The sequence below is a fragment of the Streptomyces sp. NPDC043878 genome (genome assembly GCF_056435735.1).
The window spans coordinates 55,354-169,692 of record NZ_JBWKDW010000003.1 but is presented as its reverse complement, the minus strand read 5'-3'; the positions used below and the strand labels follow the sequence as shown (position 1 = coordinate 169,692).

Annotated in this window: 101 protein-coding genes and 3 pseudogenes (2 of these 104 cut by a window edge); 25 read left to right on the top strand and 79 right to left on the bottom strand. The window is 70.7% G+C overall.

Translation table 11 applies throughout. From position 1 onward, the window contains the following. The 5 genes from AC07AZ_RS06520 to AC07AZ_RS06500 all read right to left on the bottom strand — a co-directional run. Positions 1–463 carry the 5' portion of an HAD family hydrolase gene (locus tag AC07AZ_RS06520; protein ID WP_478844461.1) on the bottom strand. Its footprint begins 371 nt before the window's first position, so 463 of the gene's 834 nt are visible here — the first part of the coding sequence; the start codon lies at positions 461–463; the stop codon falls past the left edge of the window. 196 nt (positions 464–659) lie between these two features. Then, entirely contained in the window at positions 660–1,688 is a 1,029-nt protein-coding gene (locus AC07AZ_RS06515; RefSeq protein ID WP_478844459.1) for a LacI family DNA-binding transcriptional regulator, read from the bottom strand. 39 nt (positions 1,689–1,727) lie between these two features. Then, positions 1,728–2,606: a carbohydrate ABC transporter permease gene (locus AC07AZ_RS06510; protein WP_478844457.1), complete on the bottom strand. Its 879-nt coding sequence runs from the start codon at positions 2,604–2,606 to the stop codon at positions 1,728–1,730. Continuing rightward, entirely contained in the window at positions 2,603–3,598 is a 996-nt protein-coding gene (locus AC07AZ_RS06505; RefSeq protein WP_478844455.1) for a carbohydrate ABC transporter permease, read from the bottom strand. Before AC07AZ_RS06505 ends, AC07AZ_RS06510 begins: the two co-directional genes overlap by 4 nt. Further along, the gene (locus AC07AZ_RS06500; RefSeq protein WP_478844453.1) at positions 3,595–4,929 is read right to left on the bottom strand and encodes an ABC transporter substrate-binding protein; all 1,335 of its coding nucleotides are present in this window, start codon (positions 4,927–4,929) and stop codon (positions 3,595–3,597) included. Before AC07AZ_RS06500 ends, AC07AZ_RS06505 begins: the two co-directional genes overlap by 4 nt. 279 nt (positions 4,930–5,208) lie before the next feature. Here AC07AZ_RS06500 and AC07AZ_RS06495 point away from each other — a divergent pair, with 279 nt between their 5' ends. Then, positions 5,209–7,209 (top strand): beta-galactosidase, encoded by a 2,001-nt coding sequence (locus AC07AZ_RS06495; protein WP_478844451.1) that lies wholly within the window; start codon positions 5,209–5,211, stop codon positions 7,207–7,209. 296 nt (positions 7,210–7,505) lie between these two features. Further along, complete coding sequence (locus tag AC07AZ_RS06490; RefSeq protein WP_478844449.1) at positions 7,506–8,672, top strand: glycoside hydrolase family 53 protein; 1,167 nt, start codon at positions 7,506–7,508, stop codon at positions 8,670–8,672. Here AC07AZ_RS06490 and AC07AZ_RS06485 read toward each other — a convergent pair whose 3' ends face one another. Continuing rightward, positions 8,673–9,431 carry a hypothetical protein gene (locus tag AC07AZ_RS06485; protein ID WP_478844447.1) on the bottom strand — a complete coding sequence of 253 codons (759 nt, stop codon included), beginning with the start codon at positions 9,429–9,431 and terminating at the stop codon, positions 8,673–8,675. It abuts the gene before it with no gap. Positions 9,432–9,890: 459 nt separating this feature from the next. Between AC07AZ_RS06485 and AC07AZ_RS06480 the strand changes: the two genes are divergently transcribed. From AC07AZ_RS06480 to AC07AZ_RS06470, 3 genes are read left to right on the top strand one after another with little or no spacing between them, the layout of a single operon-like run. Next, positions 9,891–10,991, top strand: a complete 1,101-nt coding sequence (locus AC07AZ_RS06480; RefSeq protein ID WP_478844445.1) for a GNAT family N-acetyltransferase — start codon at positions 9,891–9,893, stop codon at positions 10,989–10,991. A gap of 29 nt (positions 10,992–11,020) precedes the next feature. Next, positions 11,021–12,310: a glycosyltransferase family 2 protein gene (locus AC07AZ_RS06475; RefSeq protein ID WP_478844443.1), complete on the top strand. Its 1,290-nt coding sequence runs from the start codon at positions 11,021–11,023 to the stop codon at positions 12,308–12,310. Beyond that, entirely contained in the window at positions 12,307–13,137 is an 831-nt protein-coding gene (locus AC07AZ_RS06470; RefSeq protein ID WP_478844441.1) for a polysaccharide deacetylase family protein, read from the top strand. Before AC07AZ_RS06475 ends, AC07AZ_RS06470 begins: the two co-directional genes overlap by 4 nt. Positions 13,138–13,147: 10 nt before the next feature. On the opposite strand, the gene AC07AZ_RS06465 is transcribed toward AC07AZ_RS06470, so the two are convergent. The 5 genes and pseudogenes from AC07AZ_RS06465 to AC07AZ_RS06445 all read right to left on the bottom strand — a co-directional run bounded on the left by AC07AZ_RS06465 (position 13,148) and on the right by AC07AZ_RS06445 (position 19,932). After that, positions 13,148–14,311, bottom strand: a complete 1,164-nt coding sequence (locus tag AC07AZ_RS06465) for a glycosyl hydrolase (protein ID WP_478844439.1) — start codon at positions 14,309–14,311, stop codon at positions 13,148–13,150. Further along, positions 14,251–14,679: a hypothetical protein gene (locus AC07AZ_RS06460; RefSeq protein WP_478844437.1), complete on the bottom strand. Its 429-nt coding sequence runs from the start codon at positions 14,677–14,679 to the stop codon at positions 14,251–14,253. Before AC07AZ_RS06460 ends, AC07AZ_RS06465 begins: the two co-directional genes overlap by 61 nt. Beyond that, positions 14,676–16,607 (bottom strand): glycosyltransferase, encoded by a 1,932-nt coding sequence (locus AC07AZ_RS06455; RefSeq protein WP_478844435.1) that lies wholly within the window; start codon positions 16,605–16,607, stop codon positions 14,676–14,678. The genes AC07AZ_RS06460 and AC07AZ_RS06455 overlap by 4 nt, the downstream gene beginning before the upstream one ends. A gap of 300 nt (positions 16,608–16,907) precedes the next feature. Further along, positions 16,908–18,380, bottom strand: a pseudogene (locus tag AC07AZ_RS06450) (lipopolysaccharide biosynthesis protein); the annotation flags it as partial. A gap of 334 nt (positions 18,381–18,714) precedes the next feature. Further along, entirely contained in the window at positions 18,715–19,932 is a 1,218-nt protein-coding gene (locus AC07AZ_RS06445; protein ID WP_478844846.1) for a DegT/DnrJ/EryC1/StrS family aminotransferase, read from the bottom strand. Between the two features lie 337 nt (positions 19,933–20,269). Between AC07AZ_RS06445 and fahA the strand changes: the two genes are divergently transcribed. Together fahA and AC07AZ_RS06435 are read left to right on the top strand one after the other, a co-directional pair. Further along, positions 20,270–21,493, top strand: a complete 1,224-nt coding sequence (gene fahA / locus AC07AZ_RS06440; protein WP_478844433.1) for a fumarylacetoacetase — start codon at positions 20,270–20,272, stop codon at positions 21,491–21,493. Positions 21,494–21,966: 473 nt separating this feature from the next. Then, the gene (locus AC07AZ_RS06435) at positions 21,967–22,905 is read left to right on the top strand and encodes a M56 family metallopeptidase (protein WP_478844431.1); all 939 of its coding nucleotides are present in this window, start codon (positions 21,967–21,969) and stop codon (positions 22,903–22,905) included. Positions 22,906–23,016: 111 nt separating this feature from the next. Here AC07AZ_RS06435 and recQ read toward each other — a convergent pair whose 3' ends face one another. The 15 genes from recQ to AC07AZ_RS06360 all read right to left on the bottom strand — a co-directional run bounded on the left by recQ (position 23,017) and on the right by AC07AZ_RS06360 (position 41,581). Then, entirely contained in the window at positions 23,017–25,179 is a 2,163-nt protein-coding gene (recQ, locus tag AC07AZ_RS06430; protein WP_478844844.1) for a DNA helicase RecQ, read from the bottom strand. 319 nt (positions 25,180–25,498) lie between these two features. Next, positions 25,499–27,148, bottom strand: a complete 1,650-nt coding sequence (gene nuoN, locus AC07AZ_RS06425) for an NADH-quinone oxidoreductase subunit NuoN (RefSeq protein WP_478844429.1) — start codon at positions 27,146–27,148, stop codon at positions 25,499–25,501. Next, positions 27,145–28,716 carry an NADH-quinone oxidoreductase subunit M gene (locus AC07AZ_RS06420; protein WP_478844427.1) on the bottom strand — a complete coding sequence of 524 codons (1,572 nt, stop codon included), beginning with the start codon at positions 28,714–28,716 and terminating at the stop codon, positions 27,145–27,147. The genes nuoN and AC07AZ_RS06420 overlap by 4 nt, the downstream gene beginning before the upstream one ends. Before the next feature lie 5 nt (positions 28,717–28,721). After that, on the bottom strand, positions 28,722–30,686 hold the full coding sequence (nuoL, locus tag AC07AZ_RS06415) for an NADH-quinone oxidoreductase subunit L (protein WP_478844425.1): 1,965 nt from the start codon (positions 30,684–30,686) through the stop codon (positions 28,722–28,724). A 14-nt stretch (positions 30,687–30,700) separates the two neighbouring features. After that, positions 30,701–31,000, bottom strand: coding sequence for an NADH-quinone oxidoreductase subunit NuoK (nuoK, locus tag AC07AZ_RS06410; protein ID WP_356033474.1), 300 nt, complete (start codon positions 30,998–31,000; stop codon positions 30,701–30,703). Then, positions 30,997–31,863, bottom strand: coding sequence for an NADH-quinone oxidoreductase subunit J (locus AC07AZ_RS06405; RefSeq protein WP_478844423.1), 867 nt, complete (start codon positions 31,861–31,863; stop codon positions 30,997–30,999). Before AC07AZ_RS06405 ends, nuoK begins: the two co-directional genes overlap by 4 nt. Next, positions 31,860–32,501: an NADH-quinone oxidoreductase subunit NuoI gene (gene nuoI / locus AC07AZ_RS06400; RefSeq protein ID WP_478844421.1), complete on the bottom strand. Its 642-nt coding sequence runs from the start codon at positions 32,499–32,501 to the stop codon at positions 31,860–31,862. Before nuoI ends, AC07AZ_RS06405 begins: the two co-directional genes overlap by 4 nt. Then, positions 32,494–33,870 (bottom strand): NADH-quinone oxidoreductase subunit NuoH, encoded by a 1,377-nt coding sequence (nuoH, locus tag AC07AZ_RS06395; protein ID WP_478844419.1) that lies wholly within the window; start codon positions 33,868–33,870, stop codon positions 32,494–32,496. The genes nuoI and nuoH overlap by 8 nt, the downstream gene beginning before the upstream one ends. Beyond that, positions 33,867–36,371: an NADH-quinone oxidoreductase subunit G gene (locus AC07AZ_RS06390; protein ID WP_478844417.1), complete on the bottom strand. Its 2,505-nt coding sequence runs from the start codon at positions 36,369–36,371 to the stop codon at positions 33,867–33,869. Before AC07AZ_RS06390 ends, nuoH begins: the two co-directional genes overlap by 4 nt. Beyond that, positions 36,368–37,717 carry an NADH-quinone oxidoreductase subunit NuoF gene (nuoF, locus tag AC07AZ_RS06385; protein WP_478844415.1) on the bottom strand — a complete coding sequence of 450 codons (1,350 nt, stop codon included), beginning with the start codon at positions 37,715–37,717 and terminating at the stop codon, positions 36,368–36,370. Before nuoF ends, AC07AZ_RS06390 begins: the two co-directional genes overlap by 4 nt. Continuing rightward, the gene (gene nuoE / locus AC07AZ_RS06380; RefSeq protein ID WP_478844413.1) at positions 37,714–38,586 is read right to left on the bottom strand and encodes an NADH-quinone oxidoreductase subunit NuoE; all 873 of its coding nucleotides are present in this window, start codon (positions 38,584–38,586) and stop codon (positions 37,714–37,716) included. Before nuoE ends, nuoF begins: the two co-directional genes overlap by 4 nt. Further along, positions 38,583–39,905: an NADH-quinone oxidoreductase subunit D gene (locus tag AC07AZ_RS06375; protein WP_478844411.1), complete on the bottom strand. Its 1,323-nt coding sequence runs from the start codon at positions 39,903–39,905 to the stop codon at positions 38,583–38,585. Before AC07AZ_RS06375 ends, nuoE begins: the two co-directional genes overlap by 4 nt. After that, positions 39,902–40,657, bottom strand: coding sequence for an NADH-quinone oxidoreductase subunit C (locus tag AC07AZ_RS06370; RefSeq protein WP_478844409.1), 756 nt, complete (start codon positions 40,655–40,657; stop codon positions 39,902–39,904). The genes AC07AZ_RS06375 and AC07AZ_RS06370 overlap by 4 nt, the downstream gene beginning before the upstream one ends. After that, entirely contained in the window at positions 40,654–41,208 is a 555-nt protein-coding gene (locus AC07AZ_RS06365) for a NuoB/complex I 20 kDa subunit family protein (protein WP_007383964.1), read from the bottom strand. The genes AC07AZ_RS06370 and AC07AZ_RS06365 overlap by 4 nt, the downstream gene beginning before the upstream one ends. A gap of 13 nt (positions 41,209–41,221) precedes the next feature. Continuing rightward, positions 41,222–41,581 carry an NADH-quinone oxidoreductase subunit A gene (locus tag AC07AZ_RS06360; RefSeq protein WP_007383963.1) on the bottom strand — a complete coding sequence of 120 codons (360 nt, stop codon included), beginning with the start codon at positions 41,579–41,581 and terminating at the stop codon, positions 41,222–41,224. Positions 41,582–42,333: 752 nt separating this feature from the next. Between AC07AZ_RS06360 and AC07AZ_RS06355 the strand changes: the two genes are divergently transcribed. After that, a complete protein-coding gene (locus tag AC07AZ_RS06355) occupies positions 42,334–43,158 on the top strand; it encodes a C40 family peptidase (protein ID WP_478844407.1) in 825 nt (274 codons plus the stop codon). Positions 43,159–43,303: 145 nt separating this feature from the next. Further along, positions 43,304–43,921, top strand: a pseudogene (def, locus tag AC07AZ_RS06350) (peptide deformylase). Between the two features lie 322 nt (positions 43,922–44,243). On the opposite strand, the gene AC07AZ_RS06345 reads toward def, so the two are convergent. Then, positions 44,244–45,527, bottom strand: coding sequence for a geranylgeranyl reductase family protein (locus AC07AZ_RS06345; protein WP_478844405.1), 1,284 nt, complete (start codon positions 45,525–45,527; stop codon positions 44,244–44,246). Positions 45,528–45,625: 98 nt separating this feature from the next. On the opposite strand from AC07AZ_RS06345, the gene AC07AZ_RS06340 reads away from it, so the two are divergent. Both AC07AZ_RS06340 and AC07AZ_RS06335 read left to right on the top strand, forming a co-directional pair. Then, the gene (locus AC07AZ_RS06340) at positions 45,626–46,141 is read left to right on the top strand and encodes a GNAT family N-acetyltransferase (protein ID WP_478844401.1); all 516 of its coding nucleotides are present in this window, start codon (positions 45,626–45,628) and stop codon (positions 46,139–46,141) included. A 120-nt stretch (positions 46,142–46,261) separates the two neighbouring features. Next, positions 46,262–46,588 (top strand): PASTA domain-containing protein, encoded by a 327-nt coding sequence (locus AC07AZ_RS06335; protein WP_478844399.1) that lies wholly within the window; start codon positions 46,262–46,264, stop codon positions 46,586–46,588. Positions 46,589–46,792: 204 nt separating this feature from the next. Here the strand turns inward: AC07AZ_RS06335 and AC07AZ_RS06330 are convergent, their stop codons facing one another. From AC07AZ_RS06330 to AC07AZ_RS06315, 4 genes are read right to left on the bottom strand one after another with little or no spacing between them, the layout of a single operon-like run. Beyond that, a complete protein-coding gene (locus tag AC07AZ_RS06330) occupies positions 46,793–47,488 on the bottom strand; it encodes a demethylmenaquinone methyltransferase (RefSeq protein WP_478844397.1) in 696 nt (231 codons plus the stop codon). Between the two features lie 35 nt (positions 47,489–47,523). Next, positions 47,524–48,930 carry an acyltransferase family protein gene (locus tag AC07AZ_RS06325; RefSeq protein WP_478844395.1) on the bottom strand — a complete coding sequence of 469 codons (1,407 nt, stop codon included), beginning with the start codon at positions 48,928–48,930 and terminating at the stop codon, positions 47,524–47,526. Beyond that, positions 48,927–51,263, bottom strand: a complete 2,337-nt coding sequence (locus AC07AZ_RS06320; RefSeq protein ID WP_478844393.1) for a bifunctional polysaccharide deacetylase/glycosyltransferase family 2 protein — start codon at positions 51,261–51,263, stop codon at positions 48,927–48,929. The genes AC07AZ_RS06325 and AC07AZ_RS06320 overlap by 4 nt, the downstream gene beginning before the upstream one ends. A gap of 20 nt (positions 51,264–51,283) precedes the next feature. After that, the gene (locus AC07AZ_RS06315; protein ID WP_478844391.1) at positions 51,284–51,772 is read right to left on the bottom strand and encodes a hypothetical protein; all 489 of its coding nucleotides are present in this window, start codon (positions 51,770–51,772) and stop codon (positions 51,284–51,286) included. A 307-nt stretch (positions 51,773–52,079) separates the two neighbouring features. Here AC07AZ_RS06315 and AC07AZ_RS06310 point away from each other — a divergent pair, with 307 nt between their 5' ends. Further along, positions 52,080–53,108, top strand: a complete 1,029-nt coding sequence (locus AC07AZ_RS06310; protein ID WP_478844389.1) for a chitinase — start codon at positions 52,080–52,082, stop codon at positions 53,106–53,108. A 39-nt stretch (positions 53,109–53,147) separates the two neighbouring features. Here AC07AZ_RS06310 and AC07AZ_RS06305 read toward each other — a convergent pair whose 3' ends face one another. From AC07AZ_RS06305 to AC07AZ_RS06275, 7 genes are all read right to left on the bottom strand, one after another. Beyond that, the gene (locus AC07AZ_RS06305) at positions 53,148–53,855 is read right to left on the bottom strand and encodes an imidazolonepropionase-like domain-containing protein (protein WP_478844387.1); all 708 of its coding nucleotides are present in this window, start codon (positions 53,853–53,855) and stop codon (positions 53,148–53,150) included. 7 nt (positions 53,856–53,862) lie between these two features. After that, positions 53,863–55,062 carry a cyclic dehypoxanthinyl futalosine synthase gene (mqnC, locus tag AC07AZ_RS06300; protein ID WP_478844385.1) on the bottom strand — a complete coding sequence of 400 codons (1,200 nt, stop codon included), beginning with the start codon at positions 55,060–55,062 and terminating at the stop codon, positions 53,863–53,865. 104 nt (positions 55,063–55,166) lie between these two features. Beyond that, entirely contained in the window at positions 55,167–55,943 is a 777-nt protein-coding gene (locus AC07AZ_RS06295; RefSeq protein ID WP_478844383.1) for a prepilin peptidase, read from the bottom strand. Beyond that, positions 55,940–58,909 carry a BTAD domain-containing putative transcriptional regulator gene (locus AC07AZ_RS06290; protein WP_478844381.1) on the bottom strand — a complete coding sequence of 990 codons (2,970 nt, stop codon included), beginning with the start codon at positions 58,907–58,909 and terminating at the stop codon, positions 55,940–55,942. Before AC07AZ_RS06290 ends, AC07AZ_RS06295 begins: the two co-directional genes overlap by 4 nt. 514 nt (positions 58,910–59,423) lie before the next feature. Next, complete coding sequence (locus tag AC07AZ_RS06285) at positions 59,424–60,257, bottom strand: hypothetical protein (protein ID WP_478844379.1); 834 nt, start codon at positions 60,255–60,257, stop codon at positions 59,424–59,426. A gap of 201 nt (positions 60,258–60,458) precedes the next feature. Continuing rightward, positions 60,459–65,153 carry a DUF6531 domain-containing protein gene (locus AC07AZ_RS06280; RefSeq protein ID WP_478844377.1) on the bottom strand — a complete coding sequence of 1,565 codons (4,695 nt, stop codon included), beginning with the start codon at positions 65,151–65,153 and terminating at the stop codon, positions 60,459–60,461. 81 nt (positions 65,154–65,234) lie between these two features. Then, positions 65,235–65,882 carry a hypothetical protein gene (locus AC07AZ_RS06275; RefSeq protein WP_478844375.1) on the bottom strand — a complete coding sequence of 216 codons (648 nt, stop codon included), beginning with the start codon at positions 65,880–65,882 and terminating at the stop codon, positions 65,235–65,237. Between the two features lie 96 nt (positions 65,883–65,978). Here AC07AZ_RS06275 and AC07AZ_RS06270 point away from each other — a divergent pair, with 96 nt between their 5' ends. After that, positions 65,979–66,323, top strand: a complete 345-nt coding sequence (locus AC07AZ_RS06270) for a hypothetical protein (RefSeq protein WP_478844373.1) — start codon at positions 65,979–65,981, stop codon at positions 66,321–66,323. 9 nt (positions 66,324–66,332) lie between these two features. On the opposite strand, the gene AC07AZ_RS06265 is transcribed toward AC07AZ_RS06270, so the two are convergent. The 9 genes from AC07AZ_RS06265 to AC07AZ_RS06225 all read right to left on the bottom strand — a co-directional run bounded on the left by AC07AZ_RS06265 (position 66,333) and on the right by AC07AZ_RS06225 (position 72,922). Then, positions 66,333–66,803 carry a TadE/TadG family type IV pilus assembly protein gene (locus tag AC07AZ_RS06265; protein WP_478844371.1) on the bottom strand — a complete coding sequence of 157 codons (471 nt, stop codon included), beginning with the start codon at positions 66,801–66,803 and terminating at the stop codon, positions 66,333–66,335. Then, entirely contained in the window at positions 66,800–67,225 is a 426-nt protein-coding gene (locus AC07AZ_RS06260) for a TadE/TadG family type IV pilus assembly protein (protein ID WP_478844842.1), read from the bottom strand. Before AC07AZ_RS06260 ends, AC07AZ_RS06265 begins: the two co-directional genes overlap by 4 nt. A gap of 26 nt (positions 67,226–67,251) precedes the next feature. Further along, positions 67,252–67,689, bottom strand: coding sequence for a TadE family protein (locus AC07AZ_RS06255; protein WP_478844840.1), 438 nt, complete (start codon positions 67,687–67,689; stop codon positions 67,252–67,254). Between the two features lie 63 nt (positions 67,690–67,752). Then, positions 67,753–68,013 (bottom strand): hypothetical protein, encoded by a 261-nt coding sequence (locus AC07AZ_RS06250; RefSeq protein ID WP_478844369.1) that lies wholly within the window; start codon positions 68,011–68,013, stop codon positions 67,753–67,755. Positions 68,014–68,091: 78 nt separating this feature from the next. Further along, positions 68,092–69,012 (bottom strand): type II secretion system F family protein, encoded by a 921-nt coding sequence (locus AC07AZ_RS06245; protein WP_478844367.1) that lies wholly within the window; start codon positions 69,010–69,012, stop codon positions 68,092–68,094. Then, a complete protein-coding gene (locus AC07AZ_RS06240) occupies positions 69,009–69,995 on the bottom strand; it encodes a type II secretion system F family protein (RefSeq protein WP_478844838.1) in 987 nt (328 codons plus the stop codon). Before AC07AZ_RS06240 ends, AC07AZ_RS06245 begins: the two co-directional genes overlap by 4 nt. A 35-nt stretch (positions 69,996–70,030) precedes the next feature. After that, a complete protein-coding gene (locus tag AC07AZ_RS06235; protein WP_478844365.1) occupies positions 70,031–71,338 on the bottom strand; it encodes a CpaF family protein in 1,308 nt (435 codons plus the stop codon). Beyond that, complete coding sequence (locus AC07AZ_RS06230; RefSeq protein WP_478844363.1) at positions 71,335–72,183, bottom strand: hypothetical protein; 849 nt, start codon at positions 72,181–72,183, stop codon at positions 71,335–71,337. The genes AC07AZ_RS06235 and AC07AZ_RS06230 overlap by 4 nt, the downstream gene beginning before the upstream one ends. Positions 72,184–72,199: 16 nt before the next feature. Next, positions 72,200–72,922, bottom strand: a complete 723-nt coding sequence (locus AC07AZ_RS06225) for a hypothetical protein (protein ID WP_478844361.1) — start codon at positions 72,920–72,922, stop codon at positions 72,200–72,202. Positions 72,923–73,315: 393 nt separating this feature from the next. On the opposite strand from AC07AZ_RS06225, the gene AC07AZ_RS06220 reads away from it, so the two are divergent. After that, positions 73,316–73,573, top strand: coding sequence for a hypothetical protein (locus AC07AZ_RS06220; RefSeq protein WP_478844359.1), 258 nt, complete (start codon positions 73,316–73,318; stop codon positions 73,571–73,573). On the opposite strand, the gene AC07AZ_RS06215 is transcribed toward AC07AZ_RS06220, so the two are convergent. The 7 genes from AC07AZ_RS06215 to AC07AZ_RS06185 form a co-directional block, all read right to left on the bottom strand. Further along, positions 73,563–74,594, bottom strand: a complete 1,032-nt coding sequence (locus AC07AZ_RS06215) for a hypothetical protein (protein ID WP_478844357.1) — start codon at positions 74,592–74,594, stop codon at positions 73,563–73,565. The genes AC07AZ_RS06220 and AC07AZ_RS06215 overlap by 11 nt on opposite strands. Continuing rightward, the gene (locus tag AC07AZ_RS06210; RefSeq protein WP_478844355.1) at positions 74,579–75,244 is read right to left on the bottom strand and encodes a hypothetical protein; all 666 of its coding nucleotides are present in this window, start codon (positions 75,242–75,244) and stop codon (positions 74,579–74,581) included. The genes AC07AZ_RS06215 and AC07AZ_RS06210 overlap by 16 nt, the downstream gene beginning before the upstream one ends. A gap of 175 nt (positions 75,245–75,419) precedes the next feature. Next, positions 75,420–76,022 carry a hypothetical protein gene (locus tag AC07AZ_RS06205; RefSeq protein ID WP_478844353.1) on the bottom strand — a complete coding sequence of 201 codons (603 nt, stop codon included), beginning with the start codon at positions 76,020–76,022 and terminating at the stop codon, positions 75,420–75,422. Next, complete coding sequence (locus tag AC07AZ_RS06200) at positions 76,022–76,669, bottom strand: hypothetical protein (protein ID WP_478844351.1); 648 nt, start codon at positions 76,667–76,669, stop codon at positions 76,022–76,024. Before AC07AZ_RS06200 ends, AC07AZ_RS06205 begins: the two co-directional genes overlap by 1 nt. Beyond that, entirely contained in the window at positions 76,666–77,481 is an 816-nt protein-coding gene (locus tag AC07AZ_RS06195; protein ID WP_478844349.1) for a hypothetical protein, read from the bottom strand. Before AC07AZ_RS06195 ends, AC07AZ_RS06200 begins: the two co-directional genes overlap by 4 nt. Positions 77,482–77,534: 53 nt before the next feature. Beyond that, positions 77,535–78,959: a hypothetical protein gene (locus AC07AZ_RS06190; RefSeq protein ID WP_478844347.1), complete on the bottom strand. Its 1,425-nt coding sequence runs from the start codon at positions 78,957–78,959 to the stop codon at positions 77,535–77,537. Further along, the gene (locus AC07AZ_RS06185; protein WP_478844345.1) at positions 78,956–79,267 is read right to left on the bottom strand and encodes a hypothetical protein; all 312 of its coding nucleotides are present in this window, start codon (positions 79,265–79,267) and stop codon (positions 78,956–78,958) included. The genes AC07AZ_RS06190 and AC07AZ_RS06185 overlap by 4 nt, the downstream gene beginning before the upstream one ends. 372 nt (positions 79,268–79,639) lie before the next feature. On the opposite strand from AC07AZ_RS06185, the gene AC07AZ_RS06180 reads away from it, so the two are divergent. The 3 genes from AC07AZ_RS06180 (at position 79,640) to AC07AZ_RS06170 (ending at position 81,419) form a co-directional block, all read left to right on the top strand. Next, positions 79,640–79,954, top strand: a complete 315-nt coding sequence (locus tag AC07AZ_RS06180) for a hypothetical protein (protein WP_478844343.1) — start codon at positions 79,640–79,642, stop codon at positions 79,952–79,954. Between the two features lie 4 nt (positions 79,955–79,958). Next, positions 79,959–80,876 (top strand): hypothetical protein, encoded by a 918-nt coding sequence (locus AC07AZ_RS06175; protein ID WP_478844341.1) that lies wholly within the window; start codon positions 79,959–79,961, stop codon positions 80,874–80,876. A 249-nt stretch (positions 80,877–81,125) separates the two neighbouring features. After that, positions 81,126–81,419: a hypothetical protein gene (locus tag AC07AZ_RS06170; protein WP_478844339.1), complete on the top strand. Its 294-nt coding sequence runs from the start codon at positions 81,126–81,128 to the stop codon at positions 81,417–81,419. Between the two features lie 205 nt (positions 81,420–81,624). Here AC07AZ_RS06170 and AC07AZ_RS06165 read toward each other — a convergent pair whose 3' ends face one another. Genes AC07AZ_RS06165 through AC07AZ_RS06145 form a run of 5 tightly spaced genes read right to left on the bottom strand, consistent with a single transcriptional unit; the run spans position 81,625 to position 84,783 of the window. Beyond that, entirely contained in the window at positions 81,625–82,968 is a 1,344-nt protein-coding gene (locus AC07AZ_RS06165; protein ID WP_478844337.1) for a hypothetical protein, read from the bottom strand. Between the two features lie 24 nt (positions 82,969–82,992). After that, entirely contained in the window at positions 82,993–83,556 is a 564-nt protein-coding gene (locus tag AC07AZ_RS06160) for a hypothetical protein (protein WP_478844335.1), read from the bottom strand. Beyond that, the gene (locus AC07AZ_RS06155) at positions 83,553–84,221 is read right to left on the bottom strand and encodes a hypothetical protein (protein ID WP_478844333.1); all 669 of its coding nucleotides are present in this window, start codon (positions 84,219–84,221) and stop codon (positions 83,553–83,555) included. Before AC07AZ_RS06155 ends, AC07AZ_RS06160 begins: the two co-directional genes overlap by 4 nt. Then, positions 84,218–84,481 carry a hypothetical protein gene (locus AC07AZ_RS06150; protein WP_478844331.1) on the bottom strand — a complete coding sequence of 88 codons (264 nt, stop codon included), beginning with the start codon at positions 84,479–84,481 and terminating at the stop codon, positions 84,218–84,220. Before AC07AZ_RS06150 ends, AC07AZ_RS06155 begins: the two co-directional genes overlap by 4 nt. Continuing rightward, positions 84,478–84,783 (bottom strand): WXG100 family type VII secretion target, encoded by a 306-nt coding sequence (locus AC07AZ_RS06145; RefSeq protein WP_478844329.1) that lies wholly within the window; start codon positions 84,781–84,783, stop codon positions 84,478–84,480. The genes AC07AZ_RS06150 and AC07AZ_RS06145 overlap by 4 nt, the downstream gene beginning before the upstream one ends. Before the next feature lie 207 nt (positions 84,784–84,990). Here AC07AZ_RS06145 and AC07AZ_RS06140 point away from each other — a divergent pair, with 207 nt between their 5' ends. Then, on the top strand, positions 84,991–85,554 hold the full coding sequence (locus AC07AZ_RS06140) for a hypothetical protein (RefSeq protein WP_478844327.1): 564 nt from the start codon (positions 84,991–84,993) through the stop codon (positions 85,552–85,554). A gap of 70 nt (positions 85,555–85,624) precedes the next feature. Here AC07AZ_RS06140 and AC07AZ_RS06135 read toward each other — a convergent pair whose 3' ends face one another. The 6 genes from AC07AZ_RS06135 to AC07AZ_RS06110 all read right to left on the bottom strand — a co-directional run bounded on the left by AC07AZ_RS06135 (position 85,625) and on the right by AC07AZ_RS06110 (position 89,311). After that, complete coding sequence (locus AC07AZ_RS06135; RefSeq protein ID WP_478844325.1) at positions 85,625–85,804, bottom strand: WXG100 family type VII secretion target; 180 nt, start codon at positions 85,802–85,804, stop codon at positions 85,625–85,627. 201 nt (positions 85,805–86,005) lie between these two features. After that, positions 86,006–86,707: a hypothetical protein gene (locus tag AC07AZ_RS06130; RefSeq protein ID WP_478844323.1), complete on the bottom strand. Its 702-nt coding sequence runs from the start codon at positions 86,705–86,707 to the stop codon at positions 86,006–86,008. Then, on the bottom strand, positions 86,704–87,276 hold the full coding sequence (locus tag AC07AZ_RS06125; RefSeq protein ID WP_478844322.1) for a hypothetical protein: 573 nt from the start codon (positions 87,274–87,276) through the stop codon (positions 86,704–86,706). Before AC07AZ_RS06125 ends, AC07AZ_RS06130 begins: the two co-directional genes overlap by 4 nt. A 13-nt stretch (positions 87,277–87,289) precedes the next feature. Next, complete coding sequence (locus AC07AZ_RS06120) at positions 87,290–88,567, bottom strand: putative T7SS-secreted protein (protein ID WP_478844321.1); 1,278 nt, start codon at positions 88,565–88,567, stop codon at positions 87,290–87,292. Next, positions 88,564–88,881, bottom strand: a complete 318-nt coding sequence (locus AC07AZ_RS06115; protein ID WP_478844319.1) for a hypothetical protein — start codon at positions 88,879–88,881, stop codon at positions 88,564–88,566. The genes AC07AZ_RS06120 and AC07AZ_RS06115 overlap by 4 nt, the downstream gene beginning before the upstream one ends. Before the next feature lie 130 nt (positions 88,882–89,011). Further along, a complete protein-coding gene (locus AC07AZ_RS06110) occupies positions 89,012–89,311 on the bottom strand; it encodes a WXG100 family type VII secretion target (RefSeq protein ID WP_356033593.1) in 300 nt (99 codons plus the stop codon). Between the two features lie 345 nt (positions 89,312–89,656). Between AC07AZ_RS06110 and AC07AZ_RS06105 the strand changes: the two genes are divergently transcribed. Then, positions 89,657–94,237 (top strand): FtsK/SpoIIIE domain-containing protein, encoded by a 4,581-nt coding sequence (locus AC07AZ_RS06105; RefSeq protein WP_478844316.1) that lies wholly within the window; start codon positions 89,657–89,659, stop codon positions 94,235–94,237. A gap of 257 nt (positions 94,238–94,494) precedes the next feature. On the opposite strand, the gene AC07AZ_RS06100 is transcribed toward AC07AZ_RS06105, so the two are convergent. Together AC07AZ_RS06100 and AC07AZ_RS06095 are read right to left on the bottom strand one after the other, a co-directional pair. Next, the gene (locus tag AC07AZ_RS06100) at positions 94,495–96,318 is read right to left on the bottom strand and encodes a serine/threonine-protein kinase (protein WP_478844314.1); all 1,824 of its coding nucleotides are present in this window, start codon (positions 96,316–96,318) and stop codon (positions 94,495–94,497) included. Positions 96,319–96,548: 230 nt separating this feature from the next. Further along, complete coding sequence (locus AC07AZ_RS06095) at positions 96,549–97,397, bottom strand: menaquinone biosynthetic enzyme MqnA/MqnD family protein (RefSeq protein ID WP_478844312.1); 849 nt, start codon at positions 97,395–97,397, stop codon at positions 96,549–96,551. Between the two features lie 465 nt (positions 97,398–97,862). On the opposite strand from AC07AZ_RS06095, the gene AC07AZ_RS06090 reads away from it, so the two are divergent. Beyond that, a complete protein-coding gene (locus AC07AZ_RS06090) occupies positions 97,863–98,066 on the top strand; it encodes a cold-shock protein (protein WP_003992177.1) in 204 nt (67 codons plus the stop codon). A 157-nt stretch (positions 98,067–98,223) separates the two neighbouring features. Then, positions 98,224–98,874: a class I SAM-dependent DNA methyltransferase gene (locus AC07AZ_RS06085; protein ID WP_478844309.1), complete on the top strand. Its 651-nt coding sequence runs from the start codon at positions 98,224–98,226 to the stop codon at positions 98,872–98,874. A 67-nt stretch (positions 98,875–98,941) separates the two neighbouring features. On the opposite strand, the gene kstD is transcribed toward AC07AZ_RS06085, so the two are convergent. Together kstD and AC07AZ_RS06075 are read right to left on the bottom strand one after the other, a co-directional pair. Beyond that, positions 98,942–100,699, bottom strand: a complete 1,758-nt coding sequence (gene kstD / locus AC07AZ_RS06080; protein WP_478844307.1) for a 3-oxosteroid 1-dehydrogenase — start codon at positions 100,697–100,699, stop codon at positions 98,942–98,944. Between the two features lie 227 nt (positions 100,700–100,926). After that, a complete protein-coding gene (locus AC07AZ_RS06075) occupies positions 100,927–102,855 on the bottom strand; it encodes an AMP-dependent synthetase/ligase (RefSeq protein WP_478844305.1) in 1,929 nt (642 codons plus the stop codon). A 357-nt stretch (positions 102,856–103,212) separates the two neighbouring features. On the opposite strand from AC07AZ_RS06075, the gene AC07AZ_RS06070 reads away from it, so the two are divergent. Both AC07AZ_RS06070 and AC07AZ_RS06065 read left to right on the top strand, forming a co-directional pair. Beyond that, the gene (locus tag AC07AZ_RS06070) at positions 103,213–104,508 is read left to right on the top strand and encodes a 3-oxoacyl-ACP reductase (protein WP_478844303.1); all 1,296 of its coding nucleotides are present in this window, start codon (positions 103,213–103,215) and stop codon (positions 104,506–104,508) included. A gap of 5 nt (positions 104,509–104,513) precedes the next feature. Next, positions 104,514–105,431: a MaoC family dehydratase gene (locus AC07AZ_RS06065; RefSeq protein WP_478844301.1), complete on the top strand. Its 918-nt coding sequence runs from the start codon at positions 104,514–104,516 to the stop codon at positions 105,429–105,431. Here the strand turns inward: AC07AZ_RS06065 and AC07AZ_RS06060 are convergent. The 8 genes from AC07AZ_RS06060 to AC07AZ_RS06025 all read right to left on the bottom strand — a co-directional run bounded on the left by AC07AZ_RS06060 (position 105,413) and on the right by AC07AZ_RS06025 (position 111,985). After that, positions 105,413–106,075 (bottom strand): TetR/AcrR family transcriptional regulator, encoded by a 663-nt coding sequence (locus AC07AZ_RS06060; RefSeq protein ID WP_478844299.1) that lies wholly within the window; start codon positions 106,073–106,075, stop codon positions 105,413–105,415. The genes AC07AZ_RS06065 and AC07AZ_RS06060 overlap by 19 nt on opposite strands. 78 nt (positions 106,076–106,153) lie before the next feature. After that, positions 106,154–106,453, bottom strand: coding sequence for a DUF4229 domain-containing protein (locus AC07AZ_RS06055; RefSeq protein WP_478844297.1), 300 nt, complete (start codon positions 106,451–106,453; stop codon positions 106,154–106,156). 110 nt (positions 106,454–106,563) lie between these two features. After that, entirely contained in the window at positions 106,564–107,088 is a 525-nt protein-coding gene (locus AC07AZ_RS06050; protein ID WP_478844295.1) for an N-acetyltransferase family protein, read from the bottom strand. 60 nt (positions 107,089–107,148) lie between these two features. Next, positions 107,149–108,312, bottom strand: coding sequence for an aminofutalosine synthase MqnE (mqnE, locus tag AC07AZ_RS06045; RefSeq protein ID WP_478844293.1), 1,164 nt, complete (start codon positions 108,310–108,312; stop codon positions 107,149–107,151). A gap of 58 nt (positions 108,313–108,370) precedes the next feature. Beyond that, positions 108,371–108,826, bottom strand: a complete 456-nt coding sequence (locus tag AC07AZ_RS06040) for an Lrp/AsnC family transcriptional regulator (RefSeq protein ID WP_356033627.1) — start codon at positions 108,824–108,826, stop codon at positions 108,371–108,373. A 73-nt stretch (positions 108,827–108,899) separates the two neighbouring features. After that, positions 108,900–109,571 carry a UbiX family flavin prenyltransferase gene (locus AC07AZ_RS06035; protein WP_478844291.1) on the bottom strand — a complete coding sequence of 224 codons (672 nt, stop codon included), beginning with the start codon at positions 109,569–109,571 and terminating at the stop codon, positions 108,900–108,902. Between the two features lie 57 nt (positions 109,572–109,628). Next, positions 109,629–110,531: a menaquinone biosynthesis prenyltransferase MqnP gene (gene mqnP / locus AC07AZ_RS06030; protein WP_478844289.1), complete on the bottom strand. Its 903-nt coding sequence runs from the start codon at positions 110,529–110,531 to the stop codon at positions 109,629–109,631. Next, positions 110,528–111,985, bottom strand: coding sequence for a menaquinone biosynthesis decarboxylase (locus tag AC07AZ_RS06025; RefSeq protein ID WP_478844287.1), 1,458 nt, complete (start codon positions 111,983–111,985; stop codon positions 110,528–110,530). Before AC07AZ_RS06025 ends, mqnP begins: the two co-directional genes overlap by 4 nt. Positions 111,986–112,072: 87 nt before the next feature. On the opposite strand from AC07AZ_RS06025, the gene AC07AZ_RS06020 reads away from it, so the two are divergent. Beyond that, on the top strand, positions 112,073–112,471 hold the full coding sequence (locus AC07AZ_RS06020) for a PLD nuclease N-terminal domain-containing protein (RefSeq protein ID WP_478844285.1): 399 nt from the start codon (positions 112,073–112,075) through the stop codon (positions 112,469–112,471). Positions 112,472–112,587: 116 nt separating this feature from the next. Here AC07AZ_RS06020 and AC07AZ_RS06015 read toward each other — a convergent pair. Then, positions 112,588–112,695, bottom strand: a pseudogene (locus AC07AZ_RS06015) (DUF397 domain-containing protein); the annotation flags it as partial. Beyond that, on the bottom strand, positions 112,649–113,617 hold the full coding sequence (locus AC07AZ_RS06010) for a helix-turn-helix domain-containing protein (RefSeq protein WP_478844283.1): 969 nt from the start codon (positions 113,615–113,617) through the stop codon (positions 112,649–112,651). The pseudogene AC07AZ_RS06015 and the gene AC07AZ_RS06010, both read right to left, overlap by 47 nt. Positions 113,618–113,731: 114 nt before the next feature. On the opposite strand from AC07AZ_RS06010, the gene AC07AZ_RS06005 reads away from it, so the two are divergent. Continuing rightward, positions 113,732–114,339: the 5' portion of a DUF7848 domain-containing protein gene (locus AC07AZ_RS06005; protein WP_478844281.1), read on the top strand. The gene runs 37 nt beyond the window's last position; the window shows 608 of its 645 coding nt (coding positions 1–608); its start codon is at positions 113,732–113,734; the stop codon falls past the right edge of the window.

The window sequence follows — 114,339 nt, the reverse complement described above, 5'->3', positions numbered from 1 at the left end:
GCAGCACCTTGCTGATGGGCTCGCACCACAGGTCGTCGCGCCGCTCGACCCGGAGCGCCGGGAGGGTCGGGTGCGGCATCAGGTAGCCGGGCTCGATGAGCGTGAGGCCGTCGACGCCGTCCTGGTCGACCGCCGCGTACACCTGCCCGACCTCGGCCTCGATCTTGCCGAGGGCGGTCTCGGCCAGCTCCCGGTCCAGGGTGACGGACCACAGCAGACGGTCCGCTCCGGCGTCGTACACCTGCGCGCCCTGTCCGCACACCGCGAGCCCCGTACTGCCGAGGTCGTCGAGCAGGGGCCGCACCCTGGGCGCCGGGCGGCCGGTCACCACCAGATGCCGGGCACCGGCCGACGCCAGGCGGGCGAGCGCGGCGAGCGACCGTTCGGAGAGGGTGTCGTCGCCGCGGAGCAGGGTTCCGTCCAGGTCGGTGGCGATCAGTGAATACGCGGTGGGAGCGGCCATGATCAGAGAATACGGATGGAACGCCCCGGCGACTCGACTCGAACCGGACGGCTCCTGGTTTCACATGCGTTGACCCGAGTTCCGGTTGCCGGGTGTCCGTTACTGCTCGCCGGATGCCGGGAGTTGAGCGGTTCGGCGGTTACGGCCCCGGGCGGTCCCCGGCGTCGGACGCCCACCGGGAACGGTCGGAACCGGCCTACGCGGACTCCCGGACCACCAGTTCCGTCGGCAGGATCACGCCCGCCGTGTCCTCGCCGGCGATCTGGGCGAGGAGCATCCGGACCATCTCCGCGCTGATCCGGTCGAAGGGCTGGCGCATGGTGGTGAGGGCGGGGGCGATGGCGGTGGCCGCCGGGGAGTCGTCGAAGCCTCCGACAGCGATGTCATCGGGGACCGAACGGCCCTCCTGCTGAAGCGTGTTGACGACTCCCTGGGCCATGAGGTCGGAGGCGACGAACACCGCGTCCAGGTCGGGGGCCCGCTTCAGCAGCAGCCGGGCCGCCTGCTCGCCGCCGGTGCGCCGGTAGTCGCCCTCGACGACCAGCGTCTCGTCGTAGGGCAGGCCCGCCTCGGCGAGCACCTCGCGGTAGCCGGCCAGCCGGTCGGTGCCGCCCGGGGTGTCGAGCGGGCCGGTGATCATGGCGATCCGGCGGCGGCCGGTGGCGAGGAGGTGGCGGACCATCTCGCGGGCGCCGTCGCGGTCGTCGGCGGCCACGTAGCTGACCTTGGAGCCGAGGCCGAGCGGTTTGCCACAGGCCACCAACGGGATGCCGGCGGCGCGCAGTTCGGCGGCGACCGGGTCACCGCTGTGGCTGGACACCAGCAGGACGCCGTCGACGTGGCCGGAGGTGATGTAGCGGGTCAGCCGGCGGCGGTCGTCGCGGGAGGAGGCCAGCATCAGCAGCAGCGGGACGTCGTGCCGGGCGAGGTGTTCGGTGCAGCCGCGCAGCAGCACGTTGAAGTTGGGGTCCTCGAAGAACTTCTCCTGCGGCTCGGTGAGGAGGAAGGCCACCGAGTCGGAGCGTCCGGTGCTCAGGCTGCGGGCGTGCCGGTTGACGACGTACCCCGTCTTCCTGATGGCGGCCTCCACGGCCCGGCCCGCGGCGGGCGAGACGTAGTGGCCGCCGTTCAGGAAGCGGGAGACGGTGCCCCGCGACACGCCCGCCTCCCGCGCCACGTCGTGGATGGTGGGCGGCCTGCGGCGTCCGTTCGCGCTGGTGGTCATGTTCCTCGTTCGTGACGGTACGCAAGGGTCATACGGCCCTCAGGACTTGATCGAGCCGCTCAGCAGGTCCAGCGACCAGAACCGCTGGATCACCAGGAACAGCGCGATCAGCGGGAGGATCGCGAGCAGACAGCCGGTGATGACCAGGGTGTAGAGGGCGGGCTGCGAGGCGCCCTGGGCCAGCAGGGTGTAGAGGCCGAGGGTGAGCGGGAACTTGGTGTCGTCGGCGAGCATCACGTACGGCAGCAGGAAGTTGTTCCAGATGCCGACGAACTGGAACAGGAACACCGTGATGAGGCCCGGCATCATCATCGGCACCGCGATCCGCGAGAAGATCCGCCACTCGGAGGCGCCGTCCATGCGGGCGGCCTCCATGAGTTCGGCGGGCACCGAGGCGGCCGCGTAGATGCGGACCAGGTAGACGCCGTACGGGGAGAGGATCGACGGCAGCAGCATCGACCAGTACGAGTCGGCCATGCCCGTCTTCGACAGCAGCAGGTACTGCGGGACCGCCAGCACGACGCTCGGCACCAGGACCCCGGCCAGGATCAACTTGAAGACGAACTCCCGCCCGCGGAAGGAGTACCGGCCGAGCGCGTAGCCGCCGGCGGCGGAGACCGCGGTGGACAGCAGGGCGCCGAAGCCCGCGTAGAAGGCGGAGTTGGCCATCCACTGCCAGTAGATGCCGTCCCGGTAGTCGGTCAGGTCCTTCAGGTTGTCGAGGAGGCCGCTGCCGGGGGAGAAGGTGAAGGTGGAGAACAGCTCCGACCGGTCCTTGGTCGCCGCGAGGACCACCCAGACCACGGGGACCAGGCAGTACAGGGCGCCGAGGATCAGCACGAGGGTGGGGATCCAGGCGGTGCGCCGGGCACCGCGGGTCCTGCCGGTGGCGTCGGCGGTGAGAGTGAGGGGGGTCATGCCCGGTCCTCCCGGGTGTAGCGGTCGGAGACGCGCAGCAGGGTGAAGGAGACGACGAACGTGGCCAGGGCCAGGACGACCGCGGTGGCGGAGGCGCCGTAGATGTCGGACTGCAGGAAGGCGCTGTCGTAGATGGCCATCAGCGGGCTCCACGTGTGGGACAGGCCGTTGGTCAGCGGTCTCAGGGCCATGGGCTCGGTGAAGACCTGGAGGGTGGCGATCACGGAGAAGAAGAGGGTGAGCACCAGCGAGGGCATCACGATCGGGATCTTGATCTTCAGGGCGATGTGCAGGTCCGACGCGCCGTCGATCCGCGCCGCCTCGTAGATCTCCTGCGGGATCGCCTTGAGCGCGGTGTAGATGACGATCATGTTGAAGCCGGTGCCGCCCCAGACCGCGATGTTCGCGAAGGAGAGGTAGAGGTTTCCGCCGTCGAACAGGTCCGGCTGCGGCAGGCCGAACTTGTTCAGCAGGTAGTAGAAGGGGCTGACGGCCGGCAGGTACAGGAAGCCCCACATCAGGGCCGCGATGATGCCCGGCACCCCGTACGGCAGGAAGATCGCCAGCCGTGCGAACTTGGCGCTGCGCGCCTTCGGGGTGTCCAGCATCAGCGCGAAGACCAGGGCCAGGCCGAGCATGGTCGGTACGACGATGAGGCCGTAGCCGAACGCGCGGAGCACGCTGTGGCCGAACTCGGTGTCCTTGAGGACGTCGGCGTAGTTGCCGAAGCCGTTCCAGACCTGTTCGCGGGCGCCCTTGCCGAGTCCGATGCCCTTGACCTTGACCCTGTGCAGGCTCAGCCAGATCGCGTACCCGATGGGGACGACGGTGAAGGCGGCGAACAGGACCAGGGTCGGCACCAGGAACCAGTACGGTGCGCTGCGGCCACGGCGGCGGGGGCGGCTGGGGCGGACGGACTGGGCGGTGCCGGTGCCGTCCGCCAAGGGCCCGACCGTGATGCGGTCGGAGCCCTTGAGCGGGGCGCTGGTCATGCCTCGGTCACCTCGAAGCCCTGCTTCTTCATGTCGGCGAAGGTCTTCGACTGCACGCCGCTGAGGGCGGAGGTGAACTGGGCCTCCTTCTTGGCCTTGGTGGCCTTGCCGAAGCCGTCGATGAAGGTGTTGTAGGCGACCTGGACGTTCGGGCCCCAGGCGGAGGGCGCCGTGGTGGCGGCGATCGCGGCGGCGGTGGTGTAGAAGTCCGCCTGGTTCGAGAAGAACTCGGGCGTCTTGAGGACGTCGCCGGACTGGCCCTTGGTGGCGGCCGGGTAGACCGAGGGGTACTTGACCAGGGCGGCCAGCGCCTCCGGGTCGGTGTTGATCCAGCGGGCGAACTTCGCCGCGGCCTCGGCGTGCTTGGAGTCGGTGGAGACGCCGGTGGAGGAGCCGCCCCAGCTGCCGGTGACGTTCTCGCCCGACTTCCACTGCGGCAGCGGGGCCATGCGCCACTTGCCCTTGGTGTCGGGGGCGGAGCCCACCAGCACACCGGGCGCCCACACGGCGGAGACCCAGGCGAGGTGGGTGCCCTTGTTCAGGGCGTTGTTCCAGGCGGGGGTGTACATGGGCTGGTTGTCGATGACGCCCTCCTGCACCAGGCCGCCCCAGAACTCGGCGACCTTCTTCGTGCCGGCGTCGTCGATGGCGACCGTCCACTTGCCGCTGCCGTCGACCGTCCACCACTTGCCGCCGGCCTGCTGGGAGAGGCCCGCGAACAGGCCCGGGTCGTTGGCGGAGAAGGTGGTCAGGTAGGCGTCCGGGACGGCCTTCCTGGCGGCGCGCGCCACCTCGGCGAACTCGGTCCAGGTCTTCGGCACGGACAGACCGTGCTTCTTGAACAGGTCCTCGCGGTAGTAGAACATCAGCGGCGCCGAGTCCTGCGGCAGTGCGTAGAGGGCGTCGGTGCCGAGGGTGACCATCTTCCACAGGCCGTCCGAGAAGTCGGACTTGGCGTCGCCGACGTACTTGGATATGTCGGCGAGGACGTCGTTGGAGACCAGGGTCGGCAGGGACTGGTACTCGACCTGGATCAGGTCGGGCGCGTGGCCGGCCTTCTTCGCGGTGATCAGCTTGGAGACGATCTCACCGCCGCTGGCCTGCTTGGACACCGTGACGGTGATGTCCGGGTTCTTCTTGTTCCAGATCGCGGCGACCTTGTCCATGTTCGGCGCCCACGACCAGTAGGTCAGCTTCACCGGCCCGCTGCTCTCGCCGGAGTCGTCGTCGGAACCGCCGCAGGCGGCGAGGGTGCCGGTCAGGCCGAGGGCGGTGGCCCCGGCGAGCATGGTGCGCCTGCTGATCCGGCGGCTGTGGATCGACATCTTCATCTCCCCTGACTGAGAAGAGCCGGCCTCGGTGTGTCCCGCGTACGCGGCAGCCGCCGTGGGGGATGAGGCTGCGGGCACGTGACCGAGAGGCTGTGCGCGAGGGCCGCGCGGCTCTGTGATCGTGCACAGTAGAGAATTGTTTCCACCCCTTGTCAATGGTGAAAGCGTCGGGTTACCTACTTGTTGCTCACGGATGCCAGCCGTGCCAAGCTCTGTGCACGATCACAGAAATACGGGAACTTCAGGCATCATCCTGCCGATCCACCTGGGAGCCACCACATGCCCTCCGACGCCCCGCACGACCGTCTGCCACTCGCCTTCGGGGGCGACTACAACCCCGAGCAGTGGCCGCAGGAGGTGTGGGAGGAGGACGTACGGCTGATGCGGGAGGCCGGCGTCACGCTGGTCTCGCTCGGCATCTTCGCCTGGTCCCGGATCGAGCCCCGGCCGGGCACGTACGACTGGGAGTGGCTCGACCACGTCATCGGCCTGCTGCACGAGGCCGGCATCTCCGTGGACCTGGCCACACCCACCGTGGTGCCGCCCGCCTGGTTCTACCGGGCCCACCCCGAGGCACTGCCCCTCACCCGGGAGGGCGTCCGCCTCGCCTTCGGCTCACGCGGCGCCATCTGCCACTCCAACCCCGACTACCGGGCCGCCGCCGCGACGATCACCACCCGGATCGCCGAGCGCTACGGCAGCCACCCGGCCGTCGTGCTGTGGCACGTCCACAACGAGTACGGCGCTCCCGTGCTGGCCTGCTACTGCGACAACTGCGCCGCCGCCTTCCGGACCTGGCTGCGTGAGCGTTACGGCAGCACGGAGAACCTCAACGAGGCGTGGGGCACCGCCTTCTGGGGCCAGCTCTACGGCGACTGGGAGGAGATCACCCCGCCCCGCGCCACACCCACCGTCGTCAACCCCGCCCAGGAACTGGACTACCGGCGCTTCGCCGACGCGGCCGCCCGCGCCAACTTCACCGCCGAGCGGGACATCCTGCACCGCCTGTCCCCCGGTGTTCCGGTGACCACGAACTTCATGGTCGCGCCCAGCCAGTGCCAGGGCATCGACTACTGGGCCTGGGGCCGCGAGGTCGACCTCGTCACCAACGACCACTATCTGATCACCGACGGCCGCCGCACCCACGTCAACCTGGCCCTCGCCGCCGACCTCACCCGCTCGGTCGCGGGCGGCGCGCCCTGGCTGCTGCTGGAACACTCCACCTCCGGCGTCAACTGGCAGCCGCACAACCCCGCCAAGACACCGGGCCAGATGGCCCGCAACTCCCTCGGCCACCTGGCCCGCGGCTCCGAGGGCGCCCTGTTCTTCCAGTGGCGCCAGTCCCGTCGCGGCGCCGAGAAGTTCCACTCGGCGATGCTGCCGCACAGCGGAACCGGCACCCGGGTCTGGCGGGAGGTGACGGACCTCGGCCGCCGGGTGGCCGGCCTCGCCGACCTGCGCGGCACCCGCACCCGCGCCGACGTGGCCATGGTCTGGTCCTGGGAGTCCTGGTGGGCGCAGGACCTGGAGTGGCGCCCCAGCCAGGACCTGGACGCCCGCGAACGCCTCGACGCGTTCTACGAGGCGCTCTACGACCGCCACCTCACCGTCGACTTCGTGGCACCGGCCGCCCTGTCCCGCGTCGACCCCGAGCGCCACCCCCTGCTCGTCGTCCCGCAGTTGTACTCGGCGCCGGCGGGGGTCGCCGCCGACCTGGAACGGTACGTCGCCCGCGGCGGCACGCTCCTCGTCTCCTTCTTCTCCGGCATCGTCGACGAGCACGACGCCGTGCACACCGGCCCCTATCCCGGGCCCCTGCGGGACGTACTCGGCCTGACCGTCGAGGAGTTCGACCCGCTGCTGCCCGGCGAGACGGTCACCGTCCGCACCACCGCCGGCGAGACGTACGCGGCCGACCTGTGGTCCGAGTACGTCGTGCCCGGCGACGACTGCCAGGTCGTGGCCGCCTTCGCCGACGGCCGTACGGCCGGACACCCCGCGCTGACCCGGCACCCGCTCGGCGACGGCGCCGCCTGGTACCTGGCGACCCGGCTGACCGGCGCCGACCTGGCGGCCGTCGTCGACCTGGCCCTCGCGGACGCCGGCATCACCCCCGCCGACCTGCCCCGGGACGTCGAACTCGTCGTACGGGAGGGCCAGTCGGGCGTCTTCCGGTTCGCCCTCAACCACACCGGCACCGAGGTGAAGGTGGTGCTCCCGGACGGCACCCGGGCCGCCGTCCCGGCGGGCGGGGTCGAGGTGTTCCGCGAGCCGCGCTGAGGGCGGGTGCCCGTGCGGAACGGGCGAGCAGGCTGACCTGTGCGCTGCTTGTGTCTGCCGCTTCCGCTCGGCGCCGCGCCTGGCGTTGCCGCTTGCCGTTACCGCTTACCGCTTGCCGCTCGGCGTTTCGGCTTGGCCTTGCCGCTTACCGCTCGCCACTCGCCGCTTGGCGCTTGGCGCTTGGCGCTTGGCGTTTCGCTGACCGTCCGCCTGCCGTCTCGCTCGCCGTTTCCGCTTGCCCACGGCCCCCCGAATGACCGATCGCCCTGTGATGTCCACCGTGAAGGGATTCTGAGATGCGTAGACGCACTGTTGTCACCGCCGCCGGTATCGCCGGCGCAGCCGCGCTGGCGGGGCCCGTCCTGGGTGCGGCACCCGCCGCCGCGAGCACCACGGCCGGCGGCGCCGCGGCCCGCCCCCGTCCCCGCCGCCTGGAGATCCGCGGGATGGACATCTCCTCGCTGCCCAGGAACGAGGACCTCGGCGCCGTCTACCGCCGCCCCGACGGCTGCCGGGCCGACGCGATCCGTCTCCTCGCCGACGCCGGCGTCACCCACGCCCGTCTCAAGGTGTGGGTCGACCCGGCCGACGGCTACAACGACAAGGAGCACGTCCTCCGGCTGGCCCGGCGCCTGAAGCGGGCCGGCATCGGCATCTGGGTCGACTTCCACTACTCCGACACCTGGACCGACCCGGGCCACCAGACCAAGCCCGCCGCCTGGAACGACCTGGACGTGGCCGGGCTGACCCGGGCGGTCTACGACCACACCGCCGACGTCCTCGGCGCGCTCGGACGCCAGGGCACCCCGGCCGACCTGGTGCAGATCGGCAACGAGCTCAACGGCGGCATGCTCTGGCCCACCGGCGACTGGGACCACTGGGACAACCTCGCCGCGTTCCTCAAGGCCGGACTCCGGGCCGCCCGCGACACCACCCCGCGCGTCCGCACGATCCTCCACCTGGCCAACGGCGGTGACAACGGGCTGTACCGCTGGTGGTTCGACAACGCGGTCTCCCACGGCGTCGACTTCGACGTCATCGGCCTGTCCTACTACCCCTTCTGGCACGGCCCGGTGGAGCAGGCCGCCGCGAACATGGCCGACATCACGGCCCGTTACGGCAAACCGTGCGTGATCGCCGAGACCGCGTACCCGTTCACGCTGGAGAGCGAGGACGCGACCAACGACATCATGAACAGCCCCTCGCAGCTCACCGAGGGCTTCCCCGCCACCCCCGAGGGCCAGGCCGCCTGGCTGCGCGAGGTCGCCGACCTCGCCGCCGCCGTCCCGGACGAACGGGGTCTGGGCTACTGCTACTGGGAGGGCGTGTGGACCTACCGCGCCGGCGCCGGCTGGGACCCCACCGACCGGGCGTCCGGCAACGCGTGGGAGAACCTCGCGCTGTTCGACTTCCGGGACAGGGCGCTGCCGGGGCTGAGGACCCTCGGGTCGTACCGGGGCTGATCAGGCGGAGAAGGTCGCGTCGCCGCTCCACTCGACGTTCGTCGGGCCGAGCCGGAGCTGGATGGCGTGGTGCACCGTGTTCTTGAAGTCCTGCACCAGGCTCACCACATAGGGGTGCGAGTAGCCCTCCTTCCGGGCGAGCCCCTCGATGAGCGCGCTCTGGCCGCCGTTGGCCGCGACCTCGGCGGCCAGGGCCTTGAGGTTGTCGGGGCGGCCCCACTGCGCGGTGGAGGTGTTGAGGTGGACACTGGCGCCGGCCGTCGCCGCGGAGGGGCCGTGCGCGTCGATGGTCCGCTGGGTGGCGGTCGAGCGGGCGGTGAGGTGGAACTGGGCGACGTGCAGGCGCATCGTCCCGCCCTGCAACTGGGAGGCCCGCACCATGCAGTTGAGGTGCACCGCCAGCCGGCCCCCGTCGTCCAGGGGCACGGTGACCCACTCGGAGATCATGTTCAGGCCGAGGTTGCCCTGGTCGCCCTTGCGGAAGCGGAACTCGTCCACCCGCAGCCCGTCGAAGACGACCTCCAGGAACCGCGCGGGGTGCTGGGCGGCCAGCCCCTCCGCGGACTCCACGAGAGGCTGGTCGGTGGTCAGCGGGGCACGCTGCACGGCGGCCCCCTGCTCCAGGGCGCGGGCGACGGCCGCGTTGCCCGCACTGCGCTGAAGGGTGAGCAGGGGGGCGGAGGGGCCGCGCACCGAACCGGCGGGCCGGAGCGGCACGGTGGAGACGTGCCGCGGCTCGTCCGACTTCTGGGCGCGCAAGGGCAACACCTTTCACGGGGGCGCCCGGCGTGGCCGGGCCTGCCATCGGCTCCCTTATAGCCCGGCTCGGCGCCGATCCGAAGGCCCTTCCGGGCAGACCCTGCCCGCCGGAAGGCAGCGGGGGGCTGCCCTGGGGGCCCGGGCTGGTGGCGGGGCTGGTTCTTCGCGGGCCTTCAGCAGCCCATCCGCGACCCACCAGCGGCCCCTCCGCAACCCGCCCGTGCCCGCCCGCGGCCCAGCCGCAAGACCCGCCCGCGGCCCCTCCACAGCCCCCGTGGCCCATCCGCGCCCCACCTGCTGCCCCACGCGTGGCCCATCCGCGACCCACCTGCGGCCCCACCCGTGGCCCATCTGCGACCCTCTGCACCGGTTGGACACAGGATGGTCCGGTACCTACCGGTGGGCCCGCCCCGGCGGTACCGTCCAAGGGTGTCCGAGGGGGGACCTGATCGGGGGGTCATGGTGAGTGGTGGGCGCATTCGTGAGCGCATTCGTGTGCTGAGGCCCGAGGAGCTCGGGGCGGGGGAAAGGGAGCGGTGGCGCGAGGTGCGCGCCAGGTCGGGGCAGCCGCGCAACCCGTTCATGGAACCGGAGTTCGCCGACGCCGTGGGCCGGGTGCGGCCGCGGACGCGGATCGCGGTGGTGTACGACGGGAACGCGGCGGCCGGATTCCTGGCGCACGAGCGGGGGCGCCTGGGGCAGGGGCGGGCGCTCGCGCTCGGCGTGTCCGACTGCCAGGGCGCGGTGCTGCCGCCGGGCCTCGCGCTCGACGCCGGTGAACTGCTGCGGGCCTGCTCCCTGTCGAGTCTCGCCTTCGACAACCTGGAGGCGGAGCAGGACCTGTTCGTGCCGCACGCCGCCGCGCGGTACGCCACCTTCGTCATCGACGTGGAGAAGGGGTATCCGGCCTACGAGGCGCTGCTGCGCGTCCGGTCGCCGAAGTTCCTGAAGACCACGCTCGCCAAGGAACGCAGGCTCGGCCGCCAGGTCGGTGAGGTGCGGTTCGTGTTCGACGAACGCGAACCGGCCGCGCTGCGCACCCTGATGGAGTGGAAGTCCGCGCAGTACCGCAGGACGGGCCGCCGCGACCGGTTCACGCAGGAGTGGATCACCCGGCTCGTGCACAGGCTGCACGAGACGCGGGAGCGGGAGTGCGCGGGCACCCTGTCGGTGCTGTACGCCGGTGACCGGCCGGTCGCCGCCCACTTCGGGCTGCGTTCCGCGACCGTGCTGGCCTGCTGGTTCCCGTCGTACGACCAGGAGTTCGCGAGGTTCTCGCCGGGGCTGGTGCTGCATCTGCGGATGGCGGAGGCGGCGGCCGCCGCCGGTGTGGGGACGCTCGACCTCGGCCGGGGGGCCGCCGAGTACAAGGACTCCCTCAGGACGGGCGAACTGCCCGTGTACGAGGGGGCGGTGACGCGTCCCGGGGTGGGGGCCGCGCTGACCTGGCTCGGTGTGGAGCCCTCCCGGCGGGCGCACCACTTCGTGCGCAGCCGGCCACGGCTCGCCGCCGTCGCCGCACGGACGCTGAAGGGCGTGGGCAGGCTGCGCCGGCCGTAGGGAACGCAGGGACACCAGGGGGAGGGCGTATGTCCCGCACATCGCGCGCGCAGGAGGAGACACGGCGGTTCCTGAGCATCGAGGCCGTGCAGGTCGCCGAGGTGGACGTCGGCGGGGAGGAGGTGTCGCTCAGACCCGGACCGGGAAGCCCGCCCGTGACGGCCGGTGAGGTGTTCGTGCTGGTCAGGAGCGGGGGGCGGCCCGTCGGCACGCTGCTCGGGCGGGTGCCCGAGGGTGCCGAACCGCTGGCCGTGCTCGGGGAGCGGGTCCGGGCCGTGTTCGGCGGGACCGTGGAAGAAGGCCGGCCGGAGGCGTCCGCGCCGCCGTACACGACCGTCGTCGTCGCCACCCGGGAGCGGGCCGGGCAGCTCGCCCGCGCGCTCGACTCGCTGCTCGCCCAGGACCACCCCGGGTTCGAGATCCTCGTCGTCGACAACGCGCCGGTGACGGCCGAGACCCGCGACCTGGTCGAGCGGAAGTACGGCGAGCGGGTGCGCTACCTGCGCGAACCCGTCCCCGGACTGGCCGTCGCCCACAACCGGGGCCTCGCCTCCGCGCTCGGCGAGGTGATCGCCTTCACCGACGACGACGTGGTCGCGGACCCGCGCTGGCTCACCGAGCTGACCGCGCCGTTCGCCGCCGACCCCGGCCTCGGCTGCGCCACCGGCCTGATCCTGCCGGCCCGGCTGAACACCCCCGCCCAGGTGCTGCTGGAGAGCCACGGCGGCTTCGCGAAGGGCTTCGAGCCGCGCGTCTACGACCCCGCGGACCCGCCCGCCGGGGAGCCGCTGTTCCCGTTCACCGCCGGGCGCTTCGGCTCCGGCGCGAACATGGCCTTCCGTACGCGGGTGCTGCGGGACGTCGGCGGCTTCGACCCGGCGACCGGCGCCGGCACGCCCGCCCGGGGCGGTGACGACCTCTACGGGTTCGTCCGCGTCCTCGCCGAGGGCCACCGGTTGCGCTACACCCCGGGGGCGCTGGTGTGGCACCACCACCGGGACACCTGGCGGGACCTGGAGACCCAGGCGTACGGCTACGGCGCCGGCCTCACCGCGTACCTGACGGCGGTCCTCGTCCGCCGCCCCGCCCTGCTGCCCGCGTTCCTCGCACGGCTACCGCGCGGTCTCGCGTACGCCCGCGCCCTGACCGCGGCACGGGAGGCGGCGGGCGGCGCAGACGCACCGGGCGGACACGGCGCCCGCTCCCACCCCTGGCCGGGCCGCCTCTCCCGGCTCCAGCGCAGGGGCATGCTGTACGGCCCGGTCGGCTACCTCCGCGCCCGCCGCGCCCTGCGCCCGACCGGCCGGGGGACGGCATGACGACGCCGGAGGACGGCTCCCGTTCCGGTGGTGGGCAACCCGGTGTCCCGGTCCTCCTCTATCACGCCGTGATGGACGAACCACCGGACTGGATCGCCGAGTTCACCGTCACGCCGAGGCAGTTCGCGGCCCATCTCGACGCCGTCGTCGGCAGCGGCCGTACGCCCGTCACGATCGGGGCGCTCGCCGACCACCTCGCGGGACGGGCACCGTTGCCGCACCGGCCCGTGCTGCTCACCTTCGACGACGGGTTCGCCGACCTGGCCGGGTCCACCGCGGAGGCGCTGGCCGCTCGCGCGCTGCCCGCCACCGCGTATCTCACCACCGGTGCCCTCGCCCCGGGTGGGCACAGCCTGCTGCCGCCGGCGCCGATGATGACCCTGGACCGGGTGGCGGAGCTGGAGCGCCACGGCATGGAGGTCGGCAGCCACACGGTGACCCACGCGCAGCTGGACACCCTGTCCGCGAAGGACCTTGCGTACGAACTGCGCACGTCGAAGGCCGTGTTGGAGGACGCGCTCGGTCATCCCGTCCGGCATCTCGCCTATCCGCACGGCTACAACAGCGCGCGGGTGCGGGCCATGTCCGCCGACGCCGGGTACGAGACGGCGACCGCCGTGCGGCACGCGCTCAGCTCGGGCCGGGACGAGCGCCACCGCATCGCCCGGCTCATCGTCCGGCGCGGCCACACGCTCGCCGACGTCGAGGGCTGGCTGGCGGGAACCGGCGTCCGTACCGCCCCGTTCCGGGACGCGCCGAGGACGGTCGCGTGGCGCTGGTACCGGCGGGCCCGGGCGACCCTGCTCGGGCCCGGGTTCGCGGGCTGAGCCGGCCCGGTCAGGGGAGCGGCTGGTTGAGGTACGGGTCCGAGACCGCCCCGCGCAGTCCGGCCCAGGCGTCGGCGTTCACGACCGCCAGATCGCAGTACGGCCCCGGGTCACGGTAGTTCCACTGCAGCGCGGCCTTCACGCCGTCCAGGTTCTTGAGCACCCGGGGCACCTGCGCGTACCAGCCGGCCTGCCGGTGCGGATCCGACGGGTCGGCGGCCGTGCCGAACTCGGACAGCATGAGCGGCTTGTCGTCGGAGAGGTGCGCGCGGATCCAGGCGTGCGTGGCGGTCTGCGTCTGCTCGAAGGACAGCCAGTCGGCCTGGTGGCAGCGGTAGTAGTTGTACTGGTTGTAGCCGATCCAGTCGACGTACGCGTCGCCGGGGTAGAGCCGCTCGAACAGGCCGGCGTGCTCCAGGTAGCCGGTGATGATCCAGGTCCACACGACGTCGCGGACACCCAGCTCGGCGAACCGGTCGTGGATGTGGCGGTACGCCGCGACGTAGTCCTCCGGGCTGCCGCTGGCCGGCGTCCGCGTGTCCATCTCCAGGTCGAAGGAGAGGAACACCTTCTTCCCCGTGCGCCGCCCGTAGTCCCTGACGCGCTCGGCCTGGACGTCGATGACGGTGCTGTCCAGGTCACCGGCCGCGATCTGCTTCCAGGTCGGCTGCTGCCGTTCGGTGCCGCCCCACCACTTGCTCTCCCAGGACAGCAGCAGCATGCGGTCCCGGCCGACGGCCTGTTCGTCCGCGGTGAGCAGCCGGCCCTCCCGGCGGGCGCCCTCCCCGCGGGACATGTCGTGGTAGGTGTACACGATGTCGAGCCTGCGGCCCACGTGCTTCTCGTAGGCGCGGACCTTCTGGGGGAGGTCGTGCTCGCCGTGCGGCACGAACGCGCCGAACCACGCGCCGCAGGGCGGTTCGAGCAGGGCCGTGGGCCGGCAGTCGCCGCCGGGCGCGGAGGCCCTGGATCTTGGGCCCGCGACCGTCCCGGAGCCCGGCCCCCGCGGCCCGGACGCGTCGCGCAGGACGAGGACGGCCACCAGCACCGCGCACACCACGGCGGAGGCACTCAGCAGCAGGCGCCGGCGGCCGGACGTGGGGCGGGCGGCCCTCACCGAGCGGAACCCTTTCGTGTCCTGGCCGCCGGGGAGGCGCGCAGCGGTGGGCAGCACGCGGCGAGCGTGGTCAGCACGGTGAGCGTCAGCAGCACGCGCCGCCCGCTGAACGCGTGGCCGGCGATCAGCGCCGTCGCGACGAGCAGCACGACACCGACGCTCACGAGGACGACCAGCATCAGCCGCTCCAGCAGGACGGAGTGCCGTTCGAAGTCGGGGTCCGGCCGGTCGGCGGGGCCTTGGGCGGGCCGCGAGTCCAGCGCGGCGGCGCTGATCCTGACGACGGCCGCACCCGGGCCCGCGGCCAGGAAGACGACGACCGCGGCGACCCGCGGCGGTGACCCGTCCGGCAGCGCGAGGGCGGCGAGGGCCAGCCAGCCGGCGGACGGGGGCAGCAGACGGATCACGAGTTCCCGCGGTGTCATCGGCCGGTCCCCCTCAGCACGTACACCGATCCGGCGCTGTTGCGCTCCACCAGTTCGAAGCGCGGGGAGGCGGCCACCGAGCGCTGGATCCGCGCCAACTGGGCGCCGGTGAGCAGTCCGTTCATCTCCGAGTCCGCCACCTGGCCCTCGGTGAGCAGGAAGTAGGCGCGGCCCGGCGGCTCGACCACGGACATGTCGCGGGCGAGCGTGCCGGCCGGGTCCCGCAGGATCCGGTCGACGTGGTGCCGGGCGTCCTCCAGGAACCAGTAGTGGTCGACACTCCAGTACGAGGCGTAGGCGAGGGGGTAGTTACGGTCGGCGGCGACGACCAGGGAGCCCGCGGGCGCCCGCTCGAACAGCGCCCGCACGAGGGCGACCTCCCGTGGCGGGAAGTAGCTCATCCGGTCCTTGCCCGAGTAACTCGGCACGAACGCGAGCGTCGCGGCGAGCAGCGCGAGCAACGGCACCCAGGTGCCGTACCGCTTGGCGGAGAGGTCGAACCGCCGGGGCATGCCGCTGACACCGTTGCCCCGGGGCTCGCCCGCGTCCTTTCTCCCGCCTCCGGCGGCGGTTCGCGCCCGTCCTCCGGCGGCGGTTCGCGCCCGCTCCGCTGCCGTGGCCCGCGCCCGGGTGTCGCGTGCTGCCGCCTCGGCGGCCAGGGTGCGTACCTTCGGCAGTAGCGCCGCGGCGGCGAAGAAGCAGGCGCCGGGCAGCATGAACATGAGCACCCGGAAGATCATTTCGTCGCCGTAGCTGCTGGCCGCGAACATCGGCAGCGGGGCGGCCGCGAGCAGCAGCAGGGGCAGGGCGCGGTGGCGCAGCACGCGCTGGCGGAGCACCCCGGCCAGGGCGAGCAGGAGCACCGAGCCCGACAGCAGCCGGGCCACCCAGGAGGTCGTCACCGCTCCGGTGCCGGTCGGGGTCGCGCCGTAGCCGGTCGAGACGTTGCCGCCGACGTCGCCGACCGAGCGGATCATGTCGGGCAGCGCGGCGGACAGGAAGGGCAGCGCGGCCGTGAGGCACCAGGCGAGGAAGATCGCCAGCGTCGTGACCAGCGGCACCCGGCCGCGGTAGCGGCGGGTGAGGCACAGCGCGGCCAGGGAGACGAGCAGCATGCCCGGGGTGAGCTGGTGCGAGATGACGATCGCCACGATCATCACGGTGATCACCACCGTCCACACGGCGGTCCGCTGCCGGCCCGCCGGCCCGCCGTCACGGCCGTAGCGGCGCAGCACCACGGCCAGCACCCCCAGGTGCAGGGCGAACGCCAGGGACTGCGGGGAGAAGTAGTCCTGCCCCACCCAGTTCGCGACGTAGAAGATCCACACCGCGGTCCAGATCAGCCGCCGGTCCGCGGTGAACGTGCGGTAGATCAGCAGCAGAGGCAGCAGCAGCACCAGGCTGGACAGGAGCGGCCACCAGGCCATGTACGCCGCGGCCGAGTCGACGCCCATCAGCCGTACCAGAGCGGCCTGCGCGGCGAAGAAGCCCGGCCACTGGTCGTACACCGCCATGTCCCCGAGTTCCTTCGAGGTCTGCAGCCCGCCCGACGTCAGCAGGTGGTCGATGACCCCTTCGTGCTTCCAGGCCCAGGCGTACAGCGGGGTCGGGTAGAGGACGGCCTGCGTGGCCCGTTCCATCACGAGCAGCCCGAGCACGTACGCGAGCGACCAGGCGTCGCGGCGCCGGGGGTCGCGGACGGTGAACCAGAAGCCCGAGGTGAGAACGGTCAGGGCGAGCCAGAACGTCGGGTGCAGCGCGGAGACGAGTCCGAAGTCGTCGAGGCCGGAGACGTCGGTGTGCGCCACCGCGTACGCCCACAGCGCGAGCGCGGCCGGCAACGGGAGAACCGGCCACGGGACGGGCAGACGCCGGGCCGGCCAGGCGGGCAGGTCGGAGAGATCCGCGGCGCCCGAGAAGTCCGTCATGAACGCGTCGGTGGGCCCGCGCGACTGGGGCGAGGAGCGGTCGGAGGCCTTCCGCGGGAGCCGGACGGTGGCGGTCCACCCGGCGGACGGCTCGTGCCCCGGCACCCGTTCCGGTTCGGACCGCTCCCGTGAACTTGCTGGCGGACGCACGCTGTTCCCCCCTTGCGGCTCTGGTCGGCAGCACGGCCGGCTCGACCGCTCGCCTTCGGTGCTCCGGCCGGTGCCTCGACCGGTCTTCGCTCAGTCCCTTGAATCACCCGCGGATCAGGTGCCGGCGGATCAGGTGCCATTCGGTCTCTCCGCCGGTTCGACGCCCTTCGCGGCGGGCTGCCCGCGGACGGTCAGGGCCGGGGTGTCCACCTCCGACGCCGCCCGCTCGCGCCCCGGGCGCCCGACGAACGGCGTGGCCGTGTCCTCGCCGGACTCCCCCCGCGCGTACGCCGCCCGGCGGGCCCAGTTCGTGCCGTAGCCGGCGGTGGCGTTGAGCTCGGCCCAGCGGGTGCCGTACACGGGGGCCGGGGCCCGGTCGGTGGGCGGGTGGCCGGTGCCGCGCAGCGCCGCGCGCAGGCCGGGGACGGACACGAGGGCCATCAGCGTCATGCTGCCGACGACCGCCCACCCGGCGCCGTCGATGCCCGTCGGCGCGAACAGGACGGCCGCGCCGCCCAGCACCAGCGTGCACATGGCGCCCTGGAGCACGGCGAGCACCCCGGTGCGCCCCTGGACCCGCAGCACCCCGATGTACAGCTCCACCGCCACCCGGGGCAGCGCGCCGACGGCCAGCAGCCGCAGCACGGTCGAACCGTGCGCGGAGTAGTCCGCGCTGAACGGCGCGAGGATCCGCGGAGCGAGGACCACCAGGACCAGGATCACCGGCACCAGCAGCAGCGTCATCCGGCGCAGCGCCCCCCGCACTCCGTCGGCGAGGCGGCGCGGGTCGTGCGAGGCGTGCGCGGTGAGCGAGGAGGCCATGTTGATGGCCATGAACTCCATCGTGCCGCCGACGGTGTAGGCCACGTAGAAGAAGCCGTTGTCCGCCGCGCTGAACCGGACCGCGACCATCACCGGCAGCAGGTTGATCATCGCCAGGCTGAACAGCGCCCCGAGCGAGTCCCCCGCCAGGAAACGCCCCATCTCCCGCGTGCCGGGCGGCTCCAGGTGCCGGTCCGCCGCGGCCTGACGCGGGATGAGCCGGCGGAAGATCAACCAGCCCAGCGGCAGGGTGGAGAAGGCGATCGCGACGGCCCAGGACACGAAGATGCCCAGCACCGGCAGGGCGGTGGCGAACACGATCAGCAGGATCAGCTTGCCGAGGGAGAACACCGCGTTCCCGGCCGGCACCCACTCGGCCCTGCGCAGCCCGGTCAGGACACCGTCCTGGAGGGTGAGCAGCGCCCACGCCACGCAGGCCGCGACGAACAGCGCCCCCGCGGCGGGCGTGCCGAGCGGCGCGTACGACGGTCCCCACTTGCCGAGCGTGAGCAGGAAGACGACCGCGGCCATCACGACGACCACCGAACTGGCCGCGTACGCCCGCCACACCAGCGCACCGGTCGCGCGGCCCGCCCGCGGCACGAAACGCACCACCGCGCCGATCATCGTCGTCGCCGTGATGCTGGCGAGCAGCCTCATCGCGGCGATGGCGGCGGAGCCCTGGCCGACGGCCTCCTCCGAGTAGAAGCGCGCCGCCACCAGCCAGAAGCCGAGCCCGAGCACGGCGGAGACGCCGGTGCTGAGCATGAGGAAGTAGGCGTTCTTGAACATCGAGTCGGCGTCGGACCGGCCCCCCTTCCCGGACCCGCGCCGGCCCCCGGCTCCGGACCCGCTGCCGCTCCCGGCTCCGGGCCCGCTGCCGGCCCCCTGGCCGCTCCCGGTCTCCCGGCCGTTTCCGGCCCCCCGCCCGCTGCCGGCTCCGGACCCGCTGCCGGTCTCCCGGCCGTTTCCGGCCCCCCGCCCGCTCCCGGCCCCCCGGCCGCTCCCGGTCTCCCGGCCGTTTCCGGCCCCCCGCCCGCTGCCGGCTCCGGACCCGCTGCCGGCCCCCCGGCCGTTTCCGGGCGGCGCCGTGCCGCCGTCGGTGTCCACCGCGGCGGGCTCGTGCATCCGGGTCTCAGCCACGGGAGGGGGCCGGCCCTCCCGGCACCGGCCCTTCAGCCGGCGGCGCCTCCGGCCTCGCCTCTCCCGGCGCCCCGGCCGGCCGCGCCCCGCACTCCTCCAGCGCGTCGACGACCGCGCGGGCCCGCAACGGATCGACGGGCAGCGCGTGCCGGGCGAACCAGCGGGCCCCCTCGGGTGCGGGCGAGAGGTCGGTGAAGGCGGCACCCGCGTAGTCGTCCAGGGGCGGGTCGTAGAGGTAGCCGACGACGATGCCCCGCCGCGCCAGTGCCCTGATCGCCGCGTCCCGGTCGGCCACGAACAACGGCACCCGGAACAACGGCTGCACGCGGCCACCGGGACCGCTCGCCGCCCGCGGCCTCGCCCACTTCGTCGACAGCAGCAGCTCCGTGCCCGCGCGACAGGCCGCAAGCGTCTCGTCCAGCCGACCGAGCCGCCGACCGATCCGGCCGAGCCGCAGCCGGCCGGACCGCAGCCGGTAGTCGTGCATGTCCACCCGCACCCAGGGGTCGTACGGCTCCAGGCCCGGCGCCGCCTCGACGGCCCGGGCGAGTTCCGCCGGACGCAGGGGCATCCGGATCTCCTCGCGTTCCACCAGTCCCAGCAGCCCCAGCGTGGCCCAGGCGGCGCGCCGCAGACCGAGACCGCGCACGGCAGCCTCCGCGAACGGCCGTACCACATAGGCCAGTTCCGCGGTCGCCCGGCCGGGGACGAGCAGGTCACGGCCTGCCCGCTCCAGCGCCTCACGCTGCCCGGGGTCGGCGACCGCCAGCACGCCGCCCGCCTTGGCGCCCGCGTGCTTGGACAGGCTGAAGACCGAGGCGTCCCCCCAGCCGCCCACGGGCCGGCCGCCCACCTCGCTGCCGATGGCGTGCGCCGCGTCCTCCAGCAACGGAATCCCCAACGCGTCGCACCGGGCGCGCAGTCGGGGCGCCTGATCCGGATTGCCGTACAGGTTGGTGGTCAGCACGGCCGACAACGAACCCCACACCGCCTCGGGCACGGCACCGACATCGATGGACGCGTCCAGCGGGTCGAGCGGTGCCTGTACCGGGCGCAGTCCGGCCGCGAGCACCACGAACAGGATGACGTCGTCGTTGACCGGCGACATCAACACCCGCCCGCCGGGCGGACACCAGTGACGCAACGCCAGATACAGGCCGAAGCGGCACGACGGTACGTATACACATTCCCGGCCCAGTCGCCCGCGCATGATCTCTTCCAGCCGCCTGGTCCGCTGCGGTGGTGAGTCCGGGCGCGCCGACCCGAGGCCGGCCTCCCCAATGGCCATGAGCCCCCCTGAACGCCGTCGGAACGCCCCCTCCCCGAGGCCCTCCGGCACCCGCCCAGAGTCTCCCTTTTCGCACCACTGCGTCAAGATTGCGTCCCCACCTGTGGACAACTTTCCGCACACGGACGCGAACGGAGCGCCACAAACGCCGGCCGACCCGGCGGGCACTGCCCACGACCGGTGACACCGCCGTAACGTGTGGTGCGACCACCGGAGCCACCCGGTGACCACGGAACGCACGAAAGTGAGGCAGCACTCCATGCCCCCCTTCGATGTCCCCGAGGGCGATCCCTTCGGCCCGCACAACCTTCCGTACGGCGTGTTCTCGCTCCCCGGCTCCGCCGAGCGGACGGTCGGTGTGCGGCTCGGCGACGCCGTCCTCGACGCGGGCGCGGCCGCCGCGGCACTCGGCTCCCCGTACATCTCACTGCTCGCGCGGCCGTCCCTGAACCCGCTGCTGGCCGCCGGCCGCACCGCGTGGTCGGACGTACGGCGCGCGCTGACGGCGTGGGTGACCGTGCCGTCCCACCGGGAGGTCATCGAGCCCCTGTTCCACCCGCTGTCGTCGGTGACGCTGCACCTCCCCTTCGAGGTCGCGGACTACGTCGACTTCTACGCCTCCGAGAACCACGCCCGGAACGTGGGCCGGATCTTCCGCCCCGACGCGGCCGACTCCCTGACCCCCAACTGGAAGCACCTGCCCATCGGCTACCACGGCCGCGCGGGCACGGTGGTCGTGTCCGGCACCGACGTCGTACGGCCCTCCGGACAGCGCAAGGCCCCCACCGACCCGGCGCCCGTGTTCGGCCCCTCCGTCCGCCTGGACATCGAGGCGGAGGTCGGGTTCGTGGTCGGCGCGCCCTCACGGCTGGGCCGGCCCGTGCCCCTCACCGACTTCCGCGACCACGTCTTCGGCGCCTGCCTGCTCAACGACTGGTCCGCGCGGGACATCCAGGCCTGGGAGTACGTCCCGCTCGGCCCGTTCCTCGGCAAGTCCTTCGCCACCTCCGTGTCGGCGTGGATCACCCCGCTCGACGCGCTGGAGGACGCGCGGGTGTCCCCGCCCGGCCGGACACACCCGCTGCTGCCCTACCTCGACGACGCGGACGACGAACCCGGCGGCTACGACCTGCGCATCTCGGTCGCCATCAACGGTCACGTGGTCTCCGAGCCCCCCTTCTCCACCATGTACTGGACGGCCGCCCAGCAACTCGTTCAGATGACCGCCAACGGCGCCTCCCTGCGCACCGGCGACCTGTACGGCTCCGGCACGGTCAGCGGTCCCACCGAGCGGGAACGCGGCTCCCTGCTCGAACTCACCTGGAACGGCCGCGACCCCCTCGAACTGCCCGACGGCAAGCGGACGTTCCTGGAGGACGGCGACGTGGTGACGATGACGGCCTGGGCACCGGGACCGGGCGGAACCCGCGTGGGACTGGGCGAGGTCACCGGCCGGGTGGTGGGGGCGGACGGGGACGGGTGATGCGGGATGGGGGTGCGGGACGGGGGTGAGGGGGGCGGGTGAGGGAGACGGGAGACGGGTGAGGAGGGACGGGAGACGGGTGACGGCTGAGGGGTAGGCGCTGGGGTTGCGTGGGGGCGGGAGCATGGGGCCGCGTTGGCGCGGAGGTCGACGGAGAGGCGCGGACGCCGGCGTTCGGTGGGCTGCCCGGCGCCACGTCACGAGGGACGGTCGGTCCGTGCTCCGTCATGAGGGACGGTCGGCCCCTGCCACGTCATGGGGGACGGACCGTGCCACGTCATGACGGAGGTCCGTGCCACGTCACGAGACCGTTCATGCCCGTCCCGAGGGACGTCCGGCTTTGCGCCTGACTCCAATGGCCCGCGCGGTCATACTGAGGGAAGGCGATGCTCGCGCGGTGCCGACGCGTCCACCGCCCCGCACCTCCGAGCCCCGTAGCCGCACCCTCCCGAACGAGATCCGGAGCCCGTGGCATGACTGTCTGCCTGCTCCTGCTGTGTGCCGTCGCCCTCATGGCCGCCGTGCCGGTTCCGCGTGCGCTGACCCGGTCCGAGTGGCCGGAACGGGAACCCGTGGTCGCGCTCTGGGTGTGGCAGTGCCTGGTCGCCACCGTCCTGCTGTGCTGTCTGACCGCCCTGGTGCTGGGCGCGGCGGCGGTCTTCCACACCGTCCGCGACCGCGTCTTCGCCCCGGCGCCGCCCGCCGTGACCGCCGCGTACGACCTGTCCACCGCCCCGCTGTGGGCCGTGGCCCTCACCGTGTTGCTGGCCTGCGGGGCCGCCTGGACCACGGCGATGCTCGCCCGCGAACTCGTCGAGGCGCGCCGGCGTCGCGGCCGGACCCGGGCCCATCTGCGTGAACGCGCCCCCGACCTGCCGGCCGGCCTGCCTCCCGCCCGCGGACCCATGCTGGTCCTCGAGGACGAGTACCCCGACGCCTGGTGGATGCCCGGCCATCCGCCCCAGCTGGTCGTCACCACCGGGGCACTGCACCGCCTCACCGACCCCCAGCTCGACGCCGTCCTCACCCACGAACGTGGCCACGCGCGCGCCCGCCACGACTGGCTGCTGCACCTCTCCACCGCCCTGGCCACGGGCTTCCCGCGGGTCCCCCTGTTCGCCCACTTCTGCGACCAGACGCACCGCCTGGTGGAACTCGCAGCCGACGACACGGCGTCCCGCCGGTGCGGCCATCTGACCACCGCTCTGGCCCTCATCGAACTGAACCAGCACCGGGGCGTCCTGTCCTGCGCCTCCAGTCACCGCCTCCTCGGCGAGCGCGTCGACCGTCTTCTCCAGCCCCCGCCCCGCCTCGGCCGCGGCAACCGGGCCCTGACGACGACAGTGGCCGCACTGGTGCCCCTGGTCCCCCTTCTGATCACCTTCGCACCGGGCCTGACGGCCCTGTCGTAGCCCGCGGGACTGGACTCGGGGCCGGGCCGGGCCGGCTCATGGGTTCGGCTGCGGACCTTTCCCCCTGACGGCGCCGGCAGTGGCGCCCGCGCCCGCCGCTATATCCCGCCGCTATATCCAGTCGTCCGGTTCGGGCTCGTGCCCGGCGTCCATCTCCGGCCAGTCGTGCGCACTGGAATCCGACTGGGCCGCCGCACGGGCACCCGTTTCGCGCGCCGGTCCCCGGCTCGCGGGCGCCGCCGCGTGGCTCTGCTCCGACCCCACCGCCGCCGGTTCGCCCGCGGTCACCGTCACCGTCTCCGTGGGGTCCGGTGCCGCGTCGGTGGTCACCGCGTGGTCCGGTGCCGCGTCCGTGGTCCCCGTCGGGCGGCCCGGTGCCGCGTCCGGCGGGCTGTCCAGTGCGGCGAGCGCCGCGATCACGCCCTCCCCGTACGTCAGCAGCTTCTTCTCACCCACCCCGCTGATGCCGCCGAGCTGCGACACCGACGTGGGCCAGACGCTCACGATCTCGCGGAGCGTGGCGTCGTGGAAGATCACGTACGCCGGGACGCCCTGTTCGCGGGCCTGTTCGGCGCGCCAGGCACGAAGCGCCTCGAAGGCCGGCAGCAGTTCCTCGGGCAGCTCGACCGCAGCGGCCTTGGCCTTGCGCTCGCCCCGGCCGGAGCCCGACGATCCCGACCGCGATCCGACCGGCTTCTTCGGCTCCTTGCGCAGCGGGACCTCCCGCTCCCGACGCAGCACAGTGCCGCTGGCCTCGGTCAGCACCAGGGTGCCGTACTCCCCCTCGACCGCGAGCAGGCCCTGCGCCAGCAACTGCCGCACCACACCGCGCCATTCACCTTCGGTGAACTCCTCGCCGATGCCGAACACGGACAGCTGGTCGTGGTCGAACTGGATCACCTTCGCCGTGCGGCGGCCGAGCAGGATGTCCACGATCTGCACGGCGCCGAACTTCTGCCCCCGCTCCCGCTGCAACCGCACCACCGTGGACAGCACCTTCTGGGCCGCGACGGTGCCGTCCCAGGTCTCCGGTGGGGCGAGGCAGGTGTCGCAGTTCCCGCAGCCCGCGGTGTCGGGGTCCTGGCCGAAGTAGACGAGGAGCTGTCCGCGCCGGCACTGCACCGTCTCGCACAGCGCCAGCATGGAGTCCAGGTGCGCGGCGGCCCGGCGGCGGAAAGCCTCGTCGCCCTCGCCCGACTGGATCAGCTTGCGCTGCTGGATGACGTCGTTGAGGCCGTACGCCATCCATGCCGTCGACGGCAGCCCGTCACGGCCGGCGCGGCCGGTCTCCTGGTAGTAGCCCTCGACCGACTTGGGCAGGTCGAGGTGGGCGACGAAGCGGACGTCCGGCTTGTCGATACCCATGCCGAAGGCGATGGTCGCCACCACGACCAGGCCGTCCTCGCGCAGGAAGCGGGACTGGTGCGCCGCGCGGGTCCCGGCGTCGAGGCCCGCGTGGTAGGGCACGGCCTCGATGCCGTTGCGGGACAGGAACTCGGCCGTCTTGTCGACCGAGTTGCGGGAGAGGCAGTACACGATGCCCGCGTCGCCCGCGTGCTCCCCCTGGAGGAAGCCGAGCAGCTGCTTCTTGGGGTCCGCCTTCGGCACGATCCGGTACTGGATGTTCGGCCGGTCGAAGCTCGCCACGAAGTGCCGGGCGTCCGGCATGTTCAGCCGCTGGGTGATCTCCTGGTGGGTGGCGTGCGTGGCCGTCGCGGTGAGCGCGATCCGGGGGACGTCCGGCCAGCGCTCGCCGAGCAGGGACAGGGCGAGGTAGTCGGGCCGGAAGTCGTGACCCCACTGGGAGACGCAGTGCGCCTCGTCGATCGCGAAGAGCGCGACCTTGCCGCGGGAGAGGAGGTCGAGTGTCGACTCCAGCCGCAGCCGCTCCGGGGCCAGGTACAGCAGGTCCAGTTCGCCGGCCAGGAACTCGGCCTCGACGACCCGCCGCTCGTCGAAGTCCTGCGTGGAGTTCATGAACCCGGCGCGCACGCCCAGCGCCCGCAGCGCGTCGACCTGGTCCTGCATGAGCGCGATGAGCGGGGAGACGACGATGCCCGTACCGGGTCTGACCAGGGACGGAATCTGGTAGCACAGCGACTTGCCGCCGCCGGTCGGCATCAGCACGACGGCGTCGCCGCCGGCCACCACATGCTCGATGACCTCGTGCTGCTCGCCGCGGAAGGAGTCGTATCCGAAGACACGGTGGAGCGTGGCCAGCGCCTCGCTCTCGATCACCTCTGGCATCTCGCTGATCCCGCCCGTCCCGCGCATCGTCCTGTCCCCCGTACGTCGTCCCTCGACCACTGCGTCCACCATAGGGGCCCCCGCCGACAGTGCCGGACTTATCCACAGGCACCCGGTGCGCTTGTCGGATCAGCTCGCCGGGTGGTTCGGCGCCGGTCTGCCGGAGGTCCAGCGGTGGTCCAGCCGTGGTCTGCCCGTGGTCTGGCAGGGGTTCCGGCGGGGTGCCGCCGGGTCCTGTCGCACGATCACCGGGTGCCGCCGGGCAACCTCCACCGGGGACGGCACACGCGGGGGCCCCGGCCCCTCCGAGGAGGATCCGGGGCCCCACGCGGCCGGTCAGCGCCGGTCAGCGCACGAACACACCCGCCTGGCTCGCCAGGTCCAGGAAGTACTGCGGCGCCACGCCCAGCACCAGCGTCACCGCGACGCCGACGCCGATCGCGGTCATCGTCAGCGGCGAGGGCACGGCGACCGTAGGACCGTCGGGCCGGGGCTCGCTGAAGAACATCAGCACGATGACGCGGATGTAGAAGAACGCCGCGATCGCCGACGAGATCACACCGACCACGACCAGCGGGGCCGCGCCGCCCTCCGCCGCCGCCTTGAACACGGCGAACTTCCCGGCGAACCCGGAGGTCAGCGGAATGCCGGCGAAGGCCAGCAGGAACACGGCGAACACGGCCGCCACCAGGGGCGACCGGCGGCCGAGCCCGGCCCACTTGGACAGGTGCGTGGCCTCACCGCCCGCGTCCCGCACCAGCGTCACGACGGCGAAGGCACCGATCGTCACGAAGGAGTACGCGGCCAGGTAGAAGAGGACGGACGACACCCCGTCCGGCGTGGTCGCGATGACACCCGCGAGGATGAACCCCGCGTGCGCGATGGACGAGTACGCCAGCAGCCGCTTGATGTCGGTCTGTGTGATCGCCACGATCGCGCCGCCCAGCATGGTGATGATCGCGACGCCCCACATGACCGGCCGCCAGTCCCAGCGCAGGCCGGGCAGGACCACGTACAGGATCCGCAGCAGCGCGCCGAACGCCGCCACCTTGGTCGCCGCCGCCATGAACCCGGTCAGCGGGGTCGGGGCGCCCTGGTAGACGTCCGGCGTCCACGCGTGGAAGGGCACCGCGCCCACCTTGAACAGCAGCCCCATGGCGATCAGCGCGGCGCCGATCAGCAGCAGCGCGTCGTTGCCCATGGTGCCCGCGAGGGCCGGGTCGACGGTGGTGATCGTGCCGTCGACGACCTGGGCGATCGTCGAGTACGACACCGAGCCCGCGTAGCCGTACAGCAGGGCGATGCCGAACAGGGTGAACGCGGAGGCGAACGCACCCAGCAGGAAGTACTTGACCGCTGCCTCCTGCGACATGAGCCGCTTGCGGCGGGCCAGCGCGCACATCAGGTACAGCGGCAGCGAGAAGACCTCCAGCGCCACGAACAGCGTCAGCAGGTCGTTGGCCGCCGGGAAGACCAGCATGCCGGCGACCGCGAACAGCAGCAGCGGGAACACCTCGGTGGTGGTGAACCCGGCCCGCACCGCGGCCTTCTCGCTGTCGCTGCCGGGCACCGAGGCGGCCTGTGCGGCGAAGGAGTCGACCCGGTTGCCGTGCGCCTCCGGGTCCAGTCGCCGCTCGGCGAAGGTGAACAGTCCGACCAGGCCCGCCAGCAGGATCGTGCCCTGGAGGAAGAGAGCCGGGCCGTCGACCGCGATCGCGCCCATCGCCGCGATCCGGGCCTTGGTCGTGCCGTACCCGTCGGCCGCGAGCACGACGACCGCGGCGAAGGCGGCGATCAGTGCCAGCGCGGAGAGGCACACCTGGACGTAGTAGCGGGATTTACGCGGTACGAACGCCTCCACCAACACCCCGACGATCGCCGCTCCGAGGACGATCAGGGTGGGCGACAACTGTCCGTACTCGATCTTCGGCGCGTCGATCTTCGAGATCGGGTCGGCCGCGGTTGTCCACAGGCTGTGGACGGCTGCTGCGCTCACTTGGCCGCCTCCACCTCGGGCTGGGGGTCCTTTTTGTGTACGTCGGACAGCGTCTTCTGGACCGACGGGTTGACGATGTCCGTGACGGGCTTCGGGTAGACGCCCAGGAAGATCAACAGGACGATCAGCGGTGCGACCACCACGAGCTCGCGCGCCCGCAGGTCCGGCATCGCGGAGACCTCCGCCTTCACCGGGCCGGTCATCGTCCGCTGGTAGAGGACGAGGGTGTAGAGCGCGGCGAGCACGATGCCGAAGGTGGCGATGACGCCGATCACCGGATAGCGCGAGAACGTGCCGACCAGGACCAGGAACTCACTCACGAACGGCGCGAGGCCCGGCAGCGACAGGGTCGCCAGACCGCCGATCAGGAACGTGCCGGCGAGGATCGGCGCGACCTTCTGCACCCCGCCGTAGTCGGCGATGAGCCGCGAGCCGCGCCGGGAGATCAGGAAGCCGGCCACCAGCATCAGCGCGGCCGTCGAGATCCCGTGGTTGACCATGTAGAGCGTCGCGCCGGACTGGCCCTGGCTGGTCATCGCGAAGATGCCGAGCACGATGAACCCGAAGTGCGAGATCGACGCGTACGCCACCAGCCGTTTGATGTCCCGCTGGCCGACGGCGAGCAGTGCCCCGTAGATGATGCTGATCACCGCCAGCACGAGGATCACGGGCGTCGCCCACTTGCTGGCCTCCGGGAACAGCTGGAGGCAGAAGCGGAGCATCGCGAAGGTGCCCACCTTGTCCACGACCGCCGTGATGAGTACCGCGACCGGGGTGGTGGCCTCCTGCATGGCGTTGGGCAGCCAGGTGTGCAGCGGCCACAGCGGCGCCTTCACGGCGAACGCGAAGAAGAAGCCCAGGAACAGCCAGCGTTCGGTGTTGGTCGCCATGTCGAGCGTGCCGTTGGCGCGCGCCTCGGCGATCTGCTGGAGGGAGAAGTTCCCGGCGACCACGTAGAGGCCGATCACCGCGGCCAGCATGATCAGGCCGCCGACCAGGTTGTAGAGGAGGAACTTCACGGCGGCGTACGACCGTTGGGTGGACGCCGCCTCCTCGCCGTGCTCGTGGGCGCGGTCCCCGAAGCCGCCGATGAGGAAGTACATCGGGATCAGCATGGCTTCGAAGAAGATGTAGAAGAGGAACACGTCGGTGGCCTCGAAGGAGATGATCACCATCGCCTCGACGGCCAGGATCAGGGCGAAGAAGCCCTGGGTGGGCCGCCACCGCGTGTTGCCCGTCTCCAGCGGGTCGGCGTCGTGCCAGCCCGCGAGGACGATGAAGGGGATCAGCAGGGCGGTCAGCGCGATCAGGGCCACGGCGATGCCGTCCACGCCCAGCTCGTACCTGACCCCGAACTCCGCGATCCAGGCGCGCGACTCGGTGAGCTGGTAGCGGCTGCCGCCCGGGTCGAAGCGCACCAGGACCACGACGGCCAGGGCGAGTGTGGCCAGCGAGACCAACAGGGCCAGCCACTTGGCGGCGGTGCGTCGCGCGGCCGGTACGGCGGCCGTGGCGACCGCCCCGATCGCGGGAAGTACCGCCGTCGCTGTCAGCAGAGGAAAGGACATCGGTATCAGACCGCCCTCATCAGCAGGGTCGCGGCGACGAGGAGTGCCGCACCGCCGAACATCGAGACCGCGTACGACCGCGCGTAGCCGTTCTGCAGGCGCCGCAGTCGGCCTGAGAGCCCGCCGACCGAGGCCGCCGTGCCGTTGACGACACCGTCGACCAGGGTGTGGTCGACGTACACCAGGGAGCGCGTGAGGTGCTCGCCGCCGCGGACCAGGACGACGTGGTTGAAGTCGTCCTGCAGCAGGTCGCGCCGGGCGGCCCGGGTGAGCAGCGACCCGCGCGGGGCGACGACCGGCACCGGCCGACGGCCGTACTGCGCGTAGGCGACGGCGACGCCGACGACCAGGACCACCATGGTGGCCAGGGTGACCGTCGTCGCGGAGATCGGCGCGTCCCCCTCGCTGTGCCCGGTGACGGGCTCCAGCCAGTGCAGGAAACTGTCACCGAGGCTGAACAGGCCACCCGCGAAGACCGATCCGAAGGCCAGCACGATCATCGGGATCGTCATGGAGGCCGGCGACTCGTGCGGGTGCGGCTCGGCGTGTTCGGCGTCGTGCGCCGCCGCGGGCTCCGCGCTCGGCTCCTGGGGGGAACGCGTCGCGCGGTTCCTCCAGCGCTCCTCCCCGAAGAACGTCATCAGCATCACGCGCGTCATGTAGTACGCCGTGATGGCCGCGCCCAGCAGGGCCGCGCCACCGAGGATCCAGCCCTCGGTGCCGCCCTTGGCGAACGCCGCCTCGATGATCTTGTCCTTGGAGAAGAAGCCGGACAGGCCCGGGAAGCCGATGATGGCGAGGTAGCCGAGGCCGAAGGTGACGAAGGTGATGGGCATGTACTTGCGGAGGCCGCCGTACCTGCGCATGTCGACCTCGTCGTTCATGCCGTGCATGACCGAGCCCGCGCCGAGGAACAGCCCGGCCTTGAAGAAGCCGTGCGTCACCAGGTGCATGATCGCGAAGACGTAGCCGATCGGGCCGAGGCCCGCGGCGAGCACCATGTAGCCGATCTGCGACATCGTCGAGCCGGCCAGGGCCTTCTTGATGTCGTCCTTCGCGCAACCGACGATCGCACCGAACAGGAGCGTGACGGCGCCGACGACGGTGACGACGAGTTGTGCGTCGGGCGCGCCGTTGAAGATGGCGGCGGAGCGGACGATCAGGTAGACGCCCGCGGTCACCATCGTCGCGGCGTGGATGAGGGCCGAGACCGGGGTCGGGCCCTCCATCGCGTCCCCGAGCCAGGACTGCAGCGGCACCTGGGCGGACTTGCCGCAGGCGGCGAGCAGCAGCATCAGCGCGATCGCGGTGAGCTTGCCCTGGCTCGCGTCCCCCGCGACTCCGCCTTCCTGGTAGGTGCCGAGCAGCGGGCCGAAGGCGAAGGTGCCGAAGGTGGTGAACATCAGCATGATCGCGATCGACAGACCCACGTCGCCGACGCGGTTGACCAGGAAGGCCTTCTTCGCCGCGGTGGCCGCGCTGGGCTTGTGCTGCCAGAAGCCGATCAGCAGGTAGGAGGCGAGACCGACGCCCTCCCAGCCGACGTACAGCAGGAGGTAGTTGTCGGCGAGGACCAGCAGCAGCATCGCCGCGAGGAACAGGTTCAGATAGCCGAAGAAACGGCGGCGGCGCTCGTCGTGCGCCATGTACCCGATCGAGTAGAGATGGATCAGCGAGCCGACGCCGGTGATCAGCAGCACGAACGTCATCGACAGCTGGTCGAGGCGGAAGGCCACGTCGGCCTGGAAGCCCTCGACCGGCACCCAGGTGAACAGGTGCTGCAACAGGGTGCGGCTCTCCGCGTTCCTGCCGAGCAGGTCGGCGAACAGGACGACGCCGAGCACGAAGGAGACGGCCGCCAGTGCCGTGCCGATCCAGTGGCCGACGGCGTCGAGGCGCCGGCCACCGCACAGCAGTACGGCCGCTCCGAGCAGAGGCGCCGCCACCAGCAGCGCAATAAGGTTCTCCACGATTCAGCGACCCCTCAGAGCTTCATCAGGCTGGCGTCGTCGACCGAGGCCGAGTGGCGGGTACGGAACAGGGACACGATGATCGCGAGCCCGACCACGACCTCCGCGGCGGCGACGACCATCGTGAAGAACGCGATGACCTGGCCGTCGAGGTTGCCATGCATGCGGGAGAAGGTGACGAACGCGAGATTGCAGGCGTTGAGCATGAGCTCGATGCACATGAACACGACGATCGCGTTCCGCCTGATCAGCACGCCGGTCGCACCGATCGTGAACAACAGGGCGGCGAGATACAGGTAGTTGACCGGGTTCACTTCGACGCCTCCTCGGCCCGCTTGCGGTTCGCGCGTACGTCCTCGCCGCGGTCCAGGCGTTCCTCCGCGCGCTGCTCCAGCGCGCGCAGGTCGCTCAGCGCCTCGGGCGACACGTCACGGATCTGACCGCGCTCGCGCAGCGTCCTGCTGACGGTGAGCTCGGAGGGTGTGCCGTCGGGCAGGAGGCCCGCGACGTCCACCGCGTTGTGCCGGGCGTACACACCGGGCGCCGGCAGGGGCGGCAGGTGCCTGCCCTCGCGGACGCGCTCCTCGGACAGTTCCCGCTGGGTCTTGGCCCGCTCGGTGCGCTCGCGGTGGGTGAGCACCATGGCGCCGACGGCGGCCGTGATCAGCAGTGCGCCGGTGATCTCGAAGGCGAAGACGTACTTGGTGAAGATGAGGGCGGCGAGGCCCTCCACGTTGCCGTTGGCGTTGGCCTGGCCGAGGCCGTTGAACTCCTTCAGCGAGGCGTTGCCGATGCCCGCGAACAGCAGGACGCCGAAGCCGAGACCGCACACCAGGGCCAGCCAGCGCTGCCCCTTGATGGTCTCCTTCAGGGAGTCCGCCGCGGTGACACCGACGAGCATGACCACGAACAGGAACAGCATCATGATCGCGCCGGTGTAGACGACGACCTGCACGATGCCCAGGAAGTAGGCACCGTTGGCGAGATAGAACACCGCCAGGACGATCATGGTGCCGGCCAGACAGAGCGCGCTGTGCACGGACTTCCTCATGAAGACGGTGCACAGGGCGCCGATCACCGCGACCGTGCCGAGGACCCAGAACTGGAAGGCCTCGCCGGTGGACGTGCTGTAGGCGGCGAGCTGTGTGACGGACTGTGCGGCGAGATGCGCGGTCATCGCCCGACCACCTTCCCCGACGCCGGTTCGTCCTCGCCGGAGGCCGAGGCGGCCTCCTGCGGGACCTCACCCTTCGACAGGGCGACCTGCCGCACGGTGCCCGGCGCGGCCTCCGTCACCAGGCCCCGGTAGTAGTCCTGTTCGTCCGTCCCCGGGAAGATCGAGTGGGGGCTGTCGACCATCCCCTCGTCGAGGCCGGCAAGCAGTTGCTCCTTGGTGTAGATGAGGTTGGCGCGGCTGCTGTCGGCGAGCTCGAACTCGTTGGTCATCGTCAGCGCGCGCGTGGGGCACGCCTCGATGCACAGGCCGCACAGGATGCAGCGCGCGTAGTTGATCTGGTAGACGCGGCCGTACCTCTCGCCCGGCGAGTAGCGCTCCTCGTCGGTGTTGTCGGCGCCTTCGACGTAGATGGCGTCGGCGGGGCAGGCCCAGGCGCACAGCTCGCAGCCGACGCACTTCTCCAGGCCGTCCGGGTGGCGGTTGAGCTGGTGCCTTCCGTGGAACCGCGGAGCGGTGGTCTTGTGCTGCTCCGGGTACTGCTCGGTCAGCCGCTTCTTGAACATGGCCTTGAAGGTCACGCCGAAGCCGGCCACCGGATTCTGGAAACCGGGTTTGGTCTCCTTGGGCTCCTCAGCCATCGGACGCCTCCTTTCCCTCACGAGTTCCGCCGATCGATCCGTCACTCGCAGTATCCGACCCACCACTGACAATCAACTCGCGCTCGCGGCGCGGTTGCCGCCGCGGCACCGGTGGCAGCTCCTGCCCCGGCAGCGGCGGTACGGGGAATCCGCCCGCCGTCGCGTCGAAGCCGGCCGGCTCCTGCTCGGGCCGCTCGGCCGTCTTCGCCTTCTCCCGGAACATGTCGGCGACGAAGGAGAGCAGCAGCAGGACGAGGACGCCGCCGCCCACGTAGAGGGCGATGTCGGCGAAGTCGTAGTTCTCGTTCTTCAGGGTCCGCACGGTCGCGACGAGCATCAGCCAGACCACGGAGACCGGGATGAGGACCTTCCAGCCGAGCTTCATCAGCTGGTCGTAGCGGACCCGTGGGAGCGTGCCGCGCAGCCAGATGAAGAAGAACAGCAGCAACTGGACCTTGACGACGAACCAGAGCATCGGCCACCAGCCGTGGTTCGCGCCCTCCCAGAACGTGCTGATCGGCCACGGGGCCCGCCAGCCGCCCAGGAACAGCGTGGTCGACACGGCGGAGACCGTCACCATGTTCACGTACTCGGCGAGCATGAACATCGCGAACTTGATCGACGAGTACTCGGTGTTGAACCCGCCGACCAGGTCGCCCTCGGACTCCGGCATGTCGAAGGGGGCGCGGTTGGTCTCGCCGACCATCGTCACGATGTAGATCAGGAAGGAGACCGGCAGCAGGACGATGTACCAGCGGTCGTGCTGCTGCTCGACGATCGTCGACGTCGACATCGACCCCGAGTAGAGGAACACCGAGGCGAAGGCGGCGCCCATGGCGATCTCGTACGAGATCATCTGCGCGCAGGACCGCAGTCCGCCCAGCAGCGGATAGGTCGATCCGGAGCTCCACCCCGCGAGGACGATGCCGTAGATACCGACCGAGGCGACCGCGAGGACGTACAGCATCGCGATCGGCAGGTCGGTGAGCTGCATCGTGGTGCGGTGGCCGAAGATCGAGACCTCGTTGCCGGCCGGGCCGAAGGGGATCACCGCGATCGCCATGAAGGCCGGGATGGCCGCGACGATCGGTGCGAGGACGTAGACCACCTTGTCCGCGCGCTTGACGATGACGTCTTCCTTCAGCATCAGCTTCATGCCGTCGGCCAGCGACTGGAGCATGCCCCAGGGGCCGTGCCGGTTGGGGCCGATGCGCAGCTGCATCCAGGCGACGACCTTGCGCTCCCACACGATGGAGAACAGCACGGTCAGCATCAGGAAGGCGAAGCAGAACACCGCCTTGACGACGACCAGCCACCAGGGGTCGCGGCCGAACATCGAGAGGTCTTCAGCGGCGAGATACGGGCTCATGCCTCCACCTCCTTGGGGGCCTCGTCGGCGAGCTTCGCCGGGCCGATACGGACGAGTGAGCCGGGCCGCGCCCCGGTGTCGGAGGCGACGCCCCCGCCGGTCGAGTTCAGCGGCAGCCAGACCACCCGGTCGGGCATGTCCGTGATCCGGAGAGGGAGTTCGACCGCTCCGCGGGAGCCGGTCACGGCGAGGAGATCGCCGTCCTTGACACCCGCCTCGGCGGCCGTGGCGGCCGACACGCGCGCGTGGGCGGCGTGCCGGGTGCCGGCCAGCGCCTCGTCGCCCTCCTGGAGGGCGCCCTGGTCGAGCAGCAGACGGTGCCCCGCGAGCACGGCCTCACCGGCGGCGGGCCGCGGCAGAACACCCGCGCTCTCCAGCGGTGCGGTGGTCTGCGGACCGTCCCAGGCACCCAGCCGGTCCAGCTCCGCGCGCACGGTCCGCAGATCCGGCAGACCCAGGTGTACGTCCATGGCGTCGGCCAGCATCTGCAGCACGCGCGCGTCCGCGGGCGCCAGGCGTCGGGTCATCTGGTCGGGCTTGAGCGCCGCCTCGAACAGCCGGACCCGGCCCTCCCAGTTGAGGAAGGTACCGGCCTTCTCGGCGACGGCGGCGACCGGAAGGACGACGTCCGCGTGCTCGGTGACCTCGCTGGGCCGCAGTTCGAGCGACACCAGGAAGCCCACCTCGTGAAGCGCTTCACGCGCGCCTGCCGGGTCGGGCAGGTCGGCGATCTCGACGCCCGCGACGACCAGGGCCTGGAGCTCACCCCGGGCAGCGGCCTCGATGATCTGGCCGGTGTCGCGCCCGTAGCGGTGCGGGAGTTCGGCGACGCCCCAGACACCGGCGACCTCTTCCCGCGCGCGCGGGTCGGTGGCCGGACGGCCGCCCGGCAGCAGCGACGGCAGCGCGCCCGCCTCCACGGCGCCGCGCTCCCCCGCCCGGCGCGGAATCCACACCAGCCGGGCGCCGGTCGCCGCCGCGGCGCGGACGGCGGCGGTGAGGCCCCCGGACACCGCGGCCAGCCGCTCGCCGACGACGATCACCGCGCCCTCGGTGCGCAGCGCCTCCGCCGCCTCGCCGCCGCCCTCCTCCAGGCCCACACCGCTCGCGAGCGCGTCCAGCCATTCGGTCTCGGTGCCCGGAGCCGCCGGCAGCAGGGTGCCGCCCGCCTTCTCCAGGCCGCGGGTCGCGTGCGTACCGAGGCCGAACACCCGCTGTCCGTGCCCCCGCCAGGCCTTGCGCAGCCGCAGGAAGACGCCGGGTGCCTCCTCCTCGGCCTCGAAGCCGACCAGGAGGACGGCCGGGGCCTTCTCCAGGGAGGCGTACGTGACGCCCGTGCCGTCGAGATCGCGGCCGCGGCCGGCGACCTGGGCGGCCAGGAAGTCGGCCTCCTCGCTGCTGTGCACGCGCGCGCGGAAGTCGATGTCGTTGGTGTCGAGGGCCACGCGCGCGAACTTGCTGTACGCGTAGGCGTCCTCGACGGTCAGTCGGCCGCCGGTCAGGACGCCGGTCCTGCCGCGCGAGGCGAGCAGGCCCTGCGCCGCGATCTGCAGCGCCTCCGGCCAGGAGGCCGGTACGAGCTCACCCTCGGCGTTGCGCACCAGCGGTGTCTCGAGCCGGTCGCGCTGCTGCGCGTACCGGAACGCGAACCGCCCCTTGTCGCACACCCACTCCTCGTTGACCTCGGGGTCGTTGGCGGCCAGCCGCCGCATGACCTTGCCGCGCCGGTGGTCGGTGCGCGTGGCGCAGCCGCCGGCGCAGTGCTCGCACACGGACGGCGAGGAGATCAGGTCGAAGGGACGGGAGCGGAAGCGATACGCCGCCGAGGTGAGCGCGCCGACCGGGCAGATCTGGATGGTGTTCCCGGAGAAGTACGACTCGAAGGGGTCGCCCTGGCCGGTGCCGACCTGCTGGAGCGCGCCCCGCTCGACCAGCTCGATCATCGGGTCGCCGGCGATCTGGTTGGAGAAGCGGGTGCACCGGGCGCACAGCACGCACCGCTCGCGGTCGAGCAGCACCTGCGTGGAGATGGGGACGGGCTTCTCGTACGTGCGCTTCCTGCCCTCGAAGCGGGACTCGGCGTTGCCGTGCGACATCGCCTGGTTCTGCAGGGGGCACTCACCGCCCTTGTCGCAGACCGGGCAGTCCAGCGGGTGGTTGATGAGGAGCAGCTCCATCACACCGTGCTGGGCCTTCTCGGCGGCCGGCGAGGTGAGGTGGGTCTTCACCACCATCCCGTCGGTGCAGGTGATGGTGCAGGACGCCATGGGCTTGCGCTGGCCCTCGACCTCGACGATGCACTGGCGGCAGGCGCCGGCCGGGTCGAGCAGGGGGTGGTCGCAGAAGCGGGGGATCTCGATGCCGAGCTGTTCGGCGGCCCGGATGACCAGGGTGCCCTTGGGCACGCTGATCTCGGCGCCGTCGATCGTCAGCGAGACGAGATCCTCCGGCGGGACCGCCGCCTCTCCCCCGCCCGAGGGAGCGCTGGTGGTCACAGTCATGCGTTCACCTCCGTGCGGTCGGCCCAGGCCGTCGAGCGGGCCGGGTCGAAGGGGCAGCCGCGGCCCGTGATGTGCTGCTCGTACTCCTCACGGAAGTACTTCAGCGAGGAGAAGATCGGCGAGGCGGCGCCGTCACCGAGGGCGCAGAAGGACTTGCCGTTGATGTTGTCGGCGATGTCGTTCAGCTTGTCGAGGTCGGACATGGCGCCCTTGCCGGCCTCGATGTCGCGCAGCAACTGCACCAGCCAGTAGGTGCCTTCGCGGCAGGGGGTGCACTTGCCGCAGGACTCGTGGGCGTAGAACTCGGTCCAGCGGGTGACGGCACGCACGACACAGGTCGTCTCGTCGAAGCACTGGAGTGCTTTCGTGCCGAGCATGGAACCCGCGGCGCCCACTCCTTCGTAGTCAAGAGGGACGTCGAGATGCTCGTCGGTGAACATCGGTGTCGAGGAGCCGCCCGGCGTCCAGAACTTCAGGCGATGCCCGGCCCGCATCCCGCCGCTCATGTCGAGGAGCTGGCGGAGGGTGATGCCGAGCGGAGCCTCGTACTGGCCGGGACTGGTGACATGGCCGCTGAGCGAGTAGAGCGTGAAGCCCGGGGACTTCTCGCTGCCCATCGACCTGAACCATTCCTTGCCTTTTTGCAGAATCGCGGGAACTGACGCGATCGACTCGACGTTGTTCACCACAGTCGGGCACGCATAGAGGCCCGCGACGGCTGGGAAAGGGGGACGGAGCCGCGGTTGACCACGGCGGCCTTCGAGCGAGTCGAGCAGCGCGGTCTCCTCACCGCAGATGTACGCGCCGGCGCCCGCGTGCACGGTGAGCTGGAGGTCGATGCCGCTGCCCAGGACGTTCTCGCCGAGGTAGCCCGCCGCGTAGGCCTCACGCACGGCCTCGTGCAACCGCCGCAGCACAGGGACGACCTCACCGCGCAGATAGATGAAGGCATGCGAAGACCGGATGGCATAGCAGGCGATCACGATGCCCTCGATGAGGCTGTGCGGGTTCGCGAAGAGGAGCGGGATGTCCTTGCACGTCCCGGGCTCCGACTCGTCGGCGTTGACAACTAGATAGTGCGGTTTTCCGTCCCCTTGGGGAATGAATTGCCATTTCATTCCGGTGGGGAATCCCGCGCCACCGCGACCACGCAGACCGGATTCCTTGACGTACGCGATGAGGTCGTCCGGCGACATGGCGAGCGCCTTGCGGAGTCCCTCGTAGCCCTCGTGCCGTCGGTACACGTCCAGCGTCCAGGACCTGTCCTCGTCCCAGAAGGCCGACAGCACCGGTGCGAGCAGTTTCTCGGGGCTGGTGTCTTTGATCTCGGGTGCCAAGGTCATCACTCCCCCTCCTCGGCGGTCGGCCCTGCCGGGTGGGCCGGGTCGGAGGCCGACGTGTCCTGTGGCGCGTCGTGCGAACTGAGGTGCTCTTCGGGCGACGGCTCGTGCACCGGCCGCTTCTTCGCCCCGTCGTGCGGGCCCCCGTCGCGCGGGTGGACCACTCGCGTGGGCGTGGCCTCTCCCCTGGCCAGGCGGAGGCCCACCAGGGAGGCGGGTCCCGCGCTGCCACTCGCCTCGACGGCGCCGTCCCGCTCGTCGGGGAAGCCCGCCAGGATGCGGGCGGTCTCCTTGAAGGTGCAGATCGGGGCGCCGCGCGTGGGCTCGACCGGCCGTCCCGCGCGCAGGTCGTCGACCAGACGCGTGGCGCTGGCCGGGGTCTGGTTGTCGAAGAACTCCCAGTTGACCATCACCACCGGTGCGAAGTCGCAGGCCGCGTTGCACTCGATGTGCTCCAGGGTGACCTTGCCGTCGTCGGTGGTCCCGCCGTTCCCGACGCCGAGGTGCTCCTGGAGCTCCTCGAAGATCGCGTCGCCGCCCATCACCGCGCACAGCGTGTTGGTGCAGACGCCGACCTGGTAGTCGCCGCCGGGCCGGCGCCGGTACATGGTGTAGAAGGTCGCGACCGCGGTGACCTCGGCCGTGGTCAGGTTCAGCACGTCCGCGCAGAACCGCATCCCGGTGCGCGTGACATGGCCCTCCTCCGACTGCACGAGATGCAGCAACGGGAGCAGGGCAGACCGGGAGTCCGGGTAGCGGGCGACGATCTCGCGCGCGTCGGACTCCAGTCTGGCCCGGACGTCGTCCGGGTAGGCGGGCGCGGGCAGTTCGGGCATGCCCAGGCTGACGCCCTGCTCCGAAGAACTGGTGGTCACCGGTCGACGCCTCCCATCACGGGGTCGATGGACGCGACGGCGACGATGACGTCGGCGACCTGGCCGCCCTCGCACATCGCCGCCATGGCCTGCAGGTTGGTGAAGGACGGGTCGCGGAAGTGGACCCGGTAGGGCCGGGTGCCGCCGTCGGACACGGCGTGCACCCCGAGTTCGCCCTTGGGCGACTCGACCGCCGCGTACGCCTGTCCCGGCGGTACGCGGAAGCCTTCGGTCACCAGCTTGAAGTGGTGGATCAGGGCCTCCATGGAGGTGCCCATGATCTTCTTGATGTGGTCGAGGGAGTTGCCGAGTCCGTCGGGTCCCAGAGCGAGCTGGGCGGGCCAGGCGATCTTCTTGTCGGCGACCATGACCGGTCCGGGCTGAAGCCGGTCCAGGCACTGCTCGACGATCCTCAGCGACTGGCGCATCTCCTCCAGGCGCACCAGGAAGCGGCCGTAGGAGTCGCAGGAGTCGGCGGTCGGCACGTCGAACTCGTACGTCTCGTAGCCGCAGTACGGCTGCGCCTTGCGCAGGTCGTGCGGCAGGCCGGTGGAGCGCAGGATCGGGCCGGTGGCGCCGAGGGCCATGCAGCCGGTCAGGTCGAGGTAGCCGACGTCCTGCATACGGGCCTTGAAGATGGGGTTCCCCGTGGCGAGCTTGTCGTACTCGGGGAGGTTCTTCTTCATCTTCTTCACGAACTCGCGGATGTGGTCCACCGCGCCGGGCGGCAGGTCCTGCGCGAGTCCGCCGGGGCGGATGTACGCGTGGTTCATCCGGAGGCCCGTGATGAGCTCGTAGATGTCGAGAATCATTTCACGATCACGGAATCCGTAGATCATGATCGTGGTGGCGCCCAGCTCCATGCCGCCGGTGGCGATGCACACCAGGTGGGAGGACATCCGGTTCAGCTCCATCAGGAGCACCCGGATGATCTCGGCCCGGTCGGTGATCTGGTCCTCGATGCCGAGGAGCTTCTCCACGGCGAGACAGTAGGCGGTCTCGTTGAAGAAGGACGTCAGGTAGTCCATGCGCGTCACGAACGTGGTGCCCTGCGTCCACGTGCGGTACTCGAGGTTCTTCTCGATGCCGGTGTGCAGGTAGCCGATGCCGCAGCGGGCCTCGGTGACGGTCTCGCCCTCGATCTCCAGGATGAGCCGGAGCACACCGTGGGTGGAGGGGTGCTGCGGGCCCATGTTGACCACGATGCGTTCGTCGTCGGCACGGGCCGCGGACTGGACGACCTCGTCCCAGTCGCCACCGGTGACCGTGTAGACGGTGCCCTCGGTGGTCTCGCGCGGAGTGGCGTGCTGCGTGCTCATGAGTACGACCTCCGCTGGTCCGGAGCCGGGATCTGGGCGCCCTTGTACTCGACGGGGATGCCGCCGAGGGGATAGTCCTTGCGCTGCGGGTGGCCCGGCCAGTCGTCCGGCATCATGATCCGCGTCAGGGCCGGGTGGCCGTCGAAGACGATGCCGAAGAAGTCGTAGGTCTCGCGCTCGTGCCAGTCGTTGGTCGGGTAGACCCGGACCAGGGACGGGATGCGCGGGTCGGCGTCGGGGGCGCTGACCTCCAGGCGGATCAGCCGGTTGTGGGTGATCGAGCGCAGGTGGTAGACGGCGTGCAGCTCGCGGCCCTTGTCCTGCGGGTAGTGGACCCCGCTGACGCCGGTGCACAGTTCGAAGCGCAGCGCGGGGTCGTCGCGCAGGGTCTGGGCGACCCGGACCAGGTGCTCGCGCTCGACGTGGAAGGTGAGCTCGTCGCGGTCGACGACCGTCTTCTCGATCGCGTTGTCGGGCAGCAGGCCCTGCTCCTCCAGCGCGCCCTCCAGTTCGTCGGCGACCTCGTCGAACCAGCCGCCGTAGGGGCGGCTCGCCGGTCCCGGGAGGCGGACCGAGCGGACCAGGCCGCCGTAACCGGAGGTGTCGCCGCCGTTGTTGGCGCCGAACATGCCGCGCTGGACGCGGATCTCCTCGCCGGCGTCGCCGCGCTGGCCGGGGAGGTTGGAGGCGCCGAGGTCCTTTTCGGGGTTCACCCCGTTCGACGCTCCGTTGGTGCCGTTCGCGTCGCTCACCGCAGCAGCCCCTTCATCTCGATCGTCGGCAGGGCCTTGAGCGCCGCCTCCTCCGCCTCACGGGCGGCTTCCTCGGCGTTCACGCCGAGCTTGGAGGACTGGATCTTCTGGTGGAGCTTGAGAATCGCGTCCATCAGCATCTCGGGCCGTGGCGGGCAGCCGGGCAGGTAGATGTCGACCGGCACGATGTGGTCGACGCCCTGGACGATCGCGTAGTTGTTGAACATGCCGCCCGAGGAGGCGCAGACCCCCATGGAGATCACCCACTTGGGGTTCGGCATCTGGTCGTAGACCTGCCGCAGCACCGGCGCCATCTTCTGGCTGACCCGGCCGGCCACGATCATGAGGTCCGCCTGCCGCGGCGAGCCGCGGAAGACCTCCATGCCGAAGCGCGCCAGGTCGTAACGGCCGGCTCCGGTGGTCATCATCTCGATGGCGCAGCAGGCGAGGCCGAATGTGGCGGGAAAGACGGACGCCTTGCGCACCCAGCCCGCGGCCTGCTCGACGGTGGTCAGCAGGAATCCGCTCGGCAGCTTTTCTTCGAGTCCCATGTCCTAAGGCCCCTCAGTCCCATTCCAGGCCGCCGCGCCGCCATACGTACGCGTACGCGACGAAGACGGTGAGCACGAAGAGCAGCATCTCCACGAGCCCGAAAACACCCAGGGCGTCGAAGGTGACGGCCCAGGGGTAGAGGAAGACGATCTCGATGTCGAAGACGATGAAGAGCATCGCCGTCAGGTAGTACTTGATGGGGAAGCGCCCGCCGCCGGCCGGCGTGGGGGTCGGCTCGATCCCGCACTCGTAGGCCTCGAGCTTGGCCCGGTTGTAGCGCTTCGGACCGATCAGCGTGGCCATGACCACGGAGAAGATCGCAAAGCCTGCCCCGAGGGCTCCCAGTACGAGGATGGGCGCATACGCGTTCACCGCTCCTCGCTCCTCTCAGTCGGCACTGACTGCTGGCGATGGCCGGACCCGCATCTCCTCCACCGGCGCCGCGGACCCCGCCCGTCCCGGCGAAGATCGCGAACATGTGAAGCAGGTCACAAGCCCAACTGCCTCGCATCCTATGCCCGACGCTCTGTGATCTGCGACACGGGGTATTGCACAAGCTTTGTGATCTCCACCACCTGACGAAGGATCATGAAGTCGGATGAGCGGTGATCTTCGCACGAGAAGCGTCCGAGTGATCACCAGAGGTGACATTTTCACTTGTCGGCGCAGGTGGGAAGGGGCGTCTCAATATCAAGAGAGTTCTCTTGCATGCAAATTGGCGCTGGACGGGAGGCACTGGTAGAGGCTCGCGTTCACACGTCAGGGGTAGCGGGGTGGGTGGATGTGGACGGATGCGGACACGTGCACGCGTTCACGAACGGCACCCGGCGGGCTTCGGGCGCGGGACGCGGCCGCCGTCGTAATCGTTGCGTGACCTCCGCCACATCCATGAGAGCCGTCTGAGAACGAGGCTTGGCCACCGATCCCAACCAGTGGTAGGCGGAGGGCAATCAGGACTTAATGATGAAAGTCCATGATCACAGGCATGATCACCGGCGTCCGTAATGCCCGTTACGGCGTCAATAAAGGCCGACACACCCGGCATTCGGGGGGCCCATTGAACAACTGTGGCGCACCACACGTTTCTTGAAGGTATGGAGGAGCCCCTGATACCGCTTGTACCCATGTCCCACACCGCTCTCATACGCAGCCACCGGAAACCCCGCCGCAGCGCGTCGAAAATCGCGATGCGGGCCGGAGTGGCCGGTGGCGTTCTCAGCACCCTGGCAGTGGCCGGGGCTGCCGGTTCGGCAAGCGCCGCCGAGCCGGTCACGCAGACGCTCGAACTGCCCACGCTGACGGCCGACCTGGCCGCTCAGGTCGCCCAGTCCGCGGACGCCACGCAGCAGGCCGCCGCCAACTACGAATTGCAGGCCGAGCGTGACGCGGCCGCCGCGAAGGCCGCGAAGCAGGCCAAGTCGGACCTCGCGGAGGCCAGGCACAAGGCCGAGATCAAGAAGAAGGCCGAGCAGGCCGCCCGCAGGGCCGCCGCCGAGCGTGCCTCGCGCACCACCGAGCGGACGACGCTGGCCGCCCCGGCGACCACCACCACCGCCGCCTCCACGACCACGTCCACCAGCACGTCCACGGCCACCGGTTCGGCCGCGGCGGTCATCGCCTTCGTCAAGGCGCAGATCGGTGACGCCTACGTCTCCGGCGGCACCGGTCCCAACTCCTGGGACTGCTCCGGCCTGGTCCAGGCCGCCTTCAAGCAGGTCGGCGTCAACCTGCCGCGGGTCTCCCAGGACCAGTCGACCGCCGGCACCCAGGTGTCGCTGAGCAACCTCCAGGCGGGCGACATCCTGTACTGGGGCAGCGCGGGCAGCGCGTACCACGTGGCGGTGTACGTCGGCGACGGTATGTTCGTCGGCGCGCAGAACCCCTCCACCGGCGTCGTCGAGAAGCCGCTCTCCTACGACCCGCCGACCGGAGCCGTCCGGGTGCTCTGAGACCCGGGCACACCACGCGAAGGGCCGCAGCCGCTCGGGGGCAGCGGCCCTTCGGTACACCCTGCTGCGGGACGGTCGCCCGCCTGGAAGGCTCTGCCCTCGGAGCCGGTCCGAGGGCAGAGCCCGCGATGCCACGCGTCCCGCGATGCCACGCGTCTTCGTCCAGGGGAAGCCGGTCGCTTCCTACTTCCCGCACGCGCCCGAGGCCGGGCGCGGGTCCGTCCGCCGCATCACCGGGACGGGTGAGGAGGTCCTGCACAAGCCGTGCCGGGACGTCACCGAGTTCGGGCCCGGGCTCGCCGCGCTCATCGACGACATGTTCCTGACGATGTACGGCCGAGGGGGCCGGGCTGGCGGCGAATCAGGTCGGCGTCGCGCTGAGCCTGTTCGTCTACGACTGCCCGGACGACGACGGTGTCCGACATGTCGGACACATCGTCAATCCGGTGCTGGAGCCGCTCGATCCGGCCGGGCGGCGGCTGCTCGACGAGGGCGAGGGCTGCCTGTCGGTGCCGGGCGCCGTCATGGCCGTACCGCGTCCCGACCGTGCCGTGGTGCGCGGGCTCGACAGGGACGGCGAGCCGCTCGTGATCGAGGGCACGGGGTACTTCGTCCGCTGCCTCGCCCATGAGACCGACCATGTGAACGGTCGCGTCCACCTGGACCGGCTCTCCCGGCGCGAGCGCGGCCCTGGCAGATGGCGGACCGGAGGGACGAGGTACTCGCCCGCCGGGCCGCCAACGAGGCCGGACTCCGCGGGTAGGGCCGCACACCCGCTCTCCGCGCGCCGACCGGACGCGACCGGGCCGCACAGGGCGGCGGCGCACACACAACGGCCGCGCGGACGCGGGGCCGCACACTCCGCGTGTGCCCGAGCGGCGCAGCCGTCTGCGCTCACCGAGGACCGACGCCATCCGCGCTCACGGTGCCGCGGCCGTCAACGGGCGGTGCAGGCTCGCGGTCGCCGGCCGCGCCGTGCGGCGCGCTCACCCCGACGTGCGCGGCACGGCGTGCGCGGCACAGCGGGCGCGGCACAGCGTGCGCGGCACAGCGTGCGCGGCACAGCGTGCGCGGCACAGCGTGTGTCACGCCTTCGGGGCCACCTTGCTCAGGCCGTTGATGATGCGGTCCATCGCGTCGCCGCCCGTGGGGTCCGTGAGGTTCGCCAGCATCTTCAGCGTGAACTTCATGAGCACCGGGTGGGTCAGGCCGCGCTGGGTCGCGATCTTCATGACCTTGGGGTTGCCGATCAGCTTCACGAAGGCACGGCCCAGCGTGTAGTAGCCGCCGTAGGTGTCCTTCAGGACGCGCGGGTAGTGGTGCAGGGCCGTCTCGCGCTGGGCCGGCGTGGAGCGGGCGTGGGCCTGGACGATGACGTCGGCGGCGATCTGGCCGGACTCCATGGCGTAGGCGATGCCCTCGCCGTTGAAGGGGTTCACCAGGCCGCCGGCGTCGCCGACCAGCAGCAGGCCCTTGGTGTAGTGGGGCTGCCGGTTGAAGGCCATGGGGAGGGCGGCGCCGCGGATCGGGCCCGTCATGTTGTCCGGGGTGTAGCCCCAGTCCTCCGGCATGGACGCGCACCAGGCCTTGAGGACCTCGCGCCAGTCGAGCTCCTTGAAGGAGTCTGAGGTGTTCAGCACGCCCAGACCGACGTTGGAGGTGCCGTCGCCCATGCCGAAGATCCAGCCGTAGCCGGGCAGGAGCCGGTCCTCGGCGCCCCGGCGGTCCCACAGCTCCAGCCAGGACTCCAGGTAGTCGTCCTCGTGGCGCGGGGAGGTGAAGTAGGTGCGGACGGCGACGCCCATCGGGCGGTCCTCGCGGCGGTGCAGGCCCATCGCCAGGGACAGCCGGGTGGAGTTGCCGTCGGCGGCCACCACGAGCGGCGCGTGGAAGGTGACCTCGCGCTTCTCCTCGCCGAGCTTGGCGTGCACGCCGGTGATGTGGCCGGTGCGGTCGTCGACGATCGGGGCGCCGACGTTGCAGCGCTCGTACAGGCGGGCGCCCGCCTTCTGGGCCTGGCGGGCGAGCTGCTCGTCGAAGTCGTCGCGCTTGCGGACGAGGCCGTAGTCGGGGAAGGAGGCGAGATCCGGCCAGTCCAGCTGGAGCCGGGAGCCGCCGCCGATGATGCGCAGGCCCTTGTTGCGCAGCCAGCCGGCCTCCTCGGAGATGTCGATCCCCATCGCCACGAGCTGCTTGACCGCGCGCGGGGTGAGTCCGTCACCGCAGACCTTCTCGCGGGGGAACACGGTCTTCTCCAGCAGCAGGACGTCGAGCCCGGACTTGGCCAGGTGGTAGGCGGTCGTGGAGCCGGCTGGCCCCGCGCCGACGACGATGACATCGGCGGTGTTTTCGGAGAGGGGCTCGGTCACGGCGGGATCTCCCCAAGTTCTGAATCTGCGTGCCGACCGGCACTGGACATGGGCAGTCTATTCAGCGGTACCGATCACCCGGCTGAAGGGCTGCCCCCGTGAAACGAGCTCTGCCCGTCGTACGGCTCCGTGTCCCCACCGACGAGGACGCCGTCGCCTGGCACCGGGTGTTCGACGACCCGGACGTCATGGAGTTCCACGGCGGCAGGTCCGCGGAACTGTCCGTCTACGAGGAGCTCACCGCCCGCCAGCGCCGGCACGACGCGGAACGCGGATTCTGCCTGTGGACCGTGCTCGACGACTCCGGGCAGGTCATCGGCTTCACGGGCGCCCAGCCCTGGCCGCGGGACTGGGGTCCGAGGGGGGAGATCGAGATCGGCTGGCGGCTCGGCCGGGAGCACTGGGGCAAGGGGTACGTCACCGCGGCCGCGCGGATGGCGCTGGAGCGGGTGCGTGAGGCGGGCGTACCGGAGGTGGTGGCGATGGTCCTGGCGGGCAACACCCGGTCCATCGCGGTGACCCAGCGGCTCGGCATGCGGCTGGCGGAGGTCTTCACGACGCCGGGACCGCGACTGGAGGGGCACTGTTACCGGCTCGACCTCGCCGCGTCGTGACACTGGGTAGCCGAGTGTCACAGAACGACACCTGACACTTCCGGGCGGTGCCGGACCGGAGTTACCCTGCCGGTACCGCTGGGGGTGACATCTGTGCACATACCGCCCAAGACACCCGAGGTGCGTGTACCGCGTCTTGTCGGCCTGATGGCCGTGGACGCGCGCAGGACGGCCGACGCACGCGGGGTGTTCCTCGCCGCGCCCGACCGGCCCGGCTTCCACCGGACCGTGGTCGACCACGTCGTACGGCAGTACCCGCCGCCCGGCGTCGAGGTGCCGCGCGGGGCCGTCGTCACCGTGTGGTTCGACCTCGGGGAGGGAGAGGGCGGCGGGGGCGCGGGAGTGCGGGAGCCGCGACTGCCGAGGCCGCCCGGCGGCGGGATGCGGCGGGAACTCGACGAACCGGGCGGCGACGCGTACGTCGTGGCCGGATTCGGCTCCTGCTGAACCAACCACCAACCGGTCACCACCTGCTGAACCAACCGGTCACCACCTGCTGACTCGGCCGGTCACCACCTGTTGAACCAGCCGGTCACCACCTGTTGAACCAGCCGGTCACCACCTGCTGAACCAACAGGTCACCACCTGCTGAATCGGCCGGTCGGCCCTCCGGCGTCCGCCGGGCCCCGGAGGTTCTGGTGGTCCGGTGGTTCAGCTGGCCTTGAAGCCGCGGTGCAGGGCCACGATGCCGCCGGTGAGGTTGCGCCAGGCCACCTTGGACCAGCCCGCCTCGCGCAGCCGCTCGCCGAGGGCCGGCTGGTTCGGCCAGGCGCGGATGGACTCGGCGAGGTAGACGTACGCGTCGGGGTTGGAGGACACCGCGCGGGCGACCGGCGGCAGCGCGCGCATCAGGTACTCGGTGTAGGCGGTGCGGAACGGCGCCCACGTCGGGTGCGAGAACTCGCAGATGACGACCCGGCCGCCGGGCCTGGTCACCCGGTACATCTCGCGCAGGGCCGCGTCGGTGTCCTGCACGTTGCGCAGCCCGAAGGAGATCGTGACGGCGTCGAAGGTGTCGTCCCGGAAGGGCAGCCGGGTCGCGTCGCCCGCGGTGAAGGGCAGCCAGGAGTGGCGCTGTTTGCCGACCCGGAGCATTCCGAGGGAGAAGTCGCAGGGGACGACGTAGGCACCGGTGCGGACGAAGGGCAGCGAGGAGGTGGCCGTACCGGCGGCCAGGTCCAGGACCTTCTGCGCGGGCCGGGCGTCGACGGCCCGGGCGACCTCCTTGCGCCACACACGGTCCTGGCCGAGCGACAGCACGTCGTTGGTCAGGTCGTACCGTTCCGCCACGTCGTCGAACATCGAGGCGACTTCGTGCGGCTGCTTGTTCAGGGAGGCGCGGGTCACCCGCCCATTGTTGCAGTACGGCCCCTCGCGCCCGCTCAGGGGAGCAGTCGCGGCCTCCTCCTCGCCGCCACGTCCTCCACCCACCCGCACAGCACGACGAACAGCGCGATGAGGACCCAGCCGACGCCGAACATGAACCACTGGCTCTCCAGCGGCAGGTAGGTCTCGAACGCGGGCACCTTCCAGAACTGGTCTATCAGCGGCACGGCCAGGATCAGCGCGATCTCGTGCCAGAGATAGATCGTGACCGCGCGCGCGTTGAACACGGTCACGACGCGGTCGAGCCGCCGGAACCGGGTGAGCCCGGCGAAGTCGATGCGGAAGCGGGCCTTGGCCCACATCAGGAGCATGACGAAACCGGCCGACCAGAAGGCCTGGGCGAGCGGGATCTCGTCGAGGTCGTAGGTGCCGAACTCGGCCCGGTGGGCGAGGGCGTACCAGCCGCCGTAGCCGAGCGCCGCGAGCGAGAGGACGACGACCACGGCCGGTTTCATCCGCTGCAGGACACCGTCGCGGTGCGCGAAGCCGAGGATCCAGCAGAAGAGGTATGTCGACAGGTCCCACAGGGCGGTGCCGAGCCGGTTGTCGGGGCCGGACCAGACGAAGGTCAGGACCAGGACCGGCGCCAGGGACGACACCAGCACCGGGACGGGGGCGAGCCGGAACACACGCAGCAGGAGGGGGGAGAGCAGGACGAACCAGAGATACGTCCGCAGGTACCAGAGGATCTCCCAGGCCTGCTCACCCCAGGCGTTGCCCGGCGGATCGCCCAGCGGCACGACCCAGTAGACGATCTGCCAGCCCGGCATCCAGTCGTGGATCATCATCGCGAGGACCACGAAGGCGCCCCAGAACCAGAACGGTGGCAGGAGGCGCCGGAGCCGGCTCCTGACCACCGTGAGCGCGGGCCGTTCCAGGGACCTGGCCATCAGGGTGCCGGCCAGCCCGAACATGATCCCCATGGACGGGAAGACCAGGCCGACCCAGGCCCAGCCGAAGGTGTGATAGGTGACGACGCGGACGAGCGCGACCGCGCGGAGGGTGTCGAAGTACCGGTCCCGTCCGCCGCCGGCGGCCGGCCGGGGCGCCGGCGTCTCCCGATCCCCGTCCAAGACTGCGGCGGCGGCAGGCTCGGGTTCGCGCTCCACCACCGGAAGGGGTGCCGTCGCGTCCGGCACCGGCGACACCCCCTGACCGTGGTTCCCGTGCCCCTGGCGGTCCTCGTAACCCTCGACGTGCCAGGGGTGGGGGTGCTGTGCGTACGGCTGCTGCTGCTGCGGATACGGCTGCTGCTGCGGGCCGTACCCCTCGCTGCCGTACTCATTGCCGTACTCGTAGGCGTACGGAAGGTGCTCCTCGTAGCCGTACGGGAGGTGCTCCTCGTAGCCCTGACCGGGGCCGTACCCCTGCGGATGCCCCTGCTGTTCCTGGCCCCAGCTCATCGGCTCGCCCCCGCCGGGGTGCCGACCTCGCCGGTGCGCTTCAGCTTCTGCCAGCGCAGGCGGCCGCCGGTGAGCGCGGTGATGCAGGAGTGGATGAGGACGAGGTACATCATCTGGCGGTAGGCCAGTTGTTGCAGCGGCATCATCAGCAGGTAGCGGTACTTCTCGCGGTCGAGGCGGAAGGCGTACGCCGCGCAGAAGAGCTGGACGCCGAGGACCGCCAGCCACGCGTACAGCGCCGCTTGGAAGTCGACGAAGATCATCGAGTAGACGGTGAACACGTCGATGAGCGGGGCGAAGACCGGCGTGACGATCTGGAAGATCACGACCAGCGGCATGCCGACGCGGCCGAAGCGGCCCGAAGGCCCCTTGTCCGTCAGGGACTTGCGGTGCTTCCACAACGCCTGCATGGTGCCGTAGGACCAGCGGTAGCGCTGCGACCAGAGTTGCTTCAGGGAACCCGGCGCCTCCGTCCACGCCTTGGCGTGCTCCTGGTAGACGACCCGCCAGCCCGCGCGGTGCATGGCGATGGTGATGTCGGTGTCCTCGGCGAGGGTGTCCTCGCTCATGCCGCCGACCTGGAGGACCGCGTCCCGGCGGAACGCGCCGATCGCGCCCGGGATGGTGGGCATGCAGCGCAGCAGGTCGTACATCCGGCGGTCGAGGTTGAAGCCCATCACGTACTCGATGTGCTGCCAGGCGCCGATGAGCGTGTCGCGGTTGCCGACCTTCGCGTTGCCCGCGACCGCGCCGACCTCCGGGTCGGCGAAGGGCTGTACGAGCTGGTGCACGGCGTCCGGCTCGAAGACGGTGTCGCCGTCCATCATCACGACGAGGTCGCAACTGGCGTTGCGGACACCGTTGTTGAGGGCGGCCGGCTTGCCCGCGTTCTCCTGGCGGATGACCCGGACGTTGGACATGCCGAGCGAGTCGGCCGCGTCGCGCGCGATCTCGGAGGTGCCGTCCGTCGAACCGTCGTCCACGACGATGATCTCGATCGGGTGCGTGCTCTGCGCCAGCGACCTGAGCGTGTTGGCGATGCACTCCTTCTCGTTGTACGCCGGGACGATCACGCTGACCGGGCGGGTGACCGTCGGCCCCCAGCTGAACCGGCGTCTGTTGCGCTGTCCGTGGTGGCGGCGGGCGAGGATCAGCATCATGCCGAACCGGCCCATCACGGCGACACCCACGACGACGAGTCCGACCGACAGCGCCGGTACCGTCCACTCGGCGACCGCGACGGCCGCGACGAGCGCCTTGCCCTCGTAGAGGGTCGCGCCGGTGGCCTCGTGGTGCGCGGCCTGCAGCCGGGACGCGGCCGACTGCCGGGCCGTACCCCCGACGCCCGAGGTCCCGGTTCCCGAACCGGCGTCTCCTGTGCGGTCGTTGGGCGCGCCGCTCGGCTGCGTGCCGGCGACCCCCGCCGCCCCGGCCGCCCGGGCGTTGCTCGCGTTCTGCGCCTCGATGACGCCGCTGACGGTGGTGAAGGTGTAGCCCTTCGCCTTCATCTTCCTGATGTATTCGGGGAGCGCCGCGATCGTCTGCTCACGGTCACCGCCCGCGTCGTGCATGAGGACCGCCGCCCCGGCGGTGCCCTTGGGCGTGGCCCAGCTGACGATCTTCGAGACGCCCGGCTTCTTCCAGTCGTCGCTGTCGGTGTCGACGAAGACACTGGTGTAGCCGTCCTCGCCGAGCTTCTGGTAGACGGGCCAGCTGTAGTTGTCGATGGCGTCCGTCTCCGAGGAGTACGGCGCGCGGAACAGCGTGGTGGTGATGCCGGCCGCGCCCGCCAGCGCGAGCTGCGTCTGCTCCATCTCGCGCTGGACGCGGGCGGTGCTCTGGTACGACAGGTCGACGTGGGTGAAGGTGTGGACGCCCACCTCGTTGCCCTGCTCGACCATGTCCTTCACGATGCCCGGGTAGCGCGAGACCATCGAGCCGACCAGGAAGAACGTGGCGGGGACGTCGTTCTCCGCGAGGATGTCGAGGACGTCGGGCGTGTACGTGGGGTTCGGGCCGTCGTCGAAGGTGAGCGCGATCGTCTTGCTGGGGACGGAGATCGTCGTGGCCCGGCCGGCCCGGAAGGTGAGGATGGGGCCGCCGTTGAGGATCCTGTCGGGGACCTTGCTGGAGCTGGCCCCGTCGCGCACGCGCTCGTCGCCGCCGACCTCGGCGCGCAGATAGCCGTCGAGCAGCATGACGCTGGTCAGTCCCAGCAGGAGCAGCAGCGCGAGGATGACGCGGGGTTTCTGCAGCGCCGCGGCCTTGCCCGCCGCCCGTTCGATCCGGGTGGGGGCACGCCGACGGCGGCGTGGTGGTGTCGTCGTGGTCATGGAGGTTGCTTGCCTTCCCGTCAGTTGGCGGCCGCGGCGGCGGACGCGGACGAGGAGGGGGCGGTGCTGCCCGTGGACGCGGACGAGGAGGGGGCGGTGCTGCCCGTGGACGAGGACGAGGAGGTGGCGGAGGCGGAGGCACCCGTGGACGCTGCCGACGGAGTGCCGCTCGGCCCGCCGAGCTGGTTGCCCGGTCCGCCCTGCGGCTGGTAGCCGTTGGGCCCGTTCCGGCCGGACGGACCGGCGTTCTGCCCGCCGAACGGCACCAGTGACGACGGGTTGATCGACGTGCCGATGCCCATGAAGGCCATGCCCAGCACGACGGCGTACCCGGCGCAGACGACGCCGAGGAGGATGCCGACCCGGCGCAGCACCTTGGAGCGGCGTCCGGAGTTGTCAACGAACACGGGGCCGTCGGCGGACGCGTTGCCAGGTTTGCGACGGCGACCGCGCACAGCGGCGGCGGAAGCGGCAGCGGCGCGGTTTTCGGTGGCAGGCTCGGAATGCATTCCCCGGATATTAGGGAGCCTTTATGTGTCGGAAACTCGGAAGTTGTTGTGAGACGGCCATGAGAAATCCCCTGACCTGTCTCTTCCCTGAGAGATTCCGGGAACGGCTGCGCCGGAGACCGTGAGGCGAAAGGAACCGAATGCTCCGATTCCGCGTCCGAACAGTCCGATTCGCCAGGCTGGATCTGTGGGGCCGCTGTACGTCACCTGTCCGCGCGAGGCTCGGCCGCGTGTGAGACATTTCCACTTCGGAAACTCACTTTGTTTCCGTCCTGAGACAGAGATCACGAGAGCTGGTGCATGCAGAATGCGGAGTTTCCTGAGGCCGGCAGCCGGGCTCACCTGCTTGTTTGCCCTGGCCACCGCGGGATGCTCGGCGGGTTCCGGCGCCACCTCGGACGCGGCCCCTTCGGCGTCGGCGCGGAGTGACACGTCCCCGTCCGAGAGCGCGTCACCGTCGACGTCGTACGCCCCCTACGTCAGCGCCACCGACGCCTCCGGCACCGACTCCACGGGCTCCCCGGGCGCGTACAACCTGGCTTTCGTGATCGCCGGCGGGAGCGACTGCACCCCCAGGTGGAACGGCGTCGACGCCATCGGCGACGCGGCCGTCACGGCGAGGATCGCGGCGCTCAGGAAGTCGGACGCCACCGTGCGTGTGTCCTTCGGTGGCGCGTCGGGCAAGGAGTTGGCGGAGACCTGTGACACCGCCTCCGCGCTGGCGAAGGCGTACGGCGAGGCCCTGGACGCGGCCGGCTCGACACAGGCCGACTTCGACGTGGAGGGCGACACCCTGGCCGACTCCGACTCGGTCGCCCTGCGCTCCGAGGCGATCGCCCTGTTGCAGCGGCAGCGCACCGGCCTTGAGGTGTCGTACACGCTCCCCGTCATGCCCTCCGGCCTCGACGCGGACAGCCTGGCGCTGCTGGAGTCCGCCAACGACAAGGGCGTTGAGGTCTCCACCGTCAACATCATGACGATGAACTACGGCGAGACGTACGACGGCGACATGGGCGACTACGCGATCACCTCGGCCACGGCCGCGCACACCCAGCTGAAGAAGGTCTTCGGTCTCTCCGACGCGAACGCCTGGCGGGGCATGGCCCTCACCTCGATGATCGGCGTCAACGACGTCGCCGGCGAGACCTTCTCGCTCGCGGACGCGGCCCAGGTCCGTGCCTTCGCCGAGGAGCGGGACATCGCCTGGGTGTCGATGTGGTCGAGCTTCCGCGACCAGCAGTGCGTGCCGGGCAACGCGGAAAGCGACGACGCGGCCACCAACTGCAGTGGGGTGAAGCAGAGTTCGGGGGCGTTCGCGAAGGCGTTCGCGGGATGACGTGAGCCGTCCCGGCTCAGGCGCCCCGGACCGCGTGCCTCAGCGGCGCCTGTGCAGCAGCCGGCCCGCCACGACCGTGGCCACGCAGGTCGCGGCACCGTGTTCGCCGAGGGCGGCCTCGTCCGGGACGTCGAACACGGCGAAGGTCGCCTCGAAAGCGGCTTCGGCCGCCTGCTCGGTCCGCTGAGCCGTTCCCTCGACGGCGCCGCCGGCCGCCCCTGCGGGCGGCAGCGGTCGCAGGATCGCCTCCGCCAGGCTCCGCCCGCCGGCCAGCGGGTCGAGCGTCGGCGGACCGGCGGGCACACCGGACCGCGGCCCGGTGCTCAGCCCCGCCCGGTGCAGCGCGTCCCGCACCGCGGGCCGCCGCAGGTCGCCCGTGACCGCGACCGTCCCGTGCGCCAGCATCCGCTGCACACCGCGCCGCGCGCTCGCCCCCCTGCGGGCGTCGGTCAGGCCGAGCGCCGCGAGCGCGTCGGCGGTGACGAGCGGGGCGGTGCCCAGCTCGTCGGCCTCGCGCGGATCGGGGTGGTAGGCGAGCTCCAGGAGTTCCGGTCCGTAGGGGTTCACCAGGCCCGGGGTGAGCAGCCCCGGCCAGCGCCGTACCCGGGCCGTCGGATGGGCGGCCGCCAGTTCGTCGTACGGGCCGAGAGCGGCGACCCGCCGCCCGTCGACCAGCACCGCGCCCCCGGGTACGGCGGGCCGCCGGTCCCCGGTGACGAGGAGATCGGCGGCGTGGATCGTCAGCATCCGCGGGTCAGTTGGAGGCGAGCAGCTTCAGTTCCGGGTGGGCGGTGCCGCCCGCGATCGCCGTCGAGGAGATGTGGGACATGACCCGCTCGTCGACGGGGTCGTTCGCCGGGTCCTCGTGCACGACGATGTGCTCGTACGTCGTGGTCCGCTGCGCCGGGACCCGTCCCGCCTTGCGGATGAGGTCGATGATCTCCATCCGGTTGGAGCGGTGCTTGGCGCCGGCCGAGGAGACGACGTTCTCCTCCAGCATGATCGAGCCGAGGTCGTCCGCGCCGTAGTGCAGCGACAGCTGGCCGACCTCCTTGCCGGTGGTCAGCCACGAGCCCTGGATGTGGGCGACGTTGTCCATGAAGAGCCGGGCGATGGCGATCATGCGCAGGTACTCGAAGAGCGTGGCCTGCGTACGGCCCTTCAGGTGGTTGTTCTCCGGCTGGTAGGTGTACGGGATGAAGGCGCGGAAGCCGCCGGTCCGGTCCTGTACGTCGCGGATCATCCGCAGGTGCTCGATGCGCTCGGCGTTGGTCTCGCCGGTGCCCATCAGCATGGTGGAGGTCGACTCGACGCCCAGCCCGTGCGCGGTCTCCATGATCTCCAGCCAGCGCTCGCCGCTCTCCTTCAGCGGCGCGATGGCCTTGCGGGGCCGCTCGGGCAGGAGCTCGGCGCCGGCGCCGGCGAAGGAGTCGAGACCGGCCGCGTGGATGCGGGTGATGGCCTCCTCGACCGACACCTTCGAGATCCGGGCCATGTGCTCGACCTCGCTCGCCCCCAGGCTGTGGATGACGAGCTGCGGGAACTCCTTCTTGATGGCCGCGAAGTGCTGCTCGTAGTACTCGACGCCGAAGTCCGGGTGGTGGCCGCCCTGGAACATGATCTGGGTCCCGCCGAGCTCGACGGTCTCCGCGCACCGGCGCAGGATGTCGTCCAGGTCGCGGGTCCAGCCCTTGGCGGTGTCCTTGGGGGCCGCGTAGAAGGCGCAGAACTTGCACGCCGTGACGCACACGTTCGTGTAGTTGATGTTGCGCTCGATGATGTACGTGGCGATGTGCTCGGTGCCCGCGTACCTCCGGCGGCGTACGGCGTCGGCGGCCGACCCGAGCGCGTGCAGCGGGGCGTCGCGGTAGAGGACGAGTGCCTCTTCGGGGGTGATCCGTCCGCCGGCCGCGGCACGGTCGAGGACGGACTGAAGATCGGCCTTCTCGGTCACCGGGGCGTCCCTTTCGTAAGGGTTGTGGACAGACCGAACCAGCCTACGCCAGCGGGTTCCCGGCACCGACGTCAGCCTGCCAGGGGCGCGTGGCCCGGCGCGCGTCAGCCGGCGTACGCCCCGATCAGGAGTCCGACGTACGCCCCGGCGATCAGGAACGGCCCGAACGCGATGGCCGTCTTGCGCCCCGCCCGGCGCGTCACCACCAGCGCACCGGCGTACAGCGCCCCGAGCAGGAACGCGGCGAAAGCGCCGAGCATCACCGTCGGCCAGCCGTACCAGCCGAGCACCGCGCCCAGACCGAGGGCCAGTTTCACGTCGCCGAAGCCCATGCCGGCCGGGTTGACGAGGAAGAGGACGGCGAAACCGCCGCCGAGCGCGAGGGCGCCCCACAGTGCGGTCGGCCAGTCCCCGGCGTGCTCCGGCACCAGCGCGCACACCCCGAGCAGCGCGAGCGCGGCGGCCGCGAGCGGCAGGGTCAGCAGGTCCGGCAGCCGCCGCACCCGGAAGTCGACGACCGCCAGCAGCACCCAGACCGGCGCGAGCAGCAGCCAGACGGCGATCTCCGGCCGGGTCCCGGTGGCCGCGGCGAGAGCGGCGCAGAGGAGGGCGGTGACCAGGGCGACGAGGGGGGTGCGGGGGCCGTAGGCGCTCGTCGCCGGAGCCTCTACGGCGGTCCCGGCGCCGTTCGCCGGTACGACCGCCCCCGCGCACTCCCCGCAGCGGGCCCAGCCGATCCAGCCCCCGATCGGGTGTCCGGCCGGGCACGTGTCGCGCCAGTTCTCCCCCGGCGGGACGGAGAAACGGTGGGCGGCTCTCGGCAGCAGCGACCCCGCCGCCGCGCCCCACAGCGCGGCGGCGACCACCAGGAGGCCGGTCATCCGGCCGCGGCGACGCCGCCCCGCCACGTCGGCAGCAGCTCGTCGAGCAGTGCCTCGGTGCGCGGCGGGAGACCGCGGGCCCCGCTGCGGCCGACGAGGTCGGCGGCGAGCGCCCGGAGCCGGTCGGTGTCGCCGGTGGCGTGGGTGGCGCGCAGCAGCTCGTTCCACAGCCGCTCGTCGGCGGGAGCCGTCCGCACCGCCGCGTTCAGCGCCTCGATCGCCTTCTCCGCGCGGTCCTTCTCCAGGTGGAAGGCGGACAGCGCGAGCCCGATGTCAGCGACCAGCAGCGGGAGTTGGGCGTCGACGATCTCGTGGGTGAGCCAGCCGTAGCGACCCTCGGGCCGGTCGGCGAGCAGCCTCCCGCGCACCAGCACCAGCGCGTCGGTGAGGAGCCGGCCGCGGACGGCCCGGCTGTCGACGCCCTTGCCCTGGGTGGCCTCGTGGTACAGCGAGCGCAGGACGTCCAGGTCGGAGACCACGGACTTGGCGAGCGTGAGCCGCCCGGTGGTGTCGGCGGTGAGGCGGGGCGAGCCGTCGGGGTCGGTGCCGAGCCAGACGCGCAGCCGCTCCACCAGCGCGTCCCGTACGTCGTCGGTGACCCCGCGCGGCCACAGCGCGGAGGACAGCACCCGCGGGTGCACGCCCTCGCGGTGCAGGAGCAGCAGCGCCAGCGCCTCGTGCAGCAGCGCGCTGCGCTCGCCGTCCGGCGTCTCCAGGCCGATGATCTCGTACGACCCGACGAGGCGCGCGTACACCGCGGGCCGCCCCTGCTCGCTGATGTCGACCAGGAACGGCGGGGTGTTGGTGGGTCCGTCGGGTCCGCGGTCGGGGTCGGCCTCCACGAACAGCTCGACCACGGCCCGCTGTTGGGCCACCGGCAGGAGCTGGGCGTCGAGTTCGAGCCCGAGGAGCGGGGCGAGCAGCTTGCCGGCGCCGGTGATCTCCATCTCCCAGGCGGCGCCGGGCAGATCACCCGTCTCGGTGCCGACGAGGTAGCCGATGCCGAGGCGGGAGGCGTCGGCGGCGAGTTCGGCGAGCTTGACGGCGTCCTCGGCGTTCGGCTGGGCCGCCAGCAGCACCAGGTGCGGGGCCCAACGGGTGTGCTGGGCGGGGCCGGTGCGTCCGGTGAGGACGGAGTCCAGTCCGGCCGCGCCGAGCGCGCCGCGCCGCTGCCGGGTCTCGGCCTCCATCGTCTCCACGAGCGCCTCGATGTCGTCGAGGTGGCGCAGCCGGTTGGGCGCGAGCGGCGTGAGGTCCTCGCCGAACCCGACGAGCGTGATCGTCATGCGGTCGGACCAGCCGTTGGTGGCGAGTTCGGCGGCGACGGAGGCGAACACGGCCGCCCGGTCGGCCTCGCGCCCGCTCAGGGAGACGATGCCGGGCACGGCCTCCAGGTTGAGCAGCAGCCGCGAGTCGTCCATGGTGCCGAGGCTGACGAGACCGGGGTAGGGGGCGGCGGTGTCGACGTCCGCGTAGCGCTCGCCGTCCGTGCGGGCCAGCACCCAGAACGTCTGGTCCTGCCCGAGCTGCCACGGCGCCGGCGGCTTGCCGGACGGCTGGGCGAGCTGGAGATGCAGGTCGCCGTTGGTCAGCCAGGCCGCGTACACGGTGGGCAGCGGCCGCGACTCGGCGGCGAGAGAGGCGGCGAGACCGCGCAGCGACCGGTCGAGCAGTCGTACGCCCTCGGGGTCGGCGCCCACCAGCAGCGCGTCCTGCACGTCCAGGGCGTCCCCGGCCGGCGTGGGCGGCTCCATCCCGCGCCGCCCGCCGACCGCCCCCATCGCCGACTGCCACAGCGCCTGCCGACGCCGCCGCCCGAGCGCGCCGAGCAGACCGGCGGCGAGGAGGGGGGCGCCGAGGAGAGCCTCGGGCAGACCGAAGGAACTGCCGGAGGAACCACCTGCGGAGGGGGAGGCGGTGGCGTGCTGCTGGTCGCTGTTCTGCGGCTGGTTCCGGTGCTGCTCGGGGGCGGGCCGCTGCCTGGGCACGGAGACGTGGTCGGCGCCGCCGTCCCGGGCCTCATCGCCGGCGTGCTCGGCGTGGTCACCGGACTTGGCGTAGTCGTGTATCTGCTGTCGTACGTCCGAGGAGACGCCGGGCGCCGCGTGGGGCATCTCCACGAGTTCGCCGCCGCGTGCGTCACCCGGCATCTCCATGATCCAGCCCGGCCGGATCAGACTGGCCTCGGACAACCGTGAGCCGTCCGGCTGCACACGGTCCTTGTTGAGTTCGTAGATCTCCTTGTACCGGCGTCCGTCACCGAGGTGCCGCTGCGCGATCTCCCACAGGGAGTCGTGATGGCGCCCTTCGGGCGGCTGGATCCGGTAGTACTTGGTGCCGCCGGAGGTGGCGGTGGCCCCGGCGGCCTCCGCGTGGGAGGCGGCCTGCGATGCCTGCTCGGCGAGCGCCGCCGCCGTACTGGCCGCCTGCTCCTGCTGCTGCGCGAACAGCCCAGGCGTCTGCTGCGCGGCCGCGACGGTCCCCCGCTGGTTGTCCTCCAGGCTGTGCCCGAGCTGCGAGAGCCCCGGCGTGAAGCTGGCCGCCGTGGCGCTCACCAGAAGCAGCGCGGCGACCAACTGCCGTGCCAGCAGCTGACTTCCCCCGGACCCCGGCACCCGCCCCGGCACCCCGACCCCGGACAGCGCGGCCTTCACCTCGACGAGCACGCACGCGGTGAACTGCGCCCAGGCCAGCCAGACGATGACGGTCAGGATGTGCAGGAACGTACCGACCGTGATCTGGTGCTTGAGCCACTTCATCGGCTCGAACTCGTGCGGCAGCGGCCACCCCACGAGCACGGCCAGCACTCCTGGCACGCCGACGACCAGCACCACCAGGGCGACGAAGGCGAGGAACGCCTTGACGACGTCCCCGAAGGTGCGGCTGCGCACCCGCACCGGCTGCGGAGTCCGGTTCCTCGGGCCCGTCGAGCTTCCCGTCGAGCTTGAAGTGCTGCGTCGCGCCATGGCGGGTGTCCTGGGTCGTGTGTGGAGGGCGATGGAGTGGGGGTGTGCCGAGCCTACAGAGATCTTATGGACTGGGACTGACACCGTCGAAGGGCCGGCGGAACTCGGGCGCCCACGGCCGCCGTTTCCTTCCGGAATGCCCGCGGAGCCCGACCGGCCCCGGGACCACACTCCTCACCTTCCCTACACAATCCCTCCGCGGCTGCACAAGTGCCGTCCACGCCCCGTTCGTCAGGGCCCTGGGGAGCCCTGGGGCTGGATACCGCAGCGCCCGGATACCCGCAGGGGAACTCGGCGGGCCGCAGCCGCGGATTCCCCACCCATTCGGCGCGGAACGGCTCCGGCAGATCCCCGGCAGGCCCCGTGCGCAGCCGGCGGATCAGCTTCCGGTGCGCGTACTCCTTGAGGGACAGGGTCCGGAAGTCCCCCATGCTGGGCATCAGACGGCAGACCGCGAGGGGCTCGCGGGACGCGTCAGCGGTCATGGCGCCGAACCGGCTTCGGGACGGGAGCCTCATTGCAGAACGGTGCGGTGGGGATGGGACCGGTCCGAGGGGCAGACGAAAACGAGCAGACGCCCTCCGCGGCCCACCACGACCTGCGTGGGGGTGTTCGCGTCCGTGTCCGCCACCTCTTGGTCCTCAAGAGGAACCCAGCTGCGGGTTCCTGTGTCCCACTCCCTGCTGTCGACGGTCATGAGTAGTTCCATCGGCTGCCCGCACGTGCAGACCACCTCCTGCGGGCCGGTCAGATGCCAGGACGCGAACCCACCGACCTTCCAGCCGGGAGGAATGGACAGATCGAACTGATAGCTGACCGCATCCTCGTCCTCCCAGTCCTCCCAGTCGTCGAGGCGTGCGCGAATCGGGTAGGGGAGCAGCCCCCCGTACTGATGCTCCACGACCTGCTCGGGGTGCAGCACGCAAGGGTCCGGTACGTATTCGGCCCGCCCGACCACTTCCGGTTCCGGCTGTTCCGCGAGTACCGCCGAGACCCCGGAAGCCTTCCGGCAGTACAGATGTACGGCGACATTCCGCTCTTCGCCGTGCGCGTCGAACGGGCACCAGAAGACCTGAAGAAGATCCGCGTCCTCGGGCAGGCTCAGACCGGGCACGTCGCGGGTGAACAACTGGGCCACAGGCATGAGCGGGATCGGGTCCGTGTCCTTGAGCCAGGGCGCGTGTCGGCCCCTGCGAAAGGAACGGAGGGTTTCGAATTCCTCGGCCGTCGGTCCTTCGGGCCGCCCAGGCTCCGGTTGCCGGCTCCACGCCTCGCGAAGAATCTTCCGACTCAGCCGGACGTCACTGAGGCGCTCGCCGAACCGGCGCTTGTGCGGCACCACGCACATGGGCCACGGTTCGTCCGCGGGCCACAGGAACGGCCCCCCGACAGAGCTCTGCTCGGGGAGGGGAACTCCGGGCCGCGGATGCAGTCGCGTACTGACACCGCGGTACTGGGACAGCTCCGGAATGACTTGCTCGATGTCCACAGGCCGCTCGGGGGTCGTACGGGTCATGTTCCTCCTGTTCACCTGCCACCGGCAAAGCAATCAACGGCCGGGAACCGCCGTCCGTACACCGGCCGCGGGATTGTCCAGCCAACCGCTCAGCGAGAAGCCCTGGTTGCCGAACGCCTGGAATTCCAGCCGGATCGGCACGGGATTGGTTCCCGCGTAGATGGGCGTCACATCGTACTGAACGATCTCTCCCCTCCTGGCCGCGTCGGCGACGGGCTTCTCGAACATCTCGTACATGTGCGGGTGGTTGGTGGGATTCTGCGTCAGAGTCACCAAGTTGTGTGGCGCATTCGGACCCTTGCCCGCCCCACCCAGTGTGTTCGCGAGGAGGTGACCACGCGCCTCGTTGAAGAGGGTGCCGTGTCCTCGCCAGCCCTTGGTCCACATGCTTCCCGCTTCCGTACCCTGCATGATCACCATTTCCCTTCGGATACATGCGGAGATTCCGGTCGGCCGTCCGAGATGGTCGGTTCCCTTGTATCTGACGCTGTTGCCCCATGCGTAGCGGTCGGGCCGGTTGGCATATCGGGGGGCCAGCCCCAGCGGGTCACATCCCTGCAAGGGGTTGGCGACGTAGACGGCAGGGTTCGGAGCCGGTTCGAGTCCGAGCGGATCGGGACTGAAATACCGTGCGGATTCCGGGTCGTAGTAACGCTGGACGTTGTAGTGGAGACCGGTCTCGGGATCGAAGTACTGACCCGGAAAACGCAAGGGCGTGTACGCGGACGCGTCCCTGTTCCAGGCTGTGGAACCCCAGAGTGTGGCGCGCGCCCGCCACGCGATGTCGCCCTCCTCGCCGACGAGTTCGGTCGGGGTCCCGACGAGGTCGGTGACGATGGCGAAGAACCGTGCATCGATCTCCTGACGAGTCAGGGCATCGAGACGCCGGTCGGTCTGCGTGACGGGGTGAAGGCCGTCGTATTCCCATGTCGTCACGACGGGGTGGGGCAGGTCGGGGCCTGTTGATTCCTGCTCCGCCAGGGTCGCCCCGTCCCAGGTGAACCGGGTCTCCTCGACCACCGTGGTGCCGTCCGCGCCGAGGCGCTGCTTGGCCGTGCGCCGGCCGAGGGGGTCGTACCGGTAGCGCCACTTCGTACCGTCCGGTGTGGTGACCGCCGTGAGGCGGTCCTCCGCGTCCCACGTGTAGCGCCAGACGTCCGGCTTCCTGGAGAGTCTTGTCCTGCGGCGTTCGACGATGCGTCCCGCAGCGTCGTAGGTGTAGTGGATCGAACCCGCCCGTAGGAGTCTGTTTCCCTGGTAGGCGCGATCACCCCGCGCTTCCGTTCCCGGGTGCCGCTCCGGCCATGCGGCGTGCGTCTGGTTTCCGCTCGCGTCGTATGCATACCTTTCGTGCCAGCCGCGGGCGTCAACTCGCGTCACCCTGCCGGCGGCGTCGAGTTCGAACCGACGCGGCCCGTTCGACTGGTCCTCGACACCGACCAGATGGCCGTCGGCGCGATAGCCGTACACACGGCGCAACAACGTACCTGCGGCACCCGTCACGGCCTGTTCGGCAACGCGACCCGCGCGATCCCACGTACGGGACAACCGCAGTCCGGTGGAGGAAAGTGAGCGGGAGAGCTCACGGCCCGCTGCGTCGTACGAGAACTCCAGGCCGCGTCCCGCGCAGTCGATCCGGGAAACCTGCCCACCGGCGTCATACGCATACGCCGTCTCCGCCCCGGCGGGCGTGACCCGGCGGACGGGACGGCCGGTCCGGTCGTACTCCCGGAGCAGAACTCGCCCGTCGACCGACTCCGCGAACGCGCGGCCCATGACATCTCTTTCATAAGCCACCTCGCACGCCGGGCCGGTCAGCCGAAGGACACGTCCCATGACATCACGTTCGAATTCGACCGTGTGGCCGTCGGACGTCTTGGCGACCAGCCAGTCGAGCGCGTCATACGAGTAGTCGACTCGCTGCCCCACCGCGTTCACGCGGGAAGTGAGCCGGCCGGCCGCATCGTGCTCGTAGTGGACCTGGCGGCCGTCGAAGTCGACCTCGGAGATCAACTGACCGGCAGCGTCGTACGCGTAACGCCACACCATCCCTTGTGGGTTGACGACCTTCGTCAACTGCAGGGCCGCGTTGTGCTCGAATTCGTAGCGAGCGCCGTCCGCCCGGATCTCCGCGGCCAGCACGTCGAAGTGCCCGTACTCGTAGTGGGCAGTTCGGCCTTCGCGGTCCGTGTGACTGACGCAGTTCCCCTCCCCGTCGTAGGTCCACGTCTCCTCGCCGCCCTGGGGCCCAACTCGGCGCAACAGTTGTCCGTCGACCGACCACGAGAGGCGGGTTTCGGAGCCAGTGGGGTCGACTGCCGCGATCAGGCGCCCGAAGTGGTCGTACCGGTACACGGAGCTACCGCCCGAGGGTTCGACCACTTCCACCGGCAGGCCCGCCGGGTTGTTGCGGATGGCGAGTGTGTTCCCCAGAACGTCGGTCGCCGATGTCAGGTGCCCGCCGGCGTCATAGGAGTACGTCATCGTGGCGCCGGACTCGTCGGTCACCGAGGTGGGATTTCCGCGCTCGTCGTACGTGTGCCGGATGACCGTTCCGTCTTCCTGGAAGATCGCGGCGGGAAGGTGGAGGTCGGTGTACTCGACGGATGTCTCGACCCCGTCCGGACGGACCACCCGCACAGGCAGCCCGTACTCGTTGTTGATGATCCGCATGCTGTTGCCGAGCGGGTCGGTGCGTCCCGTCACATGGTGGAAGCGGTCGTATTCGGTTCGGGTCACCGCGCCGTTCGCATCCACTTCAGCGACCACCTGGTACAGGTCGTTGACGACGTGTTTGGTTGTCTGCCCCTGGGGCGTGGTGGCTGTGGTGACCCGCATCCCGGGAAATTGTGGATCCGTTCCTCCGTATTCCAGGAACAAGGCGTAGTGGCCGCCTTCACCCCCCTCGGAGACGCAACGGTCCTCGTCGTCATACGTGTACGTGTATCGGCTCTCGTTGGAGTCGATCCACGCGATGACATGCAGCCTGTCGTCGTACTCGAAACGCAACTGCAGACCCGCGGGTCCGTCGATCTCCGTGAGGTTCCCGTCGGTGTACCGGTACCGCCTCACCAGCGCGTCCGATCCGTCCTCCGCTCCGCCGGCGAGGTGGAGGGCCGTGACCCGGCCGTCGTCCGTCGTGACCTTGAGACGATAGCCACCCGAGGACGTGATGCCGACGGGCAGGCCCATCTCGTCGTAGTGGAAGTCGAGCGTGCGCCCGTTGCGGTCGGACACCTTTCTCAGCGGAGCGCACCCGTCGCTCCCCGGCTTTCCGAACAGGGACGCCAGGCCCGTCAGTGGATCAACAACCCGATAGCCGCCGTCGTCGAGGCGAGTGAGCGGCCAGCGCTGTCCCGCCTCCGGAAGAACCGGATCGTCGGGGCCGCTTGGATGGGGATAGGCCAACAGCTGACCGTCGTCGGTGACGAGGACGAGACCGGTTTCGTCGATCTCGATCCGCTGATCGATGGTGGAGGACCACGACGGACCGAACCACCACCCCGCCCGGTAGCCGGACTGAACCCGCCGCTGGAACAGGAGGGGCAGGGCCCCGGGCAGCTCTATGTCCGTCTGCGGGAGAAACATGACACCGGTAGCCATGTCGATGGGGTCGCTCATCCCCTGTCGAACCTTGGTCTTGAAGCGGGCAAAGGCGTCCTTGGACCTGCCGAGCATGCCGCGCGCGCTCTTGCCCAGCCCGCGCACCGCCAGGGCCATGCCCTTCAGACCGCCCCTGAGCCCCTTCATCGCGGCCAGACCGCCCTTGAGGCCCTTGGCGAGCCCACCGAGCGTGGTGAGCCCCTTCATGCCCGGTATGCAGTCCAGCGCCGCGAACCCGACGTCCCACAAGGAGGCCTGGCCCTTGGAGTATTTGTAGAGCGTGTCGGCGAGGACGACGAGCGCGGCGATCAGCACGATCGCGCCGAGGATCGGGCCTCCGATGATCATCGCGATGATGCCGACGACCGCGACGACGACCTTGCACACCGTGACGATGGTGTCCCAGTTGTCCTCGAACCAGTCGCCGACGTCCTCCCACCACGACCGGTTCTGGATACCGGCGTCCGACGCCTCGTCGATCTTCGACTTCGCCTCACGCGCCGCGTCGTCACGCATCCCGCGGGCGTCCTCGGCCATCTTCTTCGCCGCGTCGAGCGCGTTCTGCGCGTTGCTGACGTCCGACTGGGCCTTGGAGTGGGCTGACTTGGCCTGCTGCGCGTCCCGGGTGGCGGCGCGGACCGTCGCCTCGTCCGGCTTCTCCGCACCCGACTTGCTGCCGGTCGGATCGTCCTTGTACTTGTCGGCTTCCTTCGTGGCCCGCGTCACCCACGAATCAGCCGACGACAACCGGGACTTCGCCGAGGACAGGTCGCTCTGCGCCTCGCGGGCCTTGGCCAGCGCCTTGTCCGCCAGCGCCTGGGCTCGCTCCAGCTTCGGCCAGTACGCCGCGAGAGCGTCCCCGCACATCTCGTAGGACTTCTTCAGTTTTTTGAGGTTCTTCGGTACGCCGGAGAACTGCTCCTGGAACACGTCGGCGGACTTGCCCGCCCACTGCAGCAGGGTCTCCTCACCGGCCATCCCCTTGACCAGCCGCAGCGCGTCGGAGACGTCGTCCGCGAAGTCGTGCAGCGTCCGGGCGAGGGTCCGCACCCGGTCCGGGTCTCCCGGAGTCGGGTCCTTGTCCAGGTCCAGGACATGCCAGTCCTGCGGCCGATAGCCCGCCATAACGCAACCCCCGTCACGCGCACATCATCAACAACCGTATGCACAAGCGAACTTACAAGGCACAACCGTGCGAGGAAAGGCTCACCCGGCGAAACGGAACGTCGACGTGACCGCGTCGAAGATGTCGAAGAAGGAGTCCGCGAGGTCCAGGACCTGGCTGCTGCCCGCCACCAGCGCGACCTTGCCCTCCTGGCCCGGCACCGGGATGAACGTCTGCATCAGTACGGCCCGGATCGTGCGCTTCAGCGCGTCGTCCGGTATCTCGATGTCCTCGACGCCGTACGTCCGCGCCACCGTGCCCACGCCCGGGATGTCGACGGTCGTCACCTTGCGCCAGGCGTCGCCCTCCTTCTTCGCCTCCCTGGCCGCGAGGCCGGCCGCCATCGTGGCCGGGTCCGTCGACAGCGGGGCCCCCTCGCGCGTGCGGCCACCGACCAGGGACACCGTCACCGAGCCGGTGATCGGGGTGTCACCGCCGAAGCTCTCCGCCATGCAACCGCAGTACAGTGCCCCGGACTTCCAGGCGTCCGCGGCGGCCTTCCGCAGGAACGCCGTGTAGGTGTCGCGGTATTGGGCCAACTCCGGCCGCTGCCTGACCCGTTCGTTCACCATCCGCCGGATCGAGTCGTCCCGCGACTCCGGCCGCACGTCGAACTCCCACCAGGACTCGGGCACCTTGATCCGGAAACCGCCGCGCTCGACGGTGAGTGTCTCCATGTAGCGGGCCATGCCGTCCGTCACCCCGTTCAGCCGGTCACCCGTACCGGCAGCCTCGTTCGATGTACCGTTCCGGTCAGACTACGAGGCCCGTCTGGGGGACAGAACATGGGCAACGGCAAGAGCGATCTCGCGCTGCCACTGAGCGAGCTGGAGACGTACGGCAGCCGGCTCCGTGATCTCAAGACCCGTCTGAACCACACCAGGAAGCTGTTCAAGTCCTACGAGGACGACATCGGCGACGGCGGTGTCAACCACGCCCTCGACGAGTTCGAGTCCCACTGGGAGGACGGGCGTGAGGACATCACCCAGCAGCTCGACGCGCTGGCCGACATGTCCGACGCGGTCGTGCGCGAGTTCAGGAAGCTCGACCTGGACCTGGAGAAGAAGGTCAAGGACGGGGTGAGGACGGAGGAGACGGGTGGGGGGCAGGGCGACAGCGGCGGTGGGTGAGCCGTACCGTCAGCCCACCTCGTTCTCCGCCACCGCCCGACCGTGCACGACCACGTCACCGCCGTAGAACATGCCCACGAACACCGGCGCGTACGTCAACTGAACCTCGACCTCGACCTGTTGCGCGTCGGCCGACACGCAGTGGGTCGCCGCCGTGTCCGGGCCGTTCATGTCCATCTCGCGGGCGAACGCCTTCACCCGGGCGTCACAGTTCTGGAAGTTGATCGGCGCGGCACCGCCCTGGTTGCCGTAGAGGGCTTCCTTGTCGATGTCCTGGGCCGCGTAACGGGCCGCCTGCTCCGCGATGTCCGCCGCGCGTTCCCGCTTGGAGATGGACATACCGCCGTCGATGACGAACGCGGAGAGGGAGAGGAAGACCAGGGCGAAGATGATGACGGCGCCGGCACCGGAGCCGCGGTCGTCCAGACGGGATCGGCGCGCCTCCCACCAGGATTGGCACAGTCGTACGAGCTCACTCACGCCGTCCTCCGGAAGGGGTCCAGCGGTGAGCTGAAGCTGGCCTTCAGCGTCGTCGGGACGTCCAGGCCCAGCATGGCCAGGCCGCGCACCTCACAGCTCACCTCGACGGTGAAGATGGTGTCGGGTTCGAAGCCCGCGCTCGTCTGCGTCACCGACACCGGGCCCGAGCAGACGTCGGTGAGGTCGGCCTCGGCCGCCTTGCGCGCCTCGGCCAGAGCCGTCCCGTGGTCCTTCTGGATCGAGCCGGCACGCGCCGCGTCCCTGGCTGCCCCGTCCAGCGCCCCCCGCCCGTCCACCAGTTGCCCGAAGGCCACCAGGACGAGAATGAACATGATCATGACGGGGGCGAGGATCACCACCTCGACGGTGGACAGGCCGCGGTCGTCCGCCGCCAGGCGGTGGCGCGGCAGGGAGACGCCCATGCCTGGTGCCGCGTCAGGCAACGTCACTAGTTCTCCCCCTCCCGCACGAACCGCTCCACCGGGCCCGAGGACTGGGCGTGCACCGTCAGGTCGAGACCCGGGAACACGGTCGGGATCCTGGCCGTGATCTCCACGCCCACCGTGTTCTGCTCCGGCTGGAGCATCTTCACGTCCGGGGACAGGACCAGCTGGGGACCGAGCTGGCTGATGTAGCTGTCCACCACGGTGCGGGCCTCGCCCCGCCAGCCGCCGGGCTGGTCGTGCGCGGTCGCGCGCGCCTTGCGGGCGCCCGCCTGGGCAGCCGCCTGGGCCACGTGGTCGGCGAAGAAGTACAGCGCGAACTGGACTGTCGCGAAGATCATGAAGAACAGGACCGGGGTGAGGAAGACGAACTCGATCGCGGTCATTCCGGAGTCGCCGCGGGTGGCGGCGGCCTCACGCGCGGCCCCCGCCCTGCGGCGCATCCATCTGCCTGCTCCCACGAACAACTCCGTGATCCCGTCTCCCCGTCGCCCCGTCCCCTCCGATCAGCAGGTGCCGCTCGCGTTCGCGCCCTTGATGCAGTCGCCGACCTTGTTGGCGCCGTCGCTCAGGGCGGTGTTGATGATCGCGGCGACCACACCGACGATCGCCACGACGACGGCGGAGATGATGACCCACTCGACCGCGGAGGCGCCGCGGTCCAGCTCGCCGGAGCGGGCGCGCTGCACGCGGCCCTGCAGGAAGGTGACCAGGAAGTCCACGGCGGGAATGCCCGTGCGGACGGTTCGTTCGGTACTGGTTGCCATGGGAGTTGTCCTCTCAGGTCGGCTGGATGTCTGGGCGGTGGATACGGGGACTACGACGAAGGGAACGAGCCGAGCGGTTCACACCTGGAACACCCGCATCGCCGCCGGGAAGATCAGGAACACCAGGAAGCCGGCGCACAGCAGCAGTTGGGCCACGAGCATCGACTGCGACTTCTCGCCCGCGCTGCCCTCGATCTCGGCGAGTTCACGGTGCCGCATGGTCTCGGCCCGGGAGGCGAGGGACTCGCGGACCTTGGCGCCGTCGTCGGCGACCAGGGCGAGGGAGGCGGAGAGGTCCTTGAGCTCCTCGACACCGAGCTCCTCGCCCAGCGCGCCGAGTGCCTGCCACTGGCTGATCCCGGTGATCCGGGCGTCGGCGAGCGCGCTGCGGATACGGTGCGTCGCCCAGCCGTCGGAGATCTCGGCCGCCGCCATCAGCGCCTCGGGCAGACCCCGGCCACCCGCCAGGCTCATGGACACCAGGTCGAGGTACGCGCCGATCACCCGCCGCAGGTCCCGCCGCTTGGCGGCGGCGTCCCGTCGTACCTCCAGATCGGGCAGGAAGAAGAACACGGCCGCGAACAGCAGCGCCAGCCACACGGGGATGACCGGGCTGCGGCCCATGCCGAGTGTCAGGATCACCGCGAAAAGGAACGGCCCGAAGAACAGACCCGCCGCCGCCAGCAGGACCTTGGTCGCCAGGAACTTCTCCCAGCCGCGGTCCAGTACGGCGAGGTCCGCGCGCAGCGAGCGCTGCTCCCAGCCCTGCTGGAGGTAGAACTCGGCTACGCGCCGCCCGACTTCGGCGCGCACCGAGCCGAGGCGGCCCGTGTCCTGCGTCGTCCGGGCCGACTCGTACGCCGTCCCTCGCGCCCGCATCGCGTCGATCCGCGCGACCTGCGCGACGGCGCTGCGTCGGGACGGCATCAGCGCGCGGACCAGGACGTAGACGCCCAGGCCCAGGATCGCGCCGATCACGACCGGCATGGTGAGGTTCACCGGCGTACCCCTTCCTCCGGCTGGACCGGCTGCGCCTGACCGGGGCCCGCACCGGGACCGGGCTGGCCCTGGCCGGGCGGGGCCGGCATCCGGGGCCGTACGAACTGCACCGAGGCGTCGTCCCGGACCAGGAAGCGCTCGGGCGTCTCGATGGTGGACAGCTTGCGCAGCCACCAGAAGCCCAGGGCGAACAGGCCGCAGACGATGGCCAGGACGAGCTGGCCGACCGCGGTGCCGTAGGGCTTGACGAAGTCGCGGTTGAAGACGGACAGACCCAGGACGAAGGCGATCGAGACCGCCACCACGATCTGCACCGACCGGCGTGTGGAGGACCGTTGGGCCATCACGCGCTGGCGCATGTCGACCTCCTCGCGCGCCGACTTGGCGAGCGCGCCGAGCACCTGGCGCAGACCGGGGCCCCGGAGGCGGGCGTTGAGGATCAGCGCCGCGACGATGATGTCCGCGGAGGCGTCGTCGATCTCGTCCGCGAGGATCTGGAGCGCGTCGGGCAGCGGGGTGCGGGAACGCAACCGGTCGACGAGGGCGTCGAGATGGGGCCGCAGCACCGGCGCCGCCGCGCGCGCGGAGGCGGGGATGGCCTGTTCCAGGCCGACCGCGCCGGCGATCGTGTCGCGCAGCGACTCCGTCCAGGAGGCGAGGGCCTCCACCCGGCGCATGGCGCCCCGTTCCTCCGCGGCGCCGCCGAAGAGGCGGTCCCAGAAGAAGACGAGGACGCCGGCCGCGACACCGGCCACCGCCCAGCGGGTCAGCAGCAGGACGGCGATGCCGACGAGGGCCGCGAGGGAGCCGCGCCGGCCGGCGAACCGGATCAGCTCGTTCGCCCGCTCGCTGGCCCGGTGCTTCTCGTGTTCGGGTTTGGCGGGCAGGCCGCGGACGGCGACCACGAACAGCCCGATCCCGCCGCCGACGGCGACACCGCAGCCGATCGAGTACAGCACGGTCGTCGAGAACAGGCCGCCCATGGTTCCGAGTGTGCCGAGAGCCGAGTACGTCATGCTCACCCCCAGGTTCCGTGCGGCTGGTAACCGTGCGCGATCAGGTCCTCCAGGCAGGCGATGGGCGCGTGCGGCACGATCCGGCCGTCCGGCGCCTCGGCGAACACCTCGCTGGACAGCACCCGGCCGTCCACACCGTTGACCTCACGGACGGAGGTGACCCTGCGTTGCAGGCGGCCGCCGGTGTGGAAGTCGTTGCGCCGCTGGATGAAGACCACGAAGTTCACCGCGCCCGCGATCAGCATCTGGCTGGCCTCGATGGGCAGTCGCTCGGACGCCTGGAGGGCGTACGTCGAGATGCGGTTGAAGACCTCGTGGGAGCTGTTGGCGTGGATCGTGGACAGCGAGCCGTCGTTGCCCTGCGACATCGCGTTGAGCATCGTCACGATCTCGTCGCCGAGGACCTCACCGACGATGACACGGGAGGGGTTCATACGGAGGCTACGGCGGACCAGTTCGGCCATCGCGATGGCGCCCTGCCCCTCGGAGTTGGGCAGCCGTTCCTCGAACGCCACGACGTTGGGGTGGAGTTCGGGGAACTGGTCGAGGCCGAGCTCCAGCGCGCGCTCGACGGTGATGAGCCGTTCGTGCGGCGGGATCTCGTTGGCGAGGGCCCGCAGCAGCGTCGTCTTCCCGGCGTTGGTCGCCCCCGCGATCATGATGTTCTTGCGGGCGCGGACCGCGCAGGCCATGAAGTGGGCGACCTCGGGGGTCACCGTGCCGTTCCCGACGAGGTCGGAGACGAACACCTTGCCCATGCGGGCACGGCGGATGGACAGCGCCGGACGACGCGCCACGTCCATCACGGCCGACAGACGCGACCCGTCCGGCAGCCGCAGGTCGAGCTGCGGGTTGGCGGAGTCGAACGGGCGGGAGGACAGACCGGAGTAGGCACCGAGCACCTGGATCAGCTCGATGAGTTCCTCGTCGGTCTCCGCGACGGGGTCACCCTTCACCTCGCGTCCGTCGGAGTACCCGACGAACACCTGGTCGCAGCCGTTGATGTCGATGTTCTCGACCTCGGCGTCGTCGAGGAGCGGCTGGAGCCTGCCGACCCCGAACAGGGCCGCGTGGACGGCGGCGGCGTACTGCTCCTCGGTCTCCGCGTCCAGCGGCGTACGGCCCGCGTTGATCTCGGCGCGGGCGTAGTCCTCCAGGATCTGGGCTATGACCGCGCGGGCGTACTGCCGTTCGTCCTCGCTGGACATCGGCGTGACACCGGACGCCTGGTCGAGGCGGCGCTGCTCGGCGATACGGTCACCGGCGTCCTGCCGGAACCGCTTGACCAGTTGGTGGTCGACAGCGGTCATCGCCCGGCCCCCGCACGGCCGTGGACCTGACCCTGCTGCGGTACGGCCCATGCGGCGCCGTACTGCTGGTAGAGGTCCGCGGTGACCTTGCGGGCCGAGCGGATGAGCAGGGACTTGTCGAGTCGGCCGCGCCTGCGGCCGGCCAACTGCTCGGCACCGGCGGGGTCGTCGGCGATGGTGCCGACGACGCGGGCACCGGTCTGGGCGTGCACGAGCATGTCGTTGACCTGGTTGACGAGCTTGCCCGCCTCGCCCGGGTCGGCCACGAGCACGACACCGATGACCGGGTTGGACAGGCTCGCGGCACCGCGCGGCCCGCCGTGCAGCTTGGTGGACAGGGCGGCGGCCCGGTCGCGGACGCGGGCGATGGCCTCCGGCTCGGTGCGCGCGAGGAGCAGCACCAGCGCGGCGTGCGGGAACAGTTCGACCGCCGGGGTGTCCCCGCTGATGCGGCCACAGTCGGCGATGACGTCGGCGGGCGCGTTCGGCGAGTCGGCGAGGGAGGCGAAGGCGTGGCCGAGGGTCGGCCACAGTCCGGCGAGGCCGGCCGCCTGCTCGGAACTCCCGAGCCCGACCAGGACCTCAAGACCGCCGCTCAACGGCTGCACGTGGTCCCACAGTTGGTCCGGCACGAGACCGCGACGGGCGGTCGCGGCGATCGACAGCATGCCGGTGTTCGGGTTGAGCGGACCGCCGTGCGCGGCGGCACTGCGGTACACGAGGTCGCCACCGGCCGGGTCGGTCTCCGCCAGCAGCACCCGTCGCGGCCAGACCGCCGCGAGAGCGACGGCCGCGGTGGTGACGCCGGGGGAACCCTTGTCGGCGGCTAGAGCGATGAGGGCCATGGGGTCGGCGCCGCCTTCAGTTGCCGGGGATGAGGACGAGGGCCACTTCGCCGTTGGAAGCGGCCTGCGCCAGCCCGGCGGCCTCGTCGTTGTCGACGACCAGCGTGATCGGCAGGTTCGTGCTGCTGACCAGTTCGTCGCTGCCCTTGTCGGAATTCACGAAGCGGACGGTCGCCCGGTCGGCCAGCACGCTGTTGCCGCCCGTCGACGAACCGCTCTCACCGGAGCCGGAACCGGAGCCGCTGTCATTGCCGACGCGGTAGGCGGCCACGACGTCACCGACCTTGAGACCGGTCGGGTACTGCCCCTCCTTGAGGGCGAGGCCGACGGTCGCCTTGCCGCTCTCGAGCTTGGCCTCGTTGCCGAACATCTCACCGACGGCGACCACGCCGGCCGGGATGGCGCTCCGGGCCTTGAGCCGCTTCAGCGCGCCCAGTTGCTCCCACAACACGTAGTGGATGCCGCTGTCCTCGGCGACCAGGACGGACGTCGAGTTGTCGGAGGTCACCGAGCCGCCCGCGGGGATCGGCTTCGTGATCTTCACGACCTCGATCCGGTCCCCCGCCTGCAGCACGAGCATCGTCGCCCCGAGCGCGCCCAACAGGATCAACAGCACCGCGAGTGCCGCCAGCGCGGGTTTGCGCTCGCGAGGCGGAGTGGGAAGCCGGTCACCGACCGACGCCTGAACCGGAGCGGTGGAACGACCGGCGCCCGCCCCCGTACGCTCTTGGATCCTCACGCAACCGCTCCCCGTACACCCAAGAAAATGTCTGCCAGATTCTCTGCAAATGCAGACACTTCACCCCCGACCGCCCCTCTGGGACGTGCTGGACTTACCACCCGACCTGGCCGATTAGCCGTCGCAGAGGTGAGTGTCAAGCCATGGCACCGTATCAGCCGCACATAAGCCCCTCAAGGCGCGCCCACGGTCTCACCGCACACCCCGGGTACCGTTACTCATCTGCAACTGATGGGGCGCGCAGCCCCGTTGATTACCGCACCAAGACGGGCGGTTCGCTGTGCGAGAGCGAATCGGCCATCGGTCCGACATCATGCCGCCGCCGGGTCCTCCGTCACGCGTCGGCCATCATGCCTGCACGATTCGCTCACGAAGCCCGGGATCCACCGTGCCATGACCTTTGTTCGACTGATGTCCGTCGATCTCTCTTTCTTCCGCTCCGAGACCTCCGAGCGTCTGCGTGCCGAGGGCCGGGCCGAGGACGTTCTGCACGTCCTCGCCACACGTGACATCGAGGTCTGCGAACAGGTCCGCGAGCGGGTCACCACCTGCACGGACCTGGACACACTCCGCACATGGCTCACCAACGCCCTCACCGCCGAAACCGCCGAGGACCTGTTCACAGAAGGCCCGGCCTCGTCTAACGATTGACGGACTGGATCTCCTTGACCGCCACGTCCTGTTCGAACGTCGACAGGCCGTCCGGCAGCGCCGGCTGTCGCGCCGGTCCGTCCGGGTCGGCGGAGTCGGTCCAGGTGACCTTCCAGGTGATCGACGCCTTGAACGGGTAGGTGCCGTCGCCCGAGGAACGGCGGTAGGTGACGTCGCAGCCCGCCCCCCTGCTGTCGACCTTGTAGCCGCCGTCGCCCTTGACCAGGTCGTACGTGCACGTCCGCGGATCGGCGTCGGCGGTGCCGGCGTCCACCCTGAGGGCCACGGGGGTGGCGACGGTGGTGGCCGCCATCGCGACGCCCTTGTAGTTGATGCTGGCGGTCGTCCACACCCGGTCGAAATCGCCCGCGAACTTCACGCGCGTACCGAGGTTCACGATGAGCCGGTCCGCGCTCGGGCTCAGGACCACGGGCGGGGTGGGCAACTTGGTCGATTTGTAGGCAAGTTCGGAGAGGATCTTCGGGGTCAGCTTGTTGGGGTCGGGCTGGGGGTCGACCGGCGGAACGAAGATCTCCCAGTTGTCCGTGGTGACGGGGCACGCGGTGGTGTAGTCGTCGTTGCGGAACTTCACCTGCCACCACAGGCCGTCGTCGCCCTTGTGGTACTTCTCCTTGTCCCGCTTCTCGGCGTAGCTCGCCGCGGGCTCCTGCGCGCCGCCGTACGCGTCCTTGATGAACTTCTCGTACTCGTCCGCCGTGTACATGGGCTCGTACCAGCAGACGGGGGGCTTCCAGTCGGCGTTGGAGGAGGTGGCGGTGGTGGTGGAGCCACCGGAACCGGCGTTGCTCTGGGCGATGCGGATGTGGGCGCCGATGGTGCCGTTGCCGGAGCTGGCGCCGGAGTCCGGGTTGGCGCCGTCGGTGGTTCCGGTGCCGCCGCCGCTGCCCCGGGTGTCGTCCGCGTACGCCGGAAGCGATGTCCCCAGCGTCATGACGAGCCCGACGACGGCGGCCGTCCGCAGGACCGGCCGGGCGGTCCTCGTTCCTATCCCTGCACGCACGTGGCGTCCCCCTTCTTCCAACTCTGCCGCGTCACCTGCCAGTCGCCGGCCGAGTCCTTCGACGCCTGAAGCGTGTACAGGACGTAGCTCTTGTCGCTCGGCGAGGTGCGCAGCACCTTGTCCGTCTTGACCTTCTTGCTGAATGCCTTGCTCTGGTCCTCGCAATAGCTGACCGCAGCCGTCTTGCCGCTGGCGATGTCCGTGACCTTGAAGTCGTAGTAGCGGTAGGCGCCCGTGAGGGTGAGGCCGTCCTTCTTGAAGTCCGCGACCTGCTTGACCCAGTAGGTGAGGGCGTCCCCCGCGAAGTAGCGGTTCAGGTTGACGGCCTGGCTCTTCCCCTGCGCGAAGGCCTCGATGTTGGCCTGGGCGGAGTACGCGGCATCGCGGAGGATCGCGTCCCTGGTCGCGTCGCCGGTCGCATCGCGCTCGACGTCGATCTTGAGGTCCGACGGCAGCTCGAAGGCAGGCGCGTTCTTCCCCGCCGACGGGGAGGCGGACGGCGTGGCGGACGAACCGCTCTCCCCCGCCTCGGCTCCCGCGATCTTGTCACTGCCCGAGCCGTCACCCGAATCGCTGCTGCAACCGGTCACGGCAAGGGCGGCAGCAGCGAGGAGGCCGACCGTGGCCGTCCTCTGTCGCGTGGTCAGCATGGCGGTCGTCCCCCTGGGATAGATGATCGGCGTGCGATCGGATGATCCCACGAGTGACGTACGGCGGGCCAAGTACGCCATGGGACTGACGCCACTCCGTGAACTTCGTGAAGCCCCCTTCACAGAAGCGACACGCACCGGACGTGGCCGGTTGTCGCGTCGCTCCCGATCGTCGTCACCCCGTCACGGTCACCGTCCGGGCCAGGTCGTCGGTCAGCGCGCACAGGGCGTCGGTGTAGGCCACGGCGCGCCATGAGGTGAGCAGAACGAGAGCCCAGGTGGCGTCGGGTGCGTCGGGACGGATGCCGTATGCGCAGGTCTCGAGGATGGTGCCGGTGCCGTACCTGTCGGCGTCCTGGACGTAGGCGTGCCGGACACGGACAGCCTGGCCGGCGGGCAGTGTGCGGCGTTCGGCCTCGGGCGGACGGTAGGAGAGGGCCGTAGGAGTGGTGAGGTAGCGCTGCAGCAGGTCGACGGTCACCTCGGGGTACGTCTCGTCGGCGACCAGCGCGGACAGTTCGATGCGCGCCAGTTCGCCCGTGCGCGGGTCGGGAACGTACGACAGCGCCGTGATCGGGGCCCGTGCGCGTGAGTCGGCCGCACAGTCACGCAGTTCGGCGGCCAGCGCGCCGAACAGGCGGGCGTCCCCCGGCGATCCGATCCGCCGACGGGCCACGTCCGCCGCCCACGCGTCGAGGTCGACCGGGCCCCGCACCGGCAGGACCACGGCGTCGTCCGGCGGCTGGAGACGGACTGTGGACGCTGCGAATCCGGGCATCAGGCCATCCACTGCAGTGTGCGCGCTATGGAGTCGAAGAGGGTCACGAGGGCGTCCGCGAGCGGCGCCGTCGGCGTGGAGAACGACAGCAGGAGCCGCTGCCGGCTGTTCGGCACCGCCAGGTAGATGTCCAGGAGCGTCACGGTCAGCCGGTTGCCGTCGGGATCGTCGGGTGCCGGGCGGCGGCTGTGCAGATGGCGGACGGCCGGACCGGCGGGCAGGTCGTCCATGGTGACGGTGCCGACACCGCGCGCGCTCAACGACAGTGCGATATCCGACAGTTCACCGACCTCGGTGCCCGGAGGCGGCTGAAGCAGGGTGACGACGAGGCCGCCGGAGACCGGGACCTGACCGATTACCTGGTTGACGAGGTACATCTCCACGGCGCCGTTGGCGTGCGCGGTCTCGGCCTGCGCCCTGAGCCGCTCGGCGAGCGCCGCCTTCAGCTGCGGGGTGGCCGCCGTACGGCGCAGCCCGCGGTTGACCAGCTTGTCGATGCGATGGGTCCAGCGGTCGGGATCGAGCACGACACGCTCCCAGCCGTCGGGGACGGCGAGCCGGTAGTCGGACGGGGGTGCGGGTTCCGTGACGGCCGCCTCGGTCGGAGCGCCGGGTACGCGGTCCGCGCCCCGGACGTCGCCGGTCATACGGCAGCCCCGCTCACCCGGTCGCGTCGCACCGACCGCGTCCGGCCCGTCAGAGCGGCACCCGTCGGGGCCAGCACCAGCACCGCGCCGGCCAGGAGCGCGACGATGCCACCGGCGCCGCCGCCGAGCTCTGACCTCGTGCCCAGGAAGGGCAGATAGTGGCCGGCCGGATCGACGACAGCCGTGTCCCTCAGCCCCACCCGGTCGGCGCACTGGTGCCTGTCGCTGGTCAGCCGCCGGACAGATCCGTCCCGCAGCCGGACCCTGCAGTACGTCTCCCGCGTCCCATGAGTCCACTGGTGGGCGGGGGACGCGATGGTGACCGTCTGCTGGACTCCCCGCACCCGCAGATACCAGTCGTTGGCGGAGTACGAGCCGACCACGACGAGAACCACGTAGGCCGCCCCCGTCAGGCATCGCGCGACGAGGCCGCCGCGAGACAGGCGCGTCCTGAGAGCCGCCCAGAGCACCGGCAGTCCGCAGGCGGCGCCGACGAAAAGCGCCGCCCTGCCGAGCAGCCAGGTCGACAGCAAGCAGACCGCGACGCCCGAGAGGGCCACCAGGACCAGACGCGCCCACGGCCATACGGCGGTCCGCTCCCCCGGCCCCTCGTCGTCACCGGGCCGCCGCGGACGCGAGTCGGTGGCCGCGAACTCGGAGAGGACGGCGCGCACCTGCCGCATCCCGCCCTCTCCGGCCCCGATGCGGCGCAGTTCCGGCAGTCCCATGCCGACCTGCTCCAGCGCCCGCCGACCTTCTTCGGGCAGCCGCGCGAACAGCTCGTCGACGGACCGTTCGTCCTCGCTCGCCACGTGATCCTTGCTCTCCCTGCTCCGGAGTGCCGACGGTCGACCGGCTCAGCCGATCAACCGCCGGTGCTCCAGCTCCAGTTGTAGAACGGTGTTCCACCGGCCCCGAGTCCCGGAATCTCCTTCACCCCACTGAGGAGGTTCGGCCCGGTGCCCCACGACTCCCCGTCGCTCACGGGCGCCAGGTTGGACCACCCCGCCACGAGCGGCAGCGTCTGACTGCCGAGGTAGAGGGCTTTGCCGTATCCGGCCATCGTCTTGAACGAGGAGTCGGCGACCTGCGACAGGGCGGGTGCGCTGTCGGCGACGAGGCTCTCCTCGCCGGGCAGGTTTCCGGCGGCGACGCGTATGTCGTCGACGTACGCCTTGAAGTCGAGGGAGTCCCTGACCACCGATCGCATCCGCGGCAGCAGCTCGGCCGGCCCCTCGGCCAGCGCCTTGCCGATCTGCCCGGCCTTGACACCGTTGAGCGCCTCGGCCAAACCGCGGGCCGCCTCCGGGTTGAGGCCCGCCTCCCGTGCCAACTGCACGTCCTTGACGGCGGCGGCCCCGCGCGCGGCGACGGACGCCTCTTTCGCCGCCGTACCGAGAAGACGCCCCGCGCCGAAGGACAGCACGCCGATCGCGTCGATGCCGACGTCCAGCCAGGTGCCCTTGCCGTCCAGCGCGGAGATGGTGTCGCAGACCAGGGCGACGACCGAGGCGATCAGGGCCAGCGCGGCGAGCACCTCGCCGAGGACGGGCACCCAGCTGAGTACGAGGGCCAGCACGCCGAGGGCGGCCGCCGCCACCCCTGCCCAGTGGCCGATGTCGGCGACCCAGTCCTGCCAGTTGTCCCACCAGTGGTGCTCGGGGTCCTTCAGCCCGTCGTGCTCGACGGCGTCGCGAAGGGCGGAACTGGCGTGGCCTGCCTGGGTGTCCCGGTAGTCGAGGGCATGCCGGAGATCCTTCTTGGCGTCCTCGAGTTCCGAGTCGGCGGTCGCTTTCCGCCGTTCGAGTTTCTGCCTCTCGGCGTGCTCGGCCGGATGCCCGCCCGAGTGCTCGCCGGGCGAGGTCTGCTGGTCGATCTGCTTCTGGTACCGGCTGCTGTCGGCATCCGCGGCCCGCGCCTTCCGCAAGGCGGCTTTGACGAGCTCCTGAGCGTGGTCGAGGGCGGTCGCCCAGTCCACCCACGTGTGGTCGTCGGGCGCGGAACCGACCTTTGTGCCCAGGGCGTCGGCGGCGGCCGCGTAGCGCTGGTGCGTCTTGCCGAGCAGTCCGACCGTGTCCTGGGTCTTCTTCTGGAACTCCCGCCCGGCGTCGGAGTCCCATCCGTTCCCGTCGACCAGGTTGTGCAGTCTGGCCGCCTGCTCCTGGATGAGCGCGGCGGTGTCGGCGATGCGCTTGCCGAGCCGGGCGACCTCGTAGGGATCGCCAGGCGTGAAGTCCTTGTCGTCGTACCGGGCGCTCTGCCAGTCGACGCCGTCGAAGTCGCCGCTCACCGGCCGCCCTCACTCTTGGCCTGGGAGTTCAGCAAGGCGTCCGCCAGGTGCTGGTCCAGCCCGTCGTACGCTTTCGCCGCCGCCCCGGCTGTCCTCCCGAGGAACTCCAGCCCCTCGCAGAGCTGCTTGCGCTTCTTCTTCCAGTCGTCGGCGAAGTCGTCGAGCGCGGCGACGACATCGCCGGACCCCATCTCGGCGCCGTAGGAGTCGACGAGGTCCCTGGCGTGCTCGAAGTGCGACTTGAGCTTCGCGACCGACCGGCTGATCTCGCGCAACTCGCTGCTGGACACGGCTATGTGCTCGGCCACTGGGTCCCCCGTACGCCTCTTTACTCCTCCGCGCCTCCCCGTCGTCCACAGCGCACCGGTCGGGCAGGGAGCGGCCCCGCCCACTGTCCGGTACGGGTTTTCAAAACGACAACCAACGAGATGCAAAAGGAACGCCCAGAACGGGTCACCAGGCGGTCGGCCACCGACCTCCCGGCCGGGCGTCCCACGCCGCCTCCACCGGAGAACGATCAGGACACAGCCTCCTGTCGGCCTGCATCCCGACGTCCTGAGTACACCTGCACCCGCGGATGTTCGCGCTGGCGAAACCGATAACCTCATCGATACCGTCCGTACTCTTGACCGACCTCGTGTCCCTCGGAGAGACCACTGTGAAGCGCCGCACTTTGCCCGTTGCTGTCGCGCTCGCCGCGAGCGGGGCCAGCCCTGCTTTTGACAGCACGTGGTGGCGGGGACGACGAAAAAACGAAGCTCAATGACAAGATCGACGGTGCAGGTACCGGTGACACGACCACCTCGGCCTCTGCGAGCGCGAGCCCGGTTTCCGGGCAGTATCCGAAGGTCACCCTGCCAAGTGACGTCACGAACATGTTCGACGGCTGGAAGGCCGGGGACGCGATCGCACCCGAGCTGGTGAGCATCCCCCAGCACATCGGAGAAGCACTCCATCCCGGGGACGGTTTCCACGATGCCGCCGCCTCACACTGAAGGCATGACACACATGGCGACCTGGACACCTGAGTCGGGCGAGGTGCTTCTCGCCCGGGACGCGACCGTCTTCGCAACCGGTACTGCCCCAAGAGTGTCCGGGCTGCGATGGTTCCGCGACACCCAGCGAAACGACATCCAAAGCGCATTGCCTGGCTGGCCCGAGGGCCCGGTCTTCTCTCTCCGTCCTGAGGCGGAGAAGCACCCTGGCCGACGCGTCGGCCTGTTCGGGTTGCGCGCACTCTACGTCGCGGTCGGGGGCGTACTCGAAACTCTCGCCGGCACCGGCAGCTTCCTACCCGGCTCAGGTGACGCCCTGGGACGTCCTGAGGAACCGGAGAACGAGGTCACCGACTTCCCCGTCATGTGGGCAGACCCCGGCAGCGTCGCCCGAACACTGCCCTGGCAGCTCGACCCCGCCCGCTCCCCCGAAAACTACCGCACCCACCTCATCGTTACCGACCGTCGTGTGGTCATCACCGGCTTTCCGGACGACGACCCACAACGTGACCAGCTCCTCTGGGAAGTCGAACGCTCGGAGATCACCAAGGTCGAGCGGATGCGATTCAGCGGTGTGGGCGGCGAGGTGAAGATGCACTTCGCAGACGGGTCGTGGTGTCGACTCGCTCCACCGAGCGCGCGGAAGTACTGGCCTGTTCTCCGTCACTTGGCCCATCCCACGGAGCTGGTACCGATCGAGTCCCTGACGCCACGTCAACGCGAGTACCTGGGCTCGTACTTGGCGTCCGTGACCGATCGCGACGTCTCGGTCGAACCGGTGATCACCCGCCGCCCCAGCGACAAGCTTCTCATCGAGGTAACCACCACCAAGCCAGTCAAACCTGATTTCGGCGTGCTGAAGCCATTCTGGTTCATGAGCCAGACAGGCAGGCGGGGCGCTTTCGATCCCAACGACTTCTGACTCGACCGGAGCACTGCATGACCACCCCCGCGGTAGAAATCGAACCCGGGATCGTTCCGCTGTTCTCGTTCACGAACTCCTCACCGAGGCGATGGCGGCCGCAGGACTCGCATTCTCGGCCTTCGGCCTCTTCAGTCCGGACACCGGAGGAGTCGCCCACTGCTCCTTCACCGTTGCCGCCTACGCCTGCGGCCACACCGACCCGGACACGCCGCACAGGGCATCCTGGCCACGCTGTGCTCCGACCCGATGAACGATGCCCGCTGGCTCGACCTGCCCTGCGGTCCCGCCGTTTCGCGCATCGCGCTGCGGGAGCTCACCCTCAGCCCCGACATCACGGCGACGTGCGAGCAGACCCAGCTTCTCACCGGTCAGGTCCAGGTCCACATGTCGTTTCCGACAGGACCCTTCACCGCGGTTTTCACCATCGACACGGCAGCGATGGAGTACTGGGGCGAGTTCTGCGACATGACTACAGCCATCCTGCAGACGGTCGCGTTCGCCGGCCTCGACGCCGAAGCGACCACTCCGGACAGCCAGTGACCGGCAGATGACCACGCATGGACTGGCATCCCGGCCTTGGTGAAGATCTACCGCTCCGGTTCAAAGACCCCGTCGAGCCGTCTCCGACGAAGAGTCGCCGGTGTCCCCGCCTGAAGAAGGGTGACGACCACGCGGATGGACAGCCCTCTCTGTCCTCCCCGCGCCACCCGGCTCCGCTCCCTGCCCCTTTTCCGCGCTCATACGGTCACGTTGTCTCCGGGGTCATGGGGCGGTCGAGTTTGAAGCGGCTGGCCGCCTGGTGGATGACGACCGGTACGAGTTCCGTGAGGATGACCAACGCGGCCAGACAACCGACCGTCTGTGCGACGGAGTCATGGGACCGGAGCCCGGCCAGAGGAACGAGACTCAGAGCCGAGACGACGAGGGGCTCAGCAGTACCGGTGACAGAGGAATGCCAACTCGTCGCTCGTCGAGCTTCCTTGGCGTTGGGAGGTGACATCCTGCGCGCATCGGCCGCCAGGACATGGCCTGTCCACCAGGGTCCGACCTGCGGCACGGACTGCGCCTTCTCGTCGGAGGTCGGCACACCCAGAACGGCGACGAGCCGGGCCCAGCGCTCGGGTCCTGGCGGTCCCTCGAACCAGGTGTCCCAGGGGAGAAGCGCTCGCGGCGCACCGCGACCGTCCCGGAACTCCACTCCGCGTACGACTCCGGACGCGGAGTCCACCAGACGGACGAGACTGCTCACTCCGTGGTCTCCGTGCCGGGAAAGCCAGCGTTCCTCCCCCACGGAGTTCGTGAGTACCACGTCGGTCGGCAGCACGCGGACACTCGCCGTGTCGAGGAACCGGCGCGTCGCACCGACGCCTGGCGCGGGTGACGGCGTGATCACCTCGGCTCCCGTGAGCGACTGGTCCGCTCGGTGGCGGCGCCACAACAGCAGGCGGAGGCAGAGGTCCCCGGCCGGTAGCAGGCACAGTCCGGCGAAGGCCGTCAGAACCGTCCACGGACTGCCGCTTCCGGTCATGGGGACAGCGAGGAAGAAGACGAAGCACACGAGCGTCCCGATTCCCCGCACCCAGCTGTGCCAGGCCGGGACGTTTCGGTGAACCGCCCGGTGCGGCCGTGCACCGGATTTCTCGTCTCCGTGCGGAGCCTCGTGCTGCGGCGCGTCCTCGTCCAGGGGGATCCGTAGCGCGGTCACGAGCGAGGGCAACCCCGTACGGTCGAGGCAGTCCTGCGGGCTGAGGTCCGGAAGTCCGATCAGCTCCGACTCGGGGAGCCACTCGGCAAGGGGGATCCGCAACACGGTGACGCCGGACGCGTCCTGGAAGTCGAGCACGCCCCACCGTTCGGTGGAGGGGCCGTTGCCCCTCTCCGAAGAGTCGTGCGGTGCGTGGAAGAGTGCGCGGACGACGCCGTCGTCACCGATCCGGTAACGGGTCTCCCGCAGACGCCGGTCCCTGACCACCAGGTCACCGTCCTCCAGCCCGACGCGGGCCCGGCGCGCGATGTCCACCGCGTAGAAGGGTGCCAGACGCGGCCGTATGCACGGTCCAGGGAGCGCAGACGTCTCGTCAGCGGACATGAATCGACTATCCATCCTGACCCGTCACTCGATCCATCGCAGGGAGTCCGCGATGGACTCACAGAGCCGGTACATGGGTCCGGTGACGCCGCTGATCGGTGCCGCGAACGCGAGGACGAAGTAACCCACGGAGCCGGGCATGTGGACGTAGAGGTCCATCGTGGTCGGCGTGAGGACACGTACCGCCTCTCCTGCGGTGAGGGTGACCGTCGACACCTCGCCGGAGCGGGGGCTGCGCCGCTCCTTGGCCTCGAACGACTCCATGAGATCCCCGGGCGTCAGGGACGCGGTCCGCGGGATCAGGGAGACGATCAGGGAAGCAGGCAGGATGCTGCCGTCGTCCAGCTCCGACCGCAGGAAGAACTCCAGCGCGCCGTTTCGCACGCCGGCCTCGGCGGTGTTGCGCAGGGTCGCCCACACCTCCTGCTTCGCTTCCGGCGGGACGTTCTTCCCTTCCGCCCGGCGGTCCACGTACGTCTTCAGTTGCCCACGCCAGCGGTCCTGCGTGAGGTCGATGCGGAACCAGTCCCGGGGAACGAGAAGTCGGTAGTCTCTCGGCGGTGAAACACCGTTGGGCCCGAGCGTCATCCTGGCATCACAAGCGGCTTGCCCGCCTCGTCGAACAGGCGGACGCTCTTGACCACGCCGGCGAACATGGACGAGAACACGTCCCAGCCCGCCTGCGTCGGGGTCCCCATCTCCAGCACCAGGGCAGTGCCGTTGTTCAGGGGGATGTGGACCTGGATGAAGGACGTCAGGACCGGCTCTCCGGCCCCTGAGGTCGTGAGGCTTCCGTCCAGGCTGGACTTCCGTGTCCCGATGCAGGAGACGGCCGGGCCGCAGGGTAGTTCGATCTCGCTGACCGCGCCAAGACCCAGATGACGCATGGTCGAGCCCAGGAATCCCGCGGGGTTGGCGCCGGCGCTCTCGTCGAGGTCGATCATGCTGACGGTCACTGTGGCCGTGCAGCGGGTCCCGTCCACCTCGGTCAGGACGAAGGCCGAGTACTGGAGCCCGGCCTCGATGAAGGAGTCGTAGTGGGCGGCGACCATGACGGCCCACTCGAGTTGCACCTCGAACGTGGCTTCCGGCATCACCCGGCGGGCCAGCTCGACCAGTTGCACGGCGGTCTCGTCCAGGTCCTCCGCGCTCATCGGGATTTCGAAGAACCCCTCCGGCATGATCCAGCGGACGTCGATGCCCTGACCTCCGACCGAGCCGCGGAGGTTCTCTTCAGCTGTTACCGCACTCACGGGTTGCATTCTCCATCAGTGACATCTGCTTCATCCGCCTGCGGGTGGAAGTCGGCCGCGAATGGATACGGGCCGTAGTGCGGATAGTGGACCGGGATGTCCGCTCCTTGCGAGGACAACGCCCTGATGACCCGCGCCTGTTCGTCGATCATCTCGGCCATTTTGCGCAACTTGCGGCCGAGCCCCGCGACTTCTTCAGGGTTCCCCGGCGTGGGGTCCTCGTCCCAGAGGGGCGGCCAGTCGCCGGATCGCCTGCTCACTTCTTTCCCTCCCCCGTGGCGCCGGCAATAGCCTTCGCCAACTCGTGGTCGATCTCCTCGTATTTCTGAGCCGCGGCCGCGGTGTACTCGGCGAGCGACTTCAGTTCCTTCGTAAGTTTCTTGCGCGTTTTCTTCCATGTGCTGCTGAAGTCATCAAAGGCGTCTTTCAGCCCGCCGTGCCCGAGTTCGTCATCGTAACCGTCCGCAGGATTTCCATGCTGATCGAACTCACTGTGGATCTTGCCGAGAGTTCGCGAACACCCCTGGATCATGTCGGGGTCGTACGCGATTCTGTCCACCATTGAAGAATCCCCCTATCGTGAACATGGGACACTGCTGCGAAGCTTCGCCCCCGAATACAGCGAGGAAGGTGAGACGGGTTGTCCAGGAGCACCGACCGCACCATACGAGACCGCCTTGGCGTGACTCCGGACGCCGGCGCCTGGTGCACGATCGGCAAGATCCCTGAGCCACCCGCGGACGTACACCGGGCTGCCGGAGCCGGCCCGTTGCGACCCGCGTTCCTGAGGCCGCTCGGCATCCTGGGTGCGATCCTCGTCGCCCCGTTCATGCCCGTCGCCATACTGTTGAGCCTTCTTGCGTCCGGCGAGGAAGCCCTCAAGCGTCTGTTGTCCACGGACGAGGAACGCGAGCGCGCCCGCGCCGCGGATCTCGACCTCGAACGGCGGGACAAGGCAGTTCTCGAACTCGGCCTGGACAAACCCTTCGACGGCGACTGGAGCGGGGCGGCGGGCGGGTACCTGCTGAGCTGGTACCGCCATTCCTCCCACCACCAACGGTTCGTAGTGCTCGCCGAGGGCCGCATCCTGTTGGCCGCACCGCCCAAGCGCGTGTCCGTCCGCAGGGCCGAGCGCATGCGCGTCGTCGCCGAGATTCCGGTCGGAGCAGCGGTTCTGGAGGACCCGCTCCCCGGGTACGAGAGCAACAGACTGCGGATCCGCTTCACCGACGGCTCCTGGCTGACCTTGACGACGGAGGAGTGGCGCAGCGATCTGCACAAATACCTGATGCGCCACCCGCAACCCGGTCAGCTCGACGGCGCCGAGGCGTGAAACCCACGGGTGCGATGAGGCACCTGACGCGCCCCATCGCACCCAACCCGCAAGTCGACCGCGGACTTCACTAACCCTTGGCGCTCTTCGCCAGCTGCTCGTCCAGGTCCTCGTAGGCCTGCTTGGCCTTCTTGAGGAACTCGGAGAGGCCGTGCAGGCCCTGCACGGTCTTCGTCGCGCCCTTGGCGAAGTCGCGCATGGACTCCTCGTACGCGCCGGAGGCCTTCTGCGTGGTGAAGCCGTTCTCCACCTTGCCCGACGGCCTGCTCGGCAGTATTGCGCAGAATCCTCCATACCCCGCGGGCAGCCTCCGCCGGCACTTCTCCCCCTGCCGATTCCTTGTCCACGAAGGTCTTCAGCTGACTGCGCCACCGCTCATGCGTCAGGTCGACACGGAACCAGTCGCGGGGCACAAGGAGACGGTAGTCCGCAGGTGGGCTCTCGGCCGTGGTCACGTACTTTCCTCGGAAGTAATCAGGCGCGCGCCATCTGTGCTGTAGAGACGAATGCTGCTGACCGTGTTACCGAACATCGTGGAGAAGACGTCCCAGCCGGCCAACGTTGGCGTCTCCATCTCCATGACGAACGTGGTGCCGTTCGGGAGGGGGACATAGACCCGTATGTACCAGGCGGGGAAGCTGGCGCTGTCACCGGTGCCGGTCAGCTCGCCGGCGAGCTTGGATTCCCGGGTGCTGATTTCCGAGACCGCGAATCCGCAGGGAAGCTCGATCTCGGAGATCTCACCGGTTCCCGCCCGGCGAAGGCCCGATGCGATGGCTTTCACCGCCCCGCGGCTACCACCGCCGGCCTCAGGGCTGTCGACAAGAGAGGCGAGTACCGTCGCGGTGCATGGGGCTCCGTCGACGGAGGTCAAGCAGATGCTCGCGAATTCCGATCCTGCCGATTGGAGATCGGCTACAGCGAACGCGCAGATGACACCGAGCCTCGCCTTGTCCTCCTCCTCTGCGCCGGGTAGTGCTTTGTCCACCAGCTCCCACAGCAGGCGAACGACGACGTCTTCGTCCGCCTCCTGCACTGGCAGATCGTGGTAGATCTCGGGCATCACCCAGCGAACGTGGATGTCGTCCACGTGGAGGGCGGGCGGAGCCGGATAGGTATCCGTCAACGCGAACAGCTCGGTCTCGATCGTCACGACAGCGGGCCCTGGTCGGGGATGGGGCGGTCGGGTGCTTCGGGGAAGAACTTCTGCGATGTGAGGTACATCCCGTAATACGGATAGAGGCTAGGAATGTCGGCACCGCCGCGTCGGGCGATACGCACGATACGGTGGTAAAGACGGGCCCTGCACCGCGTGTTCCGGACGGCCTTGTCACGCAGGTCACGCAGTCGGAGCTGGAATAGCCCGGCCAGGACGCCAATGAGCAGAAGCGCGTCGACGACAACGAAGGCGACCTGGAACTGACGTGACTTCTCGGATGCGACCAGGTCCCAGAAAGGCCAAGCACCGACTCCCAGTACGAGGATCGGTATGGCCATGAGGCAGCCCAGGAGACCACCTTTTTCGGTGTCCTCGCGTCTCTGAAAGAGCATCCAATGGACGGCTCGCTCGTCAAGGAAATCGAATCGAACCTCTCTTCCATACCGTTCGGCTGCCGCTTTGGCGGCCGGAACGGCGGCGATGACCGACGAAGGCACCATGTCATGAGCGGTGCCCTGATCGTCGACGAACTTTCCGGACTCGAGTGCCCGATAGTCACTCATGAATCAACTCTTCTCAGCCGGTGGGCGCCAAAGCCGCGTGGAACGAAGTCGAGGAAGGACCAGGCTGCGGTGTCGGCGAAGGAGTCCTCGTGCTGTTTGAAGGGCTGGGCCCTACGTGCGGTGTAGGGGTGGGACGAGCATCACCAGGGGGCGAACTGGGCTCGCCCGAGCGACTGTGGCCCTGGTTCATCAGTCCGAGCTGAACACCCAGGTTGGTCACTGCGCCCCCCTTGATGAAACGCGTGAGGAGTTCTGGCTTGAATCCCTCCGCCGGAAGCTTGATCTTCGTGATGTTCTTCGCCGTGAGGAACTTGGAGGCCGCGACGACGCCCTTGTTGACGTTCTTCACGGCAAAGCCTTCGGTGAAGGCCGTCCAGATGGCGTTCCTCGCGACCAACAGCCGTGACCCCTTGGCAGCCGCCGAGAGCCCCTTCACCGCGCCGAGGCCTGGGATGATGCCCAGGACGTCAGTCGCGATCGCCAAGAGATCGAGTTTGCCGCCGCGGGCGAAGACGTCGTACAGCCGCCCGGTCAGCGCCACGGCACTCATGGTGGACGCCACAGCGATGAGGACCACGGCGAGCGCGCCGCCCGTTGCGAAGACGGCCACCACTAGAGCTATCGCCGCCAGGACCGTAGCAATGTTCGTGAACCAGTCCGCGTGATCCGCGATCCAGTTCATGATTCCGCCAGGGTCATGAATTCCATCGTGGTAGATCACGTTCTTAACTCGCCGAGCCGCCTTCCTCGCGGCGTCGTCGCGGATGATCTTCGCCTGCATGATCTTGCCCGCCGCTGCGGTCATGAGGGCCGAAGCATCGTCCTGCTTCTTCTGCTGCTTGCTGTGCTCCACAGCTTCGTCGCCGGTCAGCACCTTCCCCCGATTCGGGTCCAGCACCTTTCCGGCAGCCTTGTAATCGGCCTCGACCTCGCGGTATTCCTTCAGTCCCCTGTCCGCCAGGCGTTGCGCCCGATGCAGTTCGCCGGCGTACTCGTCCGACTCGGCATCACCCTCGGGGACTCTGGTGCCGAGCGCCTTCGCGGCCTCGTCATAGCGGTCGAACGCTTTCCTCAACCGACCGGCAGCGTCCCCAGCGATCTCGTGGAAAGCGCGGCCTGCGTCGCTGTCCCACCCGTCGACCGAGGCCAGCGCCCGGATGTTTCGTGCCTGCTTGTCGATTTCGTCGGCCATGCCACGCAGCTTCTTGCCGAGGCGGGCAACCTCGTACGGGTCACCGGGCACGGGATCGGAGTCGTACAGCGGCGACCAGTCCTTCGGGCGGGCTGTCACGGCTGGTTCCCCTTCTTCCCGCTCTTCTTGGCGCCCCGGAGCGCCTCGGCAAGCTTGTGGTCGATTTCCTCGTAGGCCTTGGCCGCTTCCGCCGTGTACTTGGCGAGTGCCTCGATATCCGTCATGAGCTTTTTGCGGTTCTTCTCCCAGTTGTCAGAGAAGTCGTCGAAGACGTCCCGCAATTTGTCGACGCCGAAGGCATCGTCGTATCCCTCGGCCGGGTTGCCGTGCTCCTTGAACTCGCGGTGGATCTTGTGCAGCGAGTTCGAACACTCCTTGATCAGGTCAAGGTCTGCTCGCATCCTGTCTGCCACGGGTTCAGACTTCCTGCCTCATAGGTCGTGAGAGGGGGACGGGGGTCTGGGTGCAGGCGCGAAACCGCGAGTGCGATGGGACGCGCCAGCGCCCCACCGCACTTAACCCGCAAGTCGACCGCGGACTTTACTAACCCTTGGCGCTCTTCGCCAGCTGCTCGTCCAGGTCCTCGTAGGCCTGCTTGGCCTTCTTGAGGAACTCGGAGAGGCCGTGCAGGCCCTGCACGGTCTTCGTCGCGCCCTTGGTGAAGTCGCGCATGGACTCCTCGTACGCGCCGGAGGCCTTCTGCGTGGTGAAGCCGTTCTCCACCAGCGCCTTGACCCGCTTCTCGACGCCTGCGATCTGGGTCTCCAGATCGTGCATGTCCTTGATCAGGTCGCCGGCGACCTTCTCCATCTCCGCATATGTGAGATCCGTGTCTTTGGCCATGACGGCACTCCCTCCCGTTGGTGGCCGCAGGGCCTTCCCCCGTGGCTCTGTCGCGGAGTTGACGGTCGTGGACCGCGTCCGCATGCGCAAAGAGTGTACGGGTGGGGTCGTTGGGCCCACAGGCCCGTCGTGCGGGGGAATCGTGAACCGCCGCTCATCCCCTCGTGCGGGGAGGATTCGCGAACCGGTGCACATGCCGTCGTGCGGGGGAATCGTGAACCGGCGCACATCCCGTTGCCCGGGGGAAAGGTGTGGCGGCTATGGTCGGTCCACTGTGTTCAGCGTTCCGGGGGCGGCTTCCGAGCTCAGCGGGGAGCCGGCGTGGAGCCAGCGAGGAGGACCAACGTGCGCCTGAGTCTGACCGTCGTCGACCCCATCGGCGGGGCCAGCGCCGACGTGGTGCTCGACGCCGATCCGGAGTCGTCGGTCGGTGACATCACCCGGGAGCTGGCGCGGCACCTCGGCCTCGGCGGCACGGGGGACGGCGGTGGCGCCCAGGTCATCCCGATCGGCGGGCTCCGGGGATCCGGCGGTGTCCACGGCGGCGCGCCCGCCGCCTTCGTCGACGGTTACGCCCTCGATCCCGACGCCGACATCGTCCGGTCCCCGCTCCGCGAGGGGGCCGTCGTCAGCCTGCACGACCCGGCCGGCTGTCTGCACGGCGAACCCACGGGCGTCGTCGAGTTCCGGGTGGCCGGCGGGCCGGCCGGCGGGGCGGTGCACCGGCTCGGGGTCGGGAAGTACGACATCGGCAGCGGGGCCGCCGCCCAGATTCGGGTCGACGATCCCGAACTCCCGGCCCGCGCTGCCACGTTGTCCATCGCCATCGACGGGACCTGCGAAGTCGCCCTGCACGGCACGGGCGAGGAGTGGACACCCCGGCTCGACGGCGAGGAGTTCGACGGTGGGGCCTGGCCGCTCGGTGGCCAACTCGCCCTGGGGAACAGTCTTCTGGAGATCGTCCGGTACACCCCGCCCAACGCCGCGCTCAAGTGGTCGGAGGACGGCGCGGGGCTGGACTACAACCGGCCGCCGCGTCTGCGCCCCGCCGAGCGCAGGACGATGTTCCGGCTGCCGAATCCGCCCGGCGACTACGAGGCCCGTCCGCTGCCCTGGCTGATGGCGCTCATGCCGCTGGTCGGTGCCGTCGTATCGGTCATGATCTTCGGGCGCTGGTACTACATGATCATGGCGCTGATGAGCCCGCTGATGCTCTTCGGCAACTGGTTCATGGACAAGAAGCAGGGCCGCAAGTCCCACTCCAAGCAGGTCAGGGAGTACAAGAAGACCAAGGCCCGGATCGAGAAGGACGCCGAGGACGCCCTGCGGGTGGAGCGGCTGGACCGGCGCAACTCCATCCCCGACCCGGCCTCGGTGCTCGCCTTCGGCACCGGGCCCCGTACCCGGCTGTGGGAGCGGCGCCGCACCGACGCCGATCACCTGCTGCTGCGCGTCGGCACCGGGCGTCTCCCCTCCGAGGTCGTGCTCGACGACCCCGAGCAGGACGAGCACAAGCGCCATGTGACCTGGCAGATCGAGGACGCGCCGGTCGCGCTGCCGCTGAAGGACCTCGGGGTCGTCGGCATCGCGGGTCCCGGAGACTCCGCGCAGGCGCTCGGCCGGTGGGCCGTCGCCCAGACCGCCGTGCTGCACAGCCCGTTGGACGTGCAGTTCTACGTCCTCACCGAGAACGAGGCCCATCCGCGCTGGGACTGGGTGCGCTGGCTGCCGCACTCCCGCCCGGCCAACGGGCAGGACGTCAACGTCCTGATAGGGACGGACGCCGAGACCGTCGGCGCCCGCGTCGGTGAGCTGACCCAGCTTCTCGACGCACGGCAGAAGGCCCTCAAGGAGAGCGGCCGCGGCAGCAAGGACGGACCGGCGTTCTCCGACCCCGACGTCGTGGTGGTGTGGGACGGCTCCCGGCGGCTGCGCTCGATGCCCGGTGTCGTACGGCTGCTGCGGGAGGGTCCGGCGGTCGCGGTGTACGCCATCTGCCTGGACGAGGAGGAGCGGTTCCTGCCCGGCGAGTGCCAGGCGGTCGTGGTCGCCGAACCCCGCGGCGACGAGGAGGGCCCCGGCGTTCCCGCGACGGTGCAGCAGACCGCTGGTGGCTTCCCCTCCTTCCACGCCTGGCACCAGACCGGCCAGGAGGCCCGGGAGAACACCGAGCGGGTCCACGAGTTCCGGTTGCGGGTCGAGCAGAGCGGTGCCCGGCGCCGGACCGGCGTGCGGCCCGACTTCGTCTCGGCCGCCTGGTGCGCACGGCTGTCCCGGTCGCTGTCACCGCTGCGGGACATCAGCGGGGAGACCGAGGACTCCGCGCTGCCCGGCTCCAGCCGGCTGCTGGACGTGCTGCAGCTGGAGCCGCCGACGCGGGACGCGATCGCCGCGCGCTGGCGCATGGGCGGGCAGTCGACCATGGCCGTGATCGGCGAGTCGTACGACGGGCCCTTCGGGATCGACCTGCGCCGGGACGGGCCGCACGGTCTGATCGCCGGTACGACCGGTTCGGGCAAGTCGGAGCTGCTGCAGACCATCGTGGCGGCGCTCGCCGTCGCGAACACGCCCGAGAACATGACGTTCGTCCTGGTCGACTACAAGGGCGGCTCCGCCTTCAAGGACTGTGTGAAGCTGCCGCACACCGTCGGCATGGTGACCGACCTCGACGCGCACCTCGTCGAACGCGCGCTGGAATCGCTGGGCGCCGAGCTGAAGCGGCGCGAGCACATCCTGGCCGCCGCCGACGCCAAGGACATCGAGGACTACCAGGACCTGGTGCGCCGGGACCCCTCGCAGCCGTCGGTCCCCCGACTCCTCATCGTCATCGACGAGTTCGCGTCGATGGTCCGTGACCTGCCGGACTTCGTCACGGGCCTGGTCAACATCGCCCAGCGCGGCCGCTCCCTCGGCATCCACCTGCTGCTGGCCACCCAGCGGCCCAGCGGTGTCGTCTCCCCCGAGATCCGCGCCAACACCAACCTGCGGATCGCGCTGCGCGTGACCGACGCCGGCGAGTCGACCGACGTGATCGACGCGCCCGAGGCCGGCCACATCTCGAAGAGCACCCCCGGACGCGCGTACGTCCGGCTGGGCCACGCCTCGCTGGTCCCCTTCCAGTCCGGCCGCGTCGGCGGGCGCCGGCCGGGAGCCGCCGACCCCAGGGCGCTCGCTCCGTGGGCCGGGGCGCTGTCCTGGCAGGACCTGGGGCGGGCCACGCTCCAGAAACCGAAGACCGAGGCGCGCGAGGACGACGAGATCACCGACCTCAAGGTGCTGGTGGACGCGGTACGGGAGGCCAACCGGGCGCTGAACATCCCGGAGCAGCACACCCCGTGGCTGCCCGCCCTGGAGGAGTCCCTGCTGCTGGACGACATTCCGCCGGTGCGCAGCCAGGGCGCGCTGCCCGCGGCCCCGTACGGCGTCGCCGACCTGCCGGCCGACCAGGCCCGCCGGCCGGTCGCCGTGGACTTCGCCACCTTCGGGCACCTGATCGTCGGCGGCTCCCCGCGCACCGGCCGCTCGCAGCTGCTGCGCACCATCGCCGGCTCGCTGGCCCGCACGCACTCGGTGGCCGACGTCCACCTGTACGGCGTCGACTGCGGCAACGGCGCGCTCAACGCGCTCACCCGGTTGCCGCACTGCGGCGCGGTCGTCGGGCGCAACCAACTGGAGCGGGTGGAGCGGCTGTTCAGCCGCCTGTCCGGGGAACTCACGCGCCGTCAGGAGTTGTTCGCGGACAAGGGTTACGCCGACATCGGCGAGCAGCGGGCCGCCGCGGTCTCGGCGGACGAGCGGCTGCCGCACATCGTGCTGTTGCTCGACCGCTGGGAGGGCTGGCTGCCGACGCTCGGCGAGCACAACCACGGGGACCTGACGGACCAGCTCATGGCGATGATGCGCGAGGGCGCGAGCGTCGGCATCCACGCGGTCATCACCGGTGACCGGCAGCTGCTGGTGGGCCGGATCTCCTCGCTCACGGAGGACAAGTACGGTCTGCGGCTCGCCGACCGCGGTGACTTCTCGACGCTGGACATCAACTCCCGCAAGATCCCGGAGGAGATCCCGCCGGGCCGGGCGTACCGCAACGAGACCGCGACGGAGACGCAGTTCGCCCTGCTGTCCGAGGACACCACCGGTCAGGGCCAGGCGGCCGCGCTGGCCGCGATCGGTGAAGCGGCGACGGCGCGGGACGCCGAAGTGCCGCGTTCCAGGCGCCCGTTCCGCGTGGACGTACTGCCGAGCAGGATCTCCTTCGCCGACGCGTGGGCGATGCGCGACGCGTCCACGACGGCCTCCCCCCTGTGGGCGCTGGTCGGTGTCGGCGGCGACGAACTCACCGCCTTCGGACCGGATCTCGCGCAGGGCGTGCCCGCGTTCGTCGTGGGCGGCCCCGCCAAGTCCGGTCGCAGCACGGTCCTGCTGAACTTCGCCCGTTCCTACCTCGCGCAGGGCGTACGTCTGGTCGTCGCCGCGCCGCGTCCGTCGCCCCTGCGTGAACTGGACGGACAGCAAGGGGTGTTGAAGGTCTTCACCGGTCGGGACATCGACGAGGACGAACTCGACGAGGTCATCGGCTCGGCCTCGCCGGAGCAGCCGATCGTGATCCTGGCCGACGACGCCGAGGTCCTGGACGACTGTGACGCCGAGGGCGTCTTCAAGCGCATCCTGCAGAGCGGCGCCGACGAGGGGCTGGCCTTCGTCATCGCCGGCGACGAGGAGGAGATCTGCGACGGCTTCTCCGGGTGGCAGGTCGAGACGAAGAAGGCCCGCCGCGGCATCCTGCTCTCGCCGCAGGACTCGTCCGCGGGCGAGCTGATCGGCATCCGTACCAACCGGAGCATGGTCGGCGGCCCGGTGACCCCGGGCAAGGGCATGCTGCACCTGGGCAGCGGGGAGCACATGACGGTGACGACACCCATGTGACCGGGGTGACCGGGACGGGCGGCAGGTGAGGGGGCGGGCCGGTTCCGCCGCCCCACGCCCGGTTCCCGGCACCCGCGCCCGGCGCCGGCGCCCACGCCCACGCTGGTGACCATCGGCCGGTGAACGGCGGTCGGCGGCTTCGTACCGAACGCCGGCGTCGTACGGGGCGCAGGCTTCGCGCCGAACGCCGGCTTCGCGCCGAACGCCGGCGTCGTACCGGGCGCAGGCGTCCTACCAGGCGCAGGCGTCGTACGCCCCTACCCCACCTTCGACATCCGCGCCACCGGCCGCCCCTCCGCCTCGCTCTGCGAGCTGTACTTCAGGTCGTCGCCGGCCGGGGTGAGGCGGACCGTGTGGGTGGCCGGGTTGCAGCCGTCGTGGTTGGTGCCGGCGCCGACCGACTCCGCGACGAGCTGGGTCTTCGTCACCTGTTTCAGGGTCAGGACGTCCACGCAGACGCCGCCCAGGATGTCGGTCTGGCGCAATCGGCCGAGTTCGCCGCCCACGGCCGCCGGGCGGACGGTGAGGCGGAAGGTGCCCATGGGAACCGTGCCGTCGAGGCCGCTGCCCTCGCCCTCCCAGGTGCCGAGGTAGCGGGCCGGGATCGCGGAGGGCTGGTCCGCCGCGGTGCCGGACCGGCCGGCCGAGGGCGCCGGGGTGCCGGCGGCGGTGTGGCCGCCGTCGGAGCTGCTCGCGCTGTCTTGTTTGTCGTCCGGCAGCAGGTCGAAGAGGAACACCGATCCGACGGTCACCGCCGCGAGCGCGCCCGCGACCGCGAGGGCGACCGTGCAGCTCAGTCTCCGGCCCCGCCCGCCCTCCCCCGTGGCGGTCGACGCCGCCACGCTGACGGTGAGCCGGCCGGGGCGGGCCCCCGCGTCCGCGGGGGCGTCACGCGGTTCGGGCAGGGATGGCGGAGGCGGCCCGGCCGGCATGACGGGCGCCGGCCCGAACTGCCCTACGGCCATCCGCCCGCCCGCGTCCTCGCCGGACGCCTGCCCCACGACCGCCCCCGGGCCCGCCTCCCCGCCGGACGCCTGCCCTACGACCGCCCCCCGTCCCGCGTCCTGCCCGGGCGCCCCTTCCACGACCGCCCCCCGCCCCGCCTCCCCGCCCGGCACCGCGATCTCGCCCACCGACGGGCTGCTGAATCCCACCGGGCCCGAGGGGACCTCGTGGACCGCCCCCGCCGCCTCCAGGTTCAGCAGGTGTACGGCTCCGCGGCTGACCTGTTCGACCAGCGGGCCCGGCAGCCAGCCGCCCGCGACCAGCCGGGCGGCGCCTTCCGGGGCGAGCCGCCGGGCCACCTCGGCCGGGGCCGGGCGTGCCCCCGGCTCCTTGGCCAGGCACGCCTCCACCAGGTCCCGCAGGTCTCCGCCGAGGGACCCGAGCAGGGGCTCCTCGTGGACGACGCGGTAGAGCAGGGCGGCGGAGGAGTCGCCGGGGAAGGGGGACTCGCCGGTCGCCGCGTACGCGAGGACCGCGCCGAGCGAGAAGACGTCGGCCGCGCCGGTCGCGCCCTTGCCGAGGATCTGCTCGGGTGCCATGTAGCCCGGGGAGCCGACGGAGACGCCGGTCGAGGTGAGGGACGCGGTGCCGTCCGTCGCGCGCGCGATGCCGAAGTCGATCAGCAGGGGTCCGTCGAGGGTCAGCAGCACGTTGGAGGGCTTGACGTCCCGGTGCACCAGACCCAGTTCGTGGACCGCGGCCAGCGCCTCCGCGAGGCCGGCGCCCAGCGCCCGTACCGTGGCCGTCGGCAGCGGGCCGCCGTCGGCGATCGCCGCGGTGAGGGAGGGTCCGGCCGCGTAGGCCGTGGCGACCCAGGGGATCGGCGCTTCCGGGTCCGCGTCCAGGACCGGTGCCGTCCAGGCGCCGCCGACCCGCCGGGCGGCCTCGACCTCGCGCCGGAAGCGGGCGCGGAACTCCTCGTCGAGCGCCAGGTGCGGGTGCACGATCTTGACCGCGACCGTGCGGCCGCCGGCGCTGCGGCCGAGGTAGACCCGGCCCATTCCGCCGGAGCCAAGCCGGCCGAGCAGCCGGTAGGTCCCCATGACGGTGGGCTCGTCGGCTCCGAGCGGCTGCATGGGCGTCACCTTTCCCCCGTACGCCTGCACTGTGCAGCAGCGTAGTGCCGCGGGACCCGGCCGCTCACGACTCCGGCGCACCGGATTCCCGCCGACCCCGACCGCCCACGCGTCCAGCCGACCGGACTTGCCCCCGACCCCCACCCCTCACGGCTCCAGCCGACCAGACCCCCGGCACCCCCGACCGACCACGCCTCCAGCCGACCGGACTTGCCCCCGACCCCCACCCCTCACGGCTCCAGCAGGTCCACCTTGACGTCCGCCGGGAAGCCCGTCGTGGGGCCGACCCGGCGGGCGAACTCGGTGACGGCGGCCAGTTGCGGGGCGCCGAAGCGGAAGTCGAGGGTGGTGAAGTAGCGCTCCAGGACCTCCTCGTCGAACGCCTCCCAGCGGGCCGCCTGTTCGGCGACCTTGCCGACCTCCTCCAGGGAGAGGTTGCGGGAGGCGAGGAACGCCTCGTGGACCTTGCGGGTGATGACCGGCTCCCGCTCCAGGTAGTCGCGGCGGGCGGCCCACACGGCGAAGACGAACGGCAGCCCGGTCCACTCCTTCCACAGCGCGCCGAGGTCGTGCACGGCGAGGCCGTAGCGCGGGCCGTCCAGCAGGTTCGCCCGCAGCGCCGCGTCACCGATCAGCACCGCCGCCTCCGCCTCCTGCATCATCAGGCTGAGGTCGGGCGGGCAGGTGTAGTAGTCGGGCTGGACGCCGTAGCGGTCGGCGAGCAGGAGCTGCGCGAGCCGGACGGAGGTGCGCGAGGTGGAGCCGAGGGCGACCCGGGCGCCGTCCAGTTCGTCGAGCGGGACCTGCGAGACGATCACGCAGGACATCACCGGGCCGTCGCAGCCGACCGCGATGTCGGGGAAGGCGACCAGGTCGTCCGCGTTCCGGAGGAACTCGACGAGGGTGATGGGCCCGATGTCGAGGTCTCCCCGCACCAGCTTCTCGCTGAGCTTCTCCGGGGTGTCCTTCGTGAGCTCGAAGTCGAGGAGCGTGCCCGTTCTCGCGAGCCCCCAGTACAGGGGCAGGCAGTTCAGGAACTGGATGTGGCCGACGCGCGGCCGGTTGCGAGAATTGTCCACATCGCGAGGCTAGACCCCATGCGGTACGGTGCAGGCACCAGGGGTGCGCGGACGGCGCGTGAGTGTCGTCGCGGTGACGCCCCGTCGTCCGGGTCGGTGTTTCCCCCGGATCCCGCTGGATGACGTGACCGACGGCCTCGTTTCGTGGCTGCGTCACGACCGCTGTTCGACCGCTTCTCGACCGACGGCACCCCGACAGGTGCCCCGCTTCAGGACCGCCCCGTCAAGCCCGTTCCGGGGCGCCTTCAAACGTCCGAGTGACGTGATCTTGACCTCTGTTGCTTTCGGCTGCCCGCATGCTAGGCTCGCCGCAAGTTGCAGTTTGGTTTCCCTTGCAGTACAGAGCCTGCGGAGCATGTGACCGCGGGCTCTCGTCATATTCAGACGTATGCAGTTGTGCGGCACTTTGTTTTCACACTTGCAGGGTTCTGGAGCAGGGCAACCCTTTGGGCCCAAGGAGGGCTTATGGCTACCGGAACCGTGAAGTGGTTCAACGCCGAAAAGGGCTTTGGCTTCATCGCCCAAGAAGGCGGAGGCCCCGACGTCTTCGTTCACTACTCGGCGATCAACGCGAGCGGCTTCCGCTCGCTGGAGGAGAACCAGCAGGTCTCCTTCGACGTCACCCAGGGTCCCAAGGGCCCGCAGGCGGAGAACGTCACCCCCGTCTGAGTTCTTCGGTCTCGGAGCCTGGTGCTTTGATCCGGAACAGATAGCAGTACCCAAGGAGCCCCGTGCCGCAAGGCAGCGGGGCTCCTGCCTTTCTCGGGGGCCACGGGCGGCGAGACAGCCGGTCCGTTGTCGGTGGTGCGGTGTACGGTCCCCGGCCATGACCGATCCCGACTTCCTCACCGCCACCCGCACCTTCTACGACACCGTGGCCGGCGACTACGCCGACCGGTTCGCCGGGGAGCTCACCGCCAGACCGGTGGAGCGCGCCGTGCTCGGTGTGTTCGCGGAGCTCGTGGGCGCCGGCGGCACGGTGGCCGACCTCGGGTGCGGGCCCGGCCGGACCACCGGCCGGCTCGCCTCGCTCGGACTGTCCGTGCGCGGGCTCGACCTGTCGGAGTCGATGCTGGCGATCGCCCGCCGGGAGAACCCCGGGCTGCTCTTCGAGCAGGGCTCGATGCTGGACCTCGACCTCCCCGACGGCGGCCTCGACGGGGTGTCCTGCTGGTACTCCTCGATCCACACCCCCGAGGACCGGCTGCCCGGCCTGTTCGCCGGCTTCCACCGTGTGCTGGCCCCCGGCGGGCACCTGCTGGTCGCCTTCCAGGTGGGGGACGAGCCGCGCCGCCACGACAGGCCGTGGGGGCACCCGGTGACGCTGGACTTCCTGCGGCGCCGGCCGGAACACGTCGCCGGGCTGCTGGAGGCGGCCGGCTTCGCGCCCCACTCGCATACGGTGCGCGAGGCCGATCCGGACCTCGGGGAGTCGACCCCGCAGGCGTTCCTGATCGTCCGCAAGCCCGCCGGCTAGTGCCGCGGCCGGCGACGTGCGCGACGGGGCGAACGTCGTCTGTCGCGGCACCAGCAGGCGGGACCCGTCAGAGGACCCCGGCGATGTCCCGGGCCGCGATGTAGCCGAAGGTCATCGCGGGGCCGATCGTCGAGCCCGCGCCGGCGTAGCTGTGGCCCATCACGGCGGCGCTGGCGTTCCCGGCGGCGTACAGGCCCGGGATCGCCGTGCCGTCCGGCCGCAGCACGCGGGCGCGGGCGTCGGTGCGCAGGCCGCCCTTGGTGCCGAGGTCGCCGGGGACGATCCGGAAGGCGTAGTACGGGGGCAGCCACAGGGGGGCGAGACAGGAGTTGGGGAGCGCGGCGGGGTCGGTGTAGTAGTGGTCGTAGGCGCTGTCGCCGCGGTGGAAGTCGGGGTCCTTGCCGTCGCGGGCAAGGGAGTTGAAGCGGTCGACGGTGGTGCGCAGGGCGGTGGCGGGCACGCCGATGGAGCCGGCGAGGGCGTCCAGGGTCCAGGCCCTGGCTGCGGCGCCGGAGGTGTACCAGGCGTCGGGGAGGGCGAAGGTCGGGGCGATGTCCCGGAAGAGGTACCGGTTGCGGTAGTTCTGGTCGACGATCAGCCAGGCCGGGATGTCGGGGGCGGCGGGGTCGCGCTCGTACATGGTGTGGACGACGTCGCTGTAGGGGGCGGCCTCGTTGACGAAGCGGGCGCCGGCCTGGTTGACGAGGAGGCCGCCGGGGAGGGTGCGTTCGGCGAGGCAGAAGTAGGGGTCGCCGGGGAGCGGGATGGCCGGGCCCCACCAGGCGTCGTCCATCAGGGCGAGTGCGGCGCCGAGGCGCTGTCCGGCGCGGATGCCGTCGCCGGTGTTCTCCTTGGCGCCGACGGTCCAGTCCGTCCCGACGGGCTGCCGCTGGTACTGCGCGCGCATGGCCGCGTTGTGCTCGAACCCGCCCGATCCGACGACGACTCCGCGTCGGGCCCGGACGAGTCCCGGGGTGCCGTCGCGGGTGACCACGGCCCCGGTGACGGCGCCGGCCTCGGTGTACAGGTCGGTCAGGGGGGTGTGGAGCCACACCGGGACGCCGGCGGACGTGAGGCCGGCGCGCAGGCCGGCGGCGAGGGACTGGCCCATGGTGAGGGGCTTCTGCCCGAGCAGGGCGGCCTTCGTGCCGCGGGCGAGGCACTCGGTGGCGACGGCGGCACCCTTGACGCTGACCGCGGCCAGGGCGAGCCACTTGTAGTCGGCGCTGAAGACGACCATGCCGGCCGGGACGTCGAGGTACGGCGGGTTGAGATGGGCGAGTTCGGCGCCCAGGACGTTGCCGTCGAGCTGGTCGGGTTCGAGGGAGCGGCCGCCGGGCAGGCCGCCGGGGAGCTCGGGGTAGTAGTCGCTGTAGCCCTCCATCCAGCGGAACCGGAGGGGGCTGTTGGCCAGGACGAAGGAGATCATGGCGGGGCCGTGGGCGAGGAACGCCCGCTGTCGGTCCACGGGCACGTCGGCGCCGACGACGGCGGCGAGGTAGGCGGCCGCCTTGGCGGGTGTGTCCGGTACCCCGGCGGCCAGGATGACGGGGTTGTTCGGTATCCAGATCCCGGCGCCCGAGCGGGCGGCGGACCCGCCGAAGGTGCCGGCCTTCTCCACGACGACGCAGCTCAGGCCCTGTCGGGCGGCGGTCAGCGCGGCGGTCATCCCGGCGGCGCCGGAGCCGATGACGACGACGTCGTAGGTGCCGAGCAGGGGCAGGTCGGCGGCGCGGGCCGGCTGGTGGGTCCCGGCGGCGACGGCGAGCCCGGTGGCGCCGGCGCCCGCCAACACCTTTCTACGTGACGGCAGTTCAGAGGTCATGACCGCTCCAGCCAGACGACGAACGAACGCGGAGGACGTCCACTAACGTCCACGGACGTCCACAGAGGTCCGCAGAGTCCGCGGAGGTCCGTGGGCGTGCGCGGACAAACGGGCACAGCGGACGCAGCGGACGCAGAGGATGCAGAGGGCGTACAAGGACGTGCGAGGGCTGGGAATGTCGCGCGGGGGTCTTGGGAAGTCAAGGGCCGTGCGGGCCGGGAGCCCGGCTACTTCGCGTACAGGCCCTCCACCTCCTGCTCGAAGTCCCGCAGGACGAACTCCCGGCGCAGCTTCATGGACGGGGTGAGGTGTCCGGCCTCCTCGGTGAAGTCGACCGGCAGGACGGCGAAGCGGCGGATCGACTCGGGGCGGGAGACCAGCTTGTTGGCCTCGTCCACCGCGCGTTGCAGGATCTCGTGCAACTCCTGGTCGTCGAGGAGGAGTTCGGCCGGGACCGGGTGTTTGCCGTTCATCTGGCGCCAGTGGGTGATGCCGTCCCGGTCGAGGGTGATCAGGGCCGACACGTAGGGGCGGCCGTCGCCCAGGACGATGCACTGGGAGATCAGCGGGTGGGAGCGGAGCCAGTTCTCCAGCGGGGCCGGGGCCACGCTCTTGCCGCCCGCGGTGATCAGCATCTCCTTCTTGCGGCCGGTGATGGTCAGATAGCCCTCGTCGTCCAGGCTGCCGATGTCACCGGTGGCGAGCCAGCCGTCGGGGGCGGCCGGCACCACTCCGCCCGCCGCCGGGTCCCAGTAGCCGCGCAGCACCTGTTCGCCGGCGATCAGGATCTCGCCGTCCGCCGCTATCCGGATGCGGGTGCCGGGCAGCGGCCAGCCCACGGTGCCCAGCCGGGGTTTGAGCGGGGGTGTCACCGTGGCCGCGCCGGTCGTCTCGGTGAGGCCGTAGCCCTCGTAGACCTCGATGCCCGCGCCCGCGTAGAAGGCGGCCAGACGGCGGCCGAGCGGGGAGCCGCCGCAGATCGCGTGCCGCACGCGGCCGCCCATGGCGTTGCGGATACGGCGGTAGACCAGCGGGTCGTAGCAGGCGCGGGCGGTGCGCAGCGTCCGGGAGGGGCCGTTGCCGGTGCCGGTCTGCTGGGCCTCCAGTGCCTCGCCGTAGCGTCTCGCGACGGAGGCCGCGCGGTCGAAGGACGCCAGCCGGCCGGCCGCCTCGGCCTTGGCGCGGGCGGTGTTGAAGACCTTCTCCAGCATGTAGGGGATGGCCAGGAGGCAGGTCGGGCGGAAGCTCGCCAGGTCGGGCATGAGGTGTTCGGCCTTCAGGCTCGGGGCGTGGCCGAGCCGTACCCGGGCGCGGATACAGGCGATGGCGACCATGCGGCCGAAGACGTGGGACATCGGCAGGAAGAGCAGGACGGACTCCTCGTCGCCCGCCCTGGACTTGAAGATCGGGTAGAGGAGTTCGACGGCGTTGTCGACCTCGGCGAAGAAGTTTCCGTGGGTGAGCACGCAGCCCTTGGGGCGGCCCGTGGTGCCGGAGGTGTAGATGAGGGTGGCGAGGGTGTCCGGCCCGAGCATGCCCCGCCGTACGGCGACCTCCTGGTCGGGGACGGGCCGGCCGAGTTCCGCGAGCCGCTCCACGTGGTCCTTCTCCATGATCCACATGTGGCGCAGGTCGGGGAGCCGGTCGAGTTCCGGGCCGAGGGCCGCCGCCTGGGCCGCGGTCTCGGTGACCAGGGCCACCGCTCCGGAGTCCTGGAGGATCCAGCGGACCTGGAAGACGGAGGAGGTGGGGTAGACGGGGACGGTCACCAGACCGGCCGCCCAGGCGGCGAAGTCCAGCAGCGTCCACTCGTAGGTGGTGCGGGCCATGATGGCGATCCGGTCGCCCGGCATCAGCCCCTCGGAGATCAGGCCCTTCGCCAACGCGAGGACCTGGTCGGCGAACTGAGTGGCCGTCACGTCGTACCAGGTGCCGTCCTGGGCCCTGCGGCTGAGGACCACCGTGTCCGGTACGGCGGCCGCGTTGTCGAAGGGCAGCTCCGCGAGCGAGCCGTGGCTGACCGGTGGCGCGAACGGCGGCACGTGGGCCTCGCGGACGGCTCCGTCCAGTCGCCGGGTCTCCGGTTGCACGAGCACGGGACCGGGAGCGTCGTCGAAGGCGGCCGAGGCGGCGAACGAGGGAAGCGGGGTGGACACGGGCGGCTCCTGTGGCGTGCAGCGACGAACTGCTCTGCTGCAAGACGTACGTACCTCGCACACCGAGGCGTTCACCGACAGAACCCGGAGAATCGGGGTTACCGCCGGTTAGGAGGGGATCGTACGGGGTTCACGTGTGGAGTCTGTGCGGTTTCCGGGGGGTTCCGGAGCCAGGGCTGTGCAGCCTCGGGGGCCTTGCGAACACCCTCCGCGAACCGTCAACTCCCCGCTCCACCTGGGCTTTCCCGCCTCCCGAAGGTGAGCGGAACTCATTTCCGGGGCACCTCCGGCAAGCCCCTTACCTCCGGTAACCTTACTCCGGAGTCAGTTATTCGTCACCGTTTCGGGGAGTTGGACATGGCCGACCGCTATCTGCGCCTCACCACCACCGCGCCCGGCCGCCTCCTCACCCGCCGGCTCGGCCTGCCCCAGCCGGCCGCACTGCGGCGCTGGACCCCACGGGAGCCCGACCTGCCCGGCGAACTGCTGCACCTCACCGCCGGCCCGTCCCACCTCGAACTCGCCGCCACCGGGCTGAAGTTCACCGATGTGTCGGACCGGCCCGGCGCCGTCGTGCTGGACGCGAGCGGCGTACGGGACGTCGCGGCGCTCGCCGGGGTGCACGCGGCCCTGCACCCCGTGGTGCGGTCGGTCGCCACCAGCGGCCGGGTGCTCGTGCTGGGGGCGCCGCTCGACCCCGCCGACCACCACCAGGCCGCCGCACAGCAGGCGTTGGAGGGATTCGTCCGCTCCCTCGGCAAGGAGATCGGCCGGGGCAGGACGGTGAACCTGGTGCGGCTCACCGACGCGGCGGCCGCCGCCTCGACCCTCCGCTTCCTGCTCTCCCCCCGGTCGGCCTACGTCAGCGGCCAGGTCATCGAGGTCGGCGCGGGCGACCCGGCGCTCCCGGCCGACCCGGACCTCCCGCTCGCCGGCCGCACCGCGCTGGTCACCGGCGCCGCGCGCGGGATCGGCGAGGCCGTCGCCGAGACGCTGGCGAGGGACGGCGCCCAGGTCGTCGTACTCGACACACCCGCGGCCGGGCAGGACGCGGCCCGGGTCGCCGAGCGGCTCGGAGGCACCGCCCTCACCCTCGACATCACGGCCGCCGACGCGGGTGAGCGGATCGCGGCCGCGCTGCCCGGCGGCCTGGACGTCCTGGTCCACAACGCGGGCGTCACCCGTGACCGCCGGCTGGTCAACATGCCAGCCGACCGGTGGAGTTCGGTGCTGGAGGTGAACCTGGCGAGCGTGCTGCGCACCACCGACGCGCTGCTCGCGGGCGGCACACTGCGGCCCGGCGGACGGATCGTGGCGACCGCCTCCATCGCGGGGATCGCGGGCAACGCCGGCCAGACCAACTACGGTGCGAGCAAGGCGGGGGTGGTCGGCCTGGTCCGGTCGCTCGCGCCGCGTGCCCTCGCCGGGCACGGGGTGACGGTCAACGCGGTCGCGCCCGGGTTCATCGAGACGCGGATGACGGCAGCCGTCCCGTTCCTCATCCGTGAGGCGGGCCGCCGGATGAACTCCCTGGCGCAGGGCGGGCTGCCCGCCGACGTCGCCGAGACCACCGCGTGGCTCGCCCATCCGGCCTCCGGCGCGGTCAACGGCCAGGTCGTGCGGGTCTGCGGCCAGAGCCTGCTGGGGGCGTAGTGCGCATGACACTGACCGGCTCCCCGGCCCTCGGCCCCCTGCTCGCGCGCGGCGCGCTGCTGTCCCCGTTCAAGCGGCCCCGCCCGGACGCGGACGTCCCGCGCACGCGGCTGGAACGGCCCGGTGTGCGGGTGGACCTGACGCGGCTGGCCGCCTACGAGCGGGTGTGCGGCTTCGCGACCGGCGACGACTCGCTGCCGCTGACGTATCCGCACGTGCTGGGCTTCCCGCTGGCGATGCGGCTGATGAGCGCCCGCGCCTTCCCGCTGCCGCTGCTCGGGCTCGTCCACACGTCGGTCGAGATCACCCGGAGCGCGGTGCTGACGGCCACCGGGGAGTACGAACTCGGCGTGTACGTCGACGGGTTGGCGCCGCACCGGCGGGGCACGGAGGCCGGTGTGGTCACCGAGGTGCGGTCGGCGGGCAGGGTGGTGTGGGAGTCCAGGAGCACCTATCTGGCCCGGCACCGCACCGGCGAGCGTACGGCGGTGACGCCCGCGGGGGAACCGGAGGCGCCGGCCGCTCTCGCCGCACAGCTGCCCGGACGTGTCCCGGTCGCAGCCCCGGCCCCCGTGCCGCTGTCCGTCGTCCCCGACCCCCTGCCAGTCCTCGCCGACTGGCGGCTCGGCGCGGACGTCGGGCGGCGCTACGGTGCCGCCTCCGGTGACCGCAACCCCATCCATCTGCACGCGCTGACCGCCCGCCCGTTCGGCTTCCCCCGGGCCGTCGCGCACGGGATGTGGACCGTGGCCAGGTGTCTGGCGGCGCACGGCACACCGGACGTGGTGCGGATGCGGGCCGAGTTCCGGGCGCCGGTGCTGCTGCCGGGGTCGGTGACGTACGCGGCGCGGAACGGGCGGTTCGAGCTGCGGGGCGGCGACCGGGTGCACCTGACCGGCGAGGTCTATCCGCTCACGTCGTGAGCGGTCTCGGGCGGTGACCAGGGCCGCCCCTCCATCAGGTTGCCCAGTCCCGCCCAGGCGAAGTTCATCAGGGTCGCCGCCGTCTGCCGGGCGGTGACGCCGTCGGTGGCGTTGGCCCAGGCGGCCAGCGACTCGGCGGCGCCCACCAGGGCCTCGGCGAGACCGGCGACCTCGGCCTCGGGCAGGTCGGGGTCGCGGTGCGCCTCGCGTGCCGCGACGACGATCAGCTGCGTCACGAACGCGACGATCTCCTCGCGCATCGCGGCCACCTCGGCGGCGAACGGCTCGCCGTGGGTGCGGGCCTGGAGGTGCAGCACCGACCAGGCGTCCGGGTGCTGCGCGGTGTGCGTGAAGAACGCCCGCAGGCCGTCCCAGAGTTGGCGGTCGCCGGGCAGGTCGGTGCGGACGCCGGCCCGGACGGCCGCGGTGAGGGCCTTCGCCTCGCGGCGGATGCACGCCGTGAAGAGGTCTTCCTTCGAGTTCAGGTACAGGTAGACCAGCGGCTTGGACACACCCGCCAGTTCGGCGATCTCGTCCATCGAGGCGGCCATGTACCCGCGCTGCCCGAACGTCCGCACGGCGGCATCGAGCATCTGCTGCTCACGGACGGCCCGCGGCATGCGTTTGGTCTTCACGGCACCCATGGGCCCAGGGTAGTTGGGCGCGGCCCGGAGCGAAGCGTCCGGAACCCGCCGGGTCCGCCGGTCGTCCGGGACGCCGCCTCAGGAGGCGTGGCCCCGGGCGCGGGCGGGGTCGTCGACGCCGTCCTCCTGGCTGCGGTTGGCGTCCAGGTTGGCCTTCATGCGGTCGACCTTGGCCACCACCTGCATGGAGGCCCGGTCCCGCTCCTTGCGCAGCACCACGAAGCTGATCGGGGCGGAGACGACGAGAGCGAGCAGGACGATCCACATGTAGTTGGCGTCGCCGAGGGCGCGCGGCGCGATGCCCGAGTAGACGAGGCCCCAGACGACCACGAGGCAGCCCACGAAGACACCGAGGCGCATCAGTGTGTAGCGGAACATCTCAATCCACTCTTCCGTTTCGAACAGTCCGGAACGTCCCGAAGGGCGCACCCTCCAGTGAAGCACGGCGGCGGCGCGGTCTCGCGGGCGGGTACGGGCACGCGCGCCGGTCACGCCAGGGGCAGGAGCATCGTGACGTCGTCCCGGTCGTCGCCGGGCGCGACGCGGATCGCGCCGGGGACCCGGCCGACCTCCTTGTAGCCGCAGGAGCCGTAGAAGCGCTCCAGGCCGAGCCCGCCCCGGCAGGTGAGCCGGATCGCCTCGACGCCGTCGAAGCCGCGGGCCGCGTCCGCGGCGGCGGCCAGCAGGTCCCGGCCGTACCCCCGGCCCTGGTGGCGGGGGTGGACCATCACCGTGTGGAGCCACACCCAGTGGGTCATCAGCCGGTGGGTGTTCACGCCGAAGAAGGCGGTGGCGGCCACCCGTCCGTCCTGGTCGTGGCCGGCGAGCAGCCGGACGCGTCCCTCCGCCAGGCCCGCGAGGTGTCTGACCAGTTCCGGCCGGACGGCCTCGCGCGTCACGGGCGGCACGAAGCCGACGGCACCGCCCGCGTTGGAGACATCGGTCCACAGGTCGAGGACGCCGTCGCGCAGGGCGGGGGTGACGGCGGGGTCGAGCGTGAAGGTAAGGGCCACGACAGGATCGTAACCCTTACGACACGGAGGGCACCGCTCGCCCTCGCTCACCCCCGGGAATCACACCCGCATGGGCTGGGGGGACTCGCGGCGGGCCGGGTCGGGGGCGTCGTACTCGCGGATGATCTCGTAGCGCGTGTTGCGCTCCACCGGCCGGAAGCCGGCGTCGCGGATCAGGTCGAGCAGGTCCTCGCGGGTCAGCTTGTTCGGCGTGCCGTAGTTGTCGGCGTCGTGCGTGATCTTGTACTCGACGACCGAGCCGTCCATGTCGTCGGCGCCGTGCTGGAGGGCGAGCTGCGCGGTCTGGACGCCGTGCATGACCCAGAAGACCTTGACGTGCGGGACGTTGTCGAACAGCAGCCGGGAGACCGCGAAGGTCTTCAGGGCCTCGGCGCCGGTCGCCATCTGGGTGCGTGCCTGGAGGCGGTTCCTGACCTTGCCGTCCTTCACGTCCACGAAGTCGTGCTGGTAGCGCAGCGGGATGAAGACCTGGAAGCCGCCGGTCTCGTCCTGGAGTTCACGCAGCCGCAGCACGTGGTCGACGCGGTGGCGGGGCTCCTCGATGTGGCCGTACAGCATGGTGCACGGCGTCTTGAGGCCCTTCTCGTGCGCCAGCCGGTGGATGCGCGACCAGTCCTCCCAGTGGGTGCGGTGGTCGACGATGTGCTGGCGGACCTCCCAGTCGAAGATCTCCGCGCCGCCGCCGGTGAGGGACTCCAGGCCGGCGTCGATCAGCTCGTCGAGGATCTCGGAGGCGGACAGCCCGGAGATGGTCTCGAAGTGGTGGATCTCCGTGGCCGTGAAGGCCTTCAGCGAGACGTTCGGCAGGGCCTTCTTCAGCTCGCTCAGCGAGCGCGGGTAGTAGCGCCACGGCAGGTTGGGGTGCAGCCCGTTGACGATGTGCAGCTCGGTGAGGTTCTCGCCCTCCATCGTCTTGGCGAGGCGGACGGCCTCCTCGATGCGCATCGTGTACGCGTCCTTCTCGCCCGGCTTGCGCTGGAAGGAGCAGTAGGCGCAGGAGGCGGTGCACACGTTCGTCATGTTCAGGTGACGGTTGACGTTGAAGTGCACGACGTCGCCGTTCTTGCGCGTCCGCACCTCGTGCGCGAGTCCGCCCAGCCAGGCCAGGTCGTCCGACGCGTACAGCGCGACGCCGTCCTCGCGGGTCAGCCGCTCACCGGAACGGACCTTCTCCTCCAGCTCGCGCTTGAGCCCGACGTCCATGCCCTACCTCTTCCTGCTCTTGTGTGAGACAGACTCCGCCAACCGTACGCCCACGCCGCTACACCTCCTCCGGCAGCTCCCCGACCCGGTTCTCCCACTTCGTGGACAGCACGATGGTCGTACGGGTCCGGGAGACGCCCTTGGTGCCGGACAGCCGCCGGATGATCCTCTCCAGACCGTCGACGTCGGTGGCCCGCACCTTGAGCATGAACGAGTCGTCGCCCGCGATGAACCAGCAGTCCTCGATCTCGGTGAGGTCCTTCATCCGCTGGGCCACGTCCTCGTGGTCGGCGGCGTCGGAGAGCGAGATGCCGATCAGGGCGATGACGCCGAGGCCCAGGGAGGCGGCGTCGACGGTGGCGCGGTAGCCGGTGATGACACCGGCCGCCTCCAGCCGGTTGATGCGGTCGGTGACACTGGGTCCCGACAGGCCGACGAGGCGCCCCAGCTCCGCGTACGAGGCCCGGCCGTTCTCTCTCAGGGCCTGGATGAGCTGCCTGTCCACCGCGTCCATGCGATCGAAGCCTTCCACTGATGAGACTGAAGAGAAGTGTCTGAGGTTGGTGCGGGTCGGTGCCGCGGACCGCTCACTCGGGCCGGGGGCCGCCCAGTTCGCCCTTCCAGCGGCGGTACAGCGCGTGCCGGACGCCCGCCGCGTCGAGCACCCGGCCGGCGACGAAGTCCACCAGGTCCTGGATGTGGGTCGCCCCCGCGTAGAAGCCCGGCGAGGCCGGTACGACGCTCGCGCCGGCGTCGTCCAGGGTGACCAGGTGCCGCAGCGTCTGTCCGTTCAGGGGGGTCTCCCGTACGGCCACGACCAGTGGGCGCCGCTCCTTGAGGACCACGCTCGCGGCCCGTTGCAGCAGGTCCTTGGAGAGGCCGAGGGCGACTCCGGCGACGCAGGCCGTCGACGCGGGCACGATCAGCATGCCCTTGGAGGGGTACGACCCCGAGGACGGCCCCGCCGCCAGGTCGCCGGCACCCCAGTGCCGTACGCCGGCGATGTCCACGTCGAAGGCGCCGGGCTTGCCGTCGGCGCCTCTGGACAGCCATTCCCGCAGGTCGTCCCGCCAGTGCGCGTCCCGGAACGAGATGCCGGTCTCGTCGAGCAGGGTGAGCCGCGAGGCCCGGGACACCACCAGGTCGACGCTCTCACCGGCGTCCAGCAGGGCGCGCAGCACGGCCGCCGCGTACGGCGTACCGGACGCTCCCGACACCCCCACGATCCAAGGCGCGCGCTGCGTTTCTCCTGCGTTCACACCTTGAGCGTACCGGCGGACGGAACGGACCTCAGGACCGGCCGGGCCCCACCGTGGTCAGACCGTCAGGCCACGCACCAGGAGGTCCAGCAGGGCGCACACGAACAGGGCAATTCCGATGAACCCGTTGACGCTGAAGAACGCCCGGTTGAGGCGGGACAGGTCGTGCGGGCGGACGATGGAGTGCTCGTAGACGAAGGCGCCCGCGACGACCGCCAGGCCGCACCAGAAGAAACCTCCGGCGCCGGTGGCCGCCGCGTACCAGACGAGCAGGGCCGTCGTCACGGCGTGGCAGACGCGCGCGCCGCGGATCGCCGCGGGGACGCCGAAGCGGGCCGGAACCGACATGACGCCGGTCTCGCGGTCGGTCTCGATGTCCTGGCAGGCGTAGATCAGGTCGAAGCCGCCGATCCAGACGCCGACGGCGAGCCCCAGGATGACCGCGTCCCAGGACCACTCGCCGGTGATCGCGAGCCAGCCGCCGACCGGGCCCATCGCCTGGGCGAGACCGAGGATGGCCTGCGGGAAGTTCGTGAACCGCTTGCCGTAGGGGTAGACCACCATCGGGATCACGGCGATGGGGGCGAGCGCCAGGCACAGCGGGTTGAGCAGGGCGGCCGAGCCCAGGAAGACGACCAGGGCGATCAGGGCGCCGGTCCAGGCGTGCCGTACCGACATGGCGCCGGTGACCAGTTCGCGGTGGGCGGTGCGCGGATTGCGGGCGTCGATCTCGCGGTCGATGATCCGGTTGACGGCCATCGCGAAGGTGCGCAGACCCACCATGCAGACGGTGACCAGGAGCAGCCGGCCCCAGTGGACGTTCCTGTCCCACTGGAACATCGCGGTGAGCGCGGCGATGTAGGCGAAGGGCAGCGCGAAGACGGAGTGCTCGATCATCACCAGGCGCAGGAACGCCCTGGTGCGGCCCGGCTGGGGCAGCGCCGCGGAAGCGGAGGTCACAGGCCGTACTCCTTCCAGCGGCGGTCGACCGTCGCCGCCGTCTCCGGGTCGGACAGGACCATCTCGGGCCAGCCGCCGTCTCGCGTGTAGCCCTCCTCGGGCCATTTCCTGGTGGCGTCGATGCCTGCCTTGCCGCCCCAGAACTGCTGGTAGGAGGCGTGGTCGAGATGGTCGACGGGACCCTCGACGACCGTGAGGTCGCGGCTGTAGTCGGTGTTGCCGAGGGCGCGCCAGGCGACCTCGTGCAGGTCGTGCACGTCGCAGTCGGAGTCGACCACCACGATCAGTTTGGTCAGCGACATCATGTGTGCCCCCCAGACGGCGTGCATCACCTTCTGGGCGTGCTTCGGGTACTTCTTGTCGATCGCGACGATCGCGCAGTTGTGGAAGCCGCCGGCCTCCGGCAGGTGGTAGTCCACGATGTCCGGGACGATGATCTTCAGCAGGGGCAGGAAGAAGCGTTCCGTCGCCCGGCCCAGGGGTCCGTCCTCGGTCGGCGGGCGGCCCACGACGATCGACTGGAGCAGCGGCCGCCTGCGCATGGTCACGCAGTCGATGGTGAGGGCGGGGAAGGGTTCCTGCGGGGTGTAGAAGCCGGTGTGGTCGCCGAAGGGCCCCTCGGGCAGCATCCGGCCGGGCTCCAGCCAGCCCTCGATCACGACCTCCGCCTGGGCGGGGACCTGGAGCGGCACGGTCTTGCAGTCCACCATCTCGATCCGCTTGCCCGCAACGAAGCCGGCGAACAGGTACTCGTCGATGTCGCCGGGGAGCGGGGCGGTGGAGGCGTAGGTGACGGCGGGCGGGCAGCCGAAGGCGATCGCGACCGGGAGGCGCTCCCCGCGCCTGGCCGCCACCTGGTAGTGGTTGCGGCTGTCCTTGTGGATCTGCCAGTGCATGCCGATGGTGCGCTTGTCGTGGCGCTGGAGGCGGTAGAGGCCGAGGTTGCGGATGCCGGACTCGGGGTCGCGGGTGTGGGTCAGCCCGAGGTTGAAGAACGAGCCGCCGTCCTGGGGCCAGGTGAACAGCGCGGGCAACTGGTCGAGATCGACGTCGTCGCCGTGCAGGACGACCTCCTGCACGGGCGCGTTGTCCGCCTTCACCTTCTTCGGCGGTACGTGCGCCATCGCGCCGAGCTTCCCGAACGCCTCGCGCACCCCGACGAAGCCGTGTGGCAGCTCCGGCCGCAGCAGCCCGCCGATCTTCTCCGAGATCTCGCCGTACGACTTCAGGCCGAGCGCCTTCAGCAGGCGGCGGTCGGTGCCGAAGACGTTCATCGCGAGGGGCATCGAGGAGCCCTTCACGTTCTCGAAGAGCAGGGCGGGCCCGCCGGCCTTCTGCACCCGGTCGACGATCTCCCCGACCTCCAGACACGGGTCGACCTCGGCCTTGACGCGCTTGAGGTCACCCTCGCGTTCCAGGGCCCTGAGCAGGGAGCGGAGATCGTCGTAAGCCATGCGGTCCAGTATCGGGCACCCGCTACTCTGGCCCGGTCACCGGGGCCGTCCCGCGCCCTGTCGCCGTCTCCTGGGGGATCGCACGCCATGCTCAGGTATCTGCCGTTCCTGCTGGTCCTGGCACTGTGGATCTACGCCTTCATCGACTGCCTGAACACCCCCGAGGAGCAGGTGCGCGGGCTGCCGAAGGTGGTCTGGGTCATCGTCATCCTGCTGTTCGGCGAGGTGCTCGTCGGCCCGGTCGCCTGGCTGGTCGCGGGCAAGCAGCGCGGCGGCCCGGCCGGTGGCCCCGCCTCCACCCCCTGGCAGCGCGAGCAGCGCGCGCGGTTCGTCGCGCCCGACGACAACCCGGAGTTCCTCAAGTCCCTCGACGGGAAGGGCGGGAAGGACGAGGCCGCCCTCCTCAAGGACTGGGAGGCGGACCTGCGCCGCCGCGAGGAGGAGCTGCGGCGCAAGGAGACCGGCGAGGACCCGAGGACCGACTGAGCGAGGTCACCGGCGCGGTGGCGGGTTGCCCCGGTGGCCGTAGGAGAACCGGCCGATCACCATCTGCGGCACTGGCTGGACCGCAGCGTGCCGGCGGTCCTGTCCGGAACGGAGGTTCAGCGGAACGCGGCCGTGAACGCGGACCACGCGGCAGGGGTGAGCAGCAGCACCGGGCCGTCAGGAACCTTGCTGTCCCGGACGGGGACGACGGTGGGGAAACCGGGGGCGACTTCGATGCAGTCCCCGCCGTTTGCGCCGCTGTAGCTGCTCTTGATCCAGGTCGCGGCGCTCAGATCGTGACTGGTCATGGTGGTTGTACCCTTCCATCACGTCGCTGATCAGAGCGGCGGAACCGGGGGCTGACAGGGCGTCCGCCCGGAGCACATCATAAGTCCGGCTGTGGCGACCGAAGATGGACGGATCGTCGGTGAAGTGCCCACGGTCGAGCGACTCCGAATAGAGCCATCGGTGACCGTCCGGCAGTTCGATCAACGACAGTGAGGTGTCAGGTCGATCGATGTCCGCGCGGCTCGCCGGAGCGATCTGGATGCGGATGTTGGGCAGCTTGCCGACGCTCAGTAAGTGCTCGCACTGGCCCCGCATGACGTCGACACCGCCCACCAGGTGCCGCAGACAACTCTCGTCCAGCACCACGAGGTAGAGCGGGCCGCCCTCGACGAAGAACCGTTGCTGTCGGCTCAGGCGCGCTCGGACACGCTCCTCCACCTCCCCACGCTTGGGCAGGCGACGGGAGAACAACGCCCTCGCATAGTCCGGCGTCTGCAAGAGTCCTGGGATCACCTGCGTCTGGTACGCCCGTACCGCGACGGCCTCCGCATCCATGCGAGCCCTGCGCTCGAACCAGTCCGGATGCTCCACCTGCGGATACCAGTCGATCCGTCCCCACAGCCGCAGCAACACCCCACCCGTGGTGAGCAGTTCGTCGCACTTCTTCGCGAACGTGTCCTGCGGCACCCGCGTGCCCGCCTCCACCCGGGCGACGTGGGAGCGGTCGCAGGGGATCTCCCGGGCCAGGCCCTCCTGGGTCAGCGGAGCCGCCTCACGGAAGTGCTTGAGCACCTCGCCGAACACCGCGGCCGTGCTCGTGCTGAGCCCCGCTCCCCCGTCGGCGTTGCGTCGGCTCACGGACGTATCCCTTCGTGACAGTGGGCCAGTGGCACGCGTCGGGCATTGATATCGACCGTTCCCCTGCGCGACGCTTGGTACACCCAGAGTGACGGATGATGCTCGGAGTTGGACATGGTGGAGCGGTGGGAACCGGGAACGCTCGTACACGACCCGCAGCGGGGCGAGGTGGGCGAGTACCAGGACAGGTCGGGGCCGTACGCGATGCTGCGGCCGGTGGGCGGCGGCCGGGAGTGGCAGGCCGATCCGGCGCGGCTGCGGCCGGCGACGGCGGAGGAGCGGCTGAGCGCGGCGGTGCGGGCGGCCAACGGCCGTTCGCGGGAGGGAAGGGAGGGGACGGGCACCGCGTTCGACGAGGCGGTGACGCGCCGGCCGCCCGAGCCGGTGCCGGGCTGCGCGGCCTGCGAAGGGCTCACCGCCCGGCGCCAGGAGGCGCGGGCCGCGTTCGACCGCAGCGCGGAGACGGACGCGAACGTGCGTCTGCGTCAGCACCAGCGGCGGGAGCACGGCGGTGAACCGGGGGCGGGCCGCCGGGTGTTCCGGTACGTGCCGTACTCGATCGTGCAGGACGCGTCGGCGCGCCCGGAGTACGAGGCCCGCTGCGTCTCGGGGGACGAGGCGGACTGCGGGGCCGGGTCGGGGCCGTGCCAGGACCCGGCGGACGTCGAGGAGTGGCAGCGCAGGCACACCCAGGAGACCCGGCACCTGCGCTACCGCCGCAG

Excerpts from the sequence above, each read along its gene's own strand:
- AC07AZ_RS06515 (WP_478844459.1), bottom strand. The coding sequence starts at position 1,688 with ATGACCACCAGCGCGAACGGACGCCGCAGGCCGCCCACCATCCACGAC.
- AC07AZ_RS06510 (WP_478844457.1), bottom strand. The coding sequence starts at position 2,606 with ATGACCCCCCTCACTCTCACCGCCGACGCCACCGGCAGGACCCGCGGT.
- AC07AZ_RS06505 (WP_478844455.1), bottom strand. The coding sequence starts at position 3,598 with ATGACCAGCGCCCCGCTCAAGGGCTCCGACCGCATCACGGTCGGGCCC.
- AC07AZ_RS06500 (WP_478844453.1), bottom strand. The coding sequence starts at position 4,929 with ATGAAGATGTCGATCCACAGCCGCCGGATCAGCAGGCGCACCATGCTC.
- AC07AZ_RS06495 (WP_478844451.1), top strand. The coding sequence starts at position 5,209 with ATGCCCTCCGACGCCCCGCACGACCGTCTGCCACTCGCCTTCGGGGGC.
- AC07AZ_RS06490 (WP_478844449.1), top strand. The coding sequence starts at position 7,506 with ATGCGTAGACGCACTGTTGTCACCGCCGCCGGTATCGCCGGCGCAGCC.
- AC07AZ_RS06480 (WP_478844445.1), top strand. The coding sequence starts at position 9,891 with ATGGTGAGTGGTGGGCGCATTCGTGAGCGCATTCGTGTGCTGAGGCCC.
- AC07AZ_RS06475 (WP_478844443.1), top strand. The coding sequence starts at position 11,021 with ATGTCCCGCACATCGCGCGCGCAGGAGGAGACACGGCGGTTCCTGAGC.
- AC07AZ_RS06470 (WP_478844441.1), top strand. The coding sequence starts at position 12,307 with ATGACGACGCCGGAGGACGGCTCCCGTTCCGGTGGTGGGCAACCCGGT.
- AC07AZ_RS06460 (WP_478844437.1), bottom strand. The coding sequence starts at position 14,679 with ATGACACCGCGGGAACTCGTGATCCGTCTGCTGCCCCCGTCCGCCGGC.
- AC07AZ_RS06455 (WP_478844435.1), bottom strand. The coding sequence starts at position 16,607 with ATGACGGACTTCTCGGGCGCCGCGGATCTCTCCGACCTGCCCGCCTGG.
- AC07AZ_RS06445 (WP_478844846.1), bottom strand. The coding sequence starts at position 19,932 with ATGCGCGGGCGACTGGGCCGGGAATGTGTATACGTACCGTCGTGCCGC.
- fahA (WP_478844433.1), top strand. The coding sequence starts at position 20,270 with ATGCCCCCCTTCGATGTCCCCGAGGGCGATCCCTTCGGCCCGCACAAC.
- AC07AZ_RS06435 (WP_478844431.1), top strand. The coding sequence starts at position 21,967 with ATGACTGTCTGCCTGCTCCTGCTGTGTGCCGTCGCCCTCATGGCCGCC.
- recQ (WP_478844844.1), bottom strand. The coding sequence starts at position 25,179 with ATGCGCGGGACGGGCGGGATCAGCGAGATGCCAGAGGTGATCGAGAGC.
- AC07AZ_RS06420 (WP_478844427.1), bottom strand. The coding sequence starts at position 28,716 with ATGTCCTTTCCTCTGCTGACAGCGACGGCGGTACTTCCCGCGATCGGG.
- AC07AZ_RS06405 (WP_478844423.1), bottom strand. The coding sequence starts at position 31,863 with ATGACCGCGCATCTCGCCGCACAGTCCGTCACACAGCTCGCCGCCTAC.
- nuoI (WP_478844421.1), bottom strand. The coding sequence starts at position 32,501 with ATGGCTGAGGAGCCCAAGGAGACCAAACCCGGTTTCCAGAATCCGGTG.
- nuoH (WP_478844419.1), bottom strand. The coding sequence starts at position 33,870 with ATGAGCCCGTATCTCGCCGCTGAAGACCTCTCGATGTTCGGCCGCGAC.
- AC07AZ_RS06390 (WP_478844417.1), bottom strand. The coding sequence starts at position 36,371 with ATGACTGTGACCACCAGCGCTCCCTCGGGCGGGGGAGAGGCGGCGGTC.
- AC07AZ_RS06375 (WP_478844411.1), bottom strand. The coding sequence starts at position 39,905 with ATGAGCACGCAGCACGCCACTCCGCGCGAGACCACCGAGGGCACCGTC.
- AC07AZ_RS06365 (WP_007383964.1), bottom strand. The coding sequence starts at position 41,208 with ATGGGACTCGAAGAAAAGCTGCCGAGCGGATTCCTGCTGACCACCGTC.
- AC07AZ_RS06355 (WP_478844407.1), top strand. The coding sequence starts at position 42,334 with ATGTCCCACACCGCTCTCATACGCAGCCACCGGAAACCCCGCCGCAGC.
- AC07AZ_RS06325 (WP_478844395.1), bottom strand. The coding sequence starts at position 48,930 with ATGAGCTGGGGCCAGGAACAGCAGGGGCATCCGCAGGGGTACGGCCCC.
- AC07AZ_RS06320 (WP_478844393.1), bottom strand. The coding sequence starts at position 51,263 with ATGACCACGACGACACCACCACGCCGCCGTCGGCGTGCCCCCACCCGG.
- AC07AZ_RS06315 (WP_478844391.1), bottom strand. The coding sequence starts at position 51,772 with ATGCATTCCGAGCCTGCCACCGAAAACCGCGCCGCTGCCGCTTCCGCC.
- AC07AZ_RS06310 (WP_478844389.1), top strand. The coding sequence starts at position 52,080 with ATGCGGAGTTTCCTGAGGCCGGCAGCCGGGCTCACCTGCTTGTTTGCC.
- AC07AZ_RS06305 (WP_478844387.1), bottom strand. The coding sequence starts at position 53,855 with ATGCTGACGATCCACGCCGCCGATCTCCTCGTCACCGGGGACCGGCGG.
- AC07AZ_RS06295 (WP_478844383.1), bottom strand. The coding sequence starts at position 55,943 with ATGACCGGCCTCCTGGTGGTCGCCGCCGCGCTGTGGGGCGCGGCGGCG.
- AC07AZ_RS06290 (WP_478844381.1), bottom strand. The coding sequence starts at position 58,909 with ATGGCGCGACGCAGCACTTCAAGCTCGACGGGAAGCTCGACGGGCCCG.
- AC07AZ_RS06285 (WP_478844379.1), bottom strand. The coding sequence starts at position 60,257 with ATGTGCGTGGTGCCGCACAAGCGCCGGTTCGGCGAGCGCCTCAGTGAC.
- AC07AZ_RS06280 (WP_478844377.1), bottom strand. The coding sequence starts at position 65,153 with ATGGCGGGCTATCGGCCGCAGGACTGGCATGTCCTGGACCTGGACAAG.
- AC07AZ_RS06275 (WP_478844375.1), bottom strand. The coding sequence starts at position 65,882 with ATGGCCCGCTACATGGAGACACTCACCGTCGAGCGCGGCGGTTTCCGG.
- AC07AZ_RS06270 (WP_478844373.1), top strand. The coding sequence starts at position 65,979 with ATGGGCAACGGCAAGAGCGATCTCGCGCTGCCACTGAGCGAGCTGGAG.
- AC07AZ_RS06260 (WP_478844842.1), bottom strand. The coding sequence starts at position 67,225 with ATGGGCGTCTCCCTGCCGCGCCACCGCCTGGCGGCGGACGACCGCGGC.
- AC07AZ_RS06255 (WP_478844840.1), bottom strand. The coding sequence starts at position 67,689 with ATGCGCCGCAGGGCGGGGGCCGCGCGTGAGGCCGCCGCCACCCGCGGC.
- AC07AZ_RS06250 (WP_478844369.1), bottom strand. The coding sequence starts at position 68,013 with ATGGCAACCAGTACCGAACGAACCGTCCGCACGGGCATTCCCGCCGTG.
- AC07AZ_RS06240 (WP_478844838.1), bottom strand. The coding sequence starts at position 69,995 with ATGGGCGGCCTGTTCTCGACGACCGTGCTGTACTCGATCGGCTGCGGT.
- AC07AZ_RS06235 (WP_478844365.1), bottom strand. The coding sequence starts at position 71,338 with ATGACCGCTGTCGACCACCAACTGGTCAAGCGGTTCCGGCAGGACGCC.
- AC07AZ_RS06230 (WP_478844363.1), bottom strand. The coding sequence starts at position 72,183 with ATGGCCCTCATCGCTCTAGCCGCCGACAAGGGTTCCCCCGGCGTCACC.
- AC07AZ_RS06220 (WP_478844359.1), top strand. The coding sequence starts at position 73,316 with ATGACCTTTGTTCGACTGATGTCCGTCGATCTCTCTTTCTTCCGCTCC.
- AC07AZ_RS06210 (WP_478844355.1), bottom strand. The coding sequence starts at position 75,244 with ATGCTGACCACGCGACAGAGGACGGCCACGGTCGGCCTCCTCGCTGCT.
- AC07AZ_RS06205 (WP_478844353.1), bottom strand. The coding sequence starts at position 76,022 with ATGCCCGGATTCGCAGCGTCCACAGTCCGTCTCCAGCCGCCGGACGAC.
- AC07AZ_RS06200 (WP_478844351.1), bottom strand. The coding sequence starts at position 76,669 with ATGACCGGCGACGTCCGGGGCGCGGACCGCGTACCCGGCGCTCCGACC.
- AC07AZ_RS06175 (WP_478844341.1), top strand. The coding sequence starts at position 79,959 with ATGACACACATGGCGACCTGGACACCTGAGTCGGGCGAGGTGCTTCTC.
- AC07AZ_RS06170 (WP_478844339.1), top strand. The coding sequence starts at position 81,126 with ATGAACGATGCCCGCTGGCTCGACCTGCCCTGCGGTCCCGCCGTTTCG.
- AC07AZ_RS06165 (WP_478844337.1), bottom strand. The coding sequence starts at position 82,968 with ATGTCCGCTGACGAGACGTCTGCGCTCCCTGGACCGTGCATACGGCCG.
- AC07AZ_RS06160 (WP_478844335.1), bottom strand. The coding sequence starts at position 83,556 with ATGACGCTCGGGCCCAACGGTGTTTCACCGCCGAGAGACTACCGACTT.
- AC07AZ_RS06145 (WP_478844329.1), bottom strand. The coding sequence starts at position 84,783 with ATGGTGGACAGAATCGCGTACGACCCCGACATGATCCAGGGGTGTTCG.
- AC07AZ_RS06125 (WP_478844322.1), bottom strand. The coding sequence starts at position 87,276 with ATGAGTGACTATCGGGCACTCGAGTCCGGAAAGTTCGTCGACGATCAG.
- AC07AZ_RS06110 (WP_356033593.1), bottom strand. The coding sequence starts at position 89,311 with ATGGCCAAAGACACGGATCTCACATATGCGGAGATGGAGAAGGTCGCC.
- AC07AZ_RS06100 (WP_478844314.1), bottom strand. The coding sequence starts at position 96,318 with ATGCAGCCGCTCGGAGCCGACGAGCCCACCGTCATGGGGACCTACCGG.
- AC07AZ_RS06090 (WP_003992177.1), top strand. The coding sequence starts at position 97,863 with ATGGCTACCGGAACCGTGAAGTGGTTCAACGCCGAAAAGGGCTTTGGC.
- AC07AZ_RS06085 (WP_478844309.1), top strand. The coding sequence starts at position 98,224 with ATGACCGATCCCGACTTCCTCACCGCCACCCGCACCTTCTACGACACC.
- kstD (WP_478844307.1), bottom strand. The coding sequence starts at position 100,699 with ATGACCTCTGAACTGCCGTCACGTAGAAAGGTGTTGGCGGGCGCCGGC.
- AC07AZ_RS06070 (WP_478844303.1), top strand. The coding sequence starts at position 103,213 with ATGGCCGACCGCTATCTGCGCCTCACCACCACCGCGCCCGGCCGCCTC.
- AC07AZ_RS06065 (WP_478844301.1), top strand. The coding sequence starts at position 104,514 with ATGACACTGACCGGCTCCCCGGCCCTCGGCCCCCTGCTCGCGCGCGGC.
- AC07AZ_RS06060 (WP_478844299.1), bottom strand. The coding sequence starts at position 106,075 with ATGGGTGCCGTGAAGACCAAACGCATGCCGCGGGCCGTCCGTGAGCAG.
- AC07AZ_RS06055 (WP_478844297.1), bottom strand. The coding sequence starts at position 106,453 with ATGTTCCGCTACACACTGATGCGCCTCGGTGTCTTCGTGGGCTGCCTC.
- mqnE (WP_478844293.1), bottom strand. The coding sequence starts at position 108,312 with ATGGACGTCGGGCTCAAGCGCGAGCTGGAGGAGAAGGTCCGTTCCGGT.
- AC07AZ_RS06040 (WP_356033627.1), bottom strand. The coding sequence starts at position 108,826 with ATGGACGCGGTGGACAGGCAGCTCATCCAGGCCCTGAGAGAGAACGGC.
- AC07AZ_RS06025 (WP_478844287.1), bottom strand. The coding sequence starts at position 111,985 with ATGGCTTACGACGATCTCCGCTCCCTGCTCAGGGCCCTGGAACGCGAG.
- AC07AZ_RS06020 (WP_478844285.1), top strand. The coding sequence starts at position 112,073 with ATGCTCAGGTATCTGCCGTTCCTGCTGGTCCTGGCACTGTGGATCTAC.